122 protein-coding genes, 3 pseudogenes and 1 riboswitch (2 of these 126 only partly in view) are annotated in these 112,319 nt (G+C 42.1%); of the genes and pseudogenes, 38 read left to right on the forward strand and 87 right to left on the reverse strand.

Going from position 1 to position 112,319, the window contains the following annotated elements:
* From D3H55_RS02010 to D3H55_RS02085, 15 genes are all read right to left on the reverse strand, one after another.
* On the reverse strand, window positions 1-260 hold the 5' portion of the coding sequence (locus tag D3H55_RS02010; protein ID WP_119545236.1) for a hypothetical protein. 85 nt of this gene lie to the left of the window's left edge; the window shows 260 of its 345 coding nt (coding positions 1-260); its start codon is at window positions 258-260; its stop codon lies beyond the left edge, outside the window.
* Window positions 261-417: 157 nt separating this feature from the next.
* On the reverse strand, window positions 418-1,101 hold the full coding sequence (locus D3H55_RS02015; RefSeq protein ID WP_119545237.1) for an HAD family hydrolase: 684 nt from the start codon (window positions 1,099-1,101) through the stop codon (window positions 418-420).
* A 313-nt stretch (window positions 1,102-1,414) separates the two neighbouring features.
* Entirely contained in the window at window positions 1,415-2,587 is a 1,173-nt protein-coding gene (locus D3H55_RS02020) for a sugar ABC transporter permease (protein ID WP_119545238.1), read from the reverse strand.
* A 12-nt stretch (window positions 2,588-2,599) separates the two neighbouring features.
* Window positions 2,600-4,120: an ATP-binding cassette domain-containing protein gene (locus tag D3H55_RS02025; RefSeq protein WP_119545239.1), complete on the reverse strand. Its 1,521-nt coding sequence runs from the start codon at window positions 4,118-4,120 to the stop codon at window positions 2,600-2,602.
* An 81-nt stretch (window positions 4,121-4,201) separates the two neighbouring features.
* Window positions 4,202-5,305 (reverse strand): sugar ABC transporter substrate-binding protein, encoded by a 1,104-nt coding sequence (locus D3H55_RS02030; protein ID WP_119545240.1) that lies wholly within the window; start codon window positions 5,303-5,305, stop codon window positions 4,202-4,204.
* A gap of 308 nt (window positions 5,306-5,613) precedes the next feature.
* A complete protein-coding gene (locus D3H55_RS02035) occupies window positions 5,614-6,702 on the reverse strand; it encodes a sugar ABC transporter substrate-binding protein (protein ID WP_119545241.1) in 1,089 nt (362 codons plus the stop codon).
* Between the two features lie 17 nt (window positions 6,703-6,719).
* On the reverse strand, window positions 6,720-8,267 hold the full coding sequence (locus D3H55_RS02040; RefSeq protein WP_119545242.1) for a response regulator: 1,548 nt from the start codon (window positions 8,265-8,267) through the stop codon (window positions 6,720-6,722).
* A complete protein-coding gene (locus D3H55_RS02045) occupies window positions 8,245-9,714 on the reverse strand; it encodes a sensor histidine kinase (RefSeq protein ID WP_119545243.1) in 1,470 nt (489 codons plus the stop codon). The genes D3H55_RS02040 and D3H55_RS02045 overlap by 23 nt, the downstream gene beginning before the upstream one ends.
* Entirely contained in the window at window positions 9,711-10,688 is a 978-nt protein-coding gene (locus D3H55_RS02050; RefSeq protein ID WP_119545244.1) for a sugar ABC transporter substrate-binding protein, read from the reverse strand. The genes D3H55_RS02045 and D3H55_RS02050 overlap by 4 nt, the downstream gene beginning before the upstream one ends.
* A gap of 435 nt (window positions 10,689-11,123) precedes the next feature.
* Window positions 11,124-11,597, reverse strand: coding sequence for a GNAT family N-acetyltransferase (locus D3H55_RS02055; RefSeq protein ID WP_119545245.1), 474 nt, complete (start codon window positions 11,595-11,597; stop codon window positions 11,124-11,126).
* 137 nt (window positions 11,598-11,734) lie between these two features.
* Window positions 11,735-12,004, reverse strand: a complete 270-nt coding sequence (locus tag D3H55_RS02060; protein WP_119545246.1) for a CD3324 family protein — start codon at window positions 12,002-12,004, stop codon at window positions 11,735-11,737.
* 589 nt (window positions 12,005-12,593) lie between these two features.
* Window positions 12,594-13,127 (reverse strand): GNAT family N-acetyltransferase, encoded by a 534-nt coding sequence (locus D3H55_RS02070; protein ID WP_119545248.1) that lies wholly within the window; start codon window positions 13,125-13,127, stop codon window positions 12,594-12,596.
* A gap of 57 nt (window positions 13,128-13,184) precedes the next feature.
* Window positions 13,185-13,364: a hypothetical protein gene (locus D3H55_RS02075; protein WP_119545249.1), complete on the reverse strand. Its 180-nt coding sequence runs from the start codon at window positions 13,362-13,364 to the stop codon at window positions 13,185-13,187.
* Between the two features lie 122 nt (window positions 13,365-13,486).
* Window positions 13,487-14,488 (reverse strand): serine hydrolase domain-containing protein, encoded by a 1,002-nt coding sequence (locus D3H55_RS02080; protein WP_168412929.1) that lies wholly within the window; start codon window positions 14,486-14,488, stop codon window positions 13,487-13,489.
* A 104-nt stretch (window positions 14,489-14,592) separates the two neighbouring features.
* Window positions 14,593-15,072 carry an AraC family transcriptional regulator gene (locus D3H55_RS02085; RefSeq protein ID WP_119545250.1) on the reverse strand — a complete coding sequence of 160 codons (480 nt, stop codon included), beginning with the start codon at window positions 15,070-15,072 and terminating at the stop codon, window positions 14,593-14,595.
* A gap of 386 nt (window positions 15,073-15,458) precedes the next feature.
* Window positions 15,459-15,558, forward strand: a riboswitch (purine riboswitch).
* A gap of 68 nt (window positions 15,559-15,626) precedes the next feature.
* Here D3H55_RS02085 and D3H55_RS02090 point away from each other — a divergent pair.
* Complete coding sequence (locus D3H55_RS02090; protein ID WP_119545251.1) at window positions 15,627-16,811, forward strand: MFS transporter; 1,185 nt, start codon at window positions 15,627-15,629, stop codon at window positions 16,809-16,811.
* A 708-nt stretch (window positions 16,812-17,519) separates the two neighbouring features.
* On the opposite strand, the gene D3H55_RS02100 is transcribed toward D3H55_RS02090, so the two are convergent.
* Both D3H55_RS02100 and ltaS read right to left on the reverse strand, forming a co-directional pair.
* Window positions 17,520-18,491 (reverse strand): tRNA dihydrouridine synthase, encoded by a 972-nt coding sequence (locus tag D3H55_RS02100; protein WP_119545435.1) that lies wholly within the window; start codon window positions 18,489-18,491, stop codon window positions 17,520-17,522.
* 423 nt (window positions 18,492-18,914) lie between these two features.
* Window positions 18,915-20,858, reverse strand: coding sequence for a lipoteichoic acid synthase (gene ltaS / locus D3H55_RS02105; protein ID WP_119545253.1), 1,944 nt, complete (start codon window positions 20,856-20,858; stop codon window positions 18,915-18,917).
* Between the two features lie 214 nt (window positions 20,859-21,072).
* Between ltaS and D3H55_RS02110 the strand changes: the two genes are divergently transcribed.
* Complete coding sequence (locus D3H55_RS02110) at window positions 21,073-21,258, forward strand: hypothetical protein (protein WP_119545254.1); 186 nt, start codon at window positions 21,073-21,075, stop codon at window positions 21,256-21,258.
* Between the two features lie 70 nt (window positions 21,259-21,328).
* On the opposite strand, the pseudogene D3H55_RS02115 reads toward D3H55_RS02110, so the two are convergent.
* From D3H55_RS02115 to D3H55_RS02135, 5 genes and pseudogenes are all read right to left on the reverse strand, one after another.
* Window positions 21,329-21,565 (reverse strand): annotated as a pseudogene (locus D3H55_RS02115) (endonuclease); the annotation flags it as partial.
* 46 nt (window positions 21,566-21,611) lie between these two features.
* Window positions 21,612-22,463 (reverse strand): cation diffusion facilitator family transporter, encoded by an 852-nt coding sequence (locus tag D3H55_RS02120; protein WP_119545255.1) that lies wholly within the window; start codon window positions 22,461-22,463, stop codon window positions 21,612-21,614.
* Window positions 22,464-22,675: 212 nt separating this feature from the next.
* Window positions 22,676-23,101 (reverse strand): disulfide oxidoreductase, encoded by a 426-nt coding sequence (locus tag D3H55_RS02125; protein WP_119545256.1) that lies wholly within the window; start codon window positions 23,099-23,101, stop codon window positions 22,676-22,678.
* A 2-nt stretch (window positions 23,102-23,103) separates the two neighbouring features.
* Window positions 23,104-23,769 carry a DsbA family protein gene (locus D3H55_RS02130; RefSeq protein WP_119545257.1) on the reverse strand — a complete coding sequence of 222 codons (666 nt, stop codon included), beginning with the start codon at window positions 23,767-23,769 and terminating at the stop codon, window positions 23,104-23,106.
* Between the two features lie 116 nt (window positions 23,770-23,885).
* The gene (locus D3H55_RS02135) at window positions 23,886-24,476 is read right to left on the reverse strand and encodes a YdhK family protein (protein WP_119545258.1); all 591 of its coding nucleotides are present in this window, start codon (window positions 24,474-24,476) and stop codon (window positions 23,886-23,888) included.
* 164 nt (window positions 24,477-24,640) lie between these two features.
* Between D3H55_RS02135 and D3H55_RS02140 the strand changes: the two genes are divergently transcribed.
* The 3 genes from D3H55_RS02140 to D3H55_RS02150 all read left to right on the forward strand — a co-directional run bounded on the left by D3H55_RS02140 (window position 24,641) and on the right by D3H55_RS02150 (window position 27,282).
* Window positions 24,641-26,002 carry a sensor histidine kinase gene (locus D3H55_RS02140; RefSeq protein ID WP_119545259.1) on the forward strand — a complete coding sequence of 454 codons (1,362 nt, stop codon included), beginning with the start codon at window positions 24,641-24,643 and terminating at the stop codon, window positions 26,000-26,002.
* Window positions 25,986-26,699 (forward strand): response regulator transcription factor, encoded by a 714-nt coding sequence (locus D3H55_RS02145; RefSeq protein ID WP_420808726.1) that lies wholly within the window; start codon window positions 25,986-25,988, stop codon window positions 26,697-26,699. The genes D3H55_RS02140 and D3H55_RS02145 overlap by 17 nt, the downstream gene beginning before the upstream one ends.
* Window positions 26,700-26,829: 130 nt before the next feature.
* On the forward strand, window positions 26,830-27,282 hold the full coding sequence (locus tag D3H55_RS02150; protein ID WP_168412930.1) for a DUF305 domain-containing protein: 453 nt from the start codon (window positions 26,830-26,832) through the stop codon (window positions 27,280-27,282).
* 70 nt (window positions 27,283-27,352) lie between these two features.
* On the opposite strand, the gene D3H55_RS02155 is transcribed toward D3H55_RS02150, so the two are convergent.
* The 3 genes from D3H55_RS02155 to D3H55_RS02165 all read right to left on the reverse strand — a co-directional run bounded on the left by D3H55_RS02155 (window position 27,353) and on the right by D3H55_RS02165 (window position 29,033).
* The gene (locus tag D3H55_RS02155; protein ID WP_119545260.1) at window positions 27,353-27,901 is read right to left on the reverse strand and encodes a manganese catalase family protein; all 549 of its coding nucleotides are present in this window, start codon (window positions 27,899-27,901) and stop codon (window positions 27,353-27,355) included.
* Between the two features lie 12 nt (window positions 27,902-27,913).
* Complete coding sequence (locus tag D3H55_RS02160) at window positions 27,914-28,180, reverse strand: spore coat protein CotJB (RefSeq protein WP_119545261.1); 267 nt, start codon at window positions 28,178-28,180, stop codon at window positions 27,914-27,916.
* Window positions 28,181-28,352: 172 nt separating this feature from the next.
* Entirely contained in the window at window positions 28,353-29,033 is a 681-nt protein-coding gene (locus D3H55_RS02165; RefSeq protein WP_119545262.1) for a hypothetical protein, read from the reverse strand.
* 112 nt (window positions 29,034-29,145) lie between these two features.
* On the opposite strand from D3H55_RS02165, the gene D3H55_RS02170 reads away from it, so the two are divergent.
* Together D3H55_RS02170 and D3H55_RS02175 are read left to right on the forward strand one after the other, a co-directional pair.
* The gene (locus D3H55_RS02170) at window positions 29,146-30,030 is read left to right on the forward strand and encodes an ABC transporter permease subunit (RefSeq protein WP_168412931.1); all 885 of its coding nucleotides are present in this window, start codon (window positions 29,146-29,148) and stop codon (window positions 30,028-30,030) included.
* Window positions 30,023-31,036, forward strand: coding sequence for an ABC transporter permease subunit (locus D3H55_RS02175; protein ID WP_119545264.1), 1,014 nt, complete (start codon window positions 30,023-30,025; stop codon window positions 31,034-31,036). The genes D3H55_RS02170 and D3H55_RS02175 overlap by 8 nt, the downstream gene beginning before the upstream one ends.
* A gap of 863 nt (window positions 31,037-31,899) precedes the next feature.
* On the opposite strand, the gene D3H55_RS02180 is transcribed toward D3H55_RS02175, so the two are convergent.
* From D3H55_RS02180 to D3H55_RS02225, 10 genes are all read right to left on the reverse strand, one after another.
* Window positions 31,900-32,358 (reverse strand): staygreen family protein, encoded by a 459-nt coding sequence (locus D3H55_RS02180; RefSeq protein WP_119545265.1) that lies wholly within the window; start codon window positions 32,356-32,358, stop codon window positions 31,900-31,902.
* Between the two features lie 79 nt (window positions 32,359-32,437).
* Window positions 32,438-33,190, reverse strand: coding sequence for a YybI family spore inner coat protein (locus D3H55_RS02185; RefSeq protein WP_119545266.1), 753 nt, complete (start codon window positions 33,188-33,190; stop codon window positions 32,438-32,440).
* A gap of 418 nt (window positions 33,191-33,608) precedes the next feature.
* Window positions 33,609-35,039 carry an alanine/glycine:cation symporter family protein gene (locus D3H55_RS02190; RefSeq protein WP_119545267.1) on the reverse strand — a complete coding sequence of 477 codons (1,431 nt, stop codon included), beginning with the start codon at window positions 35,037-35,039 and terminating at the stop codon, window positions 33,609-33,611.
* 202 nt (window positions 35,040-35,241) lie between these two features.
* Window positions 35,242-37,671, reverse strand: a complete 2,430-nt coding sequence (gene parC / locus D3H55_RS02195) for a DNA topoisomerase IV subunit A (RefSeq protein WP_119545268.1) — start codon at window positions 37,669-37,671, stop codon at window positions 35,242-35,244.
* The gene (gene parE / locus D3H55_RS02200; protein ID WP_205685326.1) at window positions 37,668-39,623 is read right to left on the reverse strand and encodes a DNA topoisomerase IV subunit B; all 1,956 of its coding nucleotides are present in this window, start codon (window positions 39,621-39,623) and stop codon (window positions 37,668-37,670) included. Before parE ends, parC begins: the two co-directional genes overlap by 4 nt.
* A 312-nt stretch (window positions 39,624-39,935) precedes the next feature.
* Entirely contained in the window at window positions 39,936-40,343 is a 408-nt protein-coding gene (locus D3H55_RS02205) for a CoA-binding protein (RefSeq protein ID WP_119545270.1), read from the reverse strand.
* A 111-nt stretch (window positions 40,344-40,454) separates the two neighbouring features.
* Entirely contained in the window at window positions 40,455-41,348 is an 894-nt protein-coding gene (locus D3H55_RS02210; RefSeq protein WP_119545271.1) for a glycine betaine ABC transporter substrate-binding protein, read from the reverse strand.
* A gap of 17 nt (window positions 41,349-41,365) precedes the next feature.
* Window positions 41,366-42,025, reverse strand: a complete 660-nt coding sequence (locus tag D3H55_RS02215) for an ABC transporter permease (RefSeq protein WP_420808727.1) — start codon at window positions 42,023-42,025, stop codon at window positions 41,366-41,368.
* Entirely contained in the window at window positions 42,015-42,980 is a 966-nt protein-coding gene (locus tag D3H55_RS02220; RefSeq protein WP_119545272.1) for an ABC transporter ATP-binding protein, read from the reverse strand. Before D3H55_RS02220 ends, D3H55_RS02215 begins: the two co-directional genes overlap by 11 nt.
* 276 nt (window positions 42,981-43,256) lie before the next feature.
* A complete protein-coding gene (locus D3H55_RS02225; RefSeq protein ID WP_119545273.1) occupies window positions 43,257-44,552 on the reverse strand; it encodes a purine/pyrimidine permease in 1,296 nt (431 codons plus the stop codon).
* Between the two features lie 244 nt (window positions 44,553-44,796).
* Here D3H55_RS02225 and plsY point away from each other — a divergent pair, with 244 nt between their 5' ends.
* Window positions 44,797-45,390 (forward strand): glycerol-3-phosphate 1-O-acyltransferase PlsY, encoded by a 594-nt coding sequence (gene plsY, locus D3H55_RS02230; RefSeq protein ID WP_119545274.1) that lies wholly within the window; start codon window positions 44,797-44,799, stop codon window positions 45,388-45,390.
* Between the two features lie 391 nt (window positions 45,391-45,781).
* Window positions 45,782-46,930: a CapA family protein gene (locus D3H55_RS02235; RefSeq protein ID WP_240628457.1), complete on the forward strand. Its 1,149-nt coding sequence runs from the start codon at window positions 45,782-45,784 to the stop codon at window positions 46,928-46,930.
* A gap of 752 nt (window positions 46,931-47,682) precedes the next feature.
* Here D3H55_RS02235 and D3H55_RS02245 read toward each other — a convergent pair.
* The gene (locus D3H55_RS02245) at window positions 47,683-47,946 is read right to left on the reverse strand and encodes a hypothetical protein (RefSeq protein WP_119545276.1); all 264 of its coding nucleotides are present in this window, start codon (window positions 47,944-47,946) and stop codon (window positions 47,683-47,685) included.
* 162 nt (window positions 47,947-48,108) lie between these two features.
* Between D3H55_RS02245 and D3H55_RS02250 the strand changes: the two genes are divergently transcribed.
* Window positions 48,109-48,399: a HesB/YadR/YfhF family protein gene (locus D3H55_RS02250; RefSeq protein ID WP_119545277.1), complete on the forward strand. Its 291-nt coding sequence runs from the start codon at window positions 48,109-48,111 to the stop codon at window positions 48,397-48,399.
* Window positions 48,400-48,437: 38 nt separating this feature from the next.
* Here D3H55_RS02250 and D3H55_RS02255 read toward each other — a convergent pair whose 3' ends face one another.
* The 10 genes from D3H55_RS02255 to acnA all read right to left on the reverse strand — a co-directional run bounded on the left by D3H55_RS02255 (window position 48,438) and on the right by acnA (window position 58,812).
* Window positions 48,438-51,266: an ATP-binding protein gene (locus D3H55_RS02255; protein WP_119545278.1), complete on the reverse strand. Its 2,829-nt coding sequence runs from the start codon at window positions 51,264-51,266 to the stop codon at window positions 48,438-48,440.
* Window positions 51,259-51,630, reverse strand: coding sequence for a response regulator transcription factor (locus D3H55_RS02260; protein WP_119545279.1), 372 nt, complete (start codon window positions 51,628-51,630; stop codon window positions 51,259-51,261). Before D3H55_RS02260 ends, D3H55_RS02255 begins: the two co-directional genes overlap by 8 nt.
* Window positions 51,608-53,260: a response regulator gene (locus tag D3H55_RS02265; RefSeq protein WP_119545280.1), complete on the reverse strand. Its 1,653-nt coding sequence runs from the start codon at window positions 53,258-53,260 to the stop codon at window positions 51,608-51,610. The genes D3H55_RS02260 and D3H55_RS02265 overlap by 23 nt, the downstream gene beginning before the upstream one ends.
* 86 nt (window positions 53,261-53,346) lie before the next feature.
* A complete protein-coding gene (locus D3H55_RS02270) occupies window positions 53,347-53,649 on the reverse strand; it encodes a hypothetical protein (protein ID WP_119545281.1) in 303 nt (100 codons plus the stop codon).
* Window positions 53,650-53,666: 17 nt separating this feature from the next.
* Window positions 53,667-54,083, reverse strand: coding sequence for an acyl-CoA thioesterase (locus D3H55_RS02275; RefSeq protein ID WP_119545282.1), 417 nt, complete (start codon window positions 54,081-54,083; stop codon window positions 53,667-53,669).
* Window positions 54,084-54,182: 99 nt separating this feature from the next.
* The gene (gene tlp / locus D3H55_RS02280; RefSeq protein ID WP_119545283.1) at window positions 54,183-54,440 is read right to left on the reverse strand and encodes a small acid-soluble spore protein Tlp; all 258 of its coding nucleotides are present in this window, start codon (window positions 54,438-54,440) and stop codon (window positions 54,183-54,185) included.
* Between the two features lie 37 nt (window positions 54,441-54,477).
* On the reverse strand, window positions 54,478-54,621 hold the full coding sequence (locus tag D3H55_RS02285) for an acid-soluble spore protein N (RefSeq protein WP_119545284.1): 144 nt from the start codon (window positions 54,619-54,621) through the stop codon (window positions 54,478-54,480).
* A gap of 365 nt (window positions 54,622-54,986) precedes the next feature.
* Complete coding sequence (locus D3H55_RS02295; RefSeq protein ID WP_119545286.1) at window positions 54,987-55,130, reverse strand: FbpB family small basic protein; 144 nt, start codon at window positions 55,128-55,130, stop codon at window positions 54,987-54,989.
* A gap of 284 nt (window positions 55,131-55,414) precedes the next feature.
* Complete coding sequence (locus tag D3H55_RS02300; protein ID WP_168412933.1) at window positions 55,415-55,915, reverse strand: peroxiredoxin family protein; 501 nt, start codon at window positions 55,913-55,915, stop codon at window positions 55,415-55,417.
* Window positions 55,916-56,100: 185 nt separating this feature from the next.
* Complete coding sequence (acnA, locus tag D3H55_RS02305) at window positions 56,101-58,812, reverse strand: aconitate hydratase AcnA (RefSeq protein WP_119545288.1); 2,712 nt, start codon at window positions 58,810-58,812, stop codon at window positions 56,101-56,103.
* A 324-nt stretch (window positions 58,813-59,136) separates the two neighbouring features.
* Here acnA and sspO point away from each other — a divergent pair, with 324 nt between their 5' ends.
* Complete coding sequence (gene sspO, locus D3H55_RS02310) at window positions 59,137-59,286, forward strand: small acid-soluble spore protein SspO (protein WP_119545289.1); 150 nt, start codon at window positions 59,137-59,139, stop codon at window positions 59,284-59,286.
* Window positions 59,287-59,512: 226 nt separating this feature from the next.
* Here the strand turns inward: sspO and D3H55_RS02315 are convergent, their stop codons facing one another.
* Window positions 59,513-59,776, reverse strand: a complete 264-nt coding sequence (locus tag D3H55_RS02315) for a hypothetical protein (RefSeq protein ID WP_119545440.1) — start codon at window positions 59,774-59,776, stop codon at window positions 59,513-59,515.
* A 143-nt stretch (window positions 59,777-59,919) separates the two neighbouring features.
* Between D3H55_RS02315 and D3H55_RS02320 the strand changes: the two genes are divergently transcribed.
* Window positions 59,920-60,063 (forward strand): small acid-soluble spore protein P, encoded by a 144-nt coding sequence (locus tag D3H55_RS02320; protein WP_119545290.1) that lies wholly within the window; start codon window positions 59,920-59,922, stop codon window positions 60,061-60,063.
* A gap of 171 nt (window positions 60,064-60,234) precedes the next feature.
* Here D3H55_RS02320 and selA read toward each other — a convergent pair whose 3' ends face one another.
* The gene (gene selA, locus D3H55_RS02325; RefSeq protein ID WP_119545291.1) at window positions 60,235-61,644 is read right to left on the reverse strand and encodes an L-seryl-tRNA(Sec) selenium transferase; all 1,410 of its coding nucleotides are present in this window, start codon (window positions 61,642-61,644) and stop codon (window positions 60,235-60,237) included.
* Window positions 61,645-61,779: 135 nt separating this feature from the next.
* Between selA and D3H55_RS02330 the strand changes: the two genes are divergently transcribed.
* Window positions 61,780-62,178 carry a hypothetical protein gene (locus D3H55_RS02330; protein WP_119545292.1) on the forward strand — a complete coding sequence of 133 codons (399 nt, stop codon included), beginning with the start codon at window positions 61,780-61,782 and terminating at the stop codon, window positions 62,176-62,178.
* A 32-nt stretch (window positions 62,179-62,210) separates the two neighbouring features.
* Here D3H55_RS02330 and D3H55_RS02335 read toward each other — a convergent pair.
* Window positions 62,211-62,396 (reverse strand): annotated as a pseudogene (locus D3H55_RS02335) (Rdx family protein); the annotation flags it as partial.
* Window positions 62,397-62,533: 137 nt separating this feature from the next.
* A complete protein-coding gene (locus D3H55_RS02340; protein ID WP_119545294.1) occupies window positions 62,534-64,771 on the reverse strand; it encodes an AAA domain-containing protein in 2,238 nt (745 codons plus the stop codon).
* A gap of 155 nt (window positions 64,772-64,926) precedes the next feature.
* On the opposite strand from D3H55_RS02340, the gene D3H55_RS02345 reads away from it, so the two are divergent.
* Entirely contained in the window at window positions 64,927-65,181 is a 255-nt protein-coding gene (locus D3H55_RS02345; protein ID WP_119545295.1) for a GlsB/YeaQ/YmgE family stress response membrane protein, read from the forward strand.
* A 37-nt stretch (window positions 65,182-65,218) separates the two neighbouring features.
* On the opposite strand, the gene D3H55_RS02350 is transcribed toward D3H55_RS02345, so the two are convergent.
* The 4 genes from D3H55_RS02350 to D3H55_RS25360 form a co-directional block, all read right to left on the reverse strand.
* Window positions 65,219-65,848, reverse strand: a complete 630-nt coding sequence (locus tag D3H55_RS02350) for a lytic transglycosylase domain-containing protein (protein ID WP_119545296.1) — start codon at window positions 65,846-65,848, stop codon at window positions 65,219-65,221.
* A gap of 238 nt (window positions 65,849-66,086) precedes the next feature.
* The gene (locus D3H55_RS02355; RefSeq protein WP_119545297.1) at window positions 66,087-66,221 is read right to left on the reverse strand and encodes a YjcZ family sporulation protein; all 135 of its coding nucleotides are present in this window, start codon (window positions 66,219-66,221) and stop codon (window positions 66,087-66,089) included.
* A gap of 429 nt (window positions 66,222-66,650) precedes the next feature.
* On the reverse strand, window positions 66,651-68,168 hold the full coding sequence (locus D3H55_RS02360) for a glycine betaine uptake BCCT transporter (RefSeq protein WP_119545298.1): 1,518 nt from the start codon (window positions 68,166-68,168) through the stop codon (window positions 66,651-66,653).
* Between the two features lie 481 nt (window positions 68,169-68,649).
* Window positions 68,650-69,219 carry a 3D domain-containing protein gene (locus tag D3H55_RS25360; protein ID WP_338067923.1) on the reverse strand — a complete coding sequence of 190 codons (570 nt, stop codon included), beginning with the start codon at window positions 69,217-69,219 and terminating at the stop codon, window positions 68,650-68,652.
* Between the two features lie 263 nt (window positions 69,220-69,482).
* Here D3H55_RS25360 and D3H55_RS02370 point away from each other — a divergent pair, with 263 nt between their 5' ends.
* Entirely contained in the window at window positions 69,483-70,286 is an 804-nt protein-coding gene (locus D3H55_RS02370) for a VLRF1 family aeRF1-type release factor (RefSeq protein WP_240628458.1), read from the forward strand.
* Between the two features lie 333 nt (window positions 70,287-70,619).
* Here the strand turns inward: D3H55_RS02370 and D3H55_RS02375 are convergent, their stop codons facing one another.
* From D3H55_RS02375 to D3H55_RS02410, 8 genes are all read right to left on the reverse strand, one after another.
* Window positions 70,620-71,420 carry a 3D domain-containing protein gene (locus D3H55_RS02375; RefSeq protein ID WP_119545300.1) on the reverse strand — a complete coding sequence of 267 codons (801 nt, stop codon included), beginning with the start codon at window positions 71,418-71,420 and terminating at the stop codon, window positions 70,620-70,622.
* Between the two features lie 354 nt (window positions 71,421-71,774).
* The gene (gene map / locus D3H55_RS02380; protein WP_119545301.1) at window positions 71,775-72,518 is read right to left on the reverse strand and encodes a type I methionyl aminopeptidase; all 744 of its coding nucleotides are present in this window, start codon (window positions 72,516-72,518) and stop codon (window positions 71,775-71,777) included.
* A gap of 88 nt (window positions 72,519-72,606) precedes the next feature.
* Window positions 72,607-73,671, reverse strand: coding sequence for a DUF2254 domain-containing protein (locus D3H55_RS02385; protein ID WP_119545302.1), 1,065 nt, complete (start codon window positions 73,669-73,671; stop codon window positions 72,607-72,609).
* Window positions 73,672-73,683: 12 nt separating this feature from the next.
* On the reverse strand, window positions 73,684-73,863 hold the full coding sequence (locus D3H55_RS02390) for a hypothetical protein (RefSeq protein WP_119545303.1): 180 nt from the start codon (window positions 73,861-73,863) through the stop codon (window positions 73,684-73,686).
* Between the two features lie 386 nt (window positions 73,864-74,249).
* Window positions 74,250-74,918, reverse strand: a complete 669-nt coding sequence (locus D3H55_RS02395; protein WP_240628464.1) for a type 1 glutamine amidotransferase domain-containing protein — start codon at window positions 74,916-74,918, stop codon at window positions 74,250-74,252.
* Between the two features lie 141 nt (window positions 74,919-75,059).
* Window positions 75,060-76,160, reverse strand: coding sequence for a M24 family metallopeptidase (locus D3H55_RS02400; protein ID WP_119545304.1), 1,101 nt, complete (start codon window positions 76,158-76,160; stop codon window positions 75,060-75,062).
* A 226-nt stretch (window positions 76,161-76,386) separates the two neighbouring features.
* Window positions 76,387-76,653, reverse strand: coding sequence for a hypothetical protein (locus D3H55_RS02405; RefSeq protein ID WP_119545305.1), 267 nt, complete (start codon window positions 76,651-76,653; stop codon window positions 76,387-76,389).
* 194 nt (window positions 76,654-76,847) lie between these two features.
* Window positions 76,848-78,998, reverse strand: a complete 2,151-nt coding sequence (locus tag D3H55_RS02410; protein ID WP_119545306.1) for a DNA topoisomerase III — start codon at window positions 78,996-78,998, stop codon at window positions 76,848-76,850.
* Window positions 78,999-79,205: 207 nt separating this feature from the next.
* Here D3H55_RS02410 and D3H55_RS02415 point away from each other — a divergent pair, with 207 nt between their 5' ends.
* Window positions 79,206-80,948, forward strand: coding sequence for an ABC transporter ATP-binding protein (locus D3H55_RS02415; protein ID WP_119545307.1), 1,743 nt, complete (start codon window positions 79,206-79,208; stop codon window positions 80,946-80,948).
* Between the two features lie 267 nt (window positions 80,949-81,215).
* Here D3H55_RS02415 and D3H55_RS02420 read toward each other — a convergent pair whose 3' ends face one another.
* The 4 genes from D3H55_RS02420 to D3H55_RS02435 form a co-directional block, all read right to left on the reverse strand.
* Entirely contained in the window at window positions 81,216-81,965 is a 750-nt protein-coding gene (locus D3H55_RS02420) for a polyphosphate kinase 2 family protein (protein WP_119545308.1), read from the reverse strand.
* A gap of 97 nt (window positions 81,966-82,062) precedes the next feature.
* Window positions 82,063-82,281 (reverse strand): hypothetical protein, encoded by a 219-nt coding sequence (locus tag D3H55_RS02425; RefSeq protein ID WP_119545309.1) that lies wholly within the window; start codon window positions 82,279-82,281, stop codon window positions 82,063-82,065.
* Between the two features lie 219 nt (window positions 82,282-82,500).
* Entirely contained in the window at window positions 82,501-82,923 is a 423-nt protein-coding gene (locus D3H55_RS02430; RefSeq protein ID WP_119545310.1) for a DUF4064 domain-containing protein, read from the reverse strand.
* Window positions 82,924-82,993: 70 nt separating this feature from the next.
* Window positions 82,994-83,386 carry a thiol-disulfide oxidoreductase DCC family protein gene (locus D3H55_RS02435; protein WP_119545311.1) on the reverse strand — a complete coding sequence of 131 codons (393 nt, stop codon included), beginning with the start codon at window positions 83,384-83,386 and terminating at the stop codon, window positions 82,994-82,996.
* A gap of 358 nt (window positions 83,387-83,744) precedes the next feature.
* Between D3H55_RS02435 and D3H55_RS02440 the strand changes: the two genes are divergently transcribed.
* The 3 genes from D3H55_RS02440 (at window position 83,745) to D3H55_RS02450 (ending at window position 85,950) form a co-directional block, all read left to right on the forward strand.
* Window positions 83,745-83,939: a hypothetical protein gene (locus D3H55_RS02440; RefSeq protein ID WP_119545312.1), complete on the forward strand. Its 195-nt coding sequence runs from the start codon at window positions 83,745-83,747 to the stop codon at window positions 83,937-83,939.
* Window positions 83,940-84,193: 254 nt separating this feature from the next.
* Window positions 84,194-85,009 carry an alpha/beta fold hydrolase gene (locus D3H55_RS02445; protein WP_119545313.1) on the forward strand — a complete coding sequence of 272 codons (816 nt, stop codon included), beginning with the start codon at window positions 84,194-84,196 and terminating at the stop codon, window positions 85,007-85,009.
* Between the two features lie 281 nt (window positions 85,010-85,290).
* Entirely contained in the window at window positions 85,291-85,950 is a 660-nt protein-coding gene (locus tag D3H55_RS02450) for a DUF429 domain-containing protein (RefSeq protein WP_119545314.1), read from the forward strand.
* Window positions 85,951-86,098: 148 nt separating this feature from the next.
* Here D3H55_RS02450 and D3H55_RS02455 read toward each other — a convergent pair whose 3' ends face one another.
* From D3H55_RS02455 to D3H55_RS02465, 3 genes are read right to left on the reverse strand one after another with little or no spacing between them, the layout of a single operon-like run.
* Entirely contained in the window at window positions 86,099-87,757 is a 1,659-nt protein-coding gene (locus tag D3H55_RS02455; protein WP_119545315.1) for a YndJ family protein, read from the reverse strand.
* Complete coding sequence (locus tag D3H55_RS02460; protein WP_119545316.1) at window positions 87,750-88,364, reverse strand: DUF4166 domain-containing protein; 615 nt, start codon at window positions 88,362-88,364, stop codon at window positions 87,750-87,752. The genes D3H55_RS02455 and D3H55_RS02460 overlap by 8 nt, the downstream gene beginning before the upstream one ends.
* 4 nt (window positions 88,365-88,368) lie before the next feature.
* Entirely contained in the window at window positions 88,369-89,232 is an 864-nt protein-coding gene (locus D3H55_RS02465) for a DoxX-like family protein (RefSeq protein ID WP_119545443.1), read from the reverse strand.
* A gap of 238 nt (window positions 89,233-89,470) precedes the next feature.
* Between D3H55_RS02465 and D3H55_RS02470 the strand changes: the two genes are divergently transcribed.
* The gene (locus tag D3H55_RS02470; protein ID WP_119545317.1) at window positions 89,471-89,770 is read left to right on the forward strand and encodes a DUF3817 domain-containing protein; all 300 of its coding nucleotides are present in this window, start codon (window positions 89,471-89,473) and stop codon (window positions 89,768-89,770) included.
* A 1,172-nt stretch (window positions 89,771-90,942) separates the two neighbouring features.
* On the opposite strand, the gene yxzF is transcribed toward D3H55_RS02470, so the two are convergent.
* The 4 genes from yxzF to D3H55_RS02485 all read right to left on the reverse strand — a co-directional run bounded on the left by yxzF (window position 90,943) and on the right by D3H55_RS02485 (window position 93,096).
* A complete protein-coding gene (gene yxzF, locus D3H55_RS25555; protein ID WP_496109693.1) occupies window positions 90,943-91,041 on the reverse strand; it encodes a small protein YxzF in 99 nt (32 codons plus the stop codon).
* 60 nt (window positions 91,042-91,101) lie between these two features.
* Window positions 91,102-91,587 carry a site-2 protease family protein gene (locus D3H55_RS02475; RefSeq protein WP_119545318.1) on the reverse strand — a complete coding sequence of 162 codons (486 nt, stop codon included), beginning with the start codon at window positions 91,585-91,587 and terminating at the stop codon, window positions 91,102-91,104.
* Window positions 91,588-91,831: 244 nt separating this feature from the next.
* Complete coding sequence (locus tag D3H55_RS02480; protein WP_240628459.1) at window positions 91,832-92,110, reverse strand: hypothetical protein; 279 nt, start codon at window positions 92,108-92,110, stop codon at window positions 91,832-91,834.
* On the reverse strand, window positions 92,107-93,096 hold the full coding sequence (locus D3H55_RS02485) for a Gfo/Idh/MocA family protein (RefSeq protein ID WP_119545320.1): 990 nt from the start codon (window positions 93,094-93,096) through the stop codon (window positions 92,107-92,109). The genes D3H55_RS02480 and D3H55_RS02485 overlap by 4 nt, the downstream gene beginning before the upstream one ends.
* Before the next feature lie 265 nt (window positions 93,097-93,361).
* Here D3H55_RS02485 and D3H55_RS02490 point away from each other — a divergent pair, with 265 nt between their 5' ends.
* Window positions 93,362-94,174, forward strand: a complete 813-nt coding sequence (locus tag D3H55_RS02490; RefSeq protein WP_119545321.1) for a DUF2935 domain-containing protein — start codon at window positions 93,362-93,364, stop codon at window positions 94,172-94,174.
* 85 nt (window positions 94,175-94,259) lie between these two features.
* Here the strand turns inward: D3H55_RS02490 and D3H55_RS02495 are convergent, their stop codons facing one another.
* Window positions 94,260-94,964, reverse strand: coding sequence for a class I SAM-dependent methyltransferase (locus D3H55_RS02495; RefSeq protein ID WP_119545322.1), 705 nt, complete (start codon window positions 94,962-94,964; stop codon window positions 94,260-94,262).
* A 112-nt stretch (window positions 94,965-95,076) separates the two neighbouring features.
* On the opposite strand from D3H55_RS02495, the gene D3H55_RS02500 reads away from it, so the two are divergent.
* Both D3H55_RS02500 and D3H55_RS02505 read left to right on the forward strand, forming a co-directional pair.
* Window positions 95,077-95,376, forward strand: coding sequence for a hypothetical protein (locus tag D3H55_RS02500; protein ID WP_420808728.1), 300 nt, complete (start codon window positions 95,077-95,079; stop codon window positions 95,374-95,376).
* 25 nt (window positions 95,377-95,401) lie between these two features.
* Entirely contained in the window at window positions 95,402-95,599 is a 198-nt protein-coding gene (locus D3H55_RS02505; protein ID WP_119545323.1) for a spore germination protein, read from the forward strand.
* Between the two features lie 43 nt (window positions 95,600-95,642).
* Here the strand turns inward: D3H55_RS02505 and D3H55_RS02510 are convergent, their stop codons facing one another.
* The 3 genes from D3H55_RS02510 to D3H55_RS02520 all read right to left on the reverse strand — a co-directional run bounded on the left by D3H55_RS02510 (window position 95,643) and on the right by D3H55_RS02520 (window position 97,668).
* Window positions 95,643-96,293 (reverse strand): CPBP family intramembrane glutamic endopeptidase, encoded by a 651-nt coding sequence (locus D3H55_RS02510; RefSeq protein ID WP_119545324.1) that lies wholly within the window; start codon window positions 96,291-96,293, stop codon window positions 95,643-95,645.
* A gap of 247 nt (window positions 96,294-96,540) precedes the next feature.
* Window positions 96,541-96,666, reverse strand: a complete 126-nt coding sequence (locus tag D3H55_RS02515; RefSeq protein WP_119545325.1) for a 3-methyladenine DNA glycosylase — start codon at window positions 96,664-96,666, stop codon at window positions 96,541-96,543.
* Window positions 96,667-97,074: 408 nt separating this feature from the next.
* Window positions 97,075-97,668: a DNA-3-methyladenine glycosylase gene (locus D3H55_RS02520; RefSeq protein WP_119545326.1), complete on the reverse strand. Its 594-nt coding sequence runs from the start codon at window positions 97,666-97,668 to the stop codon at window positions 97,075-97,077.
* Window positions 97,669-97,779: 111 nt separating this feature from the next.
* Between D3H55_RS02520 and D3H55_RS25155 the strand changes: the two genes are divergently transcribed.
* Window positions 97,780-97,902: a hypothetical protein gene (locus tag D3H55_RS25155; protein ID WP_276310197.1), complete on the forward strand. Its 123-nt coding sequence runs from the start codon at window positions 97,780-97,782 to the stop codon at window positions 97,900-97,902.
* 197 nt (window positions 97,903-98,099) lie between these two features.
* Here D3H55_RS25155 and D3H55_RS02525 read toward each other — a convergent pair whose 3' ends face one another.
* The 3 genes from D3H55_RS02525 to D3H55_RS02535 are packed head-to-tail and all read right to left on the reverse strand — an operon-like array spanning window position 98,100 to window position 99,782.
* On the reverse strand, window positions 98,100-98,816 hold the full coding sequence (locus tag D3H55_RS02525) for a Type 1 glutamine amidotransferase-like domain-containing protein (RefSeq protein WP_119545327.1): 717 nt from the start codon (window positions 98,814-98,816) through the stop codon (window positions 98,100-98,102).
* Window positions 98,817-98,827: 11 nt separating this feature from the next.
* Window positions 98,828-99,130 carry a hypothetical protein gene (locus D3H55_RS02530; protein WP_119545328.1) on the reverse strand — a complete coding sequence of 101 codons (303 nt, stop codon included), beginning with the start codon at window positions 99,128-99,130 and terminating at the stop codon, window positions 98,828-98,830.
* Window positions 99,131-99,146: 16 nt separating this feature from the next.
* Window positions 99,147-99,782: an NUDIX hydrolase gene (locus D3H55_RS02535; RefSeq protein WP_119545329.1), complete on the reverse strand. Its 636-nt coding sequence runs from the start codon at window positions 99,780-99,782 to the stop codon at window positions 99,147-99,149.
* 890 nt (window positions 99,783-100,672) lie between these two features.
* Between D3H55_RS02535 and D3H55_RS02540 the strand changes: the two genes are divergently transcribed.
* Together D3H55_RS02540 and D3H55_RS02545 are read left to right on the forward strand one after the other, a co-directional pair.
* The gene (locus D3H55_RS02540; RefSeq protein ID WP_119545330.1) at window positions 100,673-101,071 is read left to right on the forward strand and encodes a secondary thiamine-phosphate synthase enzyme YjbQ; all 399 of its coding nucleotides are present in this window, start codon (window positions 100,673-100,675) and stop codon (window positions 101,069-101,071) included.
* A gap of 80 nt (window positions 101,072-101,151) precedes the next feature.
* The gene (locus D3H55_RS02545; protein ID WP_119545331.1) at window positions 101,152-101,826 is read left to right on the forward strand and encodes a DUF421 domain-containing protein; all 675 of its coding nucleotides are present in this window, start codon (window positions 101,152-101,154) and stop codon (window positions 101,824-101,826) included.
* A 63-nt stretch (window positions 101,827-101,889) separates the two neighbouring features.
* Here the strand turns inward: D3H55_RS02545 and D3H55_RS02550 are convergent, their stop codons facing one another.
* Both D3H55_RS02550 and D3H55_RS02555 read right to left on the reverse strand, forming a co-directional pair.
* On the reverse strand, window positions 101,890-102,459 hold the full coding sequence (locus D3H55_RS02550; protein WP_119545332.1) for a GNAT family N-acetyltransferase: 570 nt from the start codon (window positions 102,457-102,459) through the stop codon (window positions 101,890-101,892).
* 10 nt (window positions 102,460-102,469) lie between these two features.
* Entirely contained in the window at window positions 102,470-102,808 is a 339-nt protein-coding gene (locus D3H55_RS02555) for a hypothetical protein (protein ID WP_119545333.1), read from the reverse strand.
* 212 nt (window positions 102,809-103,020) lie between these two features.
* Here D3H55_RS02555 and D3H55_RS02560 point away from each other — a divergent pair, with 212 nt between their 5' ends.
* The 4 genes from D3H55_RS02560 to D3H55_RS02570 all read left to right on the forward strand — a co-directional run bounded on the left by D3H55_RS02560 (window position 103,021) and on the right by D3H55_RS02570 (window position 104,447).
* Entirely contained in the window at window positions 103,021-103,773 is a 753-nt protein-coding gene (locus D3H55_RS02560; RefSeq protein ID WP_119545334.1) for a TraR/DksA C4-type zinc finger protein, read from the forward strand.
* 15 nt (window positions 103,774-103,788) lie between these two features.
* On the forward strand, window positions 103,789-103,983 hold the full coding sequence (locus D3H55_RS02565; RefSeq protein ID WP_119545335.1) for a YozQ family protein: 195 nt from the start codon (window positions 103,789-103,791) through the stop codon (window positions 103,981-103,983).
* A gap of 35 nt (window positions 103,984-104,018) precedes the next feature.
* Window positions 104,019-104,171, forward strand: coding sequence for a hypothetical protein (locus D3H55_RS23975; RefSeq protein WP_168412935.1), 153 nt, complete (start codon window positions 104,019-104,021; stop codon window positions 104,169-104,171).
* Window positions 104,172-104,282: 111 nt separating this feature from the next.
* Window positions 104,283-104,447, forward strand: coding sequence for a YfhE family protein (locus D3H55_RS02570; RefSeq protein WP_119545336.1), 165 nt, complete (start codon window positions 104,283-104,285; stop codon window positions 104,445-104,447).
* A 132-nt stretch (window positions 104,448-104,579) separates the two neighbouring features.
* Here D3H55_RS02570 and D3H55_RS02575 read toward each other — a convergent pair whose 3' ends face one another.
* Complete coding sequence (locus D3H55_RS02575; protein WP_119545337.1) at window positions 104,580-104,900, reverse strand: hypothetical protein; 321 nt, start codon at window positions 104,898-104,900, stop codon at window positions 104,580-104,582.
* Between the two features lie 359 nt (window positions 104,901-105,259).
* On the opposite strand from D3H55_RS02575, the gene D3H55_RS02580 reads away from it, so the two are divergent.
* A complete protein-coding gene (locus D3H55_RS02580) occupies window positions 105,260-105,826 on the forward strand; it encodes a DUF2179 domain-containing protein (protein ID WP_119545338.1) in 567 nt (188 codons plus the stop codon).
* Window positions 105,827-105,921: 95 nt separating this feature from the next.
* Window positions 105,922-106,437 (forward strand): DUF421 domain-containing protein, encoded by a 516-nt coding sequence (locus D3H55_RS02585; protein WP_119545339.1) that lies wholly within the window; start codon window positions 105,922-105,924, stop codon window positions 106,435-106,437.
* Between the two features lie 105 nt (window positions 106,438-106,542).
* Here D3H55_RS02585 and D3H55_RS02590 read toward each other — a convergent pair whose 3' ends face one another.
* Together D3H55_RS02590 and D3H55_RS02595 are read right to left on the reverse strand one after the other, a co-directional pair.
* Window positions 106,543-106,974, reverse strand: a complete 432-nt coding sequence (locus D3H55_RS02590; RefSeq protein ID WP_119545340.1) for a DnaJ family domain-containing protein — start codon at window positions 106,972-106,974, stop codon at window positions 106,543-106,545.
* Window positions 106,975-107,066: 92 nt separating this feature from the next.
* Window positions 107,067-108,113: an ATP synthase beta subunit C-terminal domain-containing protein gene (locus D3H55_RS02595; protein ID WP_119545341.1), complete on the reverse strand. Its 1,047-nt coding sequence runs from the start codon at window positions 108,111-108,113 to the stop codon at window positions 107,067-107,069.
* 360 nt (window positions 108,114-108,473) lie between these two features.
* Here D3H55_RS02595 and D3H55_RS02600 point away from each other — a divergent pair, with 360 nt between their 5' ends.
* From D3H55_RS02600 to D3H55_RS02630, 6 genes and pseudogenes are all read left to right on the forward strand, one after another.
* A complete protein-coding gene (locus D3H55_RS02600) occupies window positions 108,474-108,824 on the forward strand; it encodes a DMT family transporter (protein ID WP_119545342.1) in 351 nt (116 codons plus the stop codon).
* Window positions 108,824-109,138, forward strand: a complete 315-nt coding sequence (locus D3H55_RS02605; RefSeq protein ID WP_119545343.1) for a DMT family transporter — start codon at window positions 108,824-108,826, stop codon at window positions 109,136-109,138. The genes D3H55_RS02600 and D3H55_RS02605 overlap by 1 nt, the downstream gene beginning before the upstream one ends.
* 181 nt (window positions 109,139-109,319) lie before the next feature.
* A pseudogene (locus D3H55_RS02610) lies at window positions 109,320-109,816 on the forward strand (DUF3231 family protein).
* A gap of 69 nt (window positions 109,817-109,885) precedes the next feature.
* The gene (locus D3H55_RS02615) at window positions 109,886-110,125 is read left to right on the forward strand and encodes a hypothetical protein (protein WP_119545344.1); all 240 of its coding nucleotides are present in this window, start codon (window positions 109,886-109,888) and stop codon (window positions 110,123-110,125) included.
* A 358-nt stretch (window positions 110,126-110,483) separates the two neighbouring features.
* Window positions 110,484-111,110, forward strand: a complete 627-nt coding sequence (locus D3H55_RS02625; RefSeq protein WP_119545346.1) for a LysE family transporter — start codon at window positions 110,484-110,486, stop codon at window positions 111,108-111,110.
* 125 nt (window positions 111,111-111,235) lie between these two features.
* Window positions 111,236-111,571 (forward strand): hypothetical protein, encoded by a 336-nt coding sequence (locus tag D3H55_RS02630; protein WP_119545347.1) that lies wholly within the window; start codon window positions 111,236-111,238, stop codon window positions 111,569-111,571.
* Window positions 111,572-111,694: 123 nt separating this feature from the next.
* On the opposite strand, the gene D3H55_RS02635 is transcribed toward D3H55_RS02630, so the two are convergent.
* Together D3H55_RS02635 and D3H55_RS02640 are read right to left on the reverse strand one after the other, a co-directional pair.
* Window positions 111,695-111,970 carry an HU family DNA-binding protein gene (locus D3H55_RS02635; RefSeq protein WP_119545348.1) on the reverse strand — a complete coding sequence of 92 codons (276 nt, stop codon included), beginning with the start codon at window positions 111,968-111,970 and terminating at the stop codon, window positions 111,695-111,697.
* Between the two features lie 62 nt (window positions 111,971-112,032).
* On the reverse strand, window positions 112,033-112,319 hold the 3' portion of the coding sequence (locus tag D3H55_RS02640) for a hypothetical protein (protein WP_119545349.1). It continues 61 nt past the right edge of the window; 287 of the gene's 348 nt are visible here — the last part of the coding sequence; its start codon lies beyond the right edge, outside the window; its stop codon occupies window positions 112,033-112,035.

Below are 112,319 nucleotides of genomic sequence, written 5' to 3' on the forward strand. Positions count from 1 at the left end.
TTACGTTTTTCATCCAATTCCTGTATATCTTCTTTCAAATGAGTGTACTTTTCTTCAAATGGTTTATGATACATTTGCCTGATATTCCTTATGATTTCATCGTTGACAGTGGATTGGATCACTTGCTTTGTAATTCCATATTTATAAGTATAGACTCTAAGTTCTTTCTTCAGCTCACTATATTCATCATTGATTTGATCCAGCACTTCTGAAATGTCTGCCTTCCATTCATCCAGTGATTTTGCTAAGTAATCTTCCATTTCGGCCTCCCCGCTGGTATTCTAACCTTACCTATGTATTGAACTATCATTAATAAGTATACAGCTGGGCGATTACATCCTTTTTGCCAAACCATTACATTGTAATATCAATTTGTTATCTCAATTTCTTTTTTGTTCACGAAATGTATCCCTGACATTATGTATTCGCCTCTATTATTGAGAATAACTCGCTTAATGACTGTATCTCGGCAAATGGTTGAATTTCCGTATTGTTCTCAATTCTGTACGGATTGAACCATACACCCTTAATATTCACATTCTGGCAGCCGCTAATATCCTTTTGCAGGTCATCACCAACCAATAATGTATCTTCAGGCTGTACATTAAGCCGGTCAAGTGCTAATTTAAATATTCGTTCATCGGGCTTCCTGCATCCCGCTTCTTCTGAAATTATGATGACTTCAAAAATATCATCCAGTTTTGTATTCTTTACTTTTGCCTTTTGCCTGGCAGTTGACCCATTCGTAATGATGGCAACCTTTACTTTCTCTTTCAAAGTTCGTATTACATCTAAAAGTTCAGCTTCAATAGTAAAGCATAGAGGGAAATGGTGATTCCAAAACTCCTGAATCCCGCTTTCAGTTAATCTTTTTCTTGGAGGAAATTCTTCAAACAGTGGTGCCAGCACTTTGGTCTTATCATTATCTCCATAGGCTCTTCTATCAAAATCCTTGAACTTCTCATTCATGTTTTCTTTCAGAGACTGGTTCACATCCATATAACACTCGGCTAAAACCTTTAAAAACAGTTCATCAACAGCATGATCCCTGTTAAGCAGCGTATCATCCAAATCAAATAAAATTGCTTTATACCTGTTCAACTAAAAGAACCTCCAGATCTTTATTAATATTCTATTCCCTTAAAATATCATTCTGCTTAATAAGCAAAAAACCCTTTCTGTATTACAAAAGGTTGTTTACATATTTAATAGTTGCTTCATAAGTTTCCCTAAAGCCTGGTTAGCCCATGTCAACCAAGGACTTATCCTAGAAAGCTTACTCTTTGTAATTCATTCATCAATTCCCAACTATATAACTGCACCAAATAGCCATCTTTTAAGGTATAGCAAAAAGGCTGGCTCTTCCACTGATTGCTAATGGATGGAGCCTGCCTTTTTTTATTCTGTATGAACACTAAGCTCTTTGCCTGCGGGTCATGACATCGAAAATAACAGCCAATGCCAGGACACCACCACGTATCATGTACTGAGGAGCAATCCCGACACCCATCAGGTTCATTCCGTTTGTCAGAGTTGCCATTACAATGGCTCCGATGACAGCTCCGGTTACTTTACCGACACCACCAGCTGCGGAAACACCGCCAACGAATGCGGCTGCAATGGCATCTAATTCAAAAAGAGTTCCAGCTGTGGTTGTAGCGGCTTGCAAACGGGCAGTAAAAAGGATGCCTGATAGTCCTGCCAGCATACCCATTGATCCGAAGACCAGGAAGGTGATTTTGCTAACACTGATGCCGCTTAGATGTGCTGCTTCAGGGTTGCTTCCCACAGCGTAGATATGCCGTCCGATCACAGTCTTGGTTGTGACGAAGTGATAGATTGTGACAACCAGAAGGATGATGACGACTGTCCATGAGATTCCATTGTATCCAGCTAACAACCAGGTGAAATAGGCAATGATCGCTGAGACAAAAACCAGCTGTATGATGAACATCGGTTGTGAAACCACATCAAAGTTATACTTGATTTTGTTTTTACGATTATGAATGGCGCTGATGATATATAATAAAATACCGATTGCCCCGATGATTAGTGATAGTAAATGCAGCCCGCCAACTTGTGTTATGGAAGGAATATATCCGTTCCCTAACGCGTTGAATGCATCATTATCCACATTGATGGTTCCGGATTTCTCTGTAACTAAAAGAATGGCACCGCGGTAGATAAGCCATCCGGCCAGCGTCGCCACAAAGGCTGGGATGCCGATTTTGGCAACCAGGAAACCTGTAACGGATCCGGCAAGAATACCCAAAATGAGGACAAGGGGAATGACAATATAAACCGGTACACCATTCAGGAGCAGTATGGCTGCTATTGCGCCAAGAAAACCTGCCAGGAACCCGATGGATAAGTCGATGTGCCGGATGACAATAACAAGCATAACCCCGACTGCGAGAACGGCTATGTATCCTGCTGAATCCAGTAGATTACTGATGTTTCTTGAAGACATGAATAATCCATCAGTCAAAATTGAAAATGTGATCATGATGATCAATAAAGCAATGTACATCCCATAATCACGAATATTGCGTTTGATGACCTGCTGTCCTTCTTTTAACAAATTCATTCATACTACCTCCTATTGCGTCGCAAGCTCCATGATTTTCTCCTGACTTGCTTCCTCAGATGACATCTCACCTTTAATCTCACCCTCTGCCATGACATAAACACGATCACTCATTCCCAGGATCTCGCCAAGCTCTGATGAAATCATGATGATGCTCATTCCTTTATTGATCAGTTCATTCATAACAGTATAAATTTCAAATTTTGCCCCGACGTCGATTCCGCGTGTCGGTTCATCCAGGATCAATAGCTTGGGACTGACAAAAAGCCATTTCCCTAAAGAAACCTTCTGCTGGTTCCCCCCGCTAAGATTGCCGGTCAGCTGCTGGATCGATGGCGTTTTTATTCCTAAAGATTTTCGATATTCTTCTGCTACTTTTATTTCCTCGTTTTCATTGATGATCCCATTGGAGGAGATGCCGTTTAAATTCCCGGCAGAAATATTATTTTTTATATCTTGCAGTAAAAACAGTCCATTTCCCTTCCGATCCTCGGTTACATAGGCAATTCCTGCTTTGATGGCATCCTTAGTGTGTTTGTAAGTGGCAAGCATTCCATCCACAAACAAATCTCCTTGGAGCTTGTATTTACGGGCATTCCCGAATATACTTTGCGCAAGCTCTGTCCTTCCTGCGCCCATCAAGCCGGCAATACCGACAATTTCCCCTTGCTTAACGTGCAGGTTCACGTCTTTTGCAACCTGGCGGCCAATTGCAGGGTCATATGCGGACCAGTTCACTAATTCCAGTACTTTATCACCATATTTTTTCTCTGGCCGTTTTGGATAGATATCGCCAAGTTCCCTGCCGACCATGTTCTTGATGATGGAAGCTTCCGTTATTTCCCCTTTTGAAGCGTCCAATGTACACATCGTTTCTCCATCTCTTAGGACCGTTGCTTTATCTGCTATCGCAATGACTTCCTTCAGTTTATGAGAAATCATGATGCTCGTAATGCCCTGTTCTTTTAACACCCGGAGCAGCTCCAAAAGATTTTCACTATCGTCTTCATTCAATGCTGCTGTCGGTTCGTCCAATATCAGCAGCTTTACTTCTTTGCTCAGTGCTTTTGCAATTTCAATCAACTGCTGCTTTCCCACACCCAGTTCTTTTATCAAGGTTTCAGGGTTGACTTTCAGATTGACTTTTTCAAGTAATTTCTTCGATTGAACGATCGCTTCATTCCAATCAAGGATGCCGCCGCTCTGTATCTCGTTATTGATAAAAATATTTTCATAAACTGCCAGATCCGGAAATAATGCAAGTTCCTGATAGATGATGGCAATACCGGCATCGACGCTGTCACTGATTTTATTGAACCGCTGCACCTGGCCATTAAAAACGATATCGCCTTCATACGTTCCATAAGGATAAACACCGCTCAGCACCTTCATCAATGTGGATTTCCCAGCCCCGTTTTCTCCAACCAGACAGTGAATTTCTCCCCGCTCTACTTTGAAATTCACATTGGATAACGCTTTTACACCTGGAAATTCCTTTGATATCTGGTTCATCTCTAAAATATACTCACTCATGTTATGCCTCCTTAACCAGACCACTTAAAACATATGGAATAGTGATAGAAAATCTATCACTATTCCGCTGCACCAATTTATTTATTCTAATCCTGTAAATTCGTCTGCTTTATAGTATTCACTGTCAACGATTTCTTCCTTTACGTTATCTTTGTCAACACTGATGACATCGGATTGTTTAGCAGGTACTTCTGTTGATCCGTTATCATAAGAACCTGTCGTTTCAGGTGTTTCTCCATCAAGGATGGTTAATGCCATATCCATAGCATCTTTAACCAGTGTACGAACATCTTTGAATACAGTCATTGACTGCTTATCATCGATAATGTACTGAATGGAAGCTTTTGTTGCATCCTGGCCGGAAATTACATAACTAGTAATTCCGCTTTCAGCAGAAAATACATCGGCAATCGCGCGGGCAGTGTCATCATTAGGTCCAAGGATGGCTACATCGCCTTTCATGTCATCTCCTGCTGATGTTAAGTGTGTTTCAGCTTTATTCTTGGCTTCGTTTGGATCCCATCCAGTAGTAAGCTGACTGACAATCTTACTCATTTCTTCACGGGATAATTCCGCTTTATCTTTTAAAGCTTCTGCTTCACTTGAGTTAGCAATTTTAAATGTACCATCAGCGATTTTGGGCTGAAGTACATTCCATGCGCCTTCGAAGAACAAGAAAGCGTTGTTATCCGTTGCTGCACCGGCATACATGTATAGTGGAACTCCCGATCCTTCTGAGTGGTCAACTAAATACTGTGCTTGTGCTTCACCTACGGCAACGCTGTCAAACGTTACATAGTAATCAACTGCATCAGTATTGGTAATCAAACGGTCGTAAGCAATGACAGTAATATCTTCTTTCTTCGCAGCTTCTACTGCACTTCCAGCAGAATCACCATCTACTGGCGTAATGATCAAAACATCGATTCCTTTACTGATCAATGTGTTAACATTTTCTTTTTCTTTTGCAGATGAACCCTGGCTGAATAAGATTTCAGCAGAATACTCTGAATCTGCGATTGCTTCTTTGAATCTTTCTTCATCCTGCACCCATCTTTGTTCATCTTTTGTCGGCAGGACAATCCCTACCTTAAGGTCCCCGCTTCCACCAGTACTGCTGCTGCATCCGGTAGCAATAAGGACGGCCATAATGGCAATAGATAATACAAGGAATAATTTCTTCATTTTGTAACCCCTTTCAATTTGTTGTTTCACTGACAACCTAAATATATCAAGAGTCAGCAAGGATGATAACGCTTACTTATAGCACTATTTTGTCATCTGTCTGTAATTTTTAAATTTTCCAATAAATTATTGCAGATCATGTCTGCAATAGAATACTGCCCTTGGTTCCCCTGATTGAAAAAATGACTTAATTGTTCAAGCCTATTCCGAATTTATTAAAAATCTTACTAAGCATGTGAAAAGCTCCAGAACTTTCATAAAGGAAAATCGCTGGCAAAAAAGGACAGGATTTTCTCTCCCTGCCCTTTTTAATGATCATTGTGGTGATAGACTTCTTGTTTTGTATGAAATCCATCGGCAATGATCGTCTCATCGATATTTACTTGATTAACAGCAACCGGCGGAAGGAGGACGGATGGTACTTCCACCTTCCCATTATTTATATTAAGATCTATATCTATTTCTTCTCCCCTTGCAAGTTTCACAGCTAACTCAGCCGCTTTCTCTGTCAAATCTTGAATCGGTTTGTAAACCGTCATCGCCTGTTCGCCTGATACTATTCTGCGGACAGCAGCCAAATCGGCATCCTGTCCCGTTACGGGGATTTTCCCGGCAAGCCCCCGTTCTTCAAGAACCTCCATTATCGCTCCGGCAGTAGTATCATTGGGAGCGATGATCGCATCCACCTGGTTCCCATTAGCATCAAGGGCAAGTTCGATATTTTCTTTGGCATTTGCCGGCTGCCAGTCCTTTGTCCATTGATCAAATACGATTGTGATATCTTCCTTGTCAATCAATGGCTGCAGTACAGAAAAAGCCCCTTTTTTGATTAAATGTGCATTATTGTCTATTTCTGCTCCGCCGATATAGACATATTTCCCTTTAGGTACTAATCGGGTAATAGCTTTTGCCTGTAATTCACCAACCTTTTCATTGTCATAAGAAACGTACATGTCCACTTCAGCATTTGTTACCAGCCTGTCATAAGATAAGACCTTCACACCTGCTGAGTGTGCCTTTTCAACAATCGCAGCAGCTGACTCGGCATTCTGCGGGATGATGACTAACAGGTCGACTCCTTTGCTGATCAGTGTTTCAGCTTGCCATATCTGCAAAGCATCGTCACCGTCTGCTGACAATATCTCTACTTGCGCGCCTAGCTTCTCTGCAGCTTTCTTGAATAAGTTCCGATCCTTTTGCCACCGTTCTTCCAGCAGTGTACCCATTACGAAACCAATTTTAATAGTATCCTCTACACCTTTTTCTTGTTCCACAGAGGTAACAGTCGTTATGTTTTTCGTCGCAGGTATATTTTCCTCTTGCTCACAAGCGGAAATCATGAGCAATACACCAAGCAATAACAGCAAAGTAACCTTTTTATACATTGTCCTTTTCATATGTCCGTTTCCATTCTCTATACCAGCTTATTGCTTTCCAAAAGGCTCTTCCGATATTCAGTCGGTGAGATATGACACATTTTTTTAAAGACCTTGCTGAAATAGTTAGGATCATGGTACCCAACTTCAAAGGTGATTTGCTTTAAGCTTTTCTCCGGATCCCTCATTAGTCTTTTCGCTTTTTCTATACGGCAGTCTGTTAAAAAATGAATATAATTTACTCCCAGCTGCTCTTTGAAGATTTTACTGATATAAATCGGGCTTAAACCGATGACTTTTCCTATCTCTTCCAAGGAAATATCCTGATAGGCATGATCGATAATGTATTGCTTTATCTGCCCAATTGTATTCTCTTCAAGTTTGTCCTGATGCTCTTGCGTGTTCTGATGCATTCTCTCCAGGATCAGCCTCGTCTCTGCCCTTAGCTGCCTGTAGTCTGCAGCTCTAAAGGAATAGATATGGGAATCTATATCCACCCCTATCTCACTCATTACTTGGGAAAGGATCCAAATAAGCTCCATCAGACGTTGCTGGGATTGTAAAATACAGGTGCCTTCTTTTTCCTGAGATTCAATTAAGTCTATCATAATAATCACTATATCGTCCCATTCACCATTCCTGATAGATGTAAAAAAAGTGTGCTCATATCGCTTGGCTGAATGTTGATCGAGACCTGGACTAAGAGCTGGTACATCGGAGTAGAAACGGTATTTGACCGGAAGGGATGTGTCCCTTGTAGCCAGTAACGATTCCTGATAAGATCTTTTGATATCTTCCAAAGAATGATAGATATTACCTATTCCGATAAACCAACCGGAGGAATCTTCTGTTTTCACCAATTTCAGGATTTCTTTTGCCATCAAGATGGCTTGGCTACGATAAGACTGGCCATCATTTTTAAAAACAATAATGGGTAATTGGCGCCCGTATAAAGCACCAATCCAAGCATTCCCCATGCTTCTGGCTTTTTCCCTTATTGCTGAATAGTACTTCTCGGAACCTGAAGGAAGCAACACACTGATAACAAACTTCTCTTCTGTCATTTGCATTTTCAGCATTTCCACCAATTCATGTAAATGCACTTCATGGACGTGATCAAATAAAAGTTGTGTTACCACATCAGTTTCAAAAATGGATTTCGCTTTTTGTAATGTTTTCTGTTGTTCCTTATCCATATCCTTTAATTTTTGTTGTTCTTTTACTTGGTGAAGAGCCTTGTCCATCGTATCTACAATATCTGCCACTTTAGTCGGTTTCACCATATAATCAATAACTCCCAGCTTTAAGGCGGAATGAGCGTAATCAAAGGTTGCATAAGCAGTAATCATGATGAACTTGATAGAAGGATCCCGTTCATTTATTCTTTCAATGGCTTCAAAACCATTCATCCCGGGCATCTGGATATCCATTAAGATTAAATGCGGCTGGAACTCTGATGCCATTTCTACGGCCTGCCTGCCATTCCTGGCTTGCTTTATTTCAACATTCGGGAAATGCTTTTCCAATATCACTTGCAATGCATCACGTTCGATTTGCTCATCATCAACCACTAGCAGCTTGATCATCTTCAACAGCCCCTTTCCCCTTAAAAATATCAATAGTCACTTTTGTTCCCCTTCCCGGCGTCCCATCAATTGTAAGCACATCAGGATACCCATTAAAAAGGCGGAGGCGCCTCACTACATTACTCAGTCCAATACCCGACGCATGTCCATTTACAGAATCGTGCTGTTCTTCTTCATTCATGATTCTATGAATCTTTTCTTCCGGCATGCCTGGCCCATCATCTTCTATTTCGATAGTGACCCTGTCCCCTTCATCAATGACGCGGAACCAGATGGTGCCTCCATCCTCACTTGGTTCAACCGCATAAATCACAGCGTTTTCAACAATTGGTTGAAGCGTCAGGCCAGGCAGCTCAATGTGCAGGCACGATTCCTCAATCTCGGTGCGAAATGTAAGGCGGTCTGTAAATCTCGCTTTTTGAATATTCATGTACTGTTCTAATACATTGACCTCATCCTTGAGTGTCATAGTCTTATCCAGATGCTTGAGGTTATAGCGAAGAAGCCCCGCAATGTTGACTAGTAAATCACTTGTTTCCTCTGAGCCCTCCAAGTATGCCTTTTTGGAGACAGTATTCAAAGTATTGAACAAAAAGTGGGGGTTGATTTGGCTTTGAAGGCTGCGAAGCTGGCTTTCTTTCAGAAGCAGCTTACTCTCCTGCAGTTCCTTTTCCAATTGTGCCTTCTGTTGAATTTCAATTATCAATTTATTGATATTTGTTCTCATATGCTCAAACATTCTTGCCAGGAAGGCCATCTCATCTTTCGAATTCACTTCGATCTTTAAATCAAACCGCCCCTTAGATAATTCACTGGCTGCCCTTGTGAGTTTTTCCAGTGGTTTTGTGATCCTTAGTGAGAACCAATAAGTATAGAGCAATAATAGGAAGGTGATCAACAGCAGCAGCCAAATCCCCAGCTGGTTCAGCTTTTCAGATTGATCAATGATCCCACGGTAAAGCCGGTCATAAGAATTTAATTCCGAATCTATGAGCGACAGGGTCATGTCGGAAATATAGGTAGAAATATATGTAGCTTCACTCAGTGAATCTCTTGCATTCTCTATACCTTCTTCCGAATGAAACACAAGGGCGCGATCAGTCACTTCCAATAAACTATCAAGTAGATTCACATAGTTGATCAGCGAAAATTCATTCTCAGTATTTTTGAAACCGGCAATCTTTGTCTGCATATCCTGGATGTCCTGCATACTCTGGTTTACGCTATTTAAATTTTCAGTGGTGGGCAGTAGCAGATAATTGTTCAACCCTGTGACCACCTGTTGGCTTGTGGTCCTTATTTCATTCAATACCAAATACCGCTCAAGAATATCATTATATTGATTCTGCATTTTTTGGTTATATAGGGTGAGTGACATCCAGATTGACGCCATGATCAGTAATACAATCACCGCCAGCATCCAGATTTTCTTCTGTATATTGGTCATCTTGTGCCAGTTCCCTTAACCAGCCGGATATCAGTCAAATAGCCATCGAGATCCAGCGGAACCATCTCATTATTCAGCCATTGGACCATCAAGTGTACACTGCGCTCTCCCATCTCTTTGGGTGACTGCTCAATCATTCCATCCAGTTTCCCTTGCTGCAGGGCGGTTAACGAGGCACTGCTGTCATCAAAGGAATAAATAAAGTATGGCTCCACTTTCGAACGCTTCTGGATCTCCCCAATGATATCTTCTGTAAAGTTGGAATTGACAGCAATATACGCATTCGCATTTGGATACCGGTTCAATAGATCCTTTGTCAAGGCAATCCCCTGCTCTCTGCTATCATCCGCTTCTGCTGGAATCATTGTGATTTCGGGATATCTTTGAAGCGAGCTCTGAATGCCCTTCAACCGTTCTTTCTGATAATATTCCTGCTTACTGTCGAGCATGAGGATCACTTCTCCTGATGTACCCATATCACTGATTAACTGCCTTGCGATTAATTCCCCTGCATAGCGCTGGTCAGAGCCTACATATGTCTTTCGGAGGCTGTCCGAAGGCGGAACATCATTTGCCACAGTGATAATCGGGATCCCATAGGACGCTGCCTTCACTTTCGACAGTTCCTTGAACCCATCCGTATCCAGGCCTTGTACAATGATCCCATCCACTTTTGAATAAATAGCTAACTCTATCTGCTTCAGGAAATTTTCATGATTGTTGCCGTAGCTTCCCCATACTTCAAGTGTGATATTATCTTTCTCAGCTTGATTTCTTGCACCGTAACTGACCTGATCCCAGAAAGGGGTTTCCAGCTCCTGTGTAATCAAAACTATACGCTTATTCACAGACCCCTGATTTTCATTTTCAGGCATTTGCCAACTGGCGCTATAGACATCCAAGGCTGATTCAATTGTAAAATAAAAAAGGACAACACAAATGACAGCGCTTACTAAAGTGGCAATCTTCTTCATGGGACAGCGCTCCTTCAATTAGAAAAATAATATTTTTATTATAGCAGGAATAGGGATAATGGAACGGGAATTTTCAGAAAAATTATATAAAATAACAGAATAACTCTTTAATTATGGTTGTTTTCGCATATATTGTTGCTTTCGGAAAAATCCCAGGTGCCGGGTTTTTCCACTGTATTCAAAGGTTTTACTCTTGAGAAAGAACGGGCAGCTCTTTTCTACCCTGCTCACCGGTATTTTTTACGGCGATTTACCAGGGCATTAATTGAAATTCATCTTGAATAACAACAAAATTCACTTAAAGAGCCTAAATTATATAGATTCGGTTCTTTCATTATAAAATTATGGCTGTTTTAGTTACCTTTTGGCTTCAAAAAACGAAAGCTTAAGGCCAGATTCAGCTCAAAAGCTTCCATACATGGACAACGCAGAATTTCACCAGTCCTTTTCCATGATGATGAAATCATATTCTTTTCCTCTCAGGACATTTTTAAAGCTTCCCTTTCTTTTAAATCCTGCTTTTTCATAAACTTTGATTGCCCTTTTATTAAAATCCGCGACAGCCAGCTCTAAATGGTCAAACCCTATGCATTCTCTCCCTTGTTCAATGATCGCTTGAATAAATCTGAGTCCGTTTCCTTTTCCGGTCAATGATGGTTTCATCTGAACACCAACTGCTATGATTTCTTCTTCTGGTGCTTCTCCAACATTAAAGAACTCGCAATTTCCAATCAACACCCCTTGTTCATCAATGACTGTATAGAAATTATCTCTATCAGCACTTGCAAGGAATCCATCGATTTTTTCCTTTTGGATATTATTATCATAAAAAGAGTACACCCCATCATATGTCCAAGTAATGAATTCATCGACATCTTCCTTTGTCCTTGTCCTTATTCTATAGGTCATGAGACCGCCTCCTTCTTATCTACTCATTCTATACTCTAAATCCTTTACAAGGCTTCCTATTCTTCGGGTCTGCAGTATTCTTGAGACACCAATAAAAGATGCCTTATGCAAAAAATACACAAGGCATCTATAACAAGTTACTTTTTTTGTTTCGTTATGATTCTTTCAATACTTTTGATGGAAAGATGATACTCATCTGCAAGCTGCTTCTTTCTTGCTCCCTTTAGGTAGGAATCATATATAGCAAAGTCCCGTTCTTTCAGAGCTTGCCGTGTTCCGTTCTTTTCTCCCCACGAAAGTTCGTTGCCTTTCTTCCTTGGTATGTACACGTAATCTCCGTCAACGTAATTTTGGATCAACGCCACTAATTCTATTGGTAAAATCTCACTGGCTTTTTTATATCCCATGATTGTCCCTGCTTTCTTATAGATTTATTTAATAAGAAAAAGCAAAGACTGCTAAAAGGATTGGTATTACTCTTAAACTCTTGATAGCAGCCTCTGCTGCTGGCAGGAGAATAATTTCAAGTTTGGATATTTGCCCATTTTAATTGCCCCCTATATAAAGATATAATTCATTTTACCATATAGAGGAAACAACTCTAATATTTTCCGGTATCTATATGCCTTATATAGACACGACCGGAGAAACAAAAAAAGCAGCCAATGAGGACTGCATGAAACATTCTAATATTTACTGCATTCATTACCCCTTCTCATTATTCTTTTTCAACAGGAAAATAAGTTCTTCATTCTGCTTTACGATTTTGTCTAAGTTATTTTTAATGCTTTCTGTCGAATCCATTTTTTTCTTTGAGTCCTTCACCAGAATCGGAATGTAGTAAATAATAAAAACAATAGCGGCAAAAGTCAGCAATAACGGTAGGAAACTCAAAATCACCCTGCGCAATTCCCCTTTACTATTTATTTGTTAAGTTACCGTGCTATGAATAGTATGCCATAAAGGTTGAAAAAGCTTCTTCCTTTCTCTATTCAATTAAAGACCAATTCGATATTCCATCAACCAGCAATCCTGATATTCTCCCTCGTGAAGCTCCCTTTGCGGAAGTAATTTCACCTTTCTTAAACCGCATTTCTCATAGCACTGTACAGCCCTTATATTCCTTGTTTGAGGGTCCATCACGATCAGGTCTGCTTTTTTGTCAGCTGCTAAGTATTCAATCATGGATGAAACAAGCAGTGTTCCTATGCTCCTGCCCCAATAGCCTCTTTCCCCGATGAATTGATCTGTTCCATAAACATTTTCGTTTCCATATCCGTATTCTTTTTTTGTCTCCCCATCTATTTGATAGAATTGAATATAGCCAATTTCATTCCCTTCAAACTCTACAATGCATTTCACATCTTCATCTTCAGAGGAATAAAAAACCTCATTCACTTTACTCAAATCAAAAGGATTATCCCTGCCTTCATAAAATTCAAGGACAGCGGGATCCGACAGCCATTTCGCTAACAGCACATTATCTTTTTCATCTAACTTTCTGACTCTTAATTTCCCTTTACTGAACAATTTCCCACCCCCTGCGTATGGTAAAGGCGTTAACCCGTTTAGACCAACGCCACATGATTAAATAAGACTTTGAACAAGGGCGACGGTCAGTATCACTGTCGAAATAACCCCGGCGAACATTAAGCTGAAGACCTTCCGCCCCATCTGTTCCTTAGGAGAACCTGCGAGCTCACGCGATACCAGAATCCAGATCACACTCGAAACTATAGCAATGACGGCAACAAATTCGGCAGACATATTCTAACCTCCTAAAACAAATTTTTATAGAAGCGTCATAAACCGGTTAATCTATTTACGAACATAAAGCGTAAAGGTTTCGTGAATAAGAATCGTTTCATCCTTTTAGGTCAAGCAGGAGGTTAAAAGGTTGAAGCATGATATATTTCACCAATAATCCCATTCAACTGATGAACACCTTGATCTGTATTCGTCATGATGACCAGGCCAGACTCCAAATGTGGATACCCCACCAGCATAGACTGATAACCGATTCCCCACCCGAGCGAAGAAATTTCCAGTTCTTCTTCTGCTCCTTCTAAAAAAACACCCAGCCCTGTCCATTTTTGGCCATGAGAGTGAATCATTTCTTTTGCATTCAATGCAGAGATCCCTGTCTTGCTTTTGCCTTTTAATGAATGGAATAATTCAATGGGCAATTTGGCTAAATCAGCAGGGGTTGTCCATAGACCTGAAGCAGCGGGGTAGGGATAGATAGAGTATCTTCCATTTAAAACCTCACCATCTTTGTTATGTCCGCATGCAAAGTGTTTTTGTGCTTCTTCAAAGATGTTAGTGGGGAATGAACTATTCTCCATTCTCAATGGTTGAAAAATAAGTTCATACGCTGCCGCTTCAAACGGTTTTCCGGTTGCATCTTCGATCAGCTGCTGAATAATGCAATAACCCGTATCTGAATATTGAAATTCACTGCCTGGTTCAATGCTTACGGCTGCTGCAGTTTTACAATAAGGGGTCTTTCCTTCCAGCAACTCAATCATTGAGGGGTAAGAAAAGGATGAATTCAGTTCTGAAAAGCTATCCTTTGGATCAATAATGCCGGATTGATGAGAAAGCAGCCTTCGTAGTGTTACTTTTTTCATTGAAGCGAATTCATTTTCGGGAACCTTCCAGGCCAAAAGCCTCCTGTTTACATCCTCATCCAAGTCAAGAATTCCCTTCTCAACTAACACCATAACAAGCAGCCCTGTTAGAAGCTTACTTATCGAACAAGCATTAAATATAGTGGCTTCATTCACCAAATCAGCTGTTCCTGTTTCAACCACCCCAAAATAATCTTGGCGGCTAATCCTGCCATTATGAATATACGCCATGCTTAAACCCTTGACATTATAAAAATCCATTCGTTCTTATATATTGATGTGACTATGCTTCATGCCATTCCCCCATTTCTTGGAGCCATTATCAAGCAGCCTCCATAATAAAGCGCCAGCTGGTTGACCGTTGCCTATTCCCTGCCCTTTACAGGGATATATAAATCTACCCTGCACTTTCCTTCAGGGTCTTCTGACGGATTATTCAGGTTGAACTCGAGGTTCTGCCTGCCGTAATCTGCTTCGTATTCACTATTTGGGAGCCATTGGGAGAACATGAATTGATAAGCACTATTCATGGATTCCGGGGTATCATAATATGCAAATGCGGCATATTTTCCTCCATCAACCTTTTTAAATTTCATTTCCTTATGTTCCTCCATGTTGAATCCTTCAGGGATTGTCACACAAGCATCATGACGGCAATTTTCACTATTAACCAAATCCGGGTTGTCCAGGGATATCCCAATGAACGACTGTTCTGGTGGATAAAGTCCGTTGGAAACTGCCCAGTTAATCAGTTCCCCCCAATGTTCCTGCGGTCCAAAATAACTTCCAGTTTGACGTATAAACGCAACATTATATTGAGGTAATTCCTTTAATTCGATTTTCATATTAGATCTCTCCTAATAAGTAATGGTTACCTTGTCCACTAATTATAAATGGCTGTATGACACTCATTACAATATTCCACACCACTAAAGGATATTCCTTCCATTTTTATCTTGCAGTCGGTGCTTTATTAATAATAATAGGGGCACAGAGCATTCTATTTTTGCTTTTTAAGAAAAGCGGCCAGGAGGAGCATCTGTTATACTTTCTGGTTTGGTGATTAAGAGGGGATGTATGTTAGGAAACTTCGCTACTTTCCTACAAAATCTAGGCAGCTTTGGTTATTTCCAAGTTGTCGTATTATAGGTTCTTGAGAACTGCCCCTTGAAGACCATAAGCAATTCATCCTTGAATAATATGAAACTATCTGTTAAAATTCTCAAAGTGCTTATAAAAAAATATTTTTAACTGTATAACCTCAAGAATATGGCTTGGGGGTCTCTACCAGGAACCTTAAAATCCTGATTACAGAAAAATGAATTATATTCGTTTTCTGTAATCAGGATTTTTTTTATTTTCTGATATTAAATTTCATCTGGAAGGACGATAGTAAATTATGAATCCCAAAGTATTTATTCTCGCATTATCAACAGTTGCAGTTGGACTCGTTGAATTAATTGTCGGCGGTATACTGCCGGCGATTGCAAAAGATTTTAACATATCTTTAAGCAGTGCAGGACAATTGATTACCGTCTTCGCCCTGATTTATGCTGTGGCAGGACCTGTTTTGCTAGTGATGACAAGTAAGGTCGAGCGCAAAAGACTATATCTCATTTCCCTGTTTATCTTCTTCACCGGGAATTTAATCACATATTTCAGTTCCAGTTTTGCGTTAATGATGGCAGCTAGAGTTTTGACTGCCATGAGTACAGCCCTTATCGTGGTACTTTCGTTGACCATTGCAGCGAAGATTGTCACCCCTGCTCACAGAGCTAAGGCGCTGGGACTAATATATATGGGAATCAGTTCTTCTCTGGTTATGGGTGTTCCTCTTGGGATCCTCATTTCAAATATTTTCGGCTGGCGCGTGATCTTCCTGGGTATTGCCATTTTATCAATTGGATCATTTATTCTTATATCAATCTACCTGGAACGGGTACCAGGAGAAAATTCGGTACCACTTTCACAGCAATTAAAAGCTGTAGCAAGCGCCAAAATCGGCAGTGCCCACCTTGCAACTGTGTTTATGCTTGCGGGACATTATACGCTTTATGCCTATTTCACCCCATTCTTAGAATCCGAACTAAATATGAGTTCTGGTTGGATTAGTATTTGCTATTTATTGTTTGGGATAGCAGCTGTCAGCGGAGGTGCTTTCGGAGGTATTCTTTCTGATTCGATCGGAGCTCAAAAAAGCATAGTGGTTGTGATCAGTGCATTTGCCATTATTCTAATCCTGGTGCCATTAACGACTTTTTCACTCGTTCTTTTTGTCCCGATCATGATGATCTGGGCAGCATTGAGCTGGAGCCTGGCACCCCCTCAGCAAAGTTATCTGATTCAAACGGATCCTTCTACTTCAGATATTCAACAGAGTTTTAATAACTCAGCCATTCAAGTTGGCATTTCACTTGGTTCGGCGTTTGGCGGCCTGGTGTTGAACCAAACGGGGACTGTTTCTCACACAGCATGGTTTGGAAGTGCCATTGTCATTCTTTCATTATTGTTTGCCGTATTTTCTTTAACAAGGAAATCCTTTGTTGAAGAAACTTCAATGGCCATCCCATCATCTAATGATTGAGAGCACGCTGGCCTTCTATTTTTGAATGCCGCTGCTTCGAGATGCTTGCGGATGATATCTGGTATGTTATAAGGAAGTCAAGTGGATTCATTCAAGGAATAAGCCTGATTAGATGGCAGCTGGGCAAGAGTTCAAGAATTAATTTCGGTAACGAGTCAAATTACAGTAGGCCAAGTTGATTCCTTTAAGGAATGCACCATAAAGGAAAGAACCTGCTCTGATTTTGGTGCATTTATTACCGGATTGAACCAAATTTGCCTGCCAATAGAAAGAATTTGGTCTATCACTTGCTGTAATGCACCATCTTTCAGCACTCTCGATATAAATTTTATCTTTCACTTCAATGAGCTTATTAAATATGAAAGCACTTGCTCTGATTTCGGCGCAACAATTGCTGAGATGGAGAAGCCTGATCATAAATGGCCATCTCACCTTCCATAATTTCAGAACGCTGTTTTCTCAAATATTTTTGCTTTCGGAAAAAATCCCAGGAGCCGGATTTTTCCCCTGTAGATGAGGGCTTTACTCTCGTAATAGAACGGGCAGCTCTTTTCGTTCCTGCTCACCATTTATTACGACGATTTACCAGGATATTATTTTTAATAGATAAAGAATAGCAGCAAAGTTATGAAAAGAGCCTTTCAAAATAAAATAAAGATGAAAAAAAAGAGCGGAAGTTAAAAAATCTCCCGCTCTTTTTATATATGGCTAATTAGTATTTTCATTTTCAAACCGATTCAGCAACTCACGAACTTCATCGGTTGTCTGAGTTTCCATCAATAGATTTCTCAGTTCGCTTGCTCCCCGGAATTCCCGCACATAGATTTTGAAGAAACGGCGGAGCGGCTTAAATGAACGCGGTTCGAATTCAGTTGTGTACTGATCGAACAGGTCAAGATGCAGCCTTAACAGATCCAGCAATTCCTTGCTGCTGTGTTCTTTCTTTTCTTTTTCGAAGGCGAAGGGGTTATTGAAGATTCCGCGGCCGATCATTACCCCATCTACACCGTATTTTTCCACAAGCTCCAAACCTGTTTGGCGGTCAGGGATATCACCATTGATGGTCAAAAGTGTATCGGGTGCCACTTCATCTCGAAGCTTCTTGATTTCGGGAATCAGTTCCCAATGGGCATCCACCTTGCTCATTTCCTTTTTAGTTCGCAAATGAATGGAAAGATTGACGATGTCCTGCTCCAAGAGATGCTTCAGCCAGCCGCGCCATTCATCTACCTCTGTATAACCAAGCCTTGTTTTGACACTTACAGGGAGCCCGCCTGCCTTGGCAGCTTGAATCAGCTCGGCTGCAATTTCCGGACGCCTTATAAGGCCCGATCCTTTTCCATTGCCTGCTACATTCGCAACAGGACATCCCATATTGATATCTATCCCCCGAAAGCCTTCCTTTGCCATCCCGATACTCATTTCACGGAAAAATTCCGGCTTATCGCCCCATATATGGGCTACAATCGGCTGTTCATCTTCTGTAAATGTAAGGCGTCCCCGGACACTTTGCTTCCCGTTCGGGTGACAGTAGCTTTCGGAGTTCGTAAACTCTGTAAAAAACACATCTGGTCTTGCTGCTTCACTTACTACATGACGGAATACAACATCAGTCACATCTTCCATTGGTGCCAATATAAAGAATGGCCGTGGTAATTCACGCCAGAAATTATCATTCATTGTCAAAATCAATCCTCTCATCATCAGGTCATCAGGACTGGCCGGATGTAACCGCAAAAATAAAAAGCAAAGAGATACGCCTTCTTTACTTCCTTTACACTTATACCATGTTTGATGCCAGTTTATCAATATATACTCATTATTTAAGGCTCTTTTCGTAAACTTTGTTGCTATTCAATATAGAATTTCAACTAATATCCTGGTAAATCGTCGTAAAACCCCTGTGAGCAGGAAAGAAAAGAGCTGCTCGTTCTTTTTCGAGAGTAAAACCTTTGTATACAGGGGAAAAATCCGGCACCTGGGATTTTTCCGAAAGCAACAATTTATGCGAAAACAGCCTTATTTATATATAATTTCTATGGAAACATAACCATCATTCAAAACAAAAAGCTGCTGAGCTTACAAGCTCAACAACTTTTTGGTTTATCTGTTTTCACTGTTATCCTGCCCTGTATCATTAGGGTCCTCGAGGATGTAGTTGTAGTTTGACCGGTCAACCGGTGTAAAACCTTCAGGCGTGTAAAATCTTAGAAGGTCTCCTTCTACAACCCTGTCGGAATAATCAAGCTCTTTTTGAGTTCGTTCTCTAAGTTCAATTGCTTTTTCTGTTTCTTCTATTTGTTCACCAGTAGTTGAATCATAATATTTTCCATCAGTATGAGTGATTTCCGGACTTACATAATCACCGTTTCTGAAAGGCACCAATTCTTCATGATCTTCGGATAATAAATCAGAACCAAATTGAAGATATTGCTTCGTTTCGATTCCTAATAAGTGCATTAGAGTCGGGAGCAAATCAACTTGACCTCCATACTGGTGCATTTCGCCGCCTTCCATTCCAGGAACATGGATCATTAATGGGACTCTCTGGAGGCCAGCACTTTCAAATGGTGTAATTTCTTTATTTAACACTTTAGCCATAGCCTTATTATGATTCTCGGAAATCCCGTAATGGTCCCCATACATGACCACCATTGTATTTTCATATAACCCGGATTCTTTCAGGTAATCAAAGAATTCCTTAATGGCTTCATCTGCATACCGTGCAGTCTGGAAGTAGTTATCAACAGATGCATCTCCTGTGGTGTGAGGAGCAATCGTTGTTTTTTCCTGGTCCATTTTATAAGGAAAATGATGAGATACCGTCAGGAATTTTGTGTAAAATGGCTGCGGCAGTGATTCAAGTAACGGCTGAGACTGTTCAAAGAACGGCTTATCCATCAATCCATACTCCGCAAGTTCATCTGATTCCAAATCATAATAGCTTGCATCAAAGAACTTATCAAAACCAAATGATTTATATATTTCGTTTCGGTTCCAGAACGTTCCATTATTCCCATGGAAAACCGCTGAAGTATACCCTTTTTGGCCAAGGATGGCAGGTGCTGCCTGATAGGTGTTCATACCTTTTAATGCGAAAGCAGAACCCTGTGGCAGGCCATACATGGAATTCTCCAATAAAAATTCTGCATCGGATGTTTTCCCTTGAGCTGTCTGGTGAAAGAAATTATCAAAGTACAGTGTATTTTGATCTTTCGTTAATGAGTTTAAGTACGGAGTGACTTCTTCACCGTGAAGCTTATAGTCAATCAGGAAATTCTGCATGGACTCCAGATGAAGGTAGATGACGTTCATCCCTTTTGCAGCCCCGAAATATTCAGGATTGGGTTTTGCATAATTAGAATTATTGTAGGAAAGGACTTCCGCTACATCATCCGAATCTGCAAGTGCACGCTTTGAAGAAACCTTAATACTTTGCACAGCATCATAAATGGTATAATTATACATACCCAAATACTTAACGATATAGTTGCGGTCAAACGTTCTGGTCAATAACTGCGGGCGGTCTTTTTCTGCAAGTTGAAGATTAACCGCCAGAATCAAGACAGCAGTTATCAATACTGCTCCGGCATATCTGCCTTTGACAGCTGCAGTTGGCTGCTTCCTTTTGAAGAACAGGCCAATGGCAAGCACAATAATCGTATCTGCAAACAATAAGATATCGTGCGGTTTCAAAAGAGATGTAACACTTGTACTGACATCACCGAAGTTATCAGTCTGCATCAATGTTGGAATGGTAATGAAATCACTGAAAAATCGATAGTACACTACGTTTGCAAATAATAAAAAGCTCAAAACAAAATCAAACACTATGAGCCAAAGGAATTTTCTCTTATTTGACAGTAAGGTTAACCCTAAAAATAACAGGATGGAGCCTAATGGATTTATAAATAGGAGAAACTCCTGCAAACTATTATCCAAACCCAGTCTGAATTCTATATGTTGTACTAAATATGTTTTGATCCATAATAAAGCAACCGCCAGGAAGAAAAGGGTCAGGTGGCTCTTTTTCATTTTTTCAAACATATTTACTTTCACCTCACGTCTTCTTTTTACTAGTAAACTCTCAAACTCGTTCAAACCATTCAATAATTTTATAACAAAATGTAAAGAATGTAAAGATAGTATTTATATTTATTTTTTGAAGATACTTATCCGGCCTGCTTCGTGTCCCTTTCTTATTGTTTAAACTCCGGCCTATATGTGTATAGATAACTATCCATAAATTAGGAGGGATAAAGTGAAGAGGAAACATTTAGCTCTTGCCATTCCAATGGCAGCAAGTCTCTTTATGTCAGCTTGTGCAGAAGAAGGAAGAATGTCTCCTGAAGAAGAGGATGTTGATATACAGGATCCTGGTAAAGAAGAAGATGCAGAGGATATTGAAAAGAATGAAACCATTAAGGACCAGGAAACAGAAGAATAATACAGGGATTATTACAATAAAAAAGGAAGATCAGCACCTGATCTTCCTTTTTTATGCACTCCTTACTGCAAATCCTCTCGGCGAATTCCGGATGATCAATAAAAGGGTTCCGGTTTCCTTGGTATAGGTCAAATATGACATCATTTCTATGTCTCTCAACCGAATCAACAGGATCTTGTTCATTCTAATCCAACAATGAAACTTTTCCGTGGTACGGGCCCCTTTCATTATTCACGATATTATTCAGTCCCAGGTCGATCTCGCCGCTATCCCCTTCATAACTGACCGCCCTATATAAAAGCATGCGGTCTGGAATCTTTTCTCAAAAGCAAAAAGCGAGCAGGCTGGCCAGCTCACTTTTCCGGTGGATGGACTTCGATGATTGAATGAATGATATTTATTTCAGATACGATATCTTTAACTTCACTCTTTAGTTCTTCAACATGTCCCGACGACAAATTTTTACTTAAATACAAATGGACAGACATGGCATTGACCTCCCCATCTATAGACCAAATATGAAAATGCTCTGTCCTTTCCACTGCGTCCAGGCCTTCCACTTCTGCTTTTATGCCCTCCAGGTCAACATCTTCGGGCACAGCATCCAGAAATATCTTTATTGTCTTGATCAGTTTTCGTGTCACATTGAAAAGCACAAATGATGTGATGGATATAGAAAGAATCGGATCGAGGATATGTATATCCTTAAACAATAAGACACAGCTTACAACCAGTACACCAATCCAGCCGAGCAGGTCTTCCAGCAGATGCCATGAAAGCACGCTTTCATTCATAGAGCTTCCCTTATGGAGCCGCCATGCAGCAAATCCATTCACCCCTACTCCCAAAACCGCAAGCCAGAGCATCCCTTGTGCATCCGGGTGGGGGGGATCGAAAAGGCGGGGAATCGCTTCTGTCAAAACATAAATCGACCCAAAGAATAATATGGTCCCGCTTATCAATGCTCCCAAAGTTGAGAAACGTTTATACCCGAAGCTGTATCTGTTGTTGCTCCCTTTATTGGACAATTTCTGCAGATACCATGAACTGCCCAATGAGATACTGTCTCCTAAATCATGGACGGCATCAGAAAGGATGGCCATGCTGTTAGTCAAGAATCCACCAATGAATTCGATGATGGTGAAAATCAGGTTGAGAAAAAACGCTAATTTTGTGTTGCTTGAAGCAGAATGTCTTTTAGACATATCATCACACCCTTTGTAATTGAATATTATATGTTTTTTTACACCTATAAAGAGGAAGGTAAACTTCATACCTTCCCTGCAAGAATAAAACAGCATGTAAGAAGACCATTCTTTCATTACCTTTTAGATCTGTTGGTTGACCATTATTTATAAAACCTTTAACTAACTGAACAAAAATATCCACCTTCTAATTCAAAGGTGGATTTCCTTGTTTATTTTGTTTTCCCTGAAAGAATTGTGAATAACGTGATTAAGATGAAAGCAGTGAGCGCAAGAAACGGAATGGTAATAAACCCGAACCAGTTGATGTATTCAGAACTGCATGGTACTCCGCTCGTGCAAGGTTTGATGGCGGCAAATCCCGGCACCTTCTGTTCGAGGTAATGAAAAAGGGAAATTAGCCCCCCAATAATGGACATCGGGAGAACGATCTTTTTCAGGGTTATATCATTCTGGAATGTAGCAACTCCTAGGATCAGTGTCAAAGGATACATCGCAATCCTTTGATACCAGCAAAGCTCACAGGGGATAAAGCTCCTGATTTCACTGAAATAAAGGCTCCCCATAGTCGCTATAATGGCTGTAAGCCAGGCACCGTATAAAAAGAACTGGCTTTTATCGGACTGTTTTGTCTCCATCTTTATTGTCCCTCTTCAATCAATTCTTTGATCCTATCATAATCATATGGGTCTTCCAATTTTGTGCCATTGATAATAATGGTGGGTGTCTGCTGGATATTAAACTCTTCAACTAAGGATTTGTCCGCTTCGACCGCTTCAATGCCGCTGCCTTGCTCAATATCCTGCTTCAATTGTTCAACATCCATATCAGTTGTTGCCCCCGCTACCTCCATAAGTTTCTCAATAGTAATCCATGATGTATCATGGTTAGCATTTGGCTGCTGATTGAAAAGCTCTTTATGAAAGGCAAAATAGGATCCCGGATCATTTTCATAAACTGACTCTGCCGCGAGGGCACTTAATGTAGATTCCTCACCATGGAATAGCGTATTGATGTAAGAAAAGTTTGCTTTTCCGGTATCAATGAAGTCACTCTTTAATTTAGGGTAGATTTCAGCTCCCCATGCTTTACATGCCGGACATTTGAAATCCCCAAATTCCACAACGGAAACCGGTGCATCGTTTTCGCCAATAGTCGGCTGGTTCTCAGTTGCCGGATGGGAATCGAGCGTTTCATCCGTGTTTTTACTTTTATTTGTTAGTAAAGCGATTGATACAAGAAGGACCACGACCACCAGTGTGATGATCACAAGGTACTTCATAGGAGAAGATTTCTTTTTACTCATATATTCACCTCAAATAAGAAATAGTTATCAATATCATACCATGTTATATAGATTGCATAGGAAAGAAAGTTTTACATATTTTCAACAAAAACATCTGCAGATCTGAAACAGACATTTCAATAAGTTTGTTCAGAAGAGTGAAGTTCTTCTTCTGACATCCACAGATGATTTTTCACAGGCTTACTTCCATCCGTTGGAGTATAATCAATGACATAGACTGTCTTCTCCTCTGCTGTATCAACTGTTGCGTCGGCACCTTTCATCCCTTCCATATGTGCAGCTTCTATCGTTACCCCACTTCCCGGTTTGAATGGCTCTTGATCTGCTTCTTTCAATTCTTCATGGACCACCCATTCATGTTCTTCCACCCTGTCTCCGCCGGTAACGGGATCGTAAGAGACTCTGTATACCGTTGTTTCATATGCTCCAACAATGGTTGCTTCCGCGCCCTTCATTCCACTCATATGATCTTTTTCAATTATAACTTTGCTTCCCGTTTTGTATTTGGGATCCTCTGCTTCTTGCATTCCTTCAGGAATATCTCCTTCCATGGAATGATCCATCCCTGTGTGGCCGCTTGGGTTTTCCTCAGTATCCGATTGGTGCTCTTCCTCATTGCTTCCAGTGGCATTTTCTTTGGTGCCTATTCCGCAAGCAGCTAAAGCAATTATTAACAAAGCAACTGACAATAATATGATTTTTTTCATGACAAATTCCTCCTTTGTTTTTATTATTTCAAGAAATTATGCAAAAATTATGTAGAGCGGCATTATTTTTTCCTGGCCCCTTACTTTTTCATTCCCGCTCCTGCAAACTTTCTTCATATTTATCGTGTACAATGAGAAAGTCTTGAAAAGAAATGAGGATGATGATGAAAAAAATATCGACGAAATTGGCCATTTACTTCCTCGCCGCCGTATTGATCATGGAATCTTTGCTCATGATCTATCTCCACAGCAGCATGATTGATACCAGGACCCAGGAAGAATTCCAGTCCATTCTTTCCCGCGGTAACAGTCATCGTGATGTATTGGAAGACAGTTATACAGAAGGAACCCTTAATCATATCGCCCATATGGAATCCAAAACGGATACGGAAGTTGTCATAACAGATGAAAACAAGAAAATCATTGCCAGTTCGAAGGATGTTTCGGATGGAATGAGAAACCTGATAAATGACCACCCGCAAGAGGTGCCCCGGGAAGGATTGCTGATAGAGTCTGATTGGGAAAAAATGAATTACCTTGCCACTGTAACGGAGTATAACAACGGTGCAGAAGAAGGGTATGTCTATATGTTTAAAAATACGAAGCCGTTGCGGTCCTTGATCCAGAAGCTGAACTACCACTTTCTTATGGCCGGAATACTGGGCTTGCTTATCATTGCTGTCATTTATTTTCTATTGTCACGGATCCTGACCAGGCCGCTCATCAATATGAAAGAAGCCACAGAGCAGCTCAGCAACGGGGATTTTCTGGTCAAGCTTCCCGAGCTGGGAAAAGATGAACTTGGCGAACTCTCTAATTCCATCCAAAAATTAGCAAACGATCTTGAGAATATCCAAAATGACCGACTTGAATTCTTGGCAAGTGTCTCCCATGAATTACGTACACCTTTGACATATATCCAGGGCTATACTGCTGTCGCCCTTAGGGAAGGGATCTCTGATGAGAAGAGAAATGAGTATTTGAGAATCATTCAGGATGAGTCCGGAAGAATCGTTCATTTAATAGAAAACTTATTTGAACTGGCAAAAATCGATCAGAACACCTTTACGATTACAAAACAAGAGATTGAATTATGCCCGCTCATCCAAAGTGTTGCTAAGAAAGTAGGACCTGCATTTGACAGGAAGAATATGACCCTTCAAATTTCCTGCCCGAAAACCGTTTATGCTTTCGCTGATCCTCTTCGGTTGGAGCAAATCATCTTGAACCTGCTTGATAATGCGCTTAAATATTCTGAGGAAAATACCATTACCAGTGTCATGATCCGCTCACCAGAAGCCGGAAAAGTAGGAATCACCGTAACAGATCAAGGTTATGGTATACCGGAAAATGAGCTGCAGCATATCTTCAAACGCCTGTATCGAGTTGAGAAATCGCGCTCCCGCGTAAGCGGCGGTTCCGGACTCGGCCTTTCCATCGTGAAGGAATTAGTGGAAGCGCATGGAGGTTCTGTAGCGATAGAAAGCAAAGAAGGAAAAGGAACAAGCATTGAAATACTTATATAGCGGGGTGAAATCCTTGAAAACGATACTACTGGTCGATGATGAAGCAAGGATGCGTGATCTTCTGGAGTTATATCTGGAACCTAAAGGGTATTCCTGCATGAAAGCTTCCGGAGGGTACGAGTCCATTCGTATGTTGAAAAAAGAAAAGATAGACCTTGTTCTGCTCGATGTGATGATGCCGGAAATGAACGGATGGGAAGCCTGCAGAAAAATCAGGGAGTTCTCAGATATTCCGATCATCATGCTGACAGCCAGAAGCGAAAAAGAAGATGTGATTAATGGCCTGGATGTCGGAGCGGATGACTATATCACCAAGCCTTTCGATGAAGACATCCTCGCTGCCAGGGCTCATGCCCTTTTGAGAAGGCAGGAGATTCAAAATAGGGAAGAAAACAATGAGATAGTCAGAGGGGAATTCCGCTTGAACACCGAAGCCTATATATTAAACTACCGCGAACTCTCCCTGACTTTGACACTGAAGGAATTCCTGCTCCTTGAAACCTTGATGAAGCATCCTGAAAGGGTCTATACCAGGGAACAGCTCCTCTCCATCGCTTGGGATATTAATGCCAGCACAGATATTCGCACTGTGGATTCTCATATAAGGAACCTAAGGGACAAACTGAAAAAAGCCAGCATACCGATTGAGAATCACCTGACAACCGTTTGGGGAATCGGCTATCAATGGAAGGTATAAGAGGAGTTCTTTTGGCCATAGACCATGATTTTTCTTAGGCACGCAAAAAAAATTTGGTTTTGCATACTTTCTGCAAATTCGCAGGGAATGAATAAAAGCAGAACTAATTTTACCTAAAGGAGTGTCTTCTATGAAGCCATATTGGAAGTTTGCGGGAATGGTGATTACATCCACCATCATCATGTTTATATTCAAATATTGGAGCACTTTTAAAGTGGAACATATTTTCTTCAGTGAAACAAGAGCCTATATGGCCCTGCTTATGGGTGCTACGATGGCCGTAATCATGCTGTTATTCATGACGCACATGCTGAAAAACAAAAAAGCGAATATTGGGATCCTTGCGGGAAGCGTGATTGTGTTCGGCCTTTCCCTTTTTCTTCTGAGGAGCCAGGTCCTTGTCGATGACGTGGACTATATGGAAGCGATGATCCCCCATCATTCCATCGCTATTTTGACAAGCGAAAGAGCCCAGATCGAGGACCCGCGGGTTAGGAAACTGGCAGACGGAATTATCAAAGCACAGCGCAAAGAAATTGCCGAAATGAAGAGATATATCGAAGACTTGAAAGATGAGGAGTAGTCATTAGGATTATGTAGAGATTTATTAGTAAGAGGTGCAGATCAAATTACTGATTTGCACCTCTCTTTTTTTATTCTTCTTTTAATATCTCCATAGCTTCCCGCAATCGCTGTATATGCACAATTTCCCTTTCCCTTAAGAAACGGAGGGTGTCGTTCACTGCAGGATCGTCAGATAAATTGATGAGCCATTGATACCCCGCTCTTGCTTTCTCTTCAGCAGCAATATCATCATAAAGATCTGCTAAGGGATCCCCTTTGCTTTGGATATAAGCTGCTGTCCAAGGGATACCTTGTGCGTTTTGGTAAAAAATCGATTTTCCATGATCAACGTAATAGCCTGCTAGACCCGCTTCCTGCAGATCATCGGGGGTTGCATCTTTTGTAAGCTTGTAAAATAATGCTGCAATCATCTCCATATGAGCCAATTCTTCTGTTCCGATATCATTTATAATAGCAATGACCCCGGGAGGCATCGTATAACGCTGCGTTAGATATCTTAGTGACTGTGAAAGCTCGCCATCCTGCCCCCCGTATGCTTCCAAAAGATTTTTGGCGAAGCTTGGATTGCAAGCTGAAACCTTTACTGGATAAAGCAGCTTCTTTTCATATATCCACATGTAACCACCTCCTCACAACGGCCAAGGCCAAGGTGAGTCTGTCCACTTCCATGGAAAGCCCCCCTTGCTGAGGCCAAAATTGAGTAAAGGTCCAAAAGATTTTTCAATTTGTTTTTCAATTTTTCTTCGTTCCGTGACATATGAATTGAACTGTTGAATTGCTGCCCTATCTTCAGGATGGGTGTCGAGGTATAAATTAAGCTCCAACAGGACAAACTGTACAGCTTGTAATTCTTCAAATAATCTTTGCAGTTTTGATAAATCATTTTTTTGAGCCATCCAAGCACATCCTTTCTTCTGGAATAACTATTGGCTCTTGGTACATGCTATGCATTCTGCCGAATCTTGTATAGGTGATTTAGAGCAAAATGATAGAAAAGTGAGTTACAGCAGTCTCTATCTTTCCAAAATAAAAAAGCGACGCCCGTTAAAACAGACGCCGCTTTTTATCTCAGTGCAATTCAAGAGTCACTTGGTCTCCATTTGGTTCATCAGCTTTCATGACTTCGGCTGATTTGATATATCCCTTCACTGGCTTATCTCCGTGGACCATGGAATTCTCTGGATCTGCTTCCTTTAATACTTGAATTCCCGCCAATTCATCCAAGTCTCCTGCTTGTTCAATCATTTGCTGCTTGATTTCCTCTTCCTGGCTTTCCGGTTCAAAGACCAATTCAAACCGGTAGCGGGTCGATGTTTCAGGTCGTTTGTACGTCTTTGTTTCAAGTGTACCATCCTCAAGAACAGACGTTCCTATTCCGACAATGTTAGGAGGCACCTCATTAAATGGTTTAACCTCTCCACTCTCAATCTGTTCAATCGTCGCATTCCCTGGATATATCTTCAAACTTATATCTATATAGGATTCAAATGGAAGATCCGTGTCACCTGTTAAAACCATATTCTCTCCATCTAACTCAAGAAAAGCATTTATTTTAAAGGCTGGTTCTTCTTCCGGTTCTTCTGTTTTCACTTCTTCCTGCTCCTGAACCTTCACTGTCTGCCTGTGCTCCTTTTGAATTTCCTTTTGTTTTGCGTTTTGAGCTGTCGGGTCAAACACAATTCTGCAGGCTGAGAGAATCGAAACTGAAGATAGAATCAGAAGAATGAGAAAAATCTTTTTTTTGTTCATTTTCCATCTCCTTCGACAGTTTTTTCAGAATAGTGTTTACTATTCAATTTCTATATTGTACCATTTGTATAGAGAATTTTGTATATTTTTTGAAGAAAAGGCAGGAGATTTCATGAAAAGGACATTGCTGACACCCCTTCACTTCGGGGTTGTGTTAATAGGGTTATTCTTACTGAGCGGGATCAGTTCGCTGCTTGATTATGATACAGAATTAGTCATTAATGTTGGAGCATATGGGTTAAGGCTGTGGCAGACGATACTTGATTTGTTTTCTCCCTCCTCCATCATCGTCATTTGGGGAGCGGATGACAGAGAATATCAGATGCTTGATATTTTTCTATCTACATATCCTTATTCTTTCAGTATTCTGTTCATATCTTTCTTCGCAGCAATCCTTATTTCAGTCATATTGAGTTATTTGATGATGCTGCTGCCCCGGAACCTATATAAGCTTTCCGTAAAAGTTGTCAATATCCTCGATGGGTTGCCAGATGTATTTTTGGTCGTGTTGTTCCAGTTGTTTATTGTGTGGCTGTTCAAACAAACTGATATCCTCTTATTCAATATCTATACAACAGGTGAGGAACGAATCTACACCCTTCCGGTCATTTGCCTGTCGTTTCTGCCTGTGGTGTTCTTGATGAAACAGTTTCTATTTCAACTTCAGGAAGAGGAAAGCAAGCCGTATGTAGAATTTTCATTTTCTAAAGGCTTTAAAAAATCCTACACAATTTGGTTTCATGTATTCCGGAATGTCTGGATCCATTTTTTCCTGCATTTGAAACCTATATTCCTTTTGATGCTGTCCAACCTGCTCATCATCGAGGTCTTATTCAATATCAAAGGCTTCATGACAGTTCTGCTTAGAACGGCAACATCATCTGCACCTGCCTTCTTTATTGGGATGCTTTTGATTTCCGTCCCATTTTTCCTAGTATTTACATTCGGTTCCTGGCTGCTGAAAAAATGGCTGAAAGGAGGAGAATACAATGTCTAATAAGATCTTTAAACGTTTGGCTTTCCCAATTTTGATCATCATCGGACTTTTGGCAGCGAGTTTCCTGGTGCCTGTGCTATATCCTGATTATGATGAGATCATAAACTACCTCAAAGATGAGAATAACAAAGTAATTGCTGCCCCGCCATTCTCTGCTGAAGAAATGCCGCTTTTAGGCAGTGACAGGCTGGGAAGGAACTTTCTGCTGATCCTGATCGCGGGAGCCAAATATACCATTTTTGCAGCACTCGCTATTGCAGCGCTCAGGATGATTTTTGGATTCTTGTTCGCAGTTCTTTACACCTTTCTTCCAGGATCATTTACCAGAACATTGAAAGGCTTAGGGGAATCTTTTCAATATATCCCTCTCGCCATTGTGGTTTTCGCTCTGCTGGCACCACTGGAAGGTGCATTCCAAGGCGATGCACTGCCATCGAGCCGTTATTTCTTCATACAACTGGCAGGCATAGCCGCCATAACCATTCCATCATTGGGAATCTATCTCGGGGAAGAAATGAAGATTTATCTGAAACAGGAATTTATAGAAGTCTCGAAGATCATGGGAGCAAGCCGGTTTCATCTCGTCAGGAAACACCTCCTGCCCCAATTTTTACGCCATTCTATTGTTCTATTTTCCGAGCAGGTTTCCCAGGCTCTCTCATTGCTTATTCAACTCGGTGTCATCTTAATGGCACTCGGCGGCATCAAGGTGGCAGAATTTGCAATCGGGCCATATGAACCAAGCAACCCTGTCTATTTTTCTGAGACAAATGAATGGGCAGCCACCATCAGTATGAATATTCAGCAGGTTTTCTCAAACCCATTGCTTGTTGTAGTTCCATTAACACTTTTCTCGATATTGATCCTATGCATCAATTCCATAAGCGCATCTCTAAAAAAAGCATTGATTGATAGTGACGTAACAACTAAAAGGTCTGTTGAAAAAGACAAACAACCAGAAGGACATGTTAAAATTTCAGAAGACCTGTTCACTTTTAAAAATTGATTTCAATCTAATAATGTCTGGCTATTGTTCAGCCATTCACAATACGCGTAAAAAAGCAGCGGTTTAAGTTACTCCGCTGCTTTTTTGTTTGAAACTCTCAGCTCTCTATTGAATCCGCTTCGTAACTCATCTGGATTTTATTGGCCAATTTAACGCTTATAGAGCCGGAAGCTACTGTATTTTGAATTTTGTCATCCTATTTAGAGACTCATTTAGCTGTCTCCTTCTGTTTTTCCGGCTCATTGGCTCATTTAGACACTAAATGGGTTAGCTACTCGCTGAACTCCATTACTCACTGATCTATTTAACCGTTTATTGGGCCGTTACCTTATTAGCCTCCTTCACTCACTGGACCATTTAACCGTTTAATGGGCCAGAAACTCGCTAGACCCCATCACTCATTGGACCATTTAGACACTAATTTGGCCGGCTTCCCGCTGGTCTCCATTACTCAACGGATCATTTAACTGCTTATTGGGCCAGGAACTTGCTAAACCCCTTCACTCAAGGGACCATTTAGAAACTAATTGGACCGTTTACTCGCTGGACCCTATCACTCTACGGACCATTTATCCACTAATTGGGCCAGGAACTCGCTTAACTTCAGCACTCAACGGACTATTTAGACACTAATTGGTCCGGCTTCTCGCTGGGTACAAGTTCTCGTCGGCCAATTTTTTTACAATAGTAAACTCATTTAACCGATTTACCATTAGGTGGTATAGTAAAAAAATCTAACCGCCTTGACGGGCATAAAGACGAACTGGCGGGAAAACTGCTTTTTGCCTCTCATCATTATTCACTTTTCTGGGCTTTAATTCTAAACACAAAAAAGCTGAAGAGTGCAGCCTCTGCAGCTTCATTCATTTAGTTAGATACTTTCTGGGTGTACCATAAAATTGAACATGATTGAATTCTGGATAGATGGACTCAAAACTTATATAGATCGGTGCATCCAAAAGCCAGGGAAAGTATGTGAAAAAACCATTGTCTCCATTCACTATAGCAGTTAACGCAAGCGGAAGTTCCTTTTGAAAGATCATGTAACGCACCTTTGAGAGATTCTTTTCAAACTCCCCACCGCTGACATGGACTTTTCCGGAAAGAGTATACTGCCCCATGACCCTGACCCATTCAGCCAATACCTCATCTCTCATTAAGGGATCTATTTTAGCCATATCGTATACGCAGCCTGCACTCAAAAACAACTCTCCTGTTAAGTCCGAGTGAGTAAGGGTATATTTACGGCCGTCCATCGGATAGAAAATGGAAGCAGGCGGTATATATGTCAATGAAAGCTTTTCTGAATCGAATTCACTCAACGTAAGCCACCTCACATCTTTGAAGTGTATTGCCTACATTAAGGTATGACAATAGCCTAAGTATTGTGCATGCCTCTCCTTACAACTCTTCCCATTGAATATCCTTCAAATCCCATTGACCATTTTCATAATACCAATATGAATATACATTTCCTACAGCATCCGCTTGATAGGCTCCACTGATCCGCTGAACACCTTTCAATCCTTTGCCTTTTTCCCCTCTGATGTTTACCGGTTCAAACATTGCATAGGGGATGACCATCATTTCCATTGGCTCATTCAATTTTCCATCCTGATAGATTCCCAGCCGGTCATAGTCTTCCTTTCTTCCGCTTAAATCCACTGTGAAGGATTCATTTGTATCATTAAAGGTGATGAGCCCTTTGTAATCATTCTCAAAATGAGCATCCATCGATAATGCAGGCGGCATACCGATATCCTTTTTTTCATAGTCCGCCAGCGTATATAAACTATAGTTGTACAGTCCTCCGCTTCCGCCTGTAGCAGAAGATTCAAGCAAGTCCTTTACACCATCATGATTCAAGTCCGCAAATTCTATCTGCGGTTCATAACCGCCTTCATAGTCGATCCGAAATTCTTTTTTTTCTGAAGTGATTTCAGCCCAGATTTCTTTATAAAATAAGGCACCAGGTTCAAACGGTTTGCCCCACAAAGTGATCTTATCCTTTTTATTATCCCCTGTTACATCTTCTTCATAAGTGACGATTGCCATAATATTCGGCCGGTCATGTTCTTCAGCGAAATTTCCGGCTATAGCATGCAGCGACATGAAAAAGAATGCCGCAAAAGCAAACAACAATTCCTTTCTCATTAAGAACCTCTCCTTATGGACTGATTTTTCTTATGTTCTCCATAAGAGGGAATAATATGTAAAACAAAATGGCTGCAGCAAAAAGATAAATAGTTAACAAAGGATCTTTTCATAAGCATCGCGGCTTATCTAATCGTTTGGATTTCCACTCAAGGCGAACGGGTTTCACCTGTCCCGCCAATCCCGCAGGAAATCTCTCGTCTGCAGCGAAGCTCCTTCTACGGAACAAGGAGGAGGAAATATATCTCTCAAAAGCAATAATCATTTGAAAAGTGCATCAAAGAAAAAACCGAACTTTTCCAAAGCTCTAAAATTGAGCCTCTAAAAAGTCCGGTTTTCTCAGTTGTCTTGTATTGGCATCTTACAATTAGACGGCTTTTGGAGAAAACACGTTAGTTCCGCCACACCCTCTTAATACTTATTTGTTTCTCCTTCTTCTTTCTTCCTCCGGCATAGATTCCCAGGATTCAATCCCCTTCAATCCAGGAATGGAATTCGAATAGAATACAGGGTCCTTGCCTTCTCGTTTCTGACTGCGGTAATCCTTTAAAGCTGCAACTGCAATTTTTGCCAGCAGAGTGATTGCAATCAAGTTAATGATCGCCATGAAGCCCATGGAAACATCCGCAAGCCCCCACACCACTTCCAGTTTCACAGTTGAGCCGAAAACCACCATCGCCAATACAGCCAGCCGGTATACAAAAAGGGAAACACGATTATATTTGATAAATTCAATATTGGTTTCACCATAATAGTAGTTTCCGATAATCGAGCTGAAAGCGAATAGAAAAATCGCAGTGGCTACAAAGAATCCTGCCCAGTCCCCTACATGATATGTCAATGCAGCTTGTGTCAGCCGGATTCCATCCAGTCCGGCAGTATATTGATCGGACAGGATGATGATGAAGGCTGTAGAGGTGCAGATGATCAATGTATCTGTGAACACCCCCAGTGTCTGAATCAGTCCCTGTTTGGCTGGGTGTGTGACCGCCGCCGTCGCAGCAGCATTCGGTGCACTCCCCATTCCCGCTTCATTGGAGAACAGCCCCCGTTTGATCCCCATCATGATAGCAGCTCCAACTCCGCCGCTGACTACTTCGCGAAGCCCAAAAGCACTTTCAAAAATCAATACAAACATATCCGGGATAGCTGTAATATTAGCAATCAGGATAAACAGGGCAAGCAGAATATATAATATTGCCAGTATCGGCACGAGGATCTGCGTAACATGCGCAATCCTTTTGATTCCCCCGAATATAATGACGGCTGTCAGTCCAGCCAGAATGATGCCGATTGTCATTCGGCTCAGCCCATATGTTTCATTGACGGCTATGGCGATCGTATTCGATTGAACAGAGTTGAACACAAGACCGAAGCTGAAAGTGATAACTACGGCAAATATGATTCCCATCCAGCGTGCATTCAAACCCTTTTCCATATAATACGCTGGACCGCCGCGAAAGCCATCTTTATCTTTCACTTTATAAATCTGTGCTAGAGTACTTTCAACAAATGAAGTAGCTCCGCCCAGTAAAGCAATCAGCCACATCCAGAAAACAGCTCCCGGACCGCCTCCTGCAATGGCAGTTGCAACTCCAGCAAGGTTTCCTGTCCCCACTCGGGAAGCAGTTGATACGGTAAATGCCTGGAAAGAGGAGATTCCTCTCTTTCCATCAGCTGAAATTGTCGCCTTATCAGTAAGAAGGCGGAACATTTCCCCTATATAGCGGAATTGTACCAAATTCAGCCTGACTGAAAAATAAATTCCCAGTGCGATTAGAACGGCAATCAATATGTAAGTCCATATAAAGGTATTCAGTGATCCGATTATGTCTGTAAAAATGTCCATTGTCATCCTCCTGCAATCAATATTACCAAAACACCCTTGGTTTTTACCCTTCCTTCACCAAGATAAAACCAAGGGATAAAAAAAGTTAAGAAGCAGACACGGAAAACGTGCCTGCTTCCTGATATTTTATTATAGAGCTCTTTTCGTACACGTTCCTGCCGATTCATACACTGTCACAAGAATCCACCAAACAAAGTATCTTTTATAATGATGGACGTGGCTCAAGCCATATCCTGATGACTGAGCCGCTTTCTCCTTGATCGAGCACGAATGAGCCGTTGGAATAACGATCATTGTTCCTGAAGTTGGAGACCTGGACAGTTTCGACAGTCCCCTTATTCGTCTCCAAGGAAACCGCATCGATTTCTTCGACGATCTCCATCCCTGCCAATCTATGAGGATTGGACTTGAGTTCACGCAGCATCACGACACCGCGTTTTGCTCTTGTTGTCTTTTCGAACTCCGCCAGTTTCATTTTCTTGACTGCCCCGCGTTGGGTGGCAATCAGGACAGTTTGGGAACCAAGCCTTGAAACAGGTTTTCCGGCAACGACAAAGTCACCGTCTTTCAAGTTGATCCCTTTTACTCCTGCTGCCCTTGGTCCAACCACGCTGACTTCTTCTTCATTGAACCATAATCCGTAACCAAAATGAGTAGCGAGGAATAAATCATTGTTTCCGTCCGTCAAATGGACATCAATCAATTCATCATCTTTTTTTAGATTCAGGGCAACAAGCGGCCGTGAGTACCTCTGTGCTTTGTACTGGCTCAACAGTGATTTCTTCGCCATTCCATTTTTGGTTATGAACAGCAGATACCTATTGTCATCGAACTCTTTTATCGGTATGGCCCCAATCAATCTTTCATCTTTATCGATCGATATGAAGTTCGCAACGTGCTGCCCTAGATCTTTCCAGCGGATATCCGGCAGTTCATGAACAGGACAATACAGGTAGCTTCCCTTGTCTGTGAACAGCAGAAGCACGTCCGTTGTATTCATTTCCTGCTGAAGCAGAATCCTGTCCGTCTCTTTCATCGCCAGATCCTGGCCATTCGAAGCCGAGAAGGAACGCAGGCTTGTACGCTTGAGATAACCGTCTTTGGTTACAGTTACCATCACATCTTCGTTGGCAATCATGACTTCCAGATTAACCTTGATTTCCTCTATTTCTGCTTCAATTACAGAACGTCTGGCGTCTGCAAATTGTTTTTTGATAGCTTTCAATTCTTTTTTGATGACGCTTAACAATTTGCGTTCGCTTTCAAGGATCGAAGTCAATTCGTCAATCAGGCTGGCCAGTTCCTCTGCTTCCTGTTTCAAAGCTGTGATATCTGTATTCGTCAAACGGTATAGCTGCAAGGAAACAATCGCTTCTGCTTGTGCCTCTGAGAAATCGAACTTGGCAATCAAATTATTCTTTGCATCTCTTTTATCCTTTGAGGCCCGGATCGCAGCAATCACCTCATCAAGAATCGACAGAGCTTTCATCAACCCTTCGACAATATGCTGACGGTCCTTAGCTTTCTTCAAGTCGAATTTGGACCTGTTCGTCACCACTTCTTTCTGGTGCTCAATGTAGGCATCCAGCAGCTGGCGGAGCCCCATCAATTGAGGACGGCGGTTATGGATGGCCACCATATTGAAATTATAGGCAACCTGCAGGTCCGTATTTTTGTAAAGAAACATAAGGACGCCATCTGAATCCGCATCCTTCTTCAGCTCGATCACTATACGCAGCCCGGTGCGGTCAGTTTCATCCCTTACTTCTGCGATCCCTTCAACTTTCCGGTCCATCCTGAACTCATCCATTTTTTTAACCAGATTCGCCTTATTGACTTCATATGGAATCTCGGTGATGACAATCTGCTGCTTGCTTCCGCGGATATCTTCCACTTCCGCCTTGCCCCGGACAACAATTTTCCCTTTGCCGGTCTCATAAGCTTTCTTGATTCCTTCAATCCCTTGGATGATTCCTCCTGTAGGAAAATCCGGTCCTTTGATTGCCGTCATCAACTCTTCCACTGTTGTGTCAGGCTTGTCCATCCGCATGACGACGGCATCGATTACTTCCCCGAGATGATGGGGAGGGATGTCCGTTGCGTAACCCGCAGAAATACCTGTTGATCCGTTCACAAGAAGGGCAGGGAATCTGGCAGGCAGGACAGTAGGTTCTTTTGATGTATCATCAAAGTTTGGTATGAAGTCTACCGTATCCTTTTCAATATCACGAAGAAGTTCCGTGGATATCGCCGAGAGCCTTGCTTCAGTGTAACGCATGGCTGCAGGGGGATCCCCATCGACGCTTCCGTTATTCCCATGCATTTCCACAAGCAGATTTCTCAGCTTCCACTCCTGGCTCATACGCACCATCGCATCATAAACCGAGGTATCGCCATGAGGGTGGTAGTTACCGATTACGTTACCAACTGTTTTCGCCGACTTCCGGAATCCTTTTTCATGGGTATTCCCTTCCACATGCATGGCATATAGAATCCTCCGCTGAACCGGCTTCAAGCCGTCACGTGCATCAGGCAGTGCACGATCTTGAATGATATATTTACTGTATCTTCCAAAACGATCGCCTAAGACCTCTTCTAAAGGAAGATCCTGGTAGCGTTCTTGAGTTGTCATAGATTGCCCTCCTCTGCGACCGATACATTTTCATTTTCGAGAATACTTCCGTCTTCTTCAAGCCCGAAAGCAACATTGCTTTCGATCCATTTCCGGCGTGGCTCTACTTTATCTCCCATGAGTGTCGTTACCCTGCGTTCTGCTCTTGCAGCGTCATCGATTTTGACACGGATAAGCGTCCGCGTTTCCGGATCCATTGTCGTTTCCCAAAGCTGATCGGCGTTCATCTCGCCAAGACCCTTGTACCGCTGGATCATATAGCCCTTTCCGACTTTCTTGATAGCGCCGTCGAGTTCCTCATCAGTCCACGCATACTCAATGACTTCTTTTTTTCCGCTGCCTTTGCTTACTTTATAAAGCGGAGGAAGGGCAATATACACTCTTCCATCCTCAAGCAATGGCTTCATATAACGGTAAAAGAAGGTCAGAAGCAGGACCTGTATATGTGCGCCGTCTGTATCGGCGTCAGTCATGATCACGACCTTATCGTAGTTGATATCGCCAATATTGAATTCCGGCCCCACACCAGCTCCGATGGCATGGATGATTGTATTGATTTCCTCATTCTTAAAGATATCCTGGAGCTTTGCTTTCTCAGTGTTGATGACCTTACCACGTAAGGGCAGGATTGCCTGGAATTTCCTGTCACGGCCTTGTTTTGCTGAGCCGCCTGCAGAATCCCCCTCAACCAGGTATAATTCATTTTTCTGTGGATTACGGGACTGCGCCGGTGTCAGCTTGCCTGAGAGAATCGTTTCTGAGCGCTTTCTCTTCTTACCGTTCCTGGCGTCTTCGCGAGCTCTTCTCGCAGCTTCCCTGGCTTGTGCTGCCCTGATCGATTTCTTGATCAGCAGGGAACTGGTATCAGGGTTTTCCTCGAGGAAGTAAAGCAGATGCTCAGATACCACCGCATCCACTGCCGATCTGGCTTCACTTGTTCCAAGCTTCCCCTTCGTCTGTCCTTCGAATTGAAGAAGCTCTTCCGGAATACGTACAGAAACGATGGCAGCAAGGCCTTCACGGATATCCGTCCCTTCCAGATTCTTGTCCTTGTCCTTCAGGATTCCCGCTTTTCGTGCATATTCGTTGAACACCCGGGTCATGGCTGTTTTAGAACCAGCTTCATGGGTCCCGCCGTCTTTTGTACGCACATTATTGACGAAAGACAGAATGTTCTCTGAAAATCCATCGTTAAATTGGAAAGCAAACTCCACCTCGATGCTGTTATGTTCTCCTTCAAAGAACACAACGGGGTGAATGCTGTCTTTTTCCTCATTCAGATATTGGACAAAAGCCTGTATTCCGCTTTCGAAATGAAATACATCCTTTTGATCGTGACGCTCATCCACAATGGTGATCTTCAGACCCTTGAGAAGAAAAGCTGATTCCCGGAGACGCTCACACAATGTATCGTAGTTAAAGGATGTCACGCTGAAAATCGATGGGTCCGGTTTAAAGCTGATCCTTGTCCCGCTCTTTTTTGTTTTCCCCACTTTTTCGAGTGTCGTTTGAGGTTTTCCTCCGTTTGCAAAGGTCTGCTCATATACATAACCATCTCTCATGATGGTCACTTTCAGCCACTCGGAAAGGGCATTTACGACCGATGCACCGACACCATGCAATCCTCCGCTTGTTTTGTAGCCCCCCTGGCCGAACTTACCTCCGGCATGGAGAACTGTCAGTATGATTTCGGGTGTCGGTTTTCCAAGCTTATGCATTCCAGTCGGCATTCCCCGTCCGCTGTCTTCTACACTCATGCTGTTATCTTTATGTATGGTAACAGTGATTTCATCTCCGTATCCCGCTAATGCTTCGTCTACAGAGTTATCAACGATTTCATATACTAAGTGATGCAGGCCCCTGGCGTCTGTGGATCCGATATACATACCCGGTCTTTTCCTGACCGCTTCAAGACCCTCCAATACCTGAATCGCATCATCATTGTAATCCATGCTCTGATTCCTGTTGGCCACGAACATTCCCCTTTCAAAACTTATCTCTGTCTACTTTAAGTGCTTAATTTATATAAAAGAACATTTGTTCGCACTTCTATTTTACCATAGTCTCGGCAAACTTCTATGCTTTATTGTATCGTTTTATTTGAATTTCGCAAATTTATTTTCTAAATGACTTGTAAAATGAATGGATTATTGACGGGTTTCTTGTATGATCATTATCATTTTCAGATTAACTGCCATTCCTAAAAGACACTCTTAGACACATAAAACAAGCGGCGGAAATCCTCCCGCCGCTTGTACGAATCTCTATCGTGTTAAAGCATGTTCCACCTTGATACACCGATCCATAATTACGGTATGTCCCTTACTTTTCAAAAAGTCATAGGCTTCTTCATTGTATACACCAAGCTGTGCCCAGAAAATATCTGCATCGATTTCATCAAATTCCCTAGCGATTTCAGGAAGGAATTCCGACCGGCGGAATACATTGACAATATCAACATGCCTGCCGATATCCTTCAATGCCGGTACTGCTTTTATCCCCAATGCTTCGTCTATTGCCGGGTTGACGGGAATGATTTCATATCCATTATCCTGCATGGCTTTTGAGACCATGTAGGATGTTCTCTCAGGATTATCACTCAATCCGACGACTGCAATCACTTTTGATTTATCCAGCAGCGGTTTCATTTCATTTCTTGTTAAAAAATCCATATTATTTCAACTCCTCCTCTTCATTATTTCGATGTCCATCTGAATATCCCTGCAAAAAAAGCTGATCTATAGGTTTTTTACCCGTAAAGACCAGCTTAAATCCTTCATATTCTATTCTTCTATAATTCCTTTTGAAATCAGGAATTCCCTCGCTACATCTTCAACATTTTCTTTATCCATGTCCACCTTGGCATTCAACTCGCTCATTTCTTCCTCAGAAATCTGGCCGGCAAGCGAATTGACGGCATCTTCAAGTTCAGGATGTTCTTCCAGGACTTCCTGTCTTACTATCGGAGCTGCATAGAAAGGAGGGAAAAATCCTTTATCATCTTCAGTCACCGCCAGGTCGTAACGCTGGATCCTGCCATCGGTCGTAAATGCAGGGATCAGGTCGACATCCCCATTTTTCACAGCTTCATACATGATGTTGGGATCATAACTTTCGGTGTTCTTAAAATCGAATTCATACGCTTTGATTAAATCATCATATCCATCCCCTGGACGCTCATAGAACTGATGGGGTGCTCCAAAAACCATATCCTTTGAATAAGGGATCAATTCAGAGTATGTTTCAGCATCGATACCTTCGCCTTTTCGATAAGCAAGGGTATAGGTGTTTTCAAAGCCGAGCGGCTCAAGCCAGGTTACATCGAATTTTTCTTCATAGCCTTTTTTAACCTGCTCATAAATTGCATCTGCGTCTGCGCCTTGTTCAGCTTCCTCTTTCAAAACAGCTTTCAATCCGGTTCCTGTATATTCGACATACATATCAATATCGCCTTTTTCAAGTGCGGGAGTCAGGATGGAGACCTCTCCAAGAGCCTCTTCCCGCTCGACATTGAGGTCTGTTTTTTCTTCAATGACCAGCGCAAGCATTTCTGTCAAAATGTATTGTTCCGTCCACATCTTACCTGATACAACCACTGTATCGTTCCCTCCGCCGTTTCCACATGCTGATAGAAGCATCAGTGTGGAAAGCACAGCAGCTAGCAATCTTTTCTTCATGAATTCAGTCTCCTTTATCATTTTCTGGCTTTCAACCCTTTTGGGGTAGTTGCCTTTTCCAATAGCTTCAGTAAGTAATCAAAAAACAGGGCAAGCAGCGCAGCCGGCAGGGCTCCTGCAAGAACCAGGCTGTTATTCCAGGAAGAAAGCCCTCTGTATATGATATCTCCAAGCCCGCCGGCACCTACAAACGTGGCCAGGGTCGCAACGCCGACTGTCAGCACGGTCGCCGTACGGATTCCCGCCATTATGAATGGAAGCGAAAGCGGGAGCTCTACCTTATAAAGCAGCTGGCGCCTTGTCATTCCCATCCCCCTGCCTGCCTCTATGACAGCCTGGTCCACGCCTGTGATGCCTGTATAAGTATTCCTAAGAATAGGAAGAAGTGCATAGACTGTCAAGGCGACAATGGCTGTCGCACTTCCGGTACCGAGCAATGGCACAAGAAATCCAAACAGGGCAAGGCTGGGAATGGTCTGGAAGACTGCAGTAACGCCAATGAAGAATTCCGCAGAACCTTTCTTCCGTGATATGTATATTCCAAGAGGCAGTGAAATCAAAATGGCAATGAATATGGCTACAAATGAAAGTATCAGATGCTCGATGAGGCCCTGCAGGATATCATCGGAGCGGCTTGTCACCGTATTCAAAAACGTGGACACTACATTACCCAGCATGAGGCGCCCCCTCCTTATCCGCAACAACCTGCAGGATATCCTCTTTCGTTACATACCCTACTGTTTCACCGTTCTCTTCCACCTGTAAGAACTCTGCTTTTGAATTAAGGAGTTCCTTTGCAGCCATTGAGATTGATGCACTTGATGAAATGGCAGGCATATTGTTCGTTTCTGATGGAGCAGCGAATGCTGACATGACATCTTTAACAAACAGCGGGGAAGCTCCGTTCATTCTGTGTTCACCTATGAATGTCCTGACAAATTCATTTGAAGGCCGTGCCAAAAGTTCATTTGGAGAACCGTACTGTTCGATGACACCATCTTTCATGACGGCAATCTGATCTGCAATCTTCAATGCTTCGTCCATATCGTGTGTGACGAAGACGATCGTCTTATGGATTTTCTGCTGAAGGGCTTTCAATTCATCCTGAAGCTGTTCACGGCTGATGGGGTCGAGAGCGCTGAAAGGTTCGTCCATCAAGATGATGGGTGGCTCTGCAGCCAGTGCACGGATCACACCTACGCGCTGCTGCTGTCCTCCGCTGAGTTCCAGGGGATACCGCTTCCTGTACACATCCGGCTCTAGTCCTACCAATTCCATCAACTCGTCCACCCGCGGCTCATACTTCTCTTTCTTCCATCCCTTCAGTTTTGGGATGAGTGCTATGTTCTCTTCGATCGTCATATGCGGAAGAAGGCCGATACGCTGAATCACATATCCGATATTTCTCCGCAATTCCACTTCATTCTTCGAAGCAATCTCTTCACCATCTATGTATATCGTGCCATCAGTAGGAACAATCAATTTATTGATCATCTTCATTGTGGTCGTTTTGCCGCACCCGCTCGGCCCGATCAGAGCGGTCAACTGGCCTTCAGGGATGACAAGGTCTATACCCTTGATAGCCTCAGTCCCATCCTCAAATACTTTTCTTACCTTCCTGAATTCAATCATCACAACACCCGCTTCAAATAAATAATCGTTTATTAATTCCCTGTTCAACACTAGTTAAACATATATTTGCCAATTATAGAAAGATTATGATTGGTGAATCGTTTTTTTCCGGTAACGAGATTCCTTTTTAAATAAGATAGTTATAAGGAGCCGTTTAAGAAGTCGGATTGATAGAACCGGTAAAGCTGCCGGCAGAGGAGTTCCAGGGATACCGCAGTCGACTTCCCCCCCCAAAAAAACACCAGACAGGAACATGCCTGACTGGTGCGAAACTACTTATAAATTTTTCTCCGGCTTTCCGTCCTTCCATATCAAAACCTGCTCCACGATAATCGCAACAATAGTTCCAATGATCAATCCGTTGTTCAAGATGGAAGCTGCCACGGCAGGTACTCCGACAAATGCAGCCGGAGGGACGAACATTAAACCGACCCCTGCAATCAAGGCGATCCCGGCGGTGAAGTTCGAACGCTCTGTATTTCTTTCTTTACGATATTCACCAAGAGCCAATCCAACCATGTTGATGAAAATTACATATGTCACTGCATATCCGACTGGTGCAGGAAGTGTAGCAAGGATATTCATTACATCCGGAAAGAGGCTGATGATGACGACCAATGAGGCCCCAAGTACAAACGGGATGATGGAAAGTATACCAGTCGCCGAGACGAATCCCGCTGCACCTGATATGGGAACGGAACCCACAGCAGAAAACAGTCCGCCAAGCAGCTGGTTTATTCCAGAGACTACTCCTGCCTGATTGTATCTTCTGTGCAATTTCATGCCATTCCGGTTCATGACTTCTTCCATGACCCGGATGGAAGCTATCATGTTGGTAATCAATAACAATGTTATAAAAAAAGCTGTGATGATGACGCCTAAATCAAATTTGGGCATCCCGAATACAAATACTTCAGGAAAAGAGATGACCTCTCCTGCCGTTTGCGGGACACTGCCTGTTTTCCCTATCCAAATGAATACAAGCCAGCCGATCGCCAGTGATAAAATGATCGAATACCGTTTGATCCAGGAAATCCTATGACGGGAAAAATATAAAGTCAGGAAAAAAGTGAACAAGCTTCCTGCAAGAATGGTAAAGTCAATTGTCGGATGCTCCCCGGACATGCCGAACATTCCTTTGATGAAGGAACCGCTCAATTGAAGGATCAACAGAAGTAAATAAATGAACGTAATGGTAGGCGTAAAAAGCTTTGTTAGCTTGGATAATCCTCCTGTTACAGCAAATAAAAAGAAGAAGATCCCGCTTGCCAGCATCCCTCCTTGCAGCAGCTGCAACACCTCGTTACCAGTTCCGTATATGGTTCCGACAAAACCGGCGTAGATGGCGAAAACTCCCCACCACAGACCAGCTGGCCCCTCGTTTATCGGCATCCTGTGGCCGATAAGGGCCTGAAGCACGCCTGCTGCCCCAAGAACAAACATTGTCCTTTGAATGAAACCCGCAGTTTCTGCAGGGGGAAGATGGAATAAATCTGCAATGGCTATGGGCGCCGCTATTGAACCGGCCACCATAAAGGCCATCCATTGGAGACCTGTAAGAAATATTTTCATTGTGACACCTCATTCTGGAAAATCTATTTTTCATTCTAGCACAACGTTGCCGCAGCAGGGGAAGTTTAGAATTAATTCTTTCACCTTTTTTCTCAGGTGTTTATATTAGTTGCTTATTATAGCAGGTCATAATTTTTTTTGAAGGGTTCTCCCAAATTGGCTGGATTCATGGTAAAATAATCTTTACTATAGAAAAAAGCCGTTTTGTATTATACACGGTATACAAGTTAAAGGGGTTGTAACTGTGATCATTGCTCTTATTATTGTTTTAGCTTACTTATTGGGATCCATTCCTTCAGGTCTCATAATTGGAAAGGCCTTTTTCGGTAAGGATATCAGGGAACATGGAAGCGGGAACCTTGGCGGTACCAACAGTTTCAGGACCCTTGGTGTAAAAGCAGGAATGATCGTGACGATCATGGACATCCTTAAAGGAACGGCTGCAGTGCTGCTCCCCGACCTCTTTGGCTCTGATCTCCACATGCTGATTGCCGGAGTTGCGGCTGTCATCGGTCATATGTATCCTGTGTTTGCTAATTTCCGCGGAGGCAAAGCGGTCGCGACTTCAGGCGGTGTCCTCCTTGGATATGTTCCAGTGCTGTTCATTTTACTGCTTGTGGTATTTTTCGTGTTTTTGTTCCTGACCAAGTATGTATCGCTTTCTTCCATGCTTGCGGGTGTCTTCGCTTTCATCTATTCAGTATTCACAGGGGACATCCCTCTGATCATAGTGGTTGGCGCTCTCTCCTTTTTTGTCATTTACAGACACAGATCTAATATCAGCAGGATTAAGAACAAGACAGAACCAAAAATCAAATGGCTCTCTTTCAATAAGTAATTCTCGCTGCCATATCCGTCCTTTCGGCATATGGCAGTTTTTTCGTGATGTCTGTAAACGCTTTATTCTTACTACAATTAACATAAAAAGTTTTCAAAACTTTGTTTCTTTTCGTGTAAAGCAACTTTATAATGTTTAATAGAAGGCTCTTTTCGCAAACTTTGTTGCTGCTCATTATAAATTTTTAAATTATATTCTGGTAAATCGCCGTAAAACACCGGTGAGCAGGAAAGAAAAGAGCTGCTCGTTCTTTCGAGAGTAAAGCCTTTGATACTGGGGAAAAATCCGGCACATGGGATTTTTTCAATAGCAACAATATATGCGAAAACAGCCTAATAGAAAGACTGCTTGCCTGTCATGAAAATTAGTAGAGAGTGGATGGTTAAGAAAAATGAATAAACGAGTTCTATTGGGTTCTGCACTCGCTGTCATCCTTTTGATAACAGCCGCTTTATTGGTGCTGAACCAGTCTAAGTCTTCAAATGGTACTTCAGGAGAAAATGGCACGACTGCCATGCACTCAAGTACCAAAACAAACCTTAAGGAAAAATCTTATAGCAGCGAGGCTGTCATTGGGGCAATCGGGGATGTCCTGCTGCATAACACAGTCTACCAGGATGCTGAAGAAGGTGGATCCTACAATTTTATGCCGATGTTTCAGGACGTAGAAAGCTTTTTAAAGAGTCCTGATTTCACAATTGCCAACCAGGAATCACTTCCAGGCGGAGCTGAGCTTGGGGTCTCAAGCTATCCCGCTTTTAACAGCCCTTATGAAATAGTCGATGCCCTGCAGCAATTGGGAATCGATGCCGTAACAACGGCAAACAACCACTCATTGGATAAAGGTACAAAAGGAGTTCTGAGTGCCATCTCCCATTATGAAAAAATTGGAATGCCTTACACAGGTTCCTTCAAAAGCAAAGAAGATCGTGAAAATATCAGAACCTTCAATGTGAACGGCATCTCATTTGCCTTATTGGCATATACCTACGGAACCAATGGTATTCCTGTGCCGGAAGGGAAAGATTATCTTGTCAATCTAATAGACCTGGAATTGATGAAGCAGGATATTCAGCGTGCAAAAGATCTTGGAGTGGATATGGTAGTTATGGCAACGCACTGGGGAAATGAATATGAACGCTACCCAAATGATACGCAAAAAATGCTTGCGAGGGAATTGACAAATGCAGGTGTCGACCTCATAATCGGTCATCATCCCCATGTGCTGCAGCCGATCGAAAAGCTGAAAACCGAGGATGGCCGGGAAGCAGTCGTCTTTTATTCTTTAGGCAACTTCCTGTCCGGACAGGAAGGCGACCTGAAAAACATTGGCGGAATCGCCAATGTAAAAGTTCAAAAGGTCATCGACGAGAAAGGAAAGAGAATTACTTTCCCTGAAATCAATTTCCAGCCGACTTATGTAACACAATCGCGTCTCCGTAATTATCGCATCTTACCACTCGCGGCCGCCAATCAAAGCGGCCTGGTCTCCTTTCCGGAAGAGGAAATGGTCTCCCATGTGATGAGTATGGAACCTTAAAAACAAAGTACTCTCAATGCGAGTTGAGTTTTATTTTCGCAACATACAGCAACCGTCCTGTGAACTAGCTCAGGACGGTTTTTTTGTGTGGCGTTCCTTCTCTTTCCTTATATAATGGCGTAACTCACTCCAGAATAGGCTGCCTTTTCCTTGGGTTTCCTTTGGCCATATCCCCCCCTGTTTGGGCCAGTTACTTGTTATTCCCAGGTTCTCCTTGGCCCATTTAGCTCTTAATTGGGCCGGGGATCTGTTTTTCCTCGGTTCTCCCTGGTCCATTTAACTTCTAATTGGGCCGGTTACTCGTATTCTTCAAGTCTCAACGGTCCATTTAGCTCTTAATTGGACCGACGACTTGTTTTTCTCTGGTTCTCACTGGCCCATTTAACCCCTGTTTGGGTCGATGACTCGGTTTGCTCTGGCTACCCCTGTTCCATTTAACCTCTTATCGGGCAGATGACTCGCTTTCCCTCAAGTCTCCAAGGACCATTCACCGCTTATTTTGCCGCTTGTTCCCTTTTTCCTGGCCCTCCTTCCCTCATCTAACTCCTAATTGGGCCACATCCTTACATGTTCGTTTTCCCTGGACCTTCAAGAAGCTCGGTACCGGAGCCCGCGCAGGCCTTTTCGGTTTTATAATGCTGATAGGTGGACTAGTGAAAACAAGCAAAAAAAACCGGACAGTTAGAAGAAAACATTCTATCTGTCCGGGTATACAAGGATTGAATCAATGATAATTTTTTGAAAAGGTTTTGTTAGTGTCCCGCAGGGAAAAGGACATGGTGAAACATTGCAGTTGAAATGGCTAGTAACGCCAGTATCACCACTGCAGTGGTGAAGGCTTTCTTCATGCCTCTTTGGAAAATCCAGAGTAAAAGAAAGTATACAGCTGCAGAGGCAGCAATAAAGCCAAGTGCTTCCATTCTGTATTCCGCTTTCTCGAGCTGTATGAAGGTCATCAGGACCATACCGCTGAATATGCCTGCACCAATGATGAGAAACAGTTTGAGGTTGTTCATTCTCCCGCCTCCTTTTTGAACAAGATAGGTATGTATTATTATTTAAAATAACACAGAGAGTATGCTTCAATCCAATCATTCCCCTTTTTGAGCCGATGATTGGCTGAAGTGACGGAAATCATCATATAATAGACAAAGACATGAACCGAAAGGAGTACAGCTATGAATATAACGATTACAAAAGATGCATTGAAGTGGTTTAAGGATGAGATGAATATAGAAGAAGGAGATTTCATTAGGTTCTATGTTCGTTATGGCGGTTCAAGTCCCCTTCATGATTCCTTCTCATTAGGCGTCAATAAGGAAGATCCTATCGACATCGGTACAAAAACAGAAGTGGATGGCACCACTTTCTTTGTTGAAGAGAATGACATTTGGTTCTTTTCAGATCACGATCTTCATGTAAATTATAATGAAAAACTCGACGAACCAGCTTACGACTATAAGAAATGACATAAAAAGGTGAAGGCGCAGCCTTCACCTTTTTTTATTTATTCTTTAAGACGGCCAAGGACCATCTCCGTTAATCTGCTCGGTGAATAAGGTTTCACCAGGAAACCCTCAGCCCCCATTTTCATTACTTTTTCTTTTTCATCCAAAGCAGTGGACACAAACACAGGAATGTTTTTTAGCCGGGAACTGTTTTTAACTTTTTTCAGGATATCCAGTCCGGTCATTGTCGACATGCTTAGCATGATATCCAGGATTAGGATGTCAGGAGGGTTTTCCTCTATAAACGGCAGCGCCTCTTCCCCATTTGAGAAGGTTGTAATGGTAAAGCCGCTTTCGGAGAGCTCATTGGATAGCAACGATGCAAGCTGCTGGTCATCCTCCACGATTACAATCTGCCCCATTTCCTCCCCTGGAGAGCCCGTATCATATCTGAACTCAGCAATGTTTTTTATTCTTGGCAGTGTTACTTTAAAGATACTTCCGTGACCAAGTTTTGAAGTAAGGGTTATGTCACCATTGTGAGCTTTGATGATCTCTTTAGCAATGGCAAGCCCCAAGCCGGTCCCTCCAATCTTTCTTCTGTCAGAGTTATCCACTCGGAAGAATTTTGTGAAGAGGTTAGGGATGGATTCTTCAGGAATTCCAAGGCCTTCATCCTTGATTGAAATACTTATATCATTCAATCCTGATTGAAGATTGATCGTGATGCTTCCTCCATTCGGGGAATACTTCACCGCATTTTGAATAAGATTCTGGAAAACCTGAATCAATTTATCCCGATCACCAAGGACGATGTCATCATCACTGTTGCTGACAAGCTGAATATCATGAATGGATGTGTTGACTTTGATCCCTTCTATGACCTCCTTTAAAAGCGGAGTCAGGGACTCATATCTTTTATCATAAGTCTGTTTACCTGCTTCCATTCTCTGTACATCAAGAAAGTCGTTAATTAATGCAGTCAACCGGTTTGCTTCCTGATGAATGGTGCCCAGGTACTTCTTCTGCCTTTCGGGTTTAAGTTCACGATTGATCAGTAACTCGGTATATCCAAGTACGCTGGCAAGGGGGGTGCGCAGCTCATGAGATACTGTACTTACCAGCTCGTTCTTCATCTGGTCTGCTTCGTATTCCTTTGTGAAATCACGATGCACCAGCACCCAGCCTGACAAGATATCATTTCTGTGGAGAGGCTCTGCGTATACCTGGATCATCTTGTGCTGCCCGTCACTGATTTTGTACTGTGTCTGCTTCGCCGCATTGTCCTCACCGGAAAATAATTTTTCGATAAAAACATGAATTTCTTCCGGGTTTTCAACCCGGTCATGGATCCGCTCAAACCATTCCAGGAAAGGCTTTCCTATGAATAGCCGTGGATCATGGCATGTGTAGATTGAACAAAATGTTTCATTCAGATGCAGGATCCTCCCGGCTGTATCCAGCAGCTGCACTCCTTCATGAATGGTGTTTAGAATATCGTTATTCATGATCCGATCTGCCTCAGACATTTCAAATACCTTAATTTTCTGCAAGGAGATCGAAATCTGCTTGGCAAGGGAGAAATACTCCTGGATCTCGTCTGCAGAGTAACCTCCGGAAAATCGGGAATAAATCATCACCGCTTCAATATTCTCATTGTAAGAGAGGACAGGGATATACAAGTCCCAGCATGGCTGTTCTTCATTATGAATCCCTTTCTCTTCCCTTGGTAGCCTTCTTTTGATAGTAAAAGCCTGTTTCTCCTCCTGAAACCTTTCCATCAGGCCATTATCCAAGTGGCTGATGAACTGGTTTACACCCTCTTCGTGCACACACCATCTTGCAGAAGTCCTGTCGGCATCCAGGATGACAATCAATCCCCTGTCAGCATGCAGTACACTTGCAAACCCCTTAACAATTGAATCAAGAACTTCCTGTTTATCCAAGGAGTTGGACAAACTATTGATGAGTTCATTCCTGTGGCGCAGCTGATTTTCACGGTTCTCCATTTGACCGAGCAGGCTTTCCAGTTCAAACTGCTGAGCCTGCAGTTCATCCTGTTGTTCTGAAAGCTCATCATTGTTGTCTTTCAAATGCTGTTCATTTTCCTTTATGGAAGAGAACATCTGCAGAAAGCTGCTCTTCAATAAGGAGATTTCATCGTTTCTTTTATCAGGTGTAAAAGCTATTTCTGATTCTTCCCCTCTGCTAACCTTATCTGCAGCTACGGCAAGCTCTCTCAAAGGTTTTCCGATTCTGTTCAGACTGATGCGCGTTATGGAAAGTAAGATGATCAGCATGAAGAGAACGAATATAAACATTGTCCATTGAAGATTTCTGTAGACAGAGGCCAGAAACTCTCCATTTTCTTTAACCTGATTTTCCAAACCTTTATGGTAATGATTTAAATTATCTTGGAACGTTTGTATTTGTGGAGTTGCAAAATCATTGGCCCGGCTGACGATGGCATCCATATTTCCTTCTTCGTAATCTGTTAATGTTGGCGGCAGCAACTCCTGAAAGTAATGATTGTAAAATGAATCCATTTCCTCAAGGAACTTTTGATCCTTGGAAGAAAGAGGCAGCTCATTGAACCGTTTCAGAAGGGTACTGATCTCTTTTTGACTGGCCAGTGCACTGCTCTTCAGATTTTCATTTCCAAAAGCTATGTATCCCCTAATATCCATGATAGCCTGGTTGAAGCTTTCATCTATTTCAATAATGATATCTTCCTTCTTAAGATTGATTCCATTATCTCTTTCCAGGTTTTCCTGAACGGTGAACTGTATATATAAAATGATGCTTGCTCCTATCAAGAAAAGGAGGATAAAAACAACCATCAGCGAAGCGAACCTCTTTGAAAGGCTTGTTTGGAAGTAATTATTCATTTTCTGACAAAATTTCCTCTACTCTTTCTGCAAGGGCCATAGGGCTGAAAGGTTTAGACAAAAAATAGTCAGCACCAGCTTTCAGGATCGTCTGCTCATCAGAACTCTGGCTCTTTGCAGTGAGCATCATGATCTTTGTATCTCTGTTCAACATTCCGTTTCGTATGGTACCTATTACTTCCAGACCTGTTTTGGCCGGCATCATATAATCCAATAGAATCAAGTCAAATTCTTCAGAACCAATAAGGAGCTCTGCTTCTTCTCCGTCGCTTGCCTCGTGGATGTCATAGCCATCGTCCTCGAGTGTATCCATTATCAGCATCCGGAGGACTTCTTCGTCCTCAGCTATCAATATTTTCTTCATGTCCATTCTCCCTGTTGTTTTCTGCTAATCTGCTTAAATAAAACAGTATTTTGTTTTCCATTGAATGGATGGAAAACGGTTTAATGACATAATCGGCCACGCCGAGTTCAATCGCCTGCATCATTTCAGTGCGCCCTGTTTCTGCAGACAGCATTAAAACAGTAAAGTCATTGAAATCTGCTTGTTTCAATGTCTCTATGCCGCTCATCCCATCCATGAATATATTGAGAAGCACCATGCCTCTTTTATTTTCCTCCATCCACTTGCTTTCCAGGAACTGTTCCCCGCTTTCAAATTTTGAAATTTTTATTGGGATTTTACTGGTGGAAGCAGTCTGCTTTATAGTATTGGAAAGCAGCACCTGCATAATTGGATCGTCCTCAAGCAGAGCAATCGAAACCGATTTAATAGATGAAGACATATTCCTATTGAATAAGGTCACTTGATTTCTGCCATTCTCTTTCGATTTATATAATGCCAGGTCTGCCAAATCGAGCCAATATGATAGAGAAGTAGAAACTGAAGCATCCACATCAACCACACCTGAAGAAAACGTACAACTGAATTCATGTCCGTCTTCATCATTAAATATAAAGGCTGAGAAAGCTGCCAATATTTTTTCCAGGTATTCTTTGCTTTTCGCTGCTGACAATTCAGGAGACAGCAAAACGAATTCCTCGCCGCCATACCTGATAAGGATATCCTCAGGCCTCAGCCTCTTTTTCACGAACCGGGAAAATTCTTTCAGCACTGTATCACCTGTCAAATGTCCATATTGGTCATTTACTTTTTTAAAATAATCCAAATCCAAAAACGCAATGGAGAGATCCTTTTCTTCCTCCCACTGCTTTGCACATAAATGTGAAAAAGAATTGCGAAGATATTTCCGATTATATAACCTCGTTAATTCATCGACAAGAATCAGATGATCAACAAACCCCTTTCTTTCTATCTGTCTATTCACCCTGATGAAGAGTTCCTCTAACACAAATGGCTTTTGGATAAAATCATCGGCTCCTTGTTTGTAACTCTCCATCCGAAGGTCAGTTGAATTAGTATCAGAAAGCATGACAACCGGAACATATTGTTTTTGGACAGTTTTGGATATATGGGCCAGAGTATCCAGCCCGCTTTGATCTCCAAGGAAGATATCAAGGAGAATGCAATCGGGCTTCACATCATATAGTGCCGAAATCGCCTTGTCTGCATCCGTAAATCCAAAAACATGAAACCCCTTAATTTCCAGAAAATCTTTAATGGAAATTAGGAAGTTCGTATCGTTTTCCACCAGAAAAACTATCTTCCTTTTTTCATTCAAATCTGCTTTGATCGGGAAATCGATTTCATTTTGGTATTCAAACTGATAGCATTCCTTTAAAAGAGGAGTGATCAAATCCTGTATGTTTTTCCTGTTCCAGGTCATGCCCTTATTCCCATCAGCTGTTTTCATTGCATCGGCAGCCAAAGCACCAATTCCATCAAGTTCGATTGTAGGCGCTGTGCCACTGATCGAGTGAAAAAATCGTTTGACTTCAGCAGACGGGATCCCTTTATCTGAGCTTAGCCATTCAGATAATTTTTTTCTGATATTATCAATTAGTTTATACTGATAAACTTTCATTTTCGTCATAATGTACTCCAAAAAATAAATAGTAGATGGATTGAAGCTGCCTTTGGTCCAAGGTGCTCAATTGGCCTTTACCTGATGGGTTTCCATCACTTGAAAAAACGGCTCAGGTGATTGTATAACTGTTCCCTTTCAAGTATCTGTCTTTGTTTCTCCCCCAGAAGGTCAAAGTGAGGATAATCTGTTCTCCTCGCATCAATCCATTCTCTTTTCAACCCGTATTTTTCTCCCCACTCAGCAAGTGCATCCAAATCCCTGGCTCCGACTTTTGTTACCGTATTGCAATCGGGAAAGCGGTCATCGAGCCAATAATGAGTAAGGAATGAAATTTTGCCCTTGTCAATTTCCTGCTTCCATTTTCTCAATTCATTCCGGTCAATACCAAATGCCATTTTCCATCAATAACCTTTTATTTTTTTGCTTTCTCATATGCTTCGTGCCATTCTGGAAATTGCCTCTTAACTGATATCGGCCGGAATGTATCTTTTTTAACACATACATGCTTGGAAATTGCAGTAACCGAAAGGTCGCCTTTTTCAGTAAAAATTTCATAGCCATAGGTTACTCTCAGACCATCGTACGATTCGATCCAGGTTTTCACCAGCGCTTTCTCTCCATACCTGACAGGGCTCTTATAGCTGATTTCTATATCAATCACAGGGGAGATGATTCCGTCCTTCTCCATATCTGCATACTTAAAGCCTAAGTCTTCAATCAGTTTCGTTCTTCCCAATTCCATCCAGACCAGGTAATTGGCATGATAGACTACACCCATCTGGTCTGTTTCTGCATATCTCACTTCGATGCTTTTTTCTGATATGTACATAAAATATCACCTTTACCTTCTAAATTTACTCCTCAATTTTACCATATGATTGGCACTTCCCCATAGAAGAAGCTGCCGGAATGTACCGGCAGCTTTGCTTTATCTATCTTGACTTCCTTGCCCGTTTCGCTGGTAGGCTGCTTCATCTTTCAGTTCGCTCCTGAAAGCATCAATACTTTCACGGCGACGTTCATTTTTCGCTTCAATAGCCTGAATTTGTTCTTGACTATCAGTATAAGCCATTGATTCTTCAGCTCTCTCCATATTCTGGATTGTGTGAAAAACCTTGCTTTGAAGTTTTTCCACATTATCACTGCGGTCGTCTGGGTTCGGGTGATTGTAATATTCTTCAGCCATTGTGGTTCCTCCTTAGATTAGAGTTACTTCTGTGAAGTTATTCTCCTTTAGTCTGGATCACCTGAGCATGTTTCCCTGACTTATCCTGCATTTGTTTCCCTTTATTACCCCCGGCAGCACGCGGCTGGGTGCCAAGGTGATTTGGAACAAAATGACTTCTGCTTCCTTTTGGATTACTCATGAAAAATCCCTCCCTTACACATTAGAATTTCCAAAGGGAGGGAAGATATGAGCATTGTTTGATTAGATATTCCTGGCTTTGTTGGGAATCCCGCTTAATAAATGTGGATAGCTGGATGACACAGAAAATACTTTGTTTAAACGGTACCGAATGAAAGATAGCGGGATAAACACTGAAAAATGGAGTTCCGAAAATATTTTGCCGGGACTCCAATTCTATGTTCGCTTCATTTTTTATTTATTTAACGAGGAGCTTACAGCCGGACAGCCGGAAAGTCTTGATGTACTTCATAACACCTTTCATCTGAATCGGCTGCTTAAATCTGCTCCAATTCATCCTTTCAATTAACGGCCATCAGCATCTCATTATTCAGCTTTTTCCATCCGTTTGATCTCAAGCCTGTTTTCAATTCTTTCTTCGATGGCATCAATGGCTTCTGCATCCATCATCAAGGCTCTTTTATTTTCGTTTACTAAATCGGCAAATGATTTTTTTCGCGGCCTGCGCATATTTTACCCTCTCTTCTATTATGAGTTTACTTTTAGTATGGGCAAACTATTGATGGATTATAATCAATTTTCTAAAATTTTTATTTATGGCTCTATTCGTAAACTTTGTTGCTATTCACTATAGATTTCAAATAGAATTCTGGTATATCGCCGTAAAAATCCCGGTGAGCAGGAAAGAAAAGAGCTGCTCATTCTTTTTCGATAGTAAAACCTTTGAATACAGGGTAAAAATCCGGCACCTGGGATTTTTCCGAAAGCAACAATATATGCGTAAACAGCCTAATTTATTGAACGAACACATGGAATCCTTCTTCATCCATTGCTCCAATATGCTTATTGATTACATATCCGTTTTCATCAATCAGTAAACTTGTGGGAATAGAAATCACCTGATACTCTTCGTTCACCTTGTCGTCTTCGTCCAACAGGACTGGAAAGGATATTCCCGCTTCTTTTGCAAATTCCCCGGCATGATCTTCAGGGTCAATGTTGATGGACAATACCTGAATGTCTTTCTGGCCCGATTTGTTGAAGGCTTCTAACGCAGGCAGTTCTGCCGTGCAAGGTTTGCACCAGGCTGCCCAGAAGTTGATTAACACCTTTTTCCCTTTGAAATTTGTTAAAGATACCGTTTCCCCTGATAGCGACTTCAGTGTAAATTCAGGAGCAGGGCTGCCAAGCTTCGGGCCTGGGAGGCGGTCAGGAATCTCTTCATCTCCTGAAGCCAATTCTGAACTCGTAACTGCTGGGACCGCTTCTTCTCTATCTTCTTTAAATTCGTACATTTCCGGCATTGACTTATTTTCTGTATATATAACAAATACAAAGGAACATATTAGGAAAACCCCGAACAGTTTTTTCACGGATAAAGCCCTCCAAAACTTAGTTGATGTTCTATTTTATGAGGGCTTGTCTCGATTTATTATAAAAAAACACCCGCTCAACAATTGAACGGGTGTTTTTCATATCATTATGCTTTAAGTTTGTCGCGAAGTACCATTTGCAGGATTCCGCCATGACGATAGTAGTCAACTTCAACATCTGAATCGAAACGAACAAGTGCATCAAACTCAGTCTTGCTGCCGTTTTCGTCAACAGCAGTAACTTTGATGATATCACGTGGTTTCACACCTTCAGCAAGGTCCACAGAAATGGATTCAGTACCTTTCAGTCCAAGTGTATCAGCGTTTTCACCCTTCTTGAATTGAAGAGGAAGGACACCCATCATCACAAGGTTTGAACGGTGTATGCGCTCATAGCTCTCAGCGATGACTGTCTTGATGCCAAGAAGGTTGGTACCTTTGGCAGCCCAGTCACGGGAAGATCCCATACCATAATCTTTGCCGGCAAGTACTGCAAGGCCGATTCCCTGCTCTTTGTACTTCATGCAGGCATCATACATTGCCATTACCTCATCTTCAGGCCAGAAAGTTGTATATCCGCCTTCAGTTCCAGGAGCTATGCGGTTCCGGATACGGATGTTGGCAAATGTTCCGCGCATCATTACTTCATGATTACCACGGCGTGAACCATAAGAGTTGAAATCGCGGGGCTCTACGCCATTGCTGCGCAGATATTTTCCAGCTGGTGTATCTTTACCAATGGCACCAGCAGGAGAAATATGGTCAGTTGTGACAGAATCGCCGAACCTTCCAACCACTCGCAAACCATCCAAAGGCTTGATATCTTCCGGAACTGGAGCGAGTCCTTCAAAGAATGGAGGGTTTTGGATATACGTTGATTTGTCATCAAAGCTGTACAACGGCTCATTGCTAGTCTTGATTTCGTTCCAGCGCTTGTTATCATTGAATACATTTTCATATTCTCTGCGGAACAATTCAGGTGTTACAGTACGTTTCACGACATCCTTCACTTCATCCTGAGTCGGCCAGATATCAGCAAAGAATACGTCATTTCCATCTTTATCTTTTCCAAGTGAATCGGTTTTAAGGTCGATATCCACTGTACCAGCAAGTGCATATGCTACAACCAATGGAGGTGAAGCAAGGTAGTTTGCTTTTACAAGCGGGTGGATACGCCCTTCAAAGTTACGGTTACCTGAAAGAACGGAAGTCAGAAGCAAGTCTGCATCTGCAACGGCTTTCTCGATTTCAGGACGCAGCGGGCCTGAGTTACCGATACATGTTGTACAGCCGTACCCTACAAGGTTGAATCCAAGCTGTTCAAGCGGCTCAAGCAAGCCGGAATCCTGAAGGTAGCCTGTAACAACCTTTGAACCAGGAGCAAGGGAAGTCTTGACGTAATCTGGTACGATCATGCCTTTCTCAGCAGCCTTTTTAGCTACGAGACCTGCACCAAGCATTACGTAAGGGTTCGAAGTATTCGTACAAGAAGTAATCGCGGCAATGCCGATTCCTCCCGTAGGGATTTTCACTTCTTCGCCAGCCTGGTTAGTGTAAGTGGCTGTCTTTTCGATTTCTTTTTCATCAAGGCCGAATCCTTGGACACCTTCAGGGTTGGTGATGGCTTTATGGAAAGAAGGCTTCATGTCGGAAAGCGGAATCAAATCCTGCGGACGCTTAGGACCGGAAAGATTCGGTTCGATTTCGGATAAGTTGATTTCCACAACGTCCGTGTAGATTGGATCTTCTTTATCCGGAGTGAAGAACATGTCGTTCTCTTTCAGGTACTGTTCCACAACATTGATATGTTCTTCGGAACGGCCAGTCAAACGCATGTAGTCAAGAGACTCGGCATCTACCGGGAAGAAGCCGCAAGTTGCGCCATATTCAGGCGCCATGTTGGCGATTGTCGCACGGTCTGCAAGCGGAAGCGTCGCAACACCTTCTCCGAAATATTCGACAAATTTGCCGACTACACCTTTTTGGCGAAGCACTTGAGTGACCTTAAGAGCCAAGTCAGTTGCAGTAGCTCCGTTTGGAAGAGCTCCCGTCATCTTGACACCGATCACTTCTGGAATCGGGAAGTATGAAGGCTGGCCAAGCATTCCTGCCTCTGCCTCAATACCGCCTACACCCCATCCAAGTACGCCGATACCATTGATCATTGTTGTATGGGAGTCCGTACCAACCAGTGTATCAGGATATGTTTCAAATTCACCGTCTTCATTTTCGACCGCATGAACAACATTTGCAAGATACTCAAGGTTGACCTGGTGAACGATACCGGTTGCAGGCGGAACTGCACGGTAGTTCTTAAATGCTTTTTGAGCCCAGCTCAAGAACTGGTAACGTTCTGCATTACGTTCAAATTCAAGGTCCATGTTGACTGCAAGTGAGTCTGCAGTTCCATATTTATCAACCTGTACAGAGTGGTCGATAACAAGGTCAACAGGGATTTCAGGATTGATTTTGTCCGGATCTCCGCCGATGTCAGCCATTGCTTTACGCAGAGAAGCCAAGTCTACTACGGCAGGCACTCCGGTGAAATCCTGAAGGATGACACGTGAAGGCTTGAATGGAACTTCAGCATCCTTCACATCTTTAGATCCAAAGTTCGCAAGGTTTTCTACATGCTCTTTGTTGATTACGCGGCCGTCATATTGGCGCAGTACGGATTCAAGCAGTACCTTCACTGAGTAAGGTAAACGTGAAACGTTTGCTACGCCCGCCTCTTCTAATGCTTTTAAACGATAAAAATGATAGCGTTTCCCTGCTGCTTCGAATGAAGTACGGGAATTAAATACGTCGTTCTTCGCCATCTCGATTCCCCCTCTTAGAGATTATAACGATTTTTCTTGTGATGAAAAGTTTGATCCTTTAATTTGAGTCACATTAACATCTTAATACAAGCGATTACATAAGTAAATATCAAGAAAGTTATTGTGTTTGATAAGTTTTTCTTATGGAATTTCCGCTTTTCATTTTGCACCCAATAAAAAAATCCGAATAAATAAGGATTCACAAAAAAATTCAGAGTTCTTTAATGCAAAGCTTATTATCCTGAAAAAACAAAACGAAGTGATTTTCATCTCATAAGATCGGCCTCCCGAGGAAACAATATTCTGCAAGGGGAGGTGACCTTAATGGCCAAAAGAAAAGCAAATCATATCCGCGAGGGCATGAATGACGCCAAAGCTCAAGGTACTGGAGCCGGCTACAATGAAGAATTCTCCAATGAACCATTGACAGCTGCACAACGGCAAAACAACAAAAAGCGCAAGAAAAATCAATAATCAAACAATTTCAACTATATAGTAACAAATTATGCGTCCTATACTCAATTGAAAGGCCTTGCAGCTTTCAACTTATATTCCTCCCCTCCTCCGCGGTTCAGCTAGTCTGAAGATTGAAACTGATTTTCCGGGTCCTTGCATTGGATCCTCTGCTGTTTCACATAATTCTTAATCCTCTTATGTGAAAAGGGATTGGACCTGTTATCAGGTCCAATCCCTTTTTTGACTAACTTGGATTCTGGTTCACTTGCTGCATGACGGATGTAAGATCGGATTTCATCTTTTCAAGCTGCCCGCGTTGGTGTTCGGAAGCGGTTTCCAAGGCATTTTCGATCTGCTGGTAAGCCTCGTTGACTTCATTCTTAAGATGTGCGAGCTGATGGCCGTAGTCAGCACCATCCAATACCAGTTCATTGACTGCATCCTTTACTTCCTCATGGCCTTGCTGAGCTGCCTGAAAGGCCTGTTGTTTGTCCTTATGATATGGCATGAAGTCATCTCCTTTTGGAAAATATTCCATTGTTAGAATCTCCTTTTTTCGCGGAAACTATACCTAAAGAAGATTCCGTTCCTTACAGGAAGATGAATAAGAGCGCTCAGAAATCCACATTCTACTTTTAGGAGGGATGCAATATGAACAAAAATGACGGAAAAGATATCCGCAGAAATTCCACTAAAGGGCAGCCTACAGGGCAGCCTGAACCTTTAAGCGGCTCGAAGAAAGTGAAGAACCATAACCATACACGCCAGAAACATAACCAGCATCACGATATGTAAGAAACGAAGCAACACTCTTTGCAGCATCGTCTCTCTATGTGTTCAGTAAAATTCAAAACACTTCAGCCTGATTTTATGAAGAATTGCAAGGAAACACCGGAACTCCGAACAAATCCAAAAAAGGTATCCTCAACAAAACACAGTCTCCGTGTCTGGGACTGTGTTTTGCTCTTAAAGCTGTTCATCCAGCCCTAATAAAGTTTGGAAGATCACACCAACTTCTTCTTCTTCGACTGTCCTTAAATCAAGAAGAAGTTCATCTTTGTGGATTCTTGCGATGATAGGGATAGGAGCCGCCCTTAGGCGCTTCTCCAGTTGGGCTGCATCCATCCGGCTGTGCTTTAAGGATAGTACATAGGTATCCAATTCAACATCAGGCATCGTACCGCCGCCAACCTGGCTGATGTCAGGCTTAACTTCAGCAGAAAACCCCCTTGCGTCGTCCCTTAGGGCATCCCTCATCTTTTCTGCAATGAATTTGATTGAATCTGCCTCCATCAAAAGTGCATTGTAAGCAGGAATATTTTTTTCGTTTCCTTTCAAGTAATCAATAAGGGTCCCTTCCAAAGCGGCCAGCGTCATTTTATCCACACGCAGCACCCGTGCCAATTGATTTTTTTTCAACCTGTCTATGAACTCTTTTTTTCCGGCTATGATTCCAGCCTGCGGGCCGCCAAGCAGCTTATCTCCGCTGAAGGAAACGATGTCTGCTCCTTTTGCGATGACATCCTTGACCAATGGCTCGGAACCTATGCCATGTTTCTTTAAATCATAAAGCATGCCGCTGCCCAGATCTTCATAGAAAATCACGTGCTGATGGGCTGCAGCCAACTCAGCAAGCTCCTCTGTTGGAGCCTCCTCGGTAAAACCCTTGATGACAAAATTACTTCGGTGCACCTTCATCAGCAGGGATGTATCTTCATTGATTTTGGCAGCATAATCTGAAATCCGGGTCTTGTTTGTTGTGCCTACTTCAATCAACCTTGCGCCGCTTTCTTCCATGATGGAGGACACACGGAACGACCCGCCGATTTCAACCAGCTCTCCCCTGGACACTATCACTTCTTTTCCTTTGCCAAGTTCAGAGAGGATCAGGAAAACAGCAGCGGCATTATTGTTGACCACCATCGCGGCTTCTGCACCCGTAGCCTCCTTGATGAGTGTTTCAGCATGTGTATGCCGGGAGCCTCTACTTCCTTTATTGATGTCATATTCCAAATTGCTGTAATTCCTAGCAATTTCCTCGACATGCAGAACAGCTGTTTCGCTCAAACGCGCCCTCCCGAGATTTGTGTGCAGGATTGTTCCGCTGGCATTGATCACCTTTGTCAACGTATAAGTGAATTTCTTTTCCGCTGCATTGCCGGCTTGTTGGATTAAAAAATCCTCCAGACCACCACTTCCCGGCAGTGGCCCCTCCCATGTGCCGTTCATCAGGTGAATCCTTACATTTGCCACTTCTTCTTTAATGAGCTCTGTCCCCTGCTCAATGGAAATTCCGCTATCTCTCACCATCTGTCCAAACTTCTCCCCATTCTGGATTTCATGGATAGAAGGGATTTTTCTTAATAGTTCCTTCATAGTCAGCGCCCTCCGATTTGTTACCGCCTGAATATTTCACATTATACCACCCACACATCATAACCCAAAAAGAATAAACTGTTGAAAAGGGAAGTATACTTCGCTTGTATCACTGCGAAGGAGCCCAAAGGAAAGATGGAGGAAATTATGGCAAACTCGGGAGAGGATTTTAAATTAGAAGACTGGGAACGATGGATGAAAGACTGGCTGCTTGATCCTTATACAACTCAACTTGATGAGTCGCAGTTCAGGGTGGATCTATTCGATACAACAGAAGCGTTCATCGTTGAAGTATCAACGGAGGCTTTTGCGGTACAGGAAGTGCTCCTCTCTAAAGAAGGCCAAACACTCTCTATTGAAATAATTGCTGCAGATGAGGATAGAACGAGGTCCAGGAAAGTCGGCTTCCCCTTCTCTTTAAAGTATCATCCCATAGAGTTATATCCACAGAAAGAGTACTTGGAAATTTATATCTTGAAAGCTCTGGAGAAGAAACCAACTCCTTCTGTCATCCGGTTTCAAGGCAGTATATAACGAAAAGGATCAGCCGGCGGCCCGGCTGATCCTTACTTGTTCTCAATTTGTTGGATAATGTCATCCGGATCAGGGAAAACACCCGTATCCAGTTTTGAATAGATTTTTTCACCATCTATATAGACTTCGAATGCCCCTCCTGATGAAGGGATAAGTTTCACTTCTTCCAAATCCGCACGAAAATGGTTGAAGAGTTCTTCCGCGAACCTCGCGGCCTTGGGGGAATAATTTCACATCATGCAGAATTCAACCGTCATTTTAATTTTTTTCATATGATTAATACCTCCTTCACTGTTCTTGCTTTCTGTCATTTTAATATAGGAAAAACCATTGTGCAAACGCTTCACTTTCATGATTACGTTATATTTTTTTCATATGCGGCAAAAAAATTGCCGGAGAAAACCCTTGCCATGTATGGAAAGCAGTCTGATGAGTTCATGTCATTGAATCCAAACCATAATACTTTCTGGTCAAAGCCTATAAAGTGATGGACGAATTCTCCCCGGTCTATTTTATAATTGCTTAAAGGAAAATCACTGTTATGTTTACATAATATTATTATAGACTTCTCTTGTTCGGTCTTCTTTAAATGCATCCATATAGAATGCGGCACATCCTCTATCTTTTCAATTGACAAAAAGATTTCTGATTTTGCGTTTTTTATATCTTTCACCAGCTTCTCCACGTCATGTTTCTTGTACCATTTCAATCTCTTCGTATACACCTCGGAAAAAACAGGATCTTGCAGAGGAACCTGCCCCTTTCTTCTGTTTTCCAGAAAATCAATCAATTTACGAACAGGCTGATTTTTTGATACCCGCCTTTTAATGAATTGATGATCTCCTACCATAATGAATTTGCTCTTTGCTCTGGTCACTGAAACATTAATGAGCCTTCCGCTTCCCTTTTGGGTCAATAGTGCTCCAGCTTTTTCCTGGGGAGCTCCATCTGTAATATCAAATAAAATCATGTCTTTCTCAGAGCCTTGAAACTTATGCACAGTTGAAGCGAAAATCTGGGAATTCATTACGGTATCCCGATTATTAAAGAAAACGGGTATGATTTTATTCATCCACTTTGCTTGTGCTCTATATGGAGTCACATATCCAATGGACTTGATTCCGGACTCATTGGCTGACAACATCAACTGAATAGATACCAGGCTTGACATTACATTCCAACGGGACCCGCTGTCTGTCCGGCACCATGGGGAATTGTCAATCAAGGGGAAAATCGAGGCGGCTTCCCCTGGGAAAGGGGAAAGGTTTGTCACTGCAGTACGCTGTTTCAGTATTTCATGATGGTCTTTTACCAAGGAATAGTAAAAAAATTCATTCGTAAAGGCTGATATATCCGGATGCATCCGCCGCTGGATTGGCAGCAGCATAAGTTGCTGGTTTCTGTATCCTTTTTCAACCTGGCTGGCGATCCCTGACAAATGAAAAATATCCTGCTTCAGCCACTTTTCTGCAAGACTGTGCCTGGAAACAGCAATAGGGGGAAGCTGTTTGAAGTCTCCGCAAATGACAACACGTGTCCCCAGCGTCGAGGCAAAAGCAATTTGAGGGGCGTAGGCCATACTCGCTTCATCAATGATCACCAAATCAAATTGAGTTTGATATATTAGTGGATCGACTGCGGCTTTGGACAGGGTTGTGGCGATAACTCTTGCCTCATTAACAAATTGGCCCTCCATCTTACGGAGTTTTTCCCTCAGTTTCACCAAAGCAATCTCTACTTTAGTCAACTGGGATGAGTCCTTTGCATTGAATTTTGCCGATAACTTTCTCTTTAAAAGAAGTCGCTTCTTTTCAAATTTCCTTCTTCGTGCACCTGAGACATCATCTTTCATTTCTGTCAGACTGACGATACTTAAATCCCGTTGGGAATTCACCTCATCTTTTTCTGCTGTGCCATAGCGGATCACCTCTCCTGGTGCCCATTTCCCGTTTTCCTTTAAGAACCGGCTTATCTCCAGTGTCAAAACATCGACAGCCGTATTGCTGTGGGAAAGAATCAGGATCTTGCGGTCATTAACGTATTGATAGGCAGCCATCCTGGCAAGGGTATAGGTTTTTCCAGTGCCGGGCGGGCCCCAAATATACGTGACAGGATTATACTTAGACCTCAAGACAGCTTCATGAACCAAATTTTTCACCTTGTCAGCCGGATGATAGGTTTTTTCCCCGGGATTCATCACTCTTTCAACAATCCTTAGTTTCCAGCTATCTTCCTCGATCTCAGTCAAACGGTCAATCAATTGATTAAGGAGATCCCAAGGTTCGTTATGTAAAACCCCTCTTCCTGTTTCCTCACCTAAATCACTGTCCAACTCGACAATGACATCACCTGCATCAGAAGAAAGAACCCTGCCTTCATGCTTTTTGCCTCTATATTCAAAAATAACGGGGCTTCCCTGAAACAAGCTGGCGGGGAAAGCCATTACCAGCCAATAAACCGATCCCCCTTCACCCGTACCCAGGTACTGGCCCTTAATAATTGAAATCCCCCGGCTGTCAATCTCTTTTAATTGTTGAATTTCAGCTATCAATGCTGTCTTCCATTGCTGAATCATTCTTTCTGCTGCAATCATTAAACTGCTCCTATTAGTGTTAAATTTACTATTATTATTCCTTGTACTGCGCAAACTATTGATATACCCAAAGAGTGCCCTGGTTTAACCATTGGATGTTCTGTGTATATTAAAACCTAAGAAATTAAAAATACTTTATTAGGAGGAAAAAAATTATGAGTTTTATTTTGTATTTAATCATCGGCGGTATTATCGGATGGCTTGCGGGTCTGATCCTCGGAAGAGACGTCCCTGGCGGAATAATCGGAAATATTATCGCCGGGATCATCGGTGCATGGCTTGGAGGATTGATCTTCGGGGACTTCGGTCCTGACATCGCTGGAATGGCAATCATCCCGGCACTGATCGGTGCGATTATTCTCGTCTTTATTTTAAGCTTGATTATGAAGAGTATGCGAAAAAACCGTTAACCAAGGATAAAGAAAAAACAGGCTGCTGTGTACCTACTCATTCAGCAGTCTGTTTTTTATTGCTATCCTGTTTATATCTTTCTGCAAAGAACAACACATCCTCTACATACTTCTCACTGTGGTTATATGCGAAAACCGCCCTCTCTATATCTCCATCCGCCGCTCCGTTACTTGCCAGATAGTTGGCTGCACTATAAACAGCATCTTCAATATCCCATGGATCAGCTTTCCCGTCTCCATCGGCGTCAACACCATATCCTCCATATTTCGCGATCACTTCCGGATCGGTCAGTTCTTTCTGCGGAATTTCTCCTTTTCCGAGCCCGTCACATGTAGGATGTGACCAGCCGACAAAAGTACAGGGCATAAACTGGAGATGTCCTTCTGCCCCGACGGGAGAGACCATTGTTTTCATTGTAGAGAATTTTGTCTCAACCCTATGGTGTGCGGCCAGCAGGTTCCAGGGTACTCCGTATTCACGCGCAGCATCTTTATAAATCGGAATATATTCTGCCGGGATTTCATCTTTTGCTTCCTCTGATAATTCCTGGTATGTCAAGAATCCACCGTATACAACAAAATAAGCAAAAAGGATTGTTATGGGGATTAGCAGGATTTTCAGGGGCGAACCCTTTTTCTCTCTCCGTTTCGGCCGTTTTTTTGCCATTGTAATGTCATCAACCTTTTTTTAATATCTTCCTTATTTTAAAAAACCTTTAAAGAATACGCAACTAATATTCTTCTTGCATTGCTTGTCTTATGTACTATTTTGCTGACTAAAACACCTGCCTTTAAGATCTGGGCTGATCAGTGGAAGGCAGCAAATGTTTACTCTGGAAAGAAATTTTTGAATACCGAAAAAAACAGCTTCAGCGGGGATCTTCCACTGAAGCTGCCTTCCATCATTAGTTCACATAAGCTGCACCAACGATAATCAAAAGAATGAAAAGAACTACAATCAACACAAATGTGCTGCCATAGCCACCGCCGCTGCCATAGCCACCGCCGCCGCCATAGCCATATCCGCCGTATCCGTACATACATGAACACCTCCTCGTACCATGGTTACTACACTGTATGCTTACCAAGCAATTGTGACTGAAATAAAAGCCCTGAAAAGCCAAAAAACTTCAGGTTTTTGCGGTATAGGAGGCGAATGTATTGAGTGGACGGGAGGATAGTTGGACCAAACACTTCTGTTGCTATGCAAACAATGGGGATTTTCACCGAAACAATATGTTAAATATCTCATTATATATGTAAGGATTTGGATGCATTTATTATGCATTTATTAAGGAAAGGGACCCACCTCACCCGTGGTGAGAATATTTTTACAGCTTTTCAGGGAATATTTTCCATACAGTAGTTGCGGCAACCATCGGTCCCCCATAAGCATCCTGAGCCCAGAGATCGGAAGCAGAACAAAGAAGCAGGCAGCCCATTATGTTAAAGGCTGCCTGCAATTTCATTTATCGTACTTTATTTCGGGGTTTTGGTTTAAGGTACAAACCTAACTCTTTCTTTTCTTTCGTGAGTGCCTTGTACAGCGAAACCATCATCAAAATCATGATCATCGAAAATGGGAAGGCGGCTATAATCAATGCATTCTGCAAGGCTTGCAGCCCTCCGCTGTACATCAGGATCAATGCAACTGTTGACTGGGCAATGCCCCAAGTCAATTTTACCGTATTTGGAGGCGTCAATGATCCATAAGTGGTCTGCATTCCCAGAACAAACGTTGCAGAGTCAGCAGAAGTAATGAAGAACGTACTGATCAAAATGACCGCCACAATGGAAAGGACAGCTGATAACGGGATTTCATTAAATACCGCAAACAGCACTTCCTCTGTTGCATAACTGGAAAGATCCACTGCACCTGACTGCTGGATATCGATTGCTGATGTACCAAAGATCGCAAACCAGATCATGCTGACAAGCGCTGGAAGCAGCAGCACACCGAATAGGAATTCACGGATGGTCCTTCCGCGTGATACACGAGCAATGAAGATCCCGACGAATGGAGACCAGGAAATCCACCATGCCCAATAGAAAATCGTCCAGCCGTTGATCCATTCCTGATGATCAGCATTAAGAGGAGCAATTCGGAACGACATACGCACCAAATTCTGAACATATGCCCCAAGAGTATCTGTAAATAAATTCAGAATCAGCAGTGTCGGACCGACAATGAACATAAGGAGTACCAGAGCAACAGCCAGGACCATATTGGTGTTACTCAGATATTTAATTCCTTTACTTAGTCCGGACCAAGCAGAAATCATAAATAGTACGGTAACTACTGCAATAATGATGAATTGAACCGTGAAGTTATTAGGAATGCCAAACAGATAAGACAATCCCCCGTTAATTTGAGCAGCCCCGAAACCGAGTGTTGTTGCTACACCTACAACCGTTGCGAAGACAGCAAGGACATCAATGATCGTACCAAGCGGACCATTAACCCGGTCACCGAATAAAGGTTTCAGAGTAGCCGATACAAGTCCCGGCTCCCCTTTCCTGAATTGAAAATAAGCAAGAGACAGCGCTACAAGTGCATAAATCGCCCATGCATGAATCCCCCAGTGGAAGAAAGCATAACGCATCCCTTCTTTGATTGCTTCATTAGAACCTCCTTCTGCCATTGGAGGTGCCATAAAGTGGGACAGCGGTTCTGCCGCTCCCCAGAATACTAACCCGATACCCATTCCCGCACTGAAAAGCATCGCGAACCAAGTAGAAGTAGTGTATTCGGGTTTTTCATCAGGTTTCCCGAGCCGGATGGTCCCGATCGGGCTGATAATAAGAAAGATACAAAAGATTACAATCGCAGTAACAAGAATTAAGTAGTACCAGCCGAATCGTGTAGTGATAAACGATTGAACTCTGGCTGTCATTTGTTCAAAGCTTTCAGGAGCAGTGACCCCAAAAATCAGTGCTGCCAACACGATTGCCACCGTGATCCAAAAAACACCTGATATTTTTTTCATCATCATTTTCCTTTCATATGTAATGTTTTTTCAAAGGTTGTTCTTGCAAATTTTGCTTAAATGATAGACCTCCGCCGAATAAAACAACATTTTTAACCCTAACAGAAGAAGTAGACATAATCAACCGTTATGCCTCTTCTATGGTGTTTTAAGTATATACCCGGTTTTCATATCGTAAATGCTTGGTTTATTTTCTCCTTGATACACAAAAAGATACCAACAAATAAAAGCATGAATGAAGCCCTTAACTGCTGCAAAAGCTAAACAAGAATGGAAGTTGATCATAAGGAGGACAACCCTTTGCAGAAACAAAACCCAAATAACCAACACGAAACTGCTAAAGAACTGGCTGAAAGACAAATGAGCGACAGAAAAGAAATGCAATCAGTGAAAAACCCAGGCACCAAACCTGGCCGTTAACACACTAAAGCGCTAAAAGGGACTGTCCCTCTTAGCGCTTTAGTGTGTTAAAGTATTATACTTATTCTATAATTTCAACGGTAATATTCCTTGCACCATATTCCAGCGCTTCTTCGCGTGATGGGATAAAAATGTCAATACGATTCCCTTTGATGGCACTTCCTGTATCTTCTGCTGTCGCATATCCGAATCCTTCTACATAAACCTTGGATCCAAGCGGTATAACCTCAGGGTCTACGGCAATAACTTTTTCATCAGGGTTGGCCCTGAGGTCCACACCTGTCTTGGTAATCCCGATGCATCCCTCACAATAAGCTGTATATGCAGTGGCTTTGACTTCGATTTCCTTGGTGACATTGTCTTCCCCCTGAACCTCAGTCTCTTTCGCTTCCACCTGTTTTGGAACAAGTACCTCTTTTCCCTTATGAATGAGTTCCTTCCTTGTTTCTACAGTGAGGACTGCTTCATCCTGTTTGGATGCAAGTTCCCAAAGCATGTCCCCTTCTGCAAGATTGTGGTAATCATCCACATTTGCTTCTATCTTATTTATATTTTCTTCTGCTTGTACAGATAATGAGTGCATTCCCAATAAAATTAACGTAATCATGGCAAGCATTGGTGTTCTTTTCATGGTGAATCCTCCTTTTCGGCTGTTAAACCAACAGAGGAAATAGTAACATAGGCTCATCTCACAGTGGTGACAAAAGAATGATGAAATCATTACATTTCATTACATCATGTAAATTTTCAGGAATATCTTCTCACGTCCTCCAATTCCTTGTGTGATTCCATTATTTCTTCCATCGTTTCCATCGGGCTATTTTTCCATTTAATGTTTACATCCTATTGTTTTCAGATAAATACATAATAAGAATTCACAAGGAGGGCATACAAATGGGATTAGCCAAAACTTTGAAAAAGCTGGAAAACCTTCATTTACAGAAACCTGACAAACTCCTTACCATGTATCTCAATACTGACCGAAGAGACCCCGATCAGCAAGGCGGTAAGTGGAAGATCGCCTTAAAGAACGGTTTAAACAGTTTTGAGGAATACCTTGATTTAAGCAATGAAGAAGAACGGAAGAGACTGGCCAGTATCCGGGACAGGGTGGAAACCTACGTCCTGAGCCAAGAAAGGGACCTTCCAAGAAGCATGGTGGTTTTCGCTTCGGAAGACAGCGGCATCTGGGAAACTTTCGAATTGCAGGTTCCTGTCAAAACAAACTTCTATTGGGAAGAATTTGCCGTACTCGATCAACTGAAAGAGCTTGATGCCAGTCATCCCCTCACCGGTTTGATTTTGCTGCAGCAGAATCAGGTAAAAGTCATACAATCTCACTTTGGCCAAGTAGAGGATACCGAATTGTTCCATTTTGACCTGGATACCGAGGAGTGGCGAAGGCATGCAGGTCCTCAGCCTGCTGATATCAATATCGGCAGCAATGGAGGCAGTGCCAATCAGGACGACCATTTCAGGGAAAGACTGGAGGCTAATCAAAAGCGCTGGTACAAAAGCCTGGGCAGTAAGCTTGACCAGGAGGCGGCAAGCCGGCACTGGAATAAGATCATTTTGGTTGGCGATAAAGGCACAGGGCAGCTTCTTAGCGAGAATATGAGTAAGAGAATAGATGATATAGTACAAAAAAACCTGCTCAATACTAAAGAGGAAAAGGTATTGGAAGAGATATTTGCATAGGACGATGATTTGAAGACAAGGGTGAAGTCCCCCTTTGTCTTTTTTTATGTTATTAAAATCATTTTTAAGAAAAAATGTTTAAAAGCAGACGCCTCTCTTGAGGAGAGAGAGAAAAACCCTGCATAGGTTGGATAAGTAAAAAAGTATAGTGATATATATATGGATGTACAATTTTATCAGCCAAAATATTAAAAATGAAAATACAATCTTAAAGATACTCGATGAATCATTGAGGAAGAGTATAAGTTATGAAGTTTCCAACTGAAAAGAAAATGAAGGAAAAATGCCAAAAATAAAGAAGCAAGGGCCGAAACCCCTGCTTCATTAAAACTATTAATCTAGAATTGTAACTTTTACAGAACGTACTCCCCAATCAACAGCGTCTTGTCTATCTGGGATGAATACATCAATCTTTTTCCCTTTGATCGCACCGCCAGTGTCCTGGGCAGTGGCATATCCGTAACCTTCCACATATACTTCTGTCCCAAGCGGTATGACACTAGGATCAACGGCAATGACTTTGGCATCAGGGTTTGCATTAAGATCGACGCCTGTTTTCGTTACGCCTGAACAACCCTCGCAATTTGCCGTGTAAGCAGTGGCTTTGACTGTAACTGCATTTGCAGCTTCTTGTGTAGGCTGCGTATTAACCGGAGTCTCGGCAGGCTGGGCTGCCGGCTCCTCTGCTGCTTGTGGCTGCTGTGTTTCTTGCGGTTCTTGTGCAGCTGGAGCTTGTTGTGTCTTCTCCTGTTGATTTACTTTGACTGCCAGTCCACGGTTGTCCAAGTCAACGGTAAGATTTTGCCCTGGATAAATTATATCTGAAGTCAATGAATTCGTATTCTTAAGTTCATTCACTGAAACACCATAGTATTTTGCAATTCCCCATAAAGTATCTCCTGACTCTACTGTATAATTTTCAGTAGAGGATACTCTTAGTTGCTGGTTAGGGAAAATTAAATCAGAGTTTAAGTTATTCCATCTAAGGAGATCTTCAACTGTCGTTCCATATTCCTTGGATAATCCCCAAAGTGTATCGCCCTTCTTTACTTCTACGTTTTCTGCAGAGGCACTCACGCCCATTGTTAGAGTTAAACTTGCTGCCGTTGCAAGAGTGATAACTGTTTTCTTCATTCTAGTAATCCTCTCCTTTGTTAGTAAGTGGTACGATATCTTTACTCACAATCTTCATGCTAACATAGGAGTACTACAATGCTATTACGAGAGTATAAAAGGGGGAATACAGTTGTATTTCAACGTTGTAATGGGATATTGTTCCTTAGGATGAAATGGTTGGAAGAATGATATAGTGGTATAAACGATGATATTTGATATGGGGATAATAGAAGGTAAATAAATGTTTTGCTATCTCTAATATTACTTGTTTTCCCCTTTTCTTTCAATAGTAACATGAGAAATTTCTACAAATATCAACATAAAAAGAGCCTCCCGTGAAGAAGACTCACAGGTGGCTCATTTTTAACTGCTTTAAAGTGTAAGGATAATCGGTTCGCCTTTTGTCACGACAATCGTATGTTCAATCTGGGCAACATAACTTTTATCTTCAGTGACAAATGTCCACCCATCGGATTCTTGGACAATCTCTTCCGCATTGGTGGAAACGAATGGTTCAAAAGCGATGACCATTCCATCTGCCAGCAAGCCATTATCCCATGGATCAAAATAATTCATGATATGGGCCGGGTCTTCGTGAAGGGATTTCCCTACACCATGGCCAGTCAGGTTCTTTATGACTGTATACCCGTTTTTTCGTGCCTCATTGTGCACAGCCTTCCCGATTCCGTTTAATTTTGATCCTGCTTTGATTTTTCTCAGTCCTGCATCAAATGATTTCTTGACCGCTTCACAAAGATCCTGAAGTTTTTCATTCTCTTTTCCCACTACAAAAGAGATGCCTGTATCGGCATAAAAACCATCCTTTGAACCGGATACATCAATATTGACCAGATCTCCTTCCTGAATGACCCTGTCCCCAGGTATGCCATGGGCTACCTCTTCATTAACGCTGATGCAGGTGAAGCCCGGGAAATCATACTCTTGTTTAGGAGCTGAAACTGCTCCGAACTTGTCAAATAATTTTGCACCCAGTTCATCCAGCTCTTTAGTGGTCATACCGGGTTTGGCCGCATCTTTCATCTCATCCCTGATAGATGCAACAATGCTTCCAATGGTTTTCATTGCTTGTAATTCCTGATCGTTTTGAATAATCATAAAATCTTCCTTTTTTTAAATAGTGTCTTATTATATTATACAGATTTATATTTCAATGAGAAGGAAATTGCCTTTTCCCTCAATGATATTAGTGCTTTACAGCTTGAAGGCATTCCACTTTCTCATTCAGGAATCTTAGATCCCACTCTTGGAGGTTTTCTCGGTCAATATTTTGAAGGATATACTTATGAAAACTATAGACTATTTTCTTTCTGTTTTCCGGCATTTCCTTTTGAATGATAATCATTGCATCCAGCAGTGCCAGGATGACAGACATATCCTGTTGGGCATAATGTACAATTTGATAAAAAGATTTGTAAAGCATCCTTTCAAAGGCAAAGAATGGGATTGTAACCCGGGGATTCCCTTTTTGATCCGTCATTATCAGATGGCCGTCATTCAAAGCGGCTGTTTCTCCCAGCAGCACCCCTAAATAATGGATGCAGTCCCTTGCAGTATTCGGATCATTGATGGATGGGGAAACAGCCCTTACTGCTATTTCAGAAATTCTCCGTATAGAAAACTCTAAATCAAAATTTGCCATCCGTTCGCTTCCCAGTGACAAATATTCTGTTAAACTTTCTTCACATTCCTCTAAGCTATGTATAGTGAAGAGTGTCTGCCCCTCCCTGATGAACTTTCCTACCCTGAGGTTTAATTCAATATAAAGATCGTGCTGTGCTGTATATTCCAATAATCCGTTGAAATCCACGAATTGCAGGAAGCCGCTCTGCTTACTGCTGATTTCTTTTCTATATTGATAAGTGCCTGGATCCTTTTTTTCAACCTGTACTGCATTATTCTGCTGCAGCTCCTTATAGAAATCCAAGACTTTCTTTGTATCACTTTCAAGTTTACCGATTAAACTGCTTACTTGAATGGAGGCAGCGACATGATGGATGAAGTATGCAAAGACAGCAAGACACAAAATCGCATATGCTACACCAAAAAATGCAGAAATAACATACTCTTGTCGAAGTGATTCCCACATGAACAACAATGCCGTGATTGAATAAATAAAGCCCCCCATGAAAATCCCTAGTGCACGAACCGTTGTTTTATCATTAACGAAGTGCTTAAGCGCCCTTGGTGAAAATTGTGAAGAATATGTCGTCAAAACCACCATGACCGTCGAAAATGTAAAAGTTGTCATAGTCAGGAGCGATCACGCAATTGTGCTCAAAACAGTTTGTGCCAGACCGATTTTGGTCTTCATTAATCCTGGAAGAAACTCCTTGATCGAATCAGCAAAGTGATAATCAATCATAATGGTGGCAACAGCCAGAATCAATGAGGCCAAACTTAGTATTGATGGAACAAGCCATATCCGATTTTTTAAATTCACAATTAAACTTTCCAGAAATTACACCCCTTTCCTACTGTGATTCTTATTATGGCTTTATTCAGGATTTTTTACATCTCGCAGCTGATTAACCGCTTTAAAAGTTTCGCCATTCAATTGAATGAGATGGTTCAACATAAGAAATCAACCTCTTCCTATATGAAAAAAGTCATTTTCAAGCTTCCTAAAGCTCTCTCTTTACCTTAGAAGGTCCCTATTAATTGCTGCTTCTTGCAACACCCCAAACCTGGATAATTTTCTATATGATACTATTGTTCAACCTTTAAGTACCGATGAAACTCTAATGAATCAGGTCATCATGACAAATTGCAATAAAGACAATTAAATAACCGAAAGCCGGCCATTTAAACCGGCTTTCGGTCAGTGAATCATCCAAGCTGTTCCACGAATGCCTTTGCAGTGCTCAGGCTGGATTGTGGATTCTGGCCTGTTACGAAACCTGTATCTGTTACTGTGTAATCCGAAAACGGGCTTCCTTTTTGGAAATCAGCCCCATTTTCCCTCAGTTTTGATTCGAGCAGGAACGGAACTACGGAGTCCAATTCCATCTGCTGTTCTTCTTCGTTGGTGAAACCAGTGATCCTTTTCCCATCGACAAGGTACTTGCCTGACGACAGCTTCACATCAACAAACCCTGCCGGCCCGTGGCAGACAGCGCCGATAAGCTTGTCATTTTCAGCAAAATGAGCCAGTGCAGACTGTAAAGCAGCGTTTCCTGGCAAGTCAAACATCGTGCCGTGTCCTCCTGGGAGAAAGATGGCATTATAGTCGTTTACATTGACTTGTGAAAGAACGAGCGTGCTTTCAAGTTCACGGATAGCCCCTTCCCATTCATCAGGAGGCATCTCTCCTTCCGTTGTACTTCGAGGGTCCACAGGCACTCTGCCGCCTTTTATACTGGCAACACTTACACCGTAACCCCTCCCTGTGAATTCAACGTATGGCTCTGCGAATTCGGACAGCCATAATCCTGTATCATGTTCTTTATCCATTTGATCAGTATTTGTCAAGACCATTAAAATTTTCTTCACTGCTATCCATTCCTCCTTTTTCCTGTTAACCTCTATTTATCCTGAGGCGTACCTGTTTAAACTAACTTCGAGTTGAGAATAGAGTGACAGAACCGCTTCTTACGAAAAAACCTCCAGTGCCGGCATTTGCGGACTGGAGGTTTGAACTTATTCGATAATTTGCAGTTCCTTTGGAAATTTTGTCAGGGTTTCATAACCTTCCTCTGTAACGAGTACATCATCTTCTATCCGGACACCGCCGACATCAGGTAAATAAATTCCCGGCTCAATGGTATAAACCATTCCTGCTTTCAAAATCCCGTCGTTCAGATGGCTCATTGAAGGGAATTCATGTACATTTATTCCCATCCCATGGCCGATTCGGTGAGGGAAAAAGTCTCCATATCCCGCATCGGTTATGATTTTTCTCGCAGTGCTGTCAAGGTCACCGATCCTGCTGCCTGGCCTGCTTGCTTCAAGTGAAGCTTTTTCTGCTTTCAACACTGTTTCATAAATTTCTTTCTGTTGATCTGAAACTGATTTAAAGGCAACCATCCTCGTGATGTCCGAGCAATAACCATCTAGGACCACACCAAGGTCGAAAAGGACGAAATCCCCCGGCTGGAGTTTTCTGTTTCCAGGATTGCCATGTGGTTCACCGGATTTTTCACCGAATAGGACCATAGTGGAAAAGGACATCTCCCTGATCCCCTTTTTCTTCAATTCATATTCGATTTTCGCTAACACTTCCATTTCTGTGACGCCTTCTGTCAGGGCATCAACACCTGTCTGTACTCCAAAGTCTGCCATTTCTGCCGCTCGCCGGAGAATTTCGATTTCCTGATCATCCTTGACTACTCGGAGCTCATTCAGCTTTTCTTCAGCATCGATCACTTCCGTGTCAGTGAAAAGGGATAAGAATTCTTCACTGCGTGAATAGGAAAGAACCTCTTTTTCCAGTGCAACTTTCCCTGCACCTGCTGTATTTCTCTTCTTGACTGCTTCTCTGATTAAATCCCATGGGTTTTCATGGTCCGAGTAACCAATGATTTCATGGGTCCACCCTGCACTTTTCAGCTGCCCTTCTTCCATAGCCGGAAGTACAAATAACGGATCTGCACCATTAAATAAGAAAAGTCCCATCAGACGTTCGTGCGGATCTGTCAGGAAGCTTGATAAATAGAAAACATTTTCTTTCGAGTTGATAAAAACCGCTTCAATATTCTGGTCGTCCAACCATGATTGAAGCTTTTCAATACGACTGGTCATTCTGCTACACTCCAATTCATCCATATGTATTTCTTATGATTATATGAAATTCATCATGACAACACATTAACACAGTTTCCGTTCAAAGTTAATCAAAAGGAGGACTTTAGCGCTTTAAAGCAGCCGGGGACTGTCCCCGGCTGCTTTAAAGCGCTAAAGTATATGCACAAAATAAAAACACCTTCCTCTGCATTCTCTTTAAGAAGGTGTTTCGTCTACTCATATATTAGACTTCCGCTGTTCCAATGAAGTCTTTCAAAAGTTCTTCAGCCTGAATGCGTGCCTGAACATTATCCGTGCTGATAGGTGTGAATTCCAATTGTCCTGCACGTTCAGAAACTTCAATCATGATATCATTCGATACATGGAAAGGAAAAAGAGCCCTCGGCAGATGCTGAATTTCATTCTGCTCTTCCATTTGATCACATTCGTATAATGATAGTGTAATAATTTCATCAGACATATTTTCAATTTTATATAGACCGATATCCATTACAGTTCACTCCTCTATGAATAGTTAAGATGTGTTGTTAATCTAAAGTTACCCTTTATCTCGAGGTTAAAACCGTATTTAAGAATAATTTTTTCAGTCCATCTGCAATTGATCTATGCTTTCTCAAGGAATCCGGGGGCTCATACCTTGCTCCACTAATATTTCCGTCTCTCAATCTATTAAATGAGATCATGTCAATTTTGAAATTCGAACTCCAGTTTTTTTGCCTCGCTGTTCCATTTAAGGGCTGCATCAAAAGTGCGTTCTCCTTTTTTGAACCCCTTAATAACATCCGTCCTTCCTTCACTGATCAACTTTTTCGCATTCGTTTGGGATATCTTCTTCTTCATGATCATCTTGGAAAGAGTAAAACTGCATTTTGTTTTTTTATAAGCACTGCATCCATAGAATTCCCCTTTATCAATCACCTTTGCTTTGCAGAATGGACATGCTCCGACCGATTTGCCGAGTGATGAGCGTGAGCTTGTCCTCTGGATGGTCTCCGTATCGATTCCATCGAAGGTCCATTCACCCGAAGCTTCGACAGCATCTTCAATGATCTTTCCACTCAGCTTTTTCACCTGCTCCATAAACTGGGGAGCCGAAGCTTTTCCTTGTCCGATTTCACGCAGCCTCTGTTCCCATTTGGCTGTCATTTCTGGTGATGCAAGAATTTTTTCACCGATTGCTTCTATTAATACTTTGCCCTTGTCGGTAGCAAAAACCGCATTTCGTTTTACATCAATATACTTTCTGTCTTTCAACCCGGCTATGATACTCGCCCTTGTTGCCTCTGTACCCAATCCTTCGGTGCTCGAGAGGACTTTTTCCAGTTCTTCATTGTCTAAATGCCTGCCTGCCGTTTTCATCAAAGTGATAAGCTGACCCTCTGTATATCTTTTAGGGGGCTGTGTCTTTCCCTCTTTCACTTTGACGCTCTTCACCTTTCCTGTCTCTCCTGCCAGGACGTGCGGGAGAAGCTGTTCATCCTCTGATTCGTTTTGGAAAATGACTTTTCTCCATCCTTCCTGGATTTGCACTTTACCTTTGGAAACAAATTCTGCACGGCCATCCACCAGTGTGACCAGAGTGGTATAATCGAAAATCGACTTATCATAATGAGCTGCAATAAGCCTGCGGACCACCAGGTCATAAATTTTCTGTTCATCTGCCTGGAGTTTCTCAGGATCTTTGACTTGTTCGGTCGGAATGATGGCATAGTGATCGGTTACCTTCTGTTCATTCACATACCTCTTATTGTTCATCAACGACTTTACAGGCTGTGGAAAAAGGTCTTGATAGGAAGAAAGACTGATTAATTTGGCCATGATTTCCGGAAACGTTTCTGCTTCTCCTTTAGTGACATAGTTTGAATCTGACCGGGGATAAGAGACAATCCCTTTTTGGTAAAGCTTTTGCAGAGTATCCAGCGTCTTTTGAGGTGAAAATTTATAAAGCTTGTTGGCTGTCGCCTGAAGTGAAGAAAGATTGAACAGCAACGGCGGCTGATATTCTTTTCTTTCAGTAAAGATATCCTTCACCTCTGCTGGTTTCCCTTTACAAAACTCAGAAATTTTAACTGCCGTTTCTTTATCTTGCAGCCTTGATTGTTTATCCTTTTCCCATTTTCCCTGGTAGACCTTTCCCTCGATATCAAAATCGGCAGTTACCTCCCAGAACGGCTCGCTGACAAAGCTCTCAATCTCTTTCTCTCTCTTGACAATCAGTGCCAAAGTCGGTGTTTGGACACGCCCTGCAGAAAAAACATCCGACATGCCTTTTTGTTTTAAAAGGATACTGTATATCCTCGAAGCATTCATTCCGATGATCCAGTCCGCACATGCCCTTGAATACGCTTCAAAAAACACGCTTCTGGTATCACTTTCGTCCAATAGCTTGCTGAACCCCTCTGTAATGGCCTTCGGTGTGAGGGAAGATATCCAAAGTCTCTTCATCGGCTTTTTGATTCCCGCCATGTTTACGATATTACGTACTATCAGTTCTCCTTCACGGCCAGCATCACCAGCATGAATGATTTCTGTGACATTCGGTTTTTTCAACAGCGCCTTGACTGCATTGAACTGCTTGAATTTTGAGCGGGTTACTTCATATTTGAATTTTTCCGGAATCATCGGCAAAGTATCTATGCTCCACTTTTTCCATTGACTATTATATTTTTCAGGAGGCTGCAGCTGCAGGAGATGTCCGATGGCCCACGTAATATAGGCACCTTGAGGAAACAGCTGATTCGGCAGCACTTCAATAAACCCCTGTCCCTTCTTATGGGGAAAAGGCTTCGCAAGTGCAGCTCCCTGATCAGGCTTTTCAGCGATTATTACTTTCATTTCCGGCTCCTTTTTTATAAAAATTTTTTAATACCCGTCACTTATATGGCAAATATTCTTCATTGTAGCATAATTCCCGCCAACTTTGAGATGCGGCAATTCCCAAGCGGGAAATCGATTTGAAAATCTGGTACAGTTAAAAAGGAAACACTTCGCAGGACTTTAGGCATAAATAGAACATGTACAGTTTAGAAATGAGGAATTTATATGTCCACAGGACCCACACCTTCAAGTTGGAATCGATTCATTCGCTTAATGAAGATCGGCCGGCCGTCTAAATGGATTTTCATTTCGGCATTGGTATTAAGTTTGTTCGAGACGGCGGCTTCACTTATCGTGCCTCTTTTCACCAAGTCATTGGTGGATCAAATCTCAGGCGCAGGCATTGAAATGAGCTTGATTTTTCTTCTCCTTGCTGCCTTTATCGTGCAGGCAGTAACTGGAGGATTCTCCTATTATCTCATGACTTATATAGGAGAAACATTCGTTGCGAAAATCAGGAAAGCTTTATGGAACCATGTACTCGAACTGCCCGTCCCGTTCTTCGATTCCCATCAGTCGGGTGAGACAATGAGCAGGATCACCCAGGACACAAATACAGTCAAAACATTGATTACCAATCACCTTGTCACGTTTGTTTCCGGCATCGTAACCATCCTCGGATCGATCATCATCCTTTTAACAATCGACTGGAGCATGACCGTCATTATGTTTGTCGCGGTTCCCGTTTCACTCATCATTCTCATGCCGCTTGGCAGGAAGATGCATGCCATTTCCAGGCAGACACAGGATGAGATGGCTGATTTCAGCGGAAATCTGGGCAGGGTGCTTTCAGAAATAAGGCTTGTAAAGTCTTATAACGGCCAGCCGGTTGAAAGGGAAAGCGGCAGGAAAGGCATACAAAACCTGTTTCAATTCGGTTTGAAGGAAGCAAAGATCCAGGCAGTCGTATCCCCCTTTATGACGACCATTATGATGGTGGTCCTGGTAGTGATCATTGGATACGGCGGTGCGAGGGTATCAGCTGGTGCCCTCTCGGCCGGTTCCCTGGTCGCCATCATCATCTACATGTTCCAAATCATAGTTCCCTTCACCCAAATGGCCACTTTTTTTACAGCTTTTCAAAAAGCGTCAGGTGCAACTGAACGGATACAGGAGCTGTTGGACGAGGATGCTGAAGAAAGCGAAGATGGTTTGAAAAAATTCTTCTCGGAAGAAAAGCTGATTTTTGAAGATGTGTCTTTCGGCTATACCGATAACAGACAGATTCTTGACTCGTTATCTTTTGAAATATCAAAAGGCCGGACCGGTGCATTTGTAGGTCCGAGCGGCGGCGGGAAAACCACGATCTTTTCATTAATCGAGCGGTTTTACCCTTTGTCCAGCGGTGATATCAAATTGGGAAATACATCGATAAAGAACATTCCCTTACAGGAATGGAGGGGGGCAATCGGATATGTCTCCCAGGAAAGTCCGATCATGTCAGGGACGATCTTTGAAAACATCTGCTATGGATTGCAAAGGGAAGTAAAAGATGAAGAAGTGTTTGATGCGGCAAGACAAGCGAATGCTTATGAGTTCATAATGAATCTGACTGATGGGTTTCAAACTCAGGTGGGTGAACGGGGAGTGAAGCTGTCAGGCGGGCAGCGGCAGCGAATCGCGATTGCCAGGGCATTGCTGCGTGATCCAAAGATACTTTTGCTGGATGAAGCTACATCAAACCTTGACAGCGAGTCTGAACTGCTTGTCCAGATTGCCTTGAAAAATCTGATGAAGGGAAGAACTACCCTTATTATAGCGCATCGGCTATCAACGGTGGTAGAAGCAGATACAATTTTTGTCATAGAAAGCGGAACTATTTCCGGAAGCGGCACACACCAGGAACTTCTGCAGACGAATGAGCTATACAGCAAGCTGGTGCAGCAGCAGCTCGCAGCTGAGAAGTAGCTTTGTTAAGAATGCACCACCGGCCATTACCGGATCAGAACAGGAAAGAATTTCTGTAGTTTCTGCCTGCAGCTGTTTCTCCCTGGTTCTGTCTTACGCCTGCCCTGAACTGCTTTAATGGGCAGGCATTTTTCTGTCTATGACCACATTATTTTGTAAGGTCGAGCACCTTGATTTTTTCCGAAAGAAGAAATAAGTGAGATAACAGCCATTATAAAACAAGCTGCTAAAAAAGGATTTTCCGCCTATCCGGAAAATCCACTGAGTCTAGCCTTTTCGTTTAATATAACGAGATAAATCCACATTATGATCTTCAAGCTTTCTCGTAAGGGTTTGAATGATTATCTCCATGGTTTTCACCCTTGCGAATTTTTTATCTTCACCTTCAATGATATGCCATGGTGCATTTTCTTTGCTTGTATTAAAAATCATGTCCTCCACTGCTTCCTTATACTGATCCCATTTCTCCCTGTTTCGCCAGTCTTCTTCCGTCAGTTTCCAGGATTTCATCGGATCATTCTGCCTGTCGCGGAACCTTTCCAACTGTTCCTCTTTTGAAATATGAAACCAAAACTTGAGAACGATATAATCTTCATTTGAAAGGATTTCTTCAAAATGATTGATTTCTCCGTAGGCCCTTCGCCATGCAGATTCTTCTGTAAATCCTTCCACCCTTTCCACCAGGACCCTGCCATACCAGGAACGGTCGAAAATACCGATCTTCCCGTACTTCGGCATTCGATTCCAGAATCGCTGGAGGTAATGATATTGTTTTTGTTCGATCGTAGGGGCTGCTGTTGCATGCACTTCATACCCTCTCGGATCCATGTTCTGTGTTGTCCTTTTAATCGCTCCTCCCTTTCCGGCAGCATCCCATCCTTCAAATACCAAAATGCAGCCGATTTTTTCATCAAGCAGTGCCCTTTGCAATCCCAGGAGCTGAAGCTGCATTTTCTTAAGCCTTTGTTTATATTCTTTATTATCGATTTTTTTGGTTAAATCAACCGAATCCAACATATGAAGACCTCCTTGAAACCATCTATGTATTTTTTATCCCGAATAATCCTGCTTCAAACTAAAACGGCCCTGATTTCCATCAGGACCGTCATTCAGATTAAAACCAGGACCAGCCCCGGTGCTTATCATCTCTTCGATTTTCTGCACCGCCGACATTATCCCTCTTGTGCTTTCTCCTTCTATCTTCGGCACCTGCTACGTCATTATTATGATCATGGCGGTGCCTTTTCCCATCATTTTCATTCATTATGATGACTTCATTTGCACGAATCAACACTTTATCTGCATTAATGACACGTCTTCTTTCCTCAGACAAACCATTCCCCTCCTTTTGCTCAATCATTCTTCAGGGACAACCTTGATAGAATGATTGGTTTACTATTAAGATATGTCCGGGGAGAGGAATGGAATGGACATCTATCTCATTTTTAAAAATAAAAGGGCTCTTTCTATGAAGCATGAAGTATTTATGGTTTTGTAACAAAAAAAGAGCTGTGACCGTTTGAGTCACAACCCTTTGATTTCCTTCTGATTCTTATCCCATCGTTACTGGTTCTTTTGATTTTCTTACAAATGCCATGATTCCTGCAATCAAGAAGAGAATTCCTGGAAGGAACCCGATGCCGACTGTGCCCAGTCCGACAATCAGTGCTGCAAGGATGAATAAGATTCCTGAGATGATTGGTTTCTTGTTTCCTTTAATGAGTAGAACTGCAATCAATCCCAGGATGGAACTGAGCAAACCAAGGCCGATCAAGAAAGGGCCCATAGAATCCATCATATCCAGGATATAATTTGTGTCTTCTGCTGTAAGAGTAGGATCATTACTGAATTCCTGCTGTATTGAATTTCTGATTTCCTCGCTATTTGCATTTAGAAAGAAGCCCATAATTGCAAATAAAGCACTCAATACAACACCAATGATTCCCATTACAATTTCTCCAGTGCGTTTAACCATGTAAATCTCCTCCTTTTGACTTGTTCATTCATTACTTACGAAACACATTAGAAAAAGATTCAGAAAATCTTCATTCAATGAATCGTTTTTTCATTTCCGGTCCAGGCAGCATGCAGCTTTCTTTCTTACCGAACCACTTGTATCGGTTACGGGCAATATAGTCATACATAACATCCCTTGCAGGCTTGGGGATTAGCAGGCAGGAATAAAAAACCTTCCAAAACCCGTCCAAATTTTTGGATACCCTCAATGCAGCTGTTGATTTCATAAATGCACGCCCTTGCTCAATCAGAATGAAACTATCTGTTTCCGGATCAATCTGATACTCTTCCAATAAAGCTTTTCCTTGTGGGCTTTGCTGTGATGCAAACTGAAAATAGCCTGCCTTGTCCCTTTTGATTACGAACTGGACGATGTTATTGCAGAGATTGCACACACCATCAAACAAAATGATTCCATGCATTGATGCAGCCTCCTTTCCCTCAATATCATATTACCATTTTTGGTAAGAAATATGTTAATAGTTTGGCATAGGTAAATGAATATGCTTAGAGTTATTGATTTGGACGAAATCCTCTCAATTCACCAGCTTTTTTCTCATTCACCACCTTGTATGTACAGCCAGGGCAAAATAGTGAAATTGGCTTTTTGAAAAAAACAATGTACATTATAAACAAGGTTTGTAGAAGACTTTAGACCCCCTCGTTTTTACTGACTTGGCTAGTCCAAGTCAGCTTTTTTTGTTTCAGTCCTGAAATATCTGCCTGCTTCCACATAATATCCGGAAGAATCAGCATCCTAGTGGTTGGAGGTGAACTTTCTTGGACAAATATCAAAAGCCGCAGACACCTGACTTTGACAGCCTGGATGACAGGGTGATTGCCTCTGCTTCCGGAGAACCAAGCATGGTTATCAAAACCAACCTCGATCCGGAAAACATTGAGGAAGATAACCCGTATTTCAATAAATCCGATCAACAAGACCCAAAAAAGTTTAAAGATTACTTCAAGGAATAAACGCTTCACTGCTTCACCACTTCACCGCACTGAGGGACTTTCCCCTGTTACGTTAATGCGTTAAAGGATATGGACGGTCTTTTTTTGATGTTTACCCTTAGCCGATTGATGATATATTAATGTATATAGGTTATAATAGAGTCGCTTCAGTATACTTCTGGGAGCGGCGGTTAAGTTGAGAGGCTGCTAGATTCAAGCCTTCTTCTATTAGAACCTTAACTGTTTTTCATCATTGATTGCGAGGTTGCATGCATATGTTACATTACAAAACCTATATCAAAGACGACTTTTCCCCATGGGTGACATTCGTCCATGGTGCTGGAGGAAGCTCCAGTATATGGTTTAAGCAAATAAAAGATTTCAAAAAAGAGTTTAATATCCTGCTGATTGATTTAAGAGGACATGGAAAAAGTTCAAAAGCCAGATGGAGGAAGGGAGATTCCTTCGTCCATGTTGCAGATGAAGTCATAGATGTCCTGGATCATCTTGGCATCAGCAAATCCCATTTCATCGGGATATCCCTTGGGACGATTGTGGTGCAGACCCTTGCACGAAAGCATTCCGACCGCCTTTCATCGATGATCCTGGCTGGAGCTGTCATTCAATTGAACCTACGAACTAAATTTTTGCTTGCTGTAGGCAATGCATTTAAATTCATTCTTCCATATATGTGGTTGTACAAACTATTCGCCTGGATTATCATGCCGCGCTCGACGCATATCGAATCCAGATACACGTTTGTAAAACAAGCCCGGAAAATGTGCCAGAAAGAATTCATCCGCTGGTTCGGTTTGACCAGGTCCATCAATCCCTACCTGAAAAACCTGCAAATGGATTCAAAGGGAATACCGACACTATTCATAATGGGTGAGGAAGATCACTTGTTCTTGACTCCCGTTAAGGAACTCGTTTCTAAACAACAGGAGCTGGATCTCCATACCATTAAAGACTCAGGCCACGTCTGTAATATTGATCAGCCTGAAAAATTCAATTACATTACACTGAATTATTTAAAAAAATTGAATGTCATTCCTGCATCTTTCTTGCTCCATTTCGCCGTCTTCATGTAAGACGGTTTTTTATATGATTCAAAGCTGCAATATCAATTTCAGAACCCAGGCAATCTTTCTTTCAACAGGAAGATTATGCTCACAAAGCAATTTTATGTTCAATAAGGATATAATCTGTAATCTTTTAAAATAATACAAATTTATTTTAAAAAAGGGCTAATAAAATATGTCGCTCTCTGCCACATTGGCTTTACATCATCACAACTTTGGGTAATGAATACTACCGAGCCCTAAATAAGGTATAAATTCAAGTCCAATGTATAGAGAAAGAAGGTGAATAAATGATTGTCGTTGGGATTGATTTATCAGGTCCATCCAATCCTCAAAACACGGTAGTTTCCATATTTGAAAAAGTCAACGGAGCTTTAAAATTCCGTCAGTTGATAACAGGTGCGACTGATGAAGCCATTGTCTGCAGGATTAAAAAGGAAGCAGAAAACCACTCAGTATTCATTGGTATCGATTCCCCGTTATCCTACCAGGATGGAGGAGGCGACAGGCAGGCAGACAAGAGTTTGCGGTCTTACATCACCAAACTCGGAATGAAACCCGCTTCCATCATGCCTCCCACTATGAACAGAATGGCTTACCTGACCTTAAGGGGAATTGCTTTAACCAGGGCAATCGAATATATCGACACCCAGAAACCCATTAAGATTGTCGAAGTTCATCCAGGAGCTGTCATGGGATCACGGGTCACTCAAGACTTGCTTCCACATCTTCTTCAATACAAGAAAGACAATGACTCGTTAAATGAGATATATCATTTTCTTCAATCGACCGACCTGAATGCATTGCCCGAAGAAGTGAAAGAAACCACGCATGCCATAGATTCATGTGCGGCAGCACTGGGAGCATGGAACTGGGGAGACCCATACCTTGACCCAAACTGGCATTGGAAGGCAGAACCCCCCTTCCATCCCTATGACTATTGCTGTTAATAATTGTAACCCTTAAAAGATGCTGGGACATACCTATTTTATTAGCATTCAAAGTGGATTGCTCATTTCACTTTCGATCTAATTAAATTCAAAAAGCCGAACTATTCCAGAATGCTGAGTTAGCATTTCTAAAAAAAGTTCGGTTTTTTTAGTTACTGAAAAGCTTTTGCCCCTGCCTCTTTTTATCATCCTGCTTGATAGAATATGTGATCTTCAGGAAAGTCATACCCAATAGCCACATCTGATGATAGGCCGTCAAAATATGATTGCTCTCTTCCTTTAAATGAAACCTTTCGGCAAGGGGCAATTTCAAGGTCAGCTTCCAAATCGTCAGGTAGATGCCCTCATCTCCTTGTTTACTTCTCCTTAAACTGCTTGTCAAAATCAAATCATTTCCCTTGTTTTCAGGTTTTAAGATTCCTGTCATAGTTGATAAAGGAAGAGGAAGAGCAATATTCATATAGGCTTCTCCCTTGTAACAATGACGGGAATACAGTGCAAGAAAAACAGGCTCTCCGGCTTCATTGATCCTCCGCCATGCCCTTACCTTCTCCCTGCCATCCACTTCACTATCGACACCGATAATGTCACCAACCATGGCTTCTTCTCTTCCACCTTTCCCCAAGTGTATCTGTCCAGTCTTTTTACTCAGCTTTTCATACACCAATGCCAAAGGGTAAAACCACTTTTCCCACGAAATCACAGCCTTCAACTCAAAGGCATTTGTATTCACATAAAAATCCTGGATAACAGGAGATAATTTGTCCGGATCAAAATGCGAAGACCTGTAATCGCTCATACAATCTGTCAGTCCCTTAAATTCAGTTTCACTCTCCAGTCCGTTATTATGCAGGAAGTCAATGCCGATCGTTCTCCCTCCTCTGATGCTGCTGAAAGGCTTGCCAAAATGACGAAACTTCGTCTGAGGATTTTCTATATTCCAGCCGATCAATCCCAAGAGCGATACACCTAAAGCATTGGCGATTCCGTGCAGGAAGATCATTTCAGTAATTGATAATGTATTATTGCCTGATACTGAACCAAACGAGTAAATGATTGAAAAAACGATGGTGACCAACAGAATTCCAGCAGATAAAGAGATGAGGATTCTCCCAGCCAGTGTCCTCCACTCAGAAGTAAATATCAAATACCCATAGAGAATAATAGAAGCCATATAAATTGAAACAGCCGCAAATTCGAGCACATTCCAATAGGTGATCCCAAGAGCAATGGTCATCGGTGAAACAATAGTAATCAGTAATACCAAATTGTGCAGTTTTTGACGGGTTGCAGATTTCCGCTTAAGAAGTCCAGCAAATAGAGGAATGGAAAAAGCAGAATAATGGAAGTGAATCGCAGTCAGTAAGACAATGATACCCGAAAAGCCCATCACTTCCACTTGCATTCCATATGCGAGCAGCCAAATACTTCCTAAAGATAGATACAGATAAGCAGTATCTATCGCTGTTTCTTCTATAATATTTACACCACGTTCCAGGATCCTTTTTGCTGCCGCTGCTCCCAGCCCCAATGCAAACACACACCAAACAATATATAAAGATGCTATATCCAGCATCATGGCCAGCAAGACAAAAATGGGTGCCAGAAAATAGACTTTATGAATGAAAGATTGAAGTCTTCCCAATTTCCCTCTCCGGTCAGTTCCATCAATAAGCGGGAAGCTGAGAGGAATGAGAACTCCGACAGCAAAAAGAAGAAGACCTTCGACAAGGATTACAGAATCCTTTGGACTGAATATAAGGAAAACAAGAACTGTGACCATACCCGCTGCCAGATTTCTATCCATGATTGTCACTGCTTTCTTTAAAATATCCTCTATAATAAAATAATTGCCCAAACAAAGGATTTACCACACTCACGTCTATTTGGAACTCTAATTGTGTTTCATCAAAAGACTCTCTGATCGCAGCAGACCCGTATAAAAGCCGAGGGAGAGGGATCCTGAATTTCCCTGCCTTCAACCATTGCCTTTTCGAAGAAATCAGCAGGTCTCCATTCTGTGCTGCTTTAAAATCCAGTGATGAAACCAAGAGGGCCGGCTCACCAAAGTAATCAATAACCTCACCATCTTCTAAGAACATGAAGGCATTGAACTTCCTGAGTTTCTTTTTAATAAAAAATGAACGGTTCCACTCCACAATATCCGTTCCTTCCTTGATCCTTACCTGATTTTCAATTGTGAACGGCACATTCCTGCCCCTTTCAGGAAAAAATAGGTTAAAGCGGGATCCCGCGAAAAATAACGGTTTAAGAAAGCGGTTCCCTCCTGAGATTTCATCCATTACACCTTCCCCTTTAAAGGGATGTCCCGTTGAAAATCGGTACCTTTCCTGCAGACGCGGATGCAGTTTGAGAAAATCTGGACCCATTGCCCTTTCATAAATGGATGTCATGGTGCTATTGCTCCTTCCTTTTCCTCTTGCACCTGTTGGCAGACGGCAGATCCCTGCTGTTTATATAGCCTGCAGCTGAAAGCGTCATTAGAGATACATTGAATGTTACAGGATTAAAAGGATGGCTTGCAGAAGCAGGATCCGCTATTAGTGCCGCTGCGGTCAACAATCCCAGAACAAGTCCGTGGACAGCAAATAACCATTTCTTCCGAAAGGGGATTATCCACACGAAAGCGAAGACTGCTTCAAGGATTCCGACAATCCTCAGGGCTGTCACAGGGTTCATTTCATTTCCTATTAGGGAGGTCAGCATTGAAAGTTCATCCGGGTGATTGAAAATCAGTTTAGGAACCAGCCCTTGGTATAACCAAACGAAAAAGAACAGCAGACTGATCATACAGCAGGTCAAGGACTGCCTGATAACCAGTTTGGGGTGCAGACCTTTTTCCAGCCAGATTTTCAAAACGTCAAAACTCCAGGCTGTTGCCCACCCTATCAAGGGACGAAACAGAGTTCTGTCAAAAATCTCTCCAACCCTGCCGAAATTCGTTTCATAATCATATTGCGTCTCAAACCTGACATCCTTTCCATCAGGAGTGTATTTCCAATATCCACGTCCCTCTTTGATCAATGAAAGCGGATGGGCCGTCCAGAATTTGAGTGATGACACCCGCTCTCCTGTTGCTTTATGTATTTCTCCAGCGGTTTCCCCGGTCCCTGATATGGATAAACCCAACCCTATATTTGTTTTATATAAAAAGCGCTGTGGTTCGCCTTCCTCCCGGGGCAGATAGGTTATCTTTGAAAAACGCAGATCCCATTCGGTGTGCTTGTCAGGATCTTGAGTGTGTTCCCAGATTTCTTCCATACCGCAATCAATGGAATGCCTCACATATATCGGTTTTGATACCACGTTCGTGCCTCCTGACTCTTTGTCATTCTATTAAAATTTTATCATATAATATAGACAAACAGATTTGAAATAGATGAAATTGATGGAAGATACGCTAAAGTGAAGTTTCTATGAACATGCCGCTTGATGGCTGTATTGCATACGCTTTTATACTATAATGAATTGTAAGATCACGAGTATTGGAGGATCATTCATGTGGAAAACGGATATAGGCAGATTCAGGCTGATGGGCTTTATCGAAGGAGCATCTCTTTTGATATTATTATTCATCGCCATGCCTCTAAAGTACATAGCAGACATTCCTGAAGCCGTTTCAATAGTGGGAGCGCTTCACGGTTTCTTTTTCATTCTCTATTTGCTGGTCATTGCCTACACGACCATTAAAGTGCGCTGGGCATTTAAATGGATCTTCGGTTCTGTCCTGGTGGCCTTCGTGCCTTTCGGAAATATGATCCTTGACAACCGGTTGAAAAAGAGCCGTTTTGCTTCATAAGGTATTAATGGATTTGGAAAGGGCAGCGAAGAAAATTCGCTGCTTTTTTTATTTCTAGCGAATCAAAGTTATTTTCTTTTATAGAAGGAGGTCGACGTGAGGTCATTTAAGAGTCCCTTGATTTAGTTAGCAGCATTAAAGGAAAGAAGGTTTTTTATACATTATTCTCTCGGACTACGATGTATTATGTACTAAAAACCACTCTATTCCTGCATCATAATCCTGGCTCTGGTGAATGATGGCTGATAAACCACTTTATTACTACATCATATCTTCGGATTCGATGAATGATGCATGAAAGACCACTCTATTACTACATCATTATCTGGGATGCGAGGAATGATGCCTGAAAAATCCCTTTATTCCTGCATCATTATCTCGGACTGCGATGAATGATGTTCTAATTCCCCCTCTATTACTACATCATATCTTCGGATTCGATGAATGATGTCCGAAAGACCACTCTATTACTACATCATAAAATCGAACGCGATGAATGATGTACTAATAACCCCTTTATTCCTACATCATTATCTCGGACAGCGGTGAATGATGCCTGAAAGACCACTCTATTACTACATCATAAAATCGAACGCGATGAATGATGTACTAATAACCCCTTTATTCCTGCATCATTATCTCGGATTGCGACGAATGATGTCCGAAATACCACTCTATTCCTACATCATTATCACGGATTGCGATAAATGATGTCCGAAATACCACTCTATTCCTGCATCATTATCTCGGACTGCGATGAATGATGTCCAAAAAGCCACTCTATTCCTACATCATTATCTCGGACTGCGATGAATGATGTCCGAAATACCACTCTATTCCTACATCATTATCCCAAATACTATGAATGATTTCCGATAAACCCCTTTATTCCTGCATCATTATCTCGGATGTGGTGAATGATGGCCTAAAAGCTGCTCACCTAAATCTCAAATACTATAAATGATGTCCGAAAACCGCTTTATTCACCCACCTTCATCCCGAAACCAGAACACTATAAATCACAAAGCTCGTGCCCGGGCAGTTTCGTTATCTTAGCTCTTCCAAAGTAAAGCTGCCTAGGTGAGGTTCCCACCCGGCGAAAAAAGACTATCCTATACACCAAAACACCCCGCCTAGTTTATAGCGGGGTGTTCGTTGTTATTTAGTTTGGTTCAATAAGATCTGGCACTTCTCTTTTTGTTTCTATACTTTCTATAAATCGGATATACGATAGGTCCCCATTTTATCAATGTTCTGATCAGTCGTTTCATGATAGTACCTCCCAACTGTTTCTTCTTAATTTTTACCTCATTTGAAAGTTTTTCAAACTATCAATCCAATGGGTCCGCTTTTCTGCCGTATTTGATAACCTCATAAATCGCCAGGCCGTCACTAGGCTGACCTTCACCGGTTTTGAAAGGAAATAAGGAAAAGAAAATGAAATAGACTGAGAAATAAACAAACTGATAGAAGAATATATGGACAGGCAGCGTTCCCTGATAGATCAAATAATTGACCAGTAGGATGACGATCAGATTCGCTATGCTGCCTGAGAGATAAATCAGGATATGAACCCATTTTCGATCATATTTCAGTTTGTCATATTGACACCAGCCATCCATGAAATACATTCTTTTCACTTCCAGCGGCCCTATCTTGAACAGCCTCTTACCGGCGCCTATTGTAAAGTTGATTTTTGCTCCGAACATCCTTGCAGCTAAGACATGCCCCGCCTCATGAACCAATGTCACGATAGGCAATGTCAGAAAAAAAGCTAGGAAGAACGTCCACATATCACTAAGTGTAAACAAATCCATGACCCCCGTTTTTCTTGTTGTCCCTGTCTATTTCCTGATTTACATGTAGATAAGCCTTAATTGCAGGATTGTCATACACTCGTAAATTACCGTTTATTCCTGACTTAAAACAGTCAAAAATTGCCGGCTGAAATAAAGCGTTTCCAAAAAGGGTCTGATCCCACCCCAGCAAGCAAACCAAATTAAAAACGCCCCGGGCAGCAGCCCGGGACGTTTACTGAAGAGGTTTTCCTATGGTGGTCCCCTACTTCAATGCTTTATAAGCTTGAATGAATTTGGCCGGCTCCTGTTTGACATAGAAACTAAAAACCCCTTGATTGGTGTGCAAGTATAAGAAGCCTTTATCCTTGTTCAAGGATTTGAATGAAACATCAAAAACATTTTTCATCCTGAAGGTTTTGGTTGTGCAGACAATGCTCTCGGCAAATAAACGTAATTCGTGCTCGCTTTCATCAGCCATTTGGATATTATGTTCGATCTTTCTTGTGACAACATAATACGGGTGACTGGTTATCAATGTCATGATGGTCGATCACTTGGAAATTCGATTCCTATCTGCTTTCGTGCCTCATCAAGAATGGACATTGTATTCGCGGAAAGCTGGAAAGACTGCAGTGCAGATTCCGTTTTCCCTTTTTTGACCAAATCGACAAATTCACAAATTTCATAGTACATTGTGTTTTCTTCCTGTTTCATGCTGATGTCCTCGACTGTTCCATCCCTGTACTGTATTTCTACTTTATGAGGGTCTGAAATACTGTCGATGATTATACTTCCGTCTTCTCCTTGGATCTCAGAAGGAATCGTAGAATTTGTAATCTTGGAGTACATGGCGACGGCCTCCATTCCTTCATAATTGAAAAGAACAGTGCCTTCCCCATCTGCACCTGTTGCAAGCATCATTCCCTGTGCATAAATGCTTTTTGGCATCCCAAGTAATGATATAACCGGGAGGACGCAGTAGATGCCGATATCCATCAGTGCGCCATTACCAAGCTCGGGCTTGAAGGCATTGAGGACAGTGCCATTCCTATAGGCATCATACCTTGATGAATATTGATTTTTAACAGATACAAACCTTCTGACTTGTCCAATTTTCGGGAGATTCGCCTTGATTGATTGGAAGCTTGGGATGAATGTTGTTTTTAAAGCTTCCATAAAAAGTACATTATTTTCCTTGGCGGCGGTGACCATCTCCTGCAGCTCACCTGTGTTGATAGCAGCCGGTTTTTCGCACAGCACATGCTTTCCTTTTTCCATAAAAATGATTGACTGCTTCGCATGCAGAATATTTGGGCTTGCTATGTAAACAGCATCAATTTTGCCGCTCGCAGCCATCTCCTCTAAATCAGTGAAGGTATTATCAATATTATATTTTGCGGCAAACTCCTTTGCCTTTTCTTCAGTCCTTGAATAAACAGCCGACAGTTCAAAATCCTCCACCCTGCTTGCTGCATCTAGGAATCTATCTGTGATCCAATTGGTTCCAATAACTCCGAAACGAATCATGGTAAGCCCCTTCCTGCTAACTGCTTTAGTGTTGATACCCACACTTTATCACTTTTTCCAGATGTGGTGAAATTATTTATCCTGTCTGCAAAAAGAACTTTTATTAATTTTTACTGAAAGCAGTTCATATATTAAACCGACATGGTTCAGACAGGTTCGGGTATGAGGAGGATTTCACCCCCGGATTCCGACTTTCTAAAGCCTTCATCCCAAAAGCTTCCACATTTCCATAGGTTTAAGAAAATGTAAAGGAGTGTCATTCATAATGAGCAGAAATGGTTTAGAAGATAAAGCCCTCTTTGAACACCGCTTTTGGCTGCAGATTCTTGGGGATCACGCGAGATTTATACATGATACACTCTCCCCGACAGAGAAAGAGGAAATCCAGCATGCGGACCAATTCATCTCCGTTATGGATCAGCTCCTTCAAATGTCAAGGCAGCCGCTTTCCGGGCAGAAGCTCGATGATTTGAACAAGATGGCCGCAAAGCAGGCGGAGAAGATGAGAACCTTCAAACTTTCTCTTATAAAAAAGAAATTGACAGGCAAAGTAATCATCGGGCTAGGGGAAACTTTCATCAATCACATGGTGAATGAGCTGGAAGAGTATCTTACTATTCTAGATCACTTGCTGCGCAATGAGGGGGTACCTGACTTCCATCCGGTCCACCACCACCTTCTATGGCTGTCGGATGCAGCGGGACACGCAGGAGCCATTAACGATGAACTGGATTTAAGCGAGAAAAAATTAAAGCATAAAGGATCCTCCTTCCAGAAGGATTTCGAAGCATTTTATTTAAAATCGATTGAACTTGCGGGTTATCTCAGGACAGGGCTTTCAGAATTCCCGGCGCTGTCAAAGTTCAATCAGGACGTCGAACTCGAGATGAAGATATTCCGGAATTTCCTGGCAGAGCTGGAGGAATGGGAGATGAATAATCAACTGCTTGGTTCCTTTTCTGCACTGATGGCAGACCATATGGGACGTGAAGAATGCTATTACCTGGTCAAACTTTACGAATCAGCCGGAACCCAGCTGCCAAACTGCGATCCAACGTCCCCTCGAGTGACAGCCTGAACACTTCACCACTTTAAAGCACTGGGGGACAGTCCCCTGATACGTTAAAGCGGTAAAGCACAAAAGCCCAAGGCTGCTTGGGCTTTTACTTTTTGCATTTGATGATGCGGACCCCTAATAACTCTTTATATTTGTCTACATACTCTTCATGGCGGTCAAGCATTTCATGAATTTCCTCAGGGATCTCATCTGATAGGTCAAATTCAATCACGGGTTCCGGCGATAATAAGGGAAAATCCGGCTTTTCGATGGTCACTTCTACAAAACCCGCTGTCTTGACACATTTCTCCCAGTCTTTCTCAGTGAACAATTCGCCCACTCCGTAAAAATCAACCAATTCCTTTCGATCCTCCAAGGACAGGTCCCTTTCTGCAGTCATCTCGACAGCAATGAATAATCCTCCAGGCTTTAATACTCTTTCCACTTCAGAAAAGACAGCTGACCTGTTTACGAAGGACAAAACAGATTCACTGGTTATCAAGTCAAACTCTGCCTCCCCGAACGGTATTTCCTCAGCAGAAGCTTCTATCAGTTCAACATCCACTCCCGCTGCACCTATTCTATTTTCCGCCTTTTTCAGCATAATAGGATGATTTTCAATACCCACCACCCGGCTTCCGAACATCTCCTTCATAAATACCGCTGTCTGGCAAGTACCGCATCCAATATCCAATACGCTCATTTCTTCCGTGATCTCTTCCCTGAACATCAGTTCTTTCGTCAACAATATTCCACCGGGATGGGCTCCCCCAATTCCGTATAAAGCCAGAAAATCCAAATAACTGCTCATATTCGTTTGTCCCCTCTTCCAAGCATTTTCTTCATATCAAATAATAAAAAAATAAACTCTTTTCCTATTTATTTAATGAAAAGAGCACGAAATAGGTGAATGAACAATCAACATGTCCATTTGGCTAATAGATTGGAAGTATACCAAATTACTGAAGGGAGAGTTCCGGGGAATGAATTATTATCGTTTGTGCTGCCGTTATCATGGCAAAGTGGTAAGAATCAACGACCGTTTCGGAAGGACACACCTGGGTGAGATTACACGGGTGACAAATAATAAAGTATTTATCCGCCCCGTTAGGCAAAATCAAGGATTCGGCTATCTCGGCTGGGGCTGGGGATATTATGGTTTCGCTTATGGAATTGCATTGGGCGCCATCACAGGTTTGGCTTTGGCTGCCTTCGTCTGGTAACCCTCTCTGAAAGGAGGCAACTGACATGCCTTGCTTTATAAATAAAGTTTATATCCACCAAATCAGCGGCGGTGAGGTCACCTTTGGGGCACCACTGACGCAATCACCCATTTCCAGCTCAAAAAGCACAAATGGAGCAGGGTCAGGGAATACCGGCCCTCTTCAAATCACCTCAATTGGAGTATCTTTGACAACAACGCCCCAGACTCCGTTTACGATTTAAGCCAGAGAAAAACAAGCTTGGAGCCAAGCTTGTTTTTTTGTATTCACCAAACATGTATGTGAACAAGGTACACCAGCATGATGCCCGCATCTGCCAGCATATGAGATAGTACGGGAGCAGCAAGCGAGCCTGTCCTCTGCCTGATGAAACCCCATATGGCGCCTGCTAAAAAGACCGGAAGGACGGCAATCACATTGAATGGCCAATTAAATAATTCTATGAGTGAAAGGATATGATAAAAACTGTAAAAAAACGAGGCGATCAAAATCGATTTCCCCGAGGAAAAAGAACTCTTTAATTCTTCCGGGATAAAATTCCGCCAATAATTTTCTTCCAGAAATGGATTTAGAACGATAAGGACCGCAATCAGTAACCAAACCATACCTCCATCAAAATTCCATTTTTTTAATAAGGCACGGATAAATTCAAGATCGATCAAGAATGAAAATAGATAAGAGACACTTGCAAAGATAAGGATCATGAAAAGCAGCCCGCTCACTGTACCCAGAATGACGGAGTGCTTGGTAAAGTTTATTCTCCACTTAAAAAGGCCCGGTTGTTTCATGTTGACAATACTCGGGACTAACAGGAGCCAGCCGTAGAATAACCCAAAGGTCAAAGGGACATTGGCAAAAAGGGTCAATCCTATAAAAATCATCAGGGTCGGACCCAAAAGAAGCAGCACTTTCTTCATACATCACCTCAGCAGCAATATTACATTGCCATTATTGTAACATTTTTTAAAAAGGACATGGAACAAACCCCCGAGTGTCCTGGTCTTTCCCCCTCATCCTTAAATAGAGCCGGAGGAAATGGTGTTTTTTACCTTCTTGCAGAACAGTAAGGATATTGCTGCCTGGATCCTGACCTGGAATGAATCCACGCTTTCATTGAAAAAGGATGGAACCATCAAGGGCTCCATCCTTTGAAATTTCTTATATTCAATCTTCAGGATGCTTCGGCTTTTCAGGATCTCTTTGCGGATCGATATCCTGTTCATGTTCCTTTTTTTCTTCCTGTTCTAAAGAGAGGTTATCTTTTTCTTCTTGGTCTTTTTCTTTACTCATAATAAATCCTCCTTTATGATGACTTCACTTTGATATTTCCCCATTCACTTTTTGCTCAAACAAAAAACCTTTTGCATTTTCTGAAGTCCATCCCGGGCAAAAGAAGTTGTTTTTTTAAAAAAAATGGGGAGTAAGAGCACCCCATGGAGCAATATTTCCGCATTCAAATGGATGCAGCTGGTTTATTAAGGCTGTCTTCGCCTTTATTTCTGAATTCGTAAAAAAATACCTTAAAGAAAAAGCTCATGAACTTGAGAGAATTAATCGAGATCTAATAAATTTCAGCAAAGTTCCCGAAAGAGCCTTCACAAATCATTTCTCTCACCTGAAAATCGAATGCAGCAAAGAATACCGGGCGCCATGCCCCTGAAAAAGAAGGAAGCCTGCACGGCTAACTTCCTCACGATCCTACCGGGATACATACCCATTCCCTTCAATCCAGAACCGATAAGGATAGTGCCGCGCTTCACCGGAATTTCCGATCCCGATCCGAGGACCTGTGGAGATACTTTCCGGTTGGTAACCTGCTGCAATATATAAAGGACCCTTATGAAAAAATCCTCCATATTCACCCATGGTTATCCCCATTGCCTTTGTCATTTTACCGGGACCATTTGTGAGGTCTTTCCCGGTCTTTGGCCTTCTATTCATCATCAAATCGACACCGTCACGCGGTTCAATCGCTCTAAGAAGGATTGCTTCAGGTTTGCCCGGCGGTCCGCTCACCACATTCACAAGGCAGTGAGTATGCATCACATATGTGTATACCCTTCCGGCTTCCGCATACATTATTTCCGTTCTTTTCGTCCTTCTGTTATTGAAACTGTGCGCTGCCCGGTCTTCCGGTCCCATGTACGCCTCAGTTTCCACTATATAGCCTGATGTGACTCCTTCCTGTGTTTCGTTTATAAGCAAACAGCCCAGGAGTTCCTTTGCCAGCTGCAGGGTCGGCAGCGAATAAAAACTCCGGGGCAGGATATTAAAAGATGCATTGTCCTTCATCTGCATACAACTCCTCTCAGTTTCCGAATGAAACCACAATCTATGTAAAAAATAATCCTAAACCCAGTCTTACCTGTTCAAATTTAATTCTATTTAAATGGAGGCAACGCCATGACAATCAACATAGAAGAACTGGCAAAAAAGATGCCCGCTTTTGACAATCACCAGGAAGCAAGCGAATGGTTCGGTGACAAATTCAACGAGAGGTCTTATTCAAGGAAAGGGACCTCATAAATGAGACTCCGGCTTACTATTACCATATCGTCAAAGATGTAAACACCTACAATCGTTATATGAATGCACTCTCCTGCGAGGAAAGCACTATTGATGAAATGAAAACGTTCTATAGTTATACGACCGTTTCCATAACAGAGCACGGTGATGTCGAGATCTCTTTATAACTTCTTCAACGCAAAAAGGGGAGCAGCCTTTCAGCTCCCCTTTTGTTCTTCCTGTCCCAGGAATATTGTATCGAGTTTCGATTCAACTGCTTGTCCATTTTGTTCTTTAACAAAGTAGGCTGCTGCATGAGGCCTTGAGCATACAACCCTCTCAAGCTTTCCATCTATAAAATGAAGAGCTGCACCATCATCTGCAGCATAACCGGGTTTCAATACTGAATCGGCTATGAAAGCCTTGTAGGACGGCCTCCTTTCCAGTTCACCGTCATAGTGCGGGCAGTGGCTCCCATTTAAAAACCCCAACGCGGTCAAAGGTTCCAAGCCGTCCCCATAAGAATCGGTGACTCCCTCTTCAAACCAGCAGATGGAGCCGGCACTCAGTCCTGCAAGCACAATTCCTTGTTCCAACGCTTTATGCAGGATTTTATCCATACCCCACTCCTTCCATAGAATCAGCAGGTTTTTGGTGTTGCCTCCTCCTGCATAAATGATATCCTGAGCCAGCAAGAACCGCTCGAGGTCCCTTGTATGAGGTTTAAATAACGAAAGGTGCGAAGGTATGCAATTTTTTCTCTTGAAGAATTCATAGAAGCGGTCGATATACCCCTCCGCATCACCGCTGGCTGTTGCAAGGAAGCAAATTTTCGGTTCATCTGAAGATGCCTGGTCCAATATATATGTATCGAGGAGGTCGTTCCCAGGTTCCATTGAGAACCCGCCCCCTCCAAGTGCAATGATTTGATCCATACATCCTCCGCCTAGTTAAGGTATTTTGGGTTTGTTTCAATATATCGAAGTAAATCAAGTTCCGGATGTCTTTTATCCAGTGTGTAAATATACTCAAGAAAATATTGACTTCCAAATGTATAGACTACCTCAGGGAACCACTCACTTATCAGCAGCAGTTCTTTCCTGCTTGCCTGTTCCATAAACTGAATGGTTTTCTCCTCATCCTGCAGCAATAAATCCAGGAGCCTCTGAAGGGTATCCTCCATACGGGTATCATCATCATCCATCAGGGCGATTTTCCCTAATACATTCCTGACACTTTCGATGAACATAGTTTCACCCCCACTTTTATTCAATGTTCTTTTTCAATTGCTTGATCTCAGCTGAAAAGTGTTTTAAGATTTTCGCAGTCAAACCCCAAATCACCCTGTCCTCATAGAAGTAGAAATACTCATCAATCTTTCTGGTCTGCCAGTTATAATTTTCTCCGCCGGCAATTAAATCAAGCGGGAAATCATTTTCCGGTTCAATGGTAATACCTACTTTATATACATCAGGCTCCGTGTTTAAAAAATATGACAATGGAACGGTAAAGGTTTCTGCTACCTCGCTTGGGTTGGGTGTAATTACTGCATTCTTCTCCAATACAGCAATATAGGGGAAAATGAATGTCCCAAACGAAGAAACAATGTAATCCATGGGATAGATATCTGATAGATCTTCCTCCCTTATTCCAAGTTCTTCACAGGTTTCCCTGACAGCTGTATGCTTTTCGGATGCATCCGTTTCATCGACCTTCCCACCCGGAAAGCATATATCTCCCGGCTGCCTTCTAAGGTGCTCTGAACGCACTTCAAAAAGGATATGCATTTCATCCGCTATCTCTACAAGGGGCAGCAGCACGGAAAACCGGTAGAAATCATCACTCCCCAATATCCTTGGTGTCCGATTATGAAATCTTTGCTTGATTGTATCCAAATCCATTTTCGCACCTCTTTCAATCTGCCTGCAAGCCTTTTTTGTTCTCAAACAGTATAACTATAAAGGAGTGTTTTTCACATCCCTGATAAGTCAATTTGTCCTTTTAAAGAATTATAACGCAAGGGTATTTTCAATTCGAACCCCGGGTAAGAAGGAATCCTTCTTTAATGATAGCAGATATTTCAATGGATGAAACTTGATTCATCCTCTGCTTCTTTTCAACACCTGGATGATAATACGAACATCAGTCCACCATGAAATAATTAGGCTCTTTTCGTATATTTTGTTGCTATTCAATTTTAAATCTCAACTAATGTCCTGGTAAATCGCCGTAAAAACACCGGTGAGCAGAGAAGAAAAGAGCTGCAAGTTCTTTTTCGAGAGTAAAATCTTTGTATACAGGGGAAAAATCCGGCACCAGGGATTTTTTCGAAAACAATAATTTATGCGAAAACAGCCATTAATCAATACCAGGAGACAGCAGATTAGGAATAATCCTGCTAACACAGTGGTGGTACTTCTGTTTGATGTCTGCACATACTCCCTATTCAAAACCCATGTATTGATTATATAATTCTTTATCGTTTCTGGTTATCCTGCTTTTTCCATTGAGCACTTTCCGTCTAAACATATTTATGAATTTTGGAAATGAAAGACAGGCGCCCCGACAACTCTGAAAAAAGCAATTTCATTGCTGCTTCCATGGCAAACAAGGAATGGTCTTCTAATGAATGAGAAGGCCGTTTATATAAGCCTTATGCATTGTAACCGGGCGCTGCTGAATCAGCATTGAACAAAAAACAGAGGAACTCTTTGATCATTTATCAGAAAAAAGTTTAAGGCGGCAGAAAAGCAGAAATAGTATAGGAAGGAAAAATGAAAGGAATGGTTCGATGATCAAGCAATTTGAAATCAATACCTCTTCTAGAGATGAAATGATTGATATTACAAGGCTTGTCCAGGAGTGGATTGATGAAACGGGAATACAGGAAGGGATCGTGGTGGTGCAGTCCATGCATACGACTGCAGGTGTTACTGTTAATGAGAACGCTGATCCAGATGTGAAAACAGATTTTTTGATGAGATTGGACGAGACTTTCCCATGGAATCATATCCAGGACAGACATAGAGAAGGAAACACGGCAGCACACCTTAAGACAAGCTTTACCGGCCATGCCCAGACTTTGATAATCACAAAAGGAAGACTTCTCCTCGGCACCTGGCAGGGTATCTACTTTTGTGAATTCGATGGACCAAGAACAAGGAGAATCACTTGCAGATTGTCTGAATAGGTAAAGCTTTCAAGGTATATTCACTTCTTCCATTTCAAAACCTACTTATTGATAATGTTCTTAAAAGGAAGTGAATCTATTTGGATTTTGATCTGATTTGGAAAGCTGTCCTGATTGTAATTGGCGGTACTTTGCTGTTACGTGTCGCAGGCAGGAAATCGATATCCCAAATGACCCTTGCACAGGTGGTCATCATGATTGGTCTGGGATCGCTGCTTGTCCAGCCGCTTGTTGGAAAAAGTGTCTGGTCCACCCTGACAGTCGGACTTATATTGGTTTTGACCTTGGTGATTATGGAGTTTATTCAAATAAAAAACGATCCGATGGAGAAATTCATCACGGGCCGTTCCAAAGTCGTCATTCATGAAGGGGTGCTTCAGCAAAACACATTAAAGAAATTGCGCTTGACGGTCGACCAGCTGGAGATGAAGCTGAGGCAGAATCAAGTAAGCGATATGGCTGATGTACAATTTGCTACATTGGAGCCTAATGGCCAATTGGGCATAATTCTCAAGCCCAATAAACAGCCAGCAATCAAAGAAGATATCCAACAGCTGAGATTGGAGATTGAGCTTCTGACACAAACACTCAACGAGTGGCTGCCTACCCTGTCCCCTCCGTTCCCTGTTTCCAATGGAAAAATTATAACGCAGCCTTCAGGTTACAGAACGGCAACGGCTTCTGCCCAAGTGAATATATTTGACGAAGTCGAAAATCAAGGACATATGAAAGAACCGCCAAATGAATTACAATAAAAGTTCAACACCCGTCTGATGGATATGTGAACGGGTGTTGAACTTATTGTTTACATAATATTTTTATGATCTACAATATTCGTATTCTGATTTCAATATGGAAAAAACAACAGTATCATGATATTTTTCTCCATCAAAGTCTGTTTGTCTCAATACTCCTTCTTCCTTGAACCCATTTGCAAGCAGCAATTTTCTTGAGCCTGTATTATCTGCAAAGATGTCGCCTACAACACGGTTCAATTCCAATTCATTGAAACAGAACGATAACACTTCAGGCAGTATCTCGCTCATGACCCCTTTTCTTTGAAATGTATTTGAAAGCACGACTCCCATTTCAGTCTTTTTATGCCAGAGATTGAGCTTATGTAAACGGAATAAACCAATGACCTCATTAGTCTTCTTTTCTATGATCACCCATGGAATTTCCTTTTGACTGTGAAATTGCTCCAAGGACTTATGGATTGTTTCTGTAACTTCATCCACCGATTGCGGAGGATGCGGGGTTAGAAACTTCATCGTTTTTCCGTCGCCCAAAAATGTAAATAGCTTAGCAGCATGTGTTTCATTTATTCCGGTTAAATAATAATGCTTCAATTCAATATCAGGTATCTTTTCCAGCAAATTGGTTTTCATTGTCCTCTCCTTACTTCTTTCCAAGCTTGACAAGCTTTTGATTTTTATACGTTATGACCACCTTATCTCCAACCTTGAAATCAAGGTACTTATCACAGTCAACCTCAAATCGTTTTTTATTACTGAATTCCATCACACAGCTTTTGCCTTCTCGTTCCGCCACTTCGATTTCTTTCTTTGATTTAACTCCCACTGCTACAGCTGACTGACTTGGGGCAAAATATTTTTCATGCAGGGTGACTTTGTCTTTTTCCAGCATTTCCCCGTCTTTCAGTGTGTGCGTAAGTAAAATTATCAGAATCCCCAACAGTATGACTATAATACAAATTTTGATGATGACCTTGTTCATATATGTTCTCCCCGTTAAGAAATATTCAACATCCTATGGATATTTCCTTAACAGGAGAATTATGACCGGAAGATTCGGAAGCCTTAAGTAATTGTTCGATATTTGCACTGTTTTCCCTTCTTTTTTGATCAATCCCGGTATGATTTAACAAACATTTATTTTTTCATTATGCTCCATACTAATAGAGAAAATCTCCTGGAAGGAATGATGAAATGACACTGACAAAACAACAACTGTCTGCCTTCCGGTCAACACTTGTAGAACTGGAAAAAACCATAAATCAAAGACAGGAAGACAACGACAATTTTGATTTAAATCAAGGACACCCCCATGAAACGACAGGAGAACTGTCCAGCTACGATAATCATCCAGGGGATGAAGGTACCGCCTTGTATGAACGAGAGAAGGATATTGCCCTGCATCAACATCTGGATTATGAGCTGCAAACTATTCAAAAGGCATTGACTGCGATGGATAAAGGCAGCTATGGAAAATGCATGGTCTGCGGAAAAGATATACCTATAGAAAGACTGGAATCTATTCCTGCCACCTTGTATTGCAAAGAGCACAGCCCCGACCAGACAGTATCTCATAACCGCCCTATTGAAGAAGGAGTCCTCCTTCCGCCTTTCGGAAAATTTTTCAAAGATCAACAGGACGAGGACGCGGCCTTCGACGCAGAAGATTCATGGCAGGCTGTTGCAGAATGGGGAACATCAGAATCACCTTCTGCCCTGATGAATCCTCCTGATGACTATAACGATGTTTATATTGATTATGAAGAAAATGTCGGGTACACAGAGGATTTCGAGAACTTTGCCGGCACCGATATAGAGGGCAGGAACGTAACCATTTATCCAAACAAACAGCATGAACAATATGAAGAGCTTTTGGATCAAGAAGGCACGATGACCATATTTGGCGATTTGCCGGCATTTGAAAAGGAACCTTATGTCAAAGACTGAAATGGAGGTAATTTGATGGCAAAAAGACGTCAAGGACAAACAACGAAGCTTGCAGGCAGAACTTACGAACCCGCTGATTATGGCAAAAAGGATGAGCTGTCTCAAGGTTTGGCAATGACTCATGAACAGGCAACCGACAGCCTTACTGAAGGTACAATTGATGGAAAAATTGATGATGCTGCAGGACAAGACATCGACTTGAATCGCTGAGTCGGACTAAATTTCTTCATTAGAGGAGGATGTACATGGTCAATACTGATGCTGAAAAAGTGGCGAAATTATCCAATGAACATAAATCAGCCTATCCTGGCAATAAACACATTAAACAGAACAAGGGATCTGAATACGGCCCTCAACGTACCGAAAACACTCTTCCAATCGTACTGGAAGAAGAATGAATAATGAATAATGCGGCGGGGATATCCTCATCGCATTATTTGTTTAGTCTTTTTTCCTGGCGGGTAATTAATTTATATGAACACATTAATTACTTTGAAAGGAGAATCAACATGGCTAACCGAAATGCTAAAAACCTTCCATACAAAGGAATTAATACTGAAAAGAATAATGGTCTTTCAAGTTCACAGGAAGTAAATTACGCCAAGGAATTCAAAGCGGCAACCAAAGCTGGTTATCCTGATGAGGTAAAACAAGATAATCGCGAAAATCAATGAAGGCCATGATAAAAACCTTCTGCTTCACCCTTTATCAGGGAAGGCAGAAGGTTTTTTTTATCTTGATAGAAGGCTCTCCCACCTAACTTCCCTTAGGGAGAGCAGCCCTTTTTTTGACCGGGATCAAGTTTTCTAATAGTAGTGATATCCCCGTTTTGGACCATTGTCTATAAGTTCCGCACCCAGAAAGCCTGCCCCCAGTCCCAGCAAACCGGCACCTAATGGTGATAAACCTCCGCCCGGCCCGAAGCCTGGAGCTCCATAAGGAGGTGTCCCGTAACCAGCGTAACCCCCAAATCCTGGTCCGCCATACCCGGGGTATCCGGGATTTTGCCATTGGCTGTAACCTCCACCGAATCCAGGGTATCCATATCCTTGCCCATATCCGCCTTGAAATCCTGGATTCCCGTACGGGCCCTGGCCATAAAAATTCTGTCTATGTGGATATTGCATCAATGCATACACTCCTTCAGAATTAATTTCCTGTTACTGTGTATGTATATGCTTTGTCAGAGTTTTTCGGAATGAACCAAGCATTCATTTATCGGAGGCTTCATTGGCCTGGCCGTTCTCCGTCATACTCTTCTTTACTTTTTCCTCTCCATAAAATTCAACATTTACACTTACACAGAAAAAATATCCTATCAGTGAAAGCTTCCAGGTATACACGATTTTGCGGTCCGCTAACAAGAGCATAACGTGATAAAAAAACCGAAAAAAAAATCATTAAAACCTCTTCCTTTTCTGCCATTATCAATGGTATATTTGGAAAGTATTTTTTGAACAATTATATTAAAAAGGGGCCTTTTTTCATGATAGATATATTGCTTATTTTTGCTCTTCAGTTGGTCTATGTTCCTATCCTAACACTACGGACGATTTTTCTTGTGAAAAACATGAGTGTGGCTGCTTCTTCCTTCGGCTTTTTGGAAGCTTTGATTTATGTTTTTGGACTGGCGTTGGTGTTTTCCGGGGACCAGAGCCTGGCAAGTATGCTGGTATATGCACTTGGTTTTGGTGTCGGGCTGTATATCGGAAGCAAGGTTGAAAACAAACTCGCCATAGGATACACCAGCATTGTCGTAAATCTCATGGAAATCAATGAAAGGTTAATAGAAATTTTAAGAAATGAAGGGTTTGGCGTAACCGTATTCGAAGGTATGGGCAGAGACAGCAAAAGGTACCAGCTGGAAATCCTGACAAAACGAAATCGTGAGGATGAACTTTTGCAAATCGTCGAGGAGCTTGAACCCAGGGCCTTCATCATCTCTTATGAACCCCGCCGATTCAAGGGCGGCTTCCTGGTTAAGGCCATGAAGAAACGAATGAAGAAGAAACAGCGTGAAGCATCTGCGGAAACACTGCAATCGAATAACTGAAATACAGACTCTCTTGATGAAGGAGAGTCTTTTTGGTTTATCTCCATTATCTTGAGGAAAAACAATGGACATAGAGACAGAAAGGAGATTGCAGTATGTTTTTTTCTAATTTCAGCACCATTGAAAGGACCATCATCATTGGTTTGTGTGCTTATATCGCGTTAATCATCATTCTTAGAATATCTGGAAAAAGGACTCTTTCCAAACTGAATGCATTTGATATGGTGGTCACAATCGCAATGGGATCTACGTTATCGTCCATCCTCATCAATAAAAAAGTTACACTGGCTCAAGGGACAACCGCCTTCATTATGCTGATTGGGCTTCAATATATAATCGCCAAGCTGGCGGTCCATATTCCCCTCATCAATAAATTGATTAAATCAGAACCGCAAATCATTTATCTCGATGGCGAGTATCATACTGAGGCCATGAAAAAAGAACGCGTCATGAAAAAAGAGATCCTGCAAGCAGCCAGGTCCCAGGGAATCAGTTCGATGGAAGAGGTAGATGCAGTAGTACTTGAAACAGACGGGTCCATCTCCGTCCTTAAGAAATCGGACCAGAAAACAAAAGAAACACTGAACGATGTTAAGGGATTTAACAAGTAATGGATGGGTGCCGCCGGGAAGTAGGGCGGCCATTCCATTCGATCGCGCTTTATCGCATCACCGCAAGTGGGGACTGTCCCCACTTGCGGTGATGCATTAAAGCATTCATTTGATTCCCCTCTTGTTCAAATAACTTTGAAGATTGATTCCGCCCAAATGGGATGTACGGGGGCAGCTTAGATTGTGGTCCATGACCTTCTTATTTATCAGATCAATCGTCTTCTTGATATTCGCTTCATCATTAAAGATCTCCAGGTCCTTCCTCAAACTTTCTATTTCCTTTTTAAGCTCCATCCATCGGGGCAGAACACCATTATCCTTGAGGACTTTGTTAAGTGCCTTTTCAGGGTTATATGCCATGTCACTATCAAACTGAATCGTCTTACCCTTAACACCTTCAAATTGACCCTCTTTCTCTGCTCTCCTGACTATGGATGTAATATGATCTTCATAATACTGATCGAACCTGCTGGTTGACTGGTCGCCCATCATGATGTTCTCAGCCTTATTGCGTTTTTCAAATTGCTCATTCTTCATTTATCACACACCCCTTTGATTAATAATCTTTAGTAAATTACCGCGTTAATCCATCGAGGGACTGTCCCCACATGCTTTAAAGCGGTAAAGCCTTATAGTTTACCTGTATATTTCAGTTGTTCGGGAGTCAGGCTGTCTGTACCTCCATCGATGATTTTCTGGACCCCGGACAATGTCATTTCTGCTGTGACATATTCCCCCTGCAATCCTGTGAAAGCTTCTGCCACATAGAAGGGTTGTGTCAGGAAGGCTTCCAGCATTTGCCCCCTTTTATACAGTACAATCTCAGTCTCAGGGATTTTGTCCTGCCCAATGTTATTGACCAACACACGGATTTCACGGTATCTTCTCAGGAGTTTCCTTGCACGGCGCTGAATAGACAGATGATTGTTATCAAGTAAGGCATCTTCAAGCAGAGTGGACACTGCTTTGACAGGCTGAACAGCTGGATATAATTGCCTTGTAGCGAGATCCAGGTCGAACGGAATCAGGGTATCGAGCGGCCCATAAGGATCTTCTGCATCGACAGCTTCTCCGCTGGGATCATATAAAAATGTCGTGATCTCAGGAAATCCTGCCTGCCCGAACTGCTCATTCATCTTGAATAACTCCCCGGATGTCACAATGGCACGGTCCGCAATAATGATTGCTTCTTCTTTCTTTTTTATACCATTCAGTAATTCAAAAACTTCTCCTGCATTGCCGCAGACATAATCACTCGCTGATCTCGCTTCGGCTGCATCCGGCTCATCGTCAGCCCCATCTACAAAGATCATTTTAAATCCCTTCTTCTGAAGCCTCAGCATCAGCTCATTCAACAACACAAGCTGGCCCATTTGTGACCTGGCAACAAAACCGACAGTGCCTCCTTTAACGAGTGGACAGAACAAATCTACAACTTTTATCCCAGTTTCAATCATCTCGAGACGGTTTCCACGAATCAGCAATTCATCAAGTGTACAATTCGCCAATGATGCCAATGCCACCACCGTCTTGACTTCTGCCCTTCCAACAGGGATTTTTCCGGTGCAAAGATTTGAAACGGTAGCCGGCCTTAAACCGACGGCTTTGGCTGCTGAAGTGAGATTAGGAACCCTTCTGCGTAAAAGAGCAACATTCAACTTTAATTGGTTATCCATGCTTAACCCCTCCTATTTACTTTATATAGTAATTTATTTTACCTTATTTAACAAGTGTTCATTGGCTCTTTTTGATCAAGAACTTTCTATTTGCGAATTTCTTCCATATGTGGATAATAAAGATGGAATATTTACTTTAGCCTCTTTTCGTAAACTTTGTTGCTATTCAATATAAATTTCAACTAATATCCTGGTATATCGTCGTAAAAACCCCCGTGAGAAGGAAAGAAAAGAGCTGCTCTTTCTTTTTCGGGAGTAAAACCTTTGTATACAGGGGAAAAATCCGGCACCTGGGATTTTTCCATAAGTAACAATATTTGCGGAAACAGCTTTTATTTTTAATCAGAAAGGATGACATGCATGGCTTGGTTGTATCTCATCATCGGTGGAATATTGGAAATCGGCTGGGCCATCGGGTTATCTTTTTCAAATGGATTCACAAGTATTGCCCCCAGTATCGTGACAATACTCCTTTTGACGATCAGCTTTTACTTCTTTGCAAAATCAATGAAGTTAATACCAATAGGAACTGCTTATGCAGCCTTTACAGGGATAGGTGCAGGAGGAACTTCCATTGCAGGGATGCTTTTTTTAGGTGAAGAAGTCAGCGTTCCGAAGATATTATTTATTTGCTTATTGATCTTTGGTGTCATCGGACTTAAATTCAGTTCAAAGGAAGAAGAAGCAAACAATGCAATGGAGGGGAAATGATGGCTTGGTTATATTTAATCACTGCTGGTTTATTTGAAGTGCTGCTTGTTACCTTTATGAAGCTTTCGGATGGATATAAAAAAATCCTTCCCACCATCCTGGCCTTTGTTTCCGGGGGGATCAGTTTTTACCTTCTATCACTTGCACTCATTTCCATACCGATCAGCACCGGTTATTCAGTATGGACTGGAATCGGTTCAGCAGGAGCGGTAATTGCCGGTATGCTCTTTTTCAATGAGACAAAGGATTTGAAAAGGATTTTCTTCATCGGGTGTATCATTGTCAGCGTTATCGGGCTTAAAGCATTTTCCTGAACAAAGGGGTTCATGACCCTTTGTTTTTTTGCCTGCAAACATGCTATCAGCCGGCAGCAAACTGCTAGCAGTCTGTTAGACCCCGGATACAGTACAGCCTCGTGCGAATTACTCACTTTCTGAATATGGAGCTTTTTTGGGGAGATATTAATAATGTGAATTAGTAATCAGGAGGCTCTAAATGGGCATCTTAAGCGGAAATCCAAAAGATGAACAAATGCATAATGGTGAAGTATTCGGAGCGTGATCATTTCTCATGGCAGCCAAGGGAATGGTTCCTGGATATCAGACACTGAGGAACCATGCCGGTGACGAAGATTTATATTAAATGATTAATGAAATGATCCAGAATGGCTTCATGAAATCAAACAAGTGGAAGAACTGCTGAAACGATGGTATCGGCCGGCCGCCAACTTCACCAGAACGCCCCAGTGCCTGCATTGATGATATTTCTTTCAGAGCAGGGTTTCTGGACCCTGAAATTGCAGCCATCTTGTCCAGGGATGCTGCCATGGGATTGGTTGCATGCAGTCAGGCTATTGCTCAGTGCCTCAGAGAAGATATAGCCACGATGTTTGGCCAATTTCACACACAAAAAGCTGCACTTGGCGGTAAACTGCTACAAAAGGCTGGTTGATCCCGCCTCCTCTGCATCAACACAAACATGAAAATTGTTAAACAGCTATTACAGGAGTACTTAGTTAGTAGGTGCTCCCGATTCCACCATCGATCAGGGGTGAAAATATTATGGACTCACTTAAAGAAGCTCTTCAGCAAGTCGAAATAGCTGAACGAAATCTATTGGACGCTCAGGGAAATACTGACCCTCAGCATTTCCAGCGGGCAACCCAGGATGTCCACTACGCACAAACACTGTTGAACAGTATCCATGACACCATGCTAAAGGCAAACCAGGAAGACCAAAAAGAATACCATCGTGCCCAAGAAAGAATGAGGCTGCTGGAAGAGGCCCTTGCCTCCCTTTAAAATTATTTCATTAAGGTCCTCTTCTTGGGGAAATCCGTATAGACAGACTTTCCCCTCTTCTATTATTGAATCTCCTTATTTACTTTATCTCTTTTCGTGGATAACTTTTGTTTTCATACTTTCATATTTACGGGACTGACAGCTAATTTAAGCATTTCCTATTCAGTTATGCTGATGTTTCATTATTTTTCTACCTCTATCCTTCCAGATAAATTTCCTGAAACGCTTAGAGTTCATTATTGAAAATTCCCCAAAGACCCACTCTCCCTTTTTGGTTTTTTCCTCCTCTGAACCGGTTGTTATAAACGGGACAACTACCGAATAAGATGTACAAGTTATCTTATTTAGGGGGAAACTCATGGCTGTCTTCTTAAGTTATATCTTTCTTGGTTTATCACTTGCTGCTCCAATCGGCCCAATCAATGCCGCACAGCTGGATAGAGGCATCAAAAATGGCTTTTGGCATGCTTGGCTGATAGGGATTGGATCAGTGGCTGCCGATTTCCTTTATATGCTTGTTGTTTATTTTGGTGTAGTGAATTTCTTACATACACCGTTTGTAAAAGCATTCCTTTGGTCATTTGGATTTTTTGTCCTGCTGTACACTGGCATTGAAAGCCTTTTGGGTGCAGGGAAAATTAGTTCATCCTCCAGGAAAACAGACGACTCTTATTTGAAAACATTTTTTACTGGTTTTTTCATGGCTCTTTCAAATCCATTGACCATTCTTTTCTGGCTCGGAATCTATGGATCGGTCCTCGCCAAAACAGCCCAGACTGTAGATCACGCACATTTGGTCCTTTACAGTATTGCCATATTCATTGGACTGACACTTTGGGATGTCAGCATGGCTGCTCTTGCTAGTTCATTCAGAAGATACCTTACGGACAAATTGCTGATTGGCATTTCCTGTTTATCAGGTTTATCTTTAATTGGTTTTGGTCTTTATTTCGGATGGGAGGCAATCAAGATCCTTTTGCTCTGAATAACGTTTAAATCCTCACTTCCCGCTTTGTACTATTTTTCCCTTTATTGTTGTTTAATTCTGCCTAATATAAGGTAAACAATAAATAGAACAGCTGCAAATACATTTGAAGGAGCGTGCTACCAATGAACAAAAAGAATTTATTTCTTACCGTTCCCCTGGCTGCAGGTATCATCATGACAGGCTGCAGCTCTGAAGAGGGACAAGAAGATGAGGATATGATTCAGGAAGAAGAAAATATGGATGAAACAGAAACTCCAGAAAGTACCGATCCTGCTGATGGTACTGACATGGAAGAAGACACGGATGATACTATGAATGAAGATGCTGAAGGAACGGATGAAGGAGACCCTGCCTCTGAAGAAGACAATGAAGGCATGTTAAATGAAGATCCGGAAAACAGTGACAATGGTACCGATAGTGCTGACACAGAAGAAGATGCTTCCCAGGAGGAAGAATAATAGTAACGAACCAAACTGTCCATGTAAAATGGGCAGTTTTTTTATATTGGATTCTCAAAAAAATTCTGGAATAAATAAAGCCCGGCAGGAACGCCGGGCTTTCAACTTAAACTTTAATATTATTTATTGATTCACACTATCCTTCAATGCTTTACCTGGCTTAAATGCCGGCTGCTTGCTCGCCGGTATTTCCATTTCTTTTCCTGTCTGCGGGTTGCGGCCTTTCCTTGCTGAACGTTCTCTGACTTCAAAGTTGCCAAATCCGATTAATTGAACTTTATCGCCTTTAGCCAGAGTGTCCTCAATGTTTTGCAATACGGCTTTCACCGCATTCTCCGCATCCTTTTTGCTCAATTCCGCTGACTCTGCCACTGCATTGATTAAATCTGTTTTGTTCATATGTAGAACCTCCTAAAAAAATTATCATGCTACAATTGATTCTTACCACTGCCTTCCAGGTGTTAAACCTTTTCAGCTGCAACAATCATGCCTTTGTGAAGATATGCCTTGCATTCATTTGCATCTTCTTTAGAAAAACCTTCTTGCAGGAGTTCCTTTTCGAGCTTAATTAATTCAACTGAGCCGTCATCCTCGTCAAATGCCGTTGCAAGGCTGTGGATCCCCCCATCTTCATTATTTTCTGAGGTATCCATTAAGGTGCCTGTAAGGGAACTGTTCTGCCTCAGTTCTTGATATTGTCTGGAATCGACAGTAAAGTACTTAACAGCGCCTTGATTATTTACAAACC

Origin of the sequence: Bacillus salacetis (genome assembly GCF_003581585.1) — a bacterium.
Taxonomy (GTDB): domain Bacteria; phylum Bacillota; class Bacilli; order Bacillales; family Bacillaceae_B; genus Rossellomorea; species Rossellomorea salacetis.

What these genes read in the sequence shown, in the direction of transcription:
- D3H55_RS02295 (WP_119545286.1), bottom strand. Translation starts at nt 55,130, where the DNA reads ATGCGCAGGCCGCGAAAAAAATCATTTGCCGATTTAGTAAACGAAAAT.
- D3H55_RS02075 (WP_119545249.1), bottom strand. Translation starts at nt 13,364, where the DNA reads ATGTCTGCCGAATTTGTTGCCGTCATTGCTATAGTTTCGAGTGTGATC.
- D3H55_RS02120 (WP_119545255.1), bottom strand. Translation starts at nt 22,463, where the DNA reads ATGTCTAAAAGACATTCTGCTTCAAGCAACACAAAATTAGCGTTTTTT.
- D3H55_RS02525 (WP_119545327.1), bottom strand. Translation starts at nt 98,816, where the DNA reads ATGGATCAAATCATTGCACTTGGAGGGGGCGGGTTCTCAATGGAACCT.
- D3H55_RS02595 (WP_119545341.1), bottom strand. Translation starts at nt 108,113, where the DNA reads ATGGATAACCAATTAAAGTTGAATGTTGCTCTTTTACGCAGAAGGGTT.
- D3H55_RS02455 (WP_119545315.1), bottom strand. Translation starts at nt 87,757, where the DNA reads ATGGATAGAAATCTGGCAGCGGGTATGGTCACAGTTCTTGTTTTCCTT.
- D3H55_RS02345 (WP_119545295.1), top strand. Translation starts at nt 64,927, where the DNA reads ATGAGTTTTATTTTGTATTTAATCATCGGCGGTATTATCGGATGGCTT.
- D3H55_RS02330 (WP_119545292.1), top strand. Translation starts at nt 61,780, where the DNA reads ATGGAGGAAATTATGGCAAACTCGGGAGAGGATTTTAAATTAGAAGAC.
- D3H55_RS02565 (WP_119545335.1), top strand. Translation starts at nt 103,789, where the DNA reads ATGGCAAAAAGACGTCAAGGACAAACAACGAAGCTTGCAGGCAGAACT.
- D3H55_RS02275 (WP_119545282.1), bottom strand. Translation starts at nt 54,083, where the DNA reads ATGTACATATCAGAAAAAAGCATCGAAGTGAGATATGCAGAAACAGAC.
- D3H55_RS02400 (WP_119545304.1), bottom strand. Translation starts at nt 76,160, where the DNA reads ATGACCAGTCGTATTGAAAAGCTTCAATCATGGTTGGACGACCAGAAT.
- D3H55_RS02205 (WP_119545270.1), bottom strand. Translation starts at nt 40,343, where the DNA reads ATGGATTTTTTAACAAGAAATGAAATGAAACCGCTGCTGGATAAATCA.
- D3H55_RS02575 (WP_119545337.1), bottom strand. Translation starts at nt 104,900, where the DNA reads ATGCAATATCCACATAGACAGAATTTTTATGGCCAGGGCCCGTACGGG.
- D3H55_RS02235 (WP_240628457.1), top strand. Translation starts at nt 45,782, where the DNA reads ATGAATAAACGAGTTCTATTGGGTTCTGCACTCGCTGTCATCCTTTTG.
- D3H55_RS02155 (WP_119545260.1), bottom strand. Translation starts at nt 27,901, where the DNA reads ATGTGGATATATGAAAAGAAGCTGCTTTATCCAGTAAAGGTTTCAGCT.
- D3H55_RS02490 (WP_119545321.1), top strand. Translation starts at nt 93,362, where the DNA reads ATGAGCAGAAATGGTTTAGAAGATAAAGCCCTCTTTGAACACCGCTTT.
- D3H55_RS25155 (WP_276310197.1), top strand. Translation starts at nt 97,780, where the DNA reads ATGACAATCAACATAGAAGAACTGGCAAAAAAGATGCCCGCTTTTGAC.
- D3H55_RS02605 (WP_119545343.1), top strand. Translation starts at nt 108,824, where the DNA reads ATGGCTTGGTTATATTTAATCACTGCTGGTTTATTTGAAGTGCTGCTT.
- sspO (WP_119545289.1), top strand. Translation starts at nt 59,137, where the DNA reads ATGGCCAAAAGAAAAGCAAATCATATCCGCGAGGGCATGAATGACGCC.
- D3H55_RS02630 (WP_119545347.1), top strand. Translation starts at nt 111,236, where the DNA reads ATGAACAAAAAGAATTTATTTCTTACCGTTCCCCTGGCTGCAGGTATC.
- D3H55_RS02135 (WP_119545258.1), bottom strand. Translation starts at nt 24,476, where the DNA reads ATGAAAAAAATCATATTATTGTCAGTTGCTTTGTTAATAATTGCTTTA.
- D3H55_RS02465 (WP_119545443.1), bottom strand. Translation starts at nt 89,232, where the DNA reads ATGGAAGAAATCTGGGAACACACTCAAGATCCTGACAAGCACACCGAA.
- D3H55_RS02460 (WP_119545316.1), bottom strand. Translation starts at nt 88,364, where the DNA reads ATGACATCCATTTATGAAAGGGCAATGGGTCCAGATTTTCTCAAACTG.
- D3H55_RS02060 (WP_119545246.1), bottom strand. Translation starts at nt 12,004, where the DNA reads ATGGGATATAAAAAAGCCAGTGAGATTTTACCAATAGAATTAGTGGCG.
- D3H55_RS02585 (WP_119545339.1), top strand. Translation starts at nt 105,922, where the DNA reads ATGTTTTTTTCTAATTTCAGCACCATTGAAAGGACCATCATCATTGGT.
- D3H55_RS02435 (WP_119545311.1), bottom strand. Translation starts at nt 83,386, where the DNA reads ATGCATGGAATCATTTTGTTTGATGGTGTGTGCAATCTCTGCAATAAC.
- D3H55_RS02025 (WP_119545239.1), bottom strand. Translation starts at nt 4,120, where the DNA reads ATGAGTGAGTATATTTTAGAGATGAACCAGATATCAAAGGAATTTCCA.
- D3H55_RS02170 (WP_168412931.1), top strand. Translation starts at nt 29,146, where the DNA reads ATGAAAAGGACATTGCTGACACCCCTTCACTTCGGGGTTGTGTTAATA.
- D3H55_RS02085 (WP_119545250.1), bottom strand. Translation starts at nt 15,072, where the DNA reads ATGAAAATCGAATTAAAGGAATTACCTCAATATAATGTTGCGTTTATA.
- D3H55_RS02355 (WP_119545297.1), bottom strand. Translation starts at nt 66,221, where the DNA reads ATGTACGGATACGGCGGATATGGCTATGGCGGCGGCGGTGGCTATGGC.
- parC (WP_119545268.1), bottom strand. Translation starts at nt 37,671, where the DNA reads ATGACAACTCAAGAACGCTACCAGGATCTTCCTTTAGAAGAGGTCTTA.
- D3H55_RS02375 (WP_119545300.1), bottom strand. Translation starts at nt 71,420, where the DNA reads ATGAAGAAAACAGTTATCACTCTTGCAACGGCAGCAAGTTTAACTCTA.
- D3H55_RS02560 (WP_119545334.1), top strand. Translation starts at nt 103,021, where the DNA reads ATGACACTGACAAAACAACAACTGTCTGCCTTCCGGTCAACACTTGTA.
- D3H55_RS02165 (WP_119545262.1), bottom strand. Translation starts at nt 29,033, where the DNA reads ATGAACAAAAAAAAGATTTTTCTCATTCTTCTGATTCTATCTTCAGTT.
- tlp (WP_119545283.1), bottom strand. Translation starts at nt 54,440, where the DNA reads ATGGCTGAAGAATATTACAATCACCCGAACCCAGACGACCGCAGTGAT.
- D3H55_RS02210 (WP_119545271.1), bottom strand. Translation starts at nt 41,348, where the DNA reads ATGAAGAAAAGATTGCTAGCTGCTGTGCTTTCCACACTGATGCTTCTA.
- D3H55_RS02615 (WP_119545344.1), top strand. Translation starts at nt 109,886, where the DNA reads ATGGACTCACTTAAAGAAGCTCTTCAGCAAGTCGAAATAGCTGAACGA.
- D3H55_RS02285 (WP_119545284.1), bottom strand. Translation starts at nt 54,621, where the DNA reads ATGAGTAATCCAAAAGGAAGCAGAAGTCATTTTGTTCCAAATCACCTT.
- D3H55_RS02450 (WP_119545314.1), top strand. Translation starts at nt 85,291, where the DNA reads ATGATTGTCGTTGGGATTGATTTATCAGGTCCATCCAATCCTCAAAAC.
- D3H55_RS02250 (WP_119545277.1), top strand. Translation starts at nt 48,109, where the DNA reads ATGAATATAACGATTACAAAAGATGCATTGAAGTGGTTTAAGGATGAG.
- D3H55_RS02405 (WP_119545305.1), bottom strand. Translation starts at nt 76,653, where the DNA reads ATGGATATCGGTCTATATAAAATTGAAAATATGTCTGATGAAATTATT.
- D3H55_RS02540 (WP_119545330.1), top strand. Translation starts at nt 100,673, where the DNA reads ATGATCAAGCAATTTGAAATCAATACCTCTTCTAGAGATGAAATGATT.
- D3H55_RS02580 (WP_119545338.1), top strand. Translation starts at nt 105,260, where the DNA reads ATGATAGATATATTGCTTATTTTTGCTCTTCAGTTGGTCTATGTTCCT.
- D3H55_RS02420 (WP_119545308.1), bottom strand. Translation starts at nt 81,965, where the DNA reads ATGTTGGATTCGGTTGATTTAACCAAAAAAATCGATAATAAAGAATAT.
- D3H55_RS02140 (WP_119545259.1), top strand. Translation starts at nt 24,641, where the DNA reads ATGAAAAAAATATCGACGAAATTGGCCATTTACTTCCTCGCCGCCGTA.
- D3H55_RS02040 (WP_119545242.1), bottom strand. Translation starts at nt 8,267, where the DNA reads ATGATCAAGCTGCTAGTGGTTGATGATGAGCAAATCGAACGTGATGCA.
- D3H55_RS02220 (WP_119545272.1), bottom strand. Translation starts at nt 42,980, where the DNA reads ATGATTGAATTCAGGAAGGTAAGAAAAGTATTTGAGGATGGGACTGAG.
- D3H55_RS02315 (WP_119545440.1), bottom strand. Translation starts at nt 59,776, where the DNA reads ATGCCATATCATAAGGACAAACAACAGGCCTTTCAGGCAGCTCAGCAA.
- acnA (WP_119545288.1), bottom strand. Translation starts at nt 58,812, where the DNA reads ATGGCGAAGAACGACGTATTTAATTCCCGTACTTCATTCGAAGCAGCA.
- D3H55_RS02300 (WP_168412933.1), bottom strand. Translation starts at nt 55,915, where the DNA reads ATGTACGAATTTAAAGAAGATAGAGAAGAAGCGGTCCCAGCAGTTACG.
- D3H55_RS02415 (WP_119545307.1), top strand. Translation starts at nt 79,206, where the DNA reads ATGTCCACAGGACCCACACCTTCAAGTTGGAATCGATTCATTCGCTTA.
- D3H55_RS02055 (WP_119545245.1), bottom strand. Translation starts at nt 11,597, where the DNA reads ATGACCTATAGAATAAGGACAAGGACAAAGGAAGATGTCGATGAATTC.
- ltaS (WP_119545253.1), bottom strand. Translation starts at nt 20,858, where the DNA reads ATGTTTGAAAAAATGAAAAAGAGCCACCTGACCCTTTTCTTCCTGGCG.
- D3H55_RS02360 (WP_119545298.1), bottom strand. Translation starts at nt 68,168, where the DNA reads ATGAAAAAAATATCAGGTGTTTTTTGGATCACGGTGGCAATCGTGTTG.
- D3H55_RS02185 (WP_119545266.1), bottom strand. Translation starts at nt 33,190, where the DNA reads ATGAGAAAGGAATTGTTGTTTGCTTTTGCGGCATTCTTTTTCATGTCG.
- D3H55_RS02320 (WP_119545290.1), top strand. Translation starts at nt 59,920, where the DNA reads ATGAACAAAAATGACGGAAAAGATATCCGCAGAAATTCCACTAAAGGG.
- D3H55_RS02500 (WP_420808728.1), top strand. Translation starts at nt 95,077, where the DNA reads ATGTCCATTTGGCTAATAGATTGGAAGTATACCAAATTACTGAAGGGA.
- D3H55_RS02470 (WP_119545317.1), top strand. Translation starts at nt 89,471, where the DNA reads ATGTGGAAAACGGATATAGGCAGATTCAGGCTGATGGGCTTTATCGAA.
- D3H55_RS02590 (WP_119545340.1), bottom strand. Translation starts at nt 106,974, where the DNA reads ATGAAGAATGAGCAATTTGAAAAACGCAATAAGGCTGAGAACATCATG.
- D3H55_RS02265 (WP_119545280.1), bottom strand. Translation starts at nt 53,260, where the DNA reads ATGACGAAAATGAAAGTTTATCAGTATAAACTAATTGATAATATCAGA.
- D3H55_RS02050 (WP_119545244.1), bottom strand. Translation starts at nt 10,688, where the DNA reads ATGAAGAAGATTGCCACTTTAGTAAGCGCTGTCATTTGTGTTGTCCTT.
- D3H55_RS02480 (WP_240628459.1), bottom strand. Translation starts at nt 92,110, where the DNA reads ATGACATTGATAACCAGTCACCCGTATTATGTTGTCACAAGAAAGATC.
- D3H55_RS02160 (WP_119545261.1), bottom strand. Translation starts at nt 28,180, where the DNA reads ATGGCTCAAAAAAATGATTTATCAAAACTGCAAAGATTATTTGAAGAA.
- D3H55_RS02130 (WP_119545257.1), bottom strand. Translation starts at nt 23,769, where the DNA reads ATGAGTAAAAAGAAATCTTCTCCTATGAAGTACCTTGTGATCATCACA.
- D3H55_RS02635 (WP_119545348.1), bottom strand. Translation starts at nt 111,970, where the DNA reads ATGAACAAAACAGATTTAATCAATGCAGTGGCAGAGTCAGCGGAATTG.
- D3H55_RS02370 (WP_240628458.1), top strand. Translation starts at nt 69,483, where the DNA reads ATGGGATTAGCCAAAACTTTGAAAAAGCTGGAAAACCTTCATTTACAG.
- D3H55_RS02495 (WP_119545322.1), bottom strand. Translation starts at nt 94,964, where the DNA reads ATGAGCAGTTATTTGGATTTTCTGGCTTTATACGGAATTGGGGGAGCC.
- D3H55_RS02270 (WP_119545281.1), bottom strand. Translation starts at nt 53,649, where the DNA reads ATGGCATTTGGTATTGACCGGAATGAATTGAGAAAATGGAAGCAGGAA.
- D3H55_RS02125 (WP_119545256.1), bottom strand. Translation starts at nt 23,101, where the DNA reads ATGGAGACAAAACAGTCCGATAAAAGCCAGTTCTTTTTATACGGTGCC.
- D3H55_RS02505 (WP_119545323.1), top strand. Translation starts at nt 95,402, where the DNA reads ATGCCTTGCTTTATAAATAAAGTTTATATCCACCAAATCAGCGGCGGT.
- D3H55_RS02260 (WP_119545279.1), bottom strand. Translation starts at nt 51,630, where the DNA reads ATGAAGAAAATATTGATAGCTGAGGACGAAGAAGTCCTCCGGATGCTG.
- D3H55_RS23975 (WP_168412935.1), top strand. Translation starts at nt 104,019, where the DNA reads ATGGTCAATACTGATGCTGAAAAAGTGGCGAAATTATCCAATGAACAT.
- D3H55_RS02030 (WP_119545240.1), bottom strand. Translation starts at nt 5,305, where the DNA reads ATGAAGAAATTATTCCTTGTATTATCTATTGCCATTATGGCCGTCCTT.
- D3H55_RS02090 (WP_119545251.1), top strand. Translation starts at nt 15,627, where the DNA reads ATGAATCCCAAAGTATTTATTCTCGCATTATCAACAGTTGCAGTTGGA.
- D3H55_RS02625 (WP_119545346.1), top strand. Translation starts at nt 110,484, where the DNA reads ATGGCTGTCTTCTTAAGTTATATCTTTCTTGGTTTATCACTTGCTGCT.
- D3H55_RS02520 (WP_119545326.1), bottom strand. Translation starts at nt 97,668, where the DNA reads ATGAAGGACAATGCATCTTTTAATATCCTGCCCCGGAGTTTTTATTCG.
- D3H55_RS02570 (WP_119545336.1), top strand. Translation starts at nt 104,283, where the DNA reads ATGGCTAACCGAAATGCTAAAAACCTTCCATACAAAGGAATTAATACT.
- D3H55_RS02555 (WP_119545333.1), bottom strand. Translation starts at nt 102,808, where the DNA reads ATGAACAAGGTCATCATCAAAATTTGTATTATAGTCATACTGTTGGGG.
- D3H55_RS02225 (WP_119545273.1), bottom strand. Translation starts at nt 44,552, where the DNA reads ATGAAAATATTTCTTACAGGTCTCCAATGGATGGCCTTTATGGTGGCC.
- D3H55_RS02600 (WP_119545342.1), top strand. Translation starts at nt 108,474, where the DNA reads ATGGCTTGGTTGTATCTCATCATCGGTGGAATATTGGAAATCGGCTGG.
- D3H55_RS02530 (WP_119545328.1), bottom strand. Translation starts at nt 99,130, where the DNA reads ATGTTCATCGAAAGTGTCAGGAATGTATTAGGGAAAATCGCCCTGATG.
- D3H55_RS02035 (WP_119545241.1), bottom strand. Translation starts at nt 6,702, where the DNA reads ATGAAAAGGACAATGTATAAAAAGGTTACTTTGCTGTTATTGCTTGGT.
- D3H55_RS25360 (WP_338067923.1), bottom strand. Translation starts at nt 69,219, where the DNA reads ATGAAAAGAACACCAATGCTTGCCATGATTACGTTAATTTTATTGGGA.
- D3H55_RS02430 (WP_119545310.1), bottom strand. Translation starts at nt 82,923, where the DNA reads ATGGTTAAACGCACTGGAGAAATTGTAATGGGAATCATTGGTGTTGTA.
- D3H55_RS02550 (WP_119545332.1), bottom strand. Translation starts at nt 102,459, where the DNA reads ATGAAAACCAATTTGCTGGAAAAGATACCTGATATTGAATTGAAGCAT.
- D3H55_RS02385 (WP_119545302.1), bottom strand. Translation starts at nt 73,671, where the DNA reads ATGACAACTTTTACATTTTCGACGGTCATGGTGGTTTTGACGACATAT.
- D3H55_RS02510 (WP_119545324.1), bottom strand. Translation starts at nt 96,293, where the DNA reads ATGAAGAAAGTGCTGCTTCTTTTGGGTCCGACCCTGATGATTTTTATA.
- D3H55_RS02245 (WP_119545276.1), bottom strand. Translation starts at nt 47,946, where the DNA reads ATGAACAACCTCAAACTGTTTCTCATCATTGGTGCAGGCATATTCAGC.
- D3H55_RS02515 (WP_119545325.1), bottom strand. Translation starts at nt 96,666, where the DNA reads ATGAGTAAAGAAAAAGACCAAGAAGAAAAAGATAACCTCTCTTTAGAA.
- D3H55_RS02175 (WP_119545264.1), top strand. Translation starts at nt 30,023, where the DNA reads ATGTCTAATAAGATCTTTAAACGTTTGGCTTTCCCAATTTTGATCATC.
- parE (WP_205685326.1), bottom strand. Translation starts at nt 39,623, where the DNA reads ATGGATTACAATGATGATGCGATTCAGGTATTGGAGGGTCTTGAAGCG.
- D3H55_RS02100 (WP_119545435.1), bottom strand. Translation starts at nt 18,491, where the DNA reads ATGAATGATAATTTCTGGCGTGAATTACCACGGCCATTCTTTATATTG.
- D3H55_RS02215 (WP_420808727.1), bottom strand. Translation starts at nt 42,025, where the DNA reads ATGCTGGGTAATGTAGTGTCCACGTTTTTGAATACGGTGACAAGCCGC.
- D3H55_RS02475 (WP_119545318.1), bottom strand. Translation starts at nt 91,587, where the DNA reads ATGGATTTGTTTACACTTAGTGATATGTGGACGTTCTTCCTAGCTTTT.
- D3H55_RS02410 (WP_119545306.1), bottom strand. Translation starts at nt 78,998, where the DNA reads ATGAAAGTAATAATCGCTGAAAAGCCTGATCAGGGAGCTGCACTTGCG.
- D3H55_RS02080 (WP_168412929.1), bottom strand. Translation starts at nt 14,488, where the DNA reads ATGGATTTTTATAATGTCAAGGGTTTAAGCATGGCGTATATTCATAAT.
- D3H55_RS02350 (WP_119545296.1), bottom strand. Translation starts at nt 65,848, where the DNA reads ATGGCAAAAAAACGGCCGAAACGGAGAGAGAAAAAGGGTTCGCCCCTG.
- D3H55_RS02485 (WP_119545320.1), bottom strand. Translation starts at nt 93,096, where the DNA reads ATGATTCGTTTCGGAGTTATTGGAACCAATTGGATCACAGATAGATTC.
- D3H55_RS02150 (WP_168412930.1), top strand. Translation starts at nt 26,830, where the DNA reads ATGAAGCCATATTGGAAGTTTGCGGGAATGGTGATTACATCCACCATC.
- D3H55_RS02255 (WP_119545278.1), bottom strand. Translation starts at nt 51,266, where the DNA reads ATGAATAATTACTTCCAAACAAGCCTTTCAAAGAGGTTCGCTTCGCTG.
- D3H55_RS02340 (WP_119545294.1), bottom strand. Translation starts at nt 64,771, where the DNA reads ATGATTGCAGCAGAAAGAATGATTCAGCAATGGAAGACAGCATTGATA.
- D3H55_RS02535 (WP_119545329.1), bottom strand. Translation starts at nt 99,782, where the DNA reads ATGGATTTGGATACAATCAAGCAAAGATTTCATAATCGGACACCAAGG.
- selA (WP_119545291.1), bottom strand. Translation starts at nt 61,644, where the DNA reads ATGAAGGAACTATTAAGAAAAATCCCTTCTATCCATGAAATCCAGAAT.
- D3H55_RS02020 (WP_119545238.1), bottom strand. Translation starts at nt 2,587, where the DNA reads ATGAATTTGTTAAAAGAAGGACAGCAGGTCATCAAACGCAATATTCGT.
- D3H55_RS02190 (WP_119545267.1), bottom strand. Translation starts at nt 35,039, where the DNA reads ATGGACATTTTTACAGACATAATCGGATCACTGAATACCTTTATATGG.
- map (WP_119545301.1), bottom strand. Translation starts at nt 72,518, where the DNA reads ATGATTATTCAAAACGATCAGGAATTACAAGCAATGAAAACCATTGGA.
- D3H55_RS02445 (WP_119545313.1), top strand. Translation starts at nt 84,194, where the DNA reads ATGTTACATTACAAAACCTATATCAAAGACGACTTTTCCCCATGGGTG.
- D3H55_RS02045 (WP_119545243.1), bottom strand. Translation starts at nt 9,714, where the DNA reads ATGACCAATATACAGAAGAAAATCTGGATGCTGGCGGTGATTGTATTA.
- yxzF (WP_496109693.1), bottom strand. Translation starts at nt 91,041, where the DNA reads ATGAAACGACTGATCAGAACATTGATAAAATGGGGACCTATCGTATAT.